General features: G+C 68.1%; 104 protein-coding genes and 1 pseudogene (2 of these 105 cut by a window edge). 48 read left to right on the top strand and 57 right to left on the bottom strand.

The features are described 5' to 3' along the window. The 3 genes from HWX22_RS18550 to HWX22_RS18540 form a co-directional block, all read left to right on the top strand. Nucleotides 1-444 carry the 3' portion of a GNAT family N-acetyltransferase gene (locus HWX22_RS18550; protein ID WP_175916190.1) on the top strand. The gene continues 21 nt to the left of window position 1, outside the view, so only the last 444 of its 465 coding nucleotides appear in the window; the start codon falls outside the window, past its left edge; its stop codon occupies nucleotides 442-444. Continuing rightward, nucleotides 444-1019 (top strand): hypothetical protein, encoded by a 576-nt coding sequence (locus tag HWX22_RS18545; RefSeq protein WP_175916189.1) that lies wholly within the window; start codon nucleotides 444-446, stop codon nucleotides 1017-1019. Before HWX22_RS18550 ends, HWX22_RS18545 begins: the two co-directional genes overlap by 1 nt. Before the next feature lie 160 nt (nucleotides 1020-1179). After that, the gene (locus tag HWX22_RS18540) at nucleotides 1180-2556 is read left to right on the top strand and encodes an FAD-containing oxidoreductase (protein WP_175906712.1); all 1377 of its coding nucleotides are present in this window, start codon (nucleotides 1180-1182) and stop codon (nucleotides 2554-2556) included. Nucleotides 2557-2609: 53 nt separating this feature from the next. On the opposite strand, the gene HWX22_RS18535 is transcribed toward HWX22_RS18540, so the two are convergent. Beyond that, a complete protein-coding gene (locus tag HWX22_RS18535) occupies nucleotides 2610-3503 on the bottom strand; it encodes an SDR family oxidoreductase (protein WP_175916188.1) in 894 nt (297 codons plus the stop codon). Nucleotides 3504-3597: 94 nt separating this feature from the next. Here HWX22_RS18535 and HWX22_RS18530 point away from each other — a divergent pair, with 94 nt between their 5' ends. The 4 genes from HWX22_RS18530 (at nucleotide 3598) to HWX22_RS18515 (ending at nucleotide 8591) form a co-directional block, all read left to right on the top strand. Beyond that, nucleotides 3598-4467, top strand: coding sequence for a helix-turn-helix transcriptional regulator (locus tag HWX22_RS18530; protein WP_175916187.1), 870 nt, complete (start codon nucleotides 3598-3600; stop codon nucleotides 4465-4467). A 140-nt stretch (nucleotides 4468-4607) separates the two neighbouring features. Then, nucleotides 4608-5837, top strand: a complete 1230-nt coding sequence (locus HWX22_RS18525) for a cyanate transporter (protein ID WP_175916186.1) — start codon at nucleotides 4608-4610, stop codon at nucleotides 5835-5837. Between the two features lie 149 nt (nucleotides 5838-5986). Continuing rightward, the gene (locus HWX22_RS18520) at nucleotides 5987-6757 is read left to right on the top strand and encodes an ABC transporter substrate-binding protein (protein WP_059601335.1); all 771 of its coding nucleotides are present in this window, start codon (nucleotides 5987-5989) and stop codon (nucleotides 6755-6757) included. Nucleotides 6758-7028: 271 nt separating this feature from the next. Continuing rightward, entirely contained in the window at nucleotides 7029-8591 is a 1563-nt protein-coding gene (locus HWX22_RS18515; RefSeq protein WP_175916185.1) for a methyl-accepting chemotaxis protein, read from the top strand. 107 nt (nucleotides 8592-8698) lie between these two features. Here the strand turns inward: HWX22_RS18515 and HWX22_RS18510 are convergent, their stop codons facing one another. The 6 genes from HWX22_RS18510 to HWX22_RS18485 all read right to left on the bottom strand — a co-directional run bounded on the left by HWX22_RS18510 (nucleotide 8699) and on the right by HWX22_RS18485 (nucleotide 14853). Next, nucleotides 8699-9082 carry a hypothetical protein gene (locus tag HWX22_RS18510; protein ID WP_059531991.1) on the bottom strand — a complete coding sequence of 128 codons (384 nt, stop codon included), beginning with the start codon at nucleotides 9080-9082 and terminating at the stop codon, nucleotides 8699-8701. A gap of 131 nt (nucleotides 9083-9213) precedes the next feature. Continuing rightward, entirely contained in the window at nucleotides 9214-10686 is a 1473-nt protein-coding gene (locus tag HWX22_RS18505) for an amidohydrolase family protein (protein ID WP_175906715.1), read from the bottom strand. 103 nt (nucleotides 10687-10789) lie between these two features. Further along, the gene (locus HWX22_RS18500; protein WP_175906716.1) at nucleotides 10790-12268 is read right to left on the bottom strand and encodes a sodium:solute symporter; all 1479 of its coding nucleotides are present in this window, start codon (nucleotides 12266-12268) and stop codon (nucleotides 10790-10792) included. Next, nucleotides 12265-12477 carry a DUF3311 domain-containing protein gene (locus tag HWX22_RS18495; RefSeq protein WP_059690319.1) on the bottom strand — a complete coding sequence of 71 codons (213 nt, stop codon included), beginning with the start codon at nucleotides 12475-12477 and terminating at the stop codon, nucleotides 12265-12267. The genes HWX22_RS18500 and HWX22_RS18495 overlap by 4 nt, the downstream gene beginning before the upstream one ends. Nucleotides 12478-12516: 39 nt before the next feature. Next, nucleotides 12517-13605, bottom strand: a complete 1089-nt coding sequence (locus tag HWX22_RS18490) for a porin (protein ID WP_175916198.1) — start codon at nucleotides 13603-13605, stop codon at nucleotides 12517-12519. A gap of 348 nt (nucleotides 13606-13953) precedes the next feature. Then, nucleotides 13954-14853: an IclR family transcriptional regulator gene (locus tag HWX22_RS18485; protein WP_175906718.1), complete on the bottom strand. Its 900-nt coding sequence runs from the start codon at nucleotides 14851-14853 to the stop codon at nucleotides 13954-13956. 294 nt (nucleotides 14854-15147) lie between these two features. On the opposite strand from HWX22_RS18485, the gene HWX22_RS18480 reads away from it, so the two are divergent. From HWX22_RS18480 to HWX22_RS18450, 7 genes are read left to right on the top strand one after another with little or no spacing between them, the layout of a single operon-like run. Next, complete coding sequence (locus HWX22_RS18480; protein ID WP_059532006.1) at nucleotides 15148-16230, top strand: ABC transporter ATP-binding protein; 1083 nt, start codon at nucleotides 15148-15150, stop codon at nucleotides 16228-16230. Then, nucleotides 16231-17196, top strand: a complete 966-nt coding sequence (locus HWX22_RS18475) for an ABC transporter permease (protein WP_175906720.1) — start codon at nucleotides 16231-16233, stop codon at nucleotides 17194-17196. Then, nucleotides 17193-17987: an ABC transporter permease gene (locus tag HWX22_RS18470; RefSeq protein WP_059818636.1), complete on the top strand. Its 795-nt coding sequence runs from the start codon at nucleotides 17193-17195 to the stop codon at nucleotides 17985-17987. Before HWX22_RS18475 ends, HWX22_RS18470 begins: the two co-directional genes overlap by 4 nt. Then, a complete protein-coding gene (locus HWX22_RS18465; RefSeq protein ID WP_175916184.1) occupies nucleotides 17987-18334 on the top strand; it encodes a (2Fe-2S)-binding protein in 348 nt (115 codons plus the stop codon). The genes HWX22_RS18470 and HWX22_RS18465 overlap by 1 nt, the downstream gene beginning before the upstream one ends. Beyond that, nucleotides 18331-19770 carry an NAD(P)/FAD-dependent oxidoreductase gene (locus HWX22_RS18460; protein ID WP_175916183.1) on the top strand — a complete coding sequence of 480 codons (1440 nt, stop codon included), beginning with the start codon at nucleotides 18331-18333 and terminating at the stop codon, nucleotides 19768-19770. The genes HWX22_RS18465 and HWX22_RS18460 overlap by 4 nt, the downstream gene beginning before the upstream one ends. After that, complete coding sequence (locus HWX22_RS18455; RefSeq protein WP_175916182.1) at nucleotides 19763-20914, top strand: FAD-binding oxidoreductase; 1152 nt, start codon at nucleotides 19763-19765, stop codon at nucleotides 20912-20914. The genes HWX22_RS18460 and HWX22_RS18455 overlap by 8 nt, the downstream gene beginning before the upstream one ends. Then, entirely contained in the window at nucleotides 20911-21957 is a 1047-nt protein-coding gene (locus tag HWX22_RS18450) for an ABC transporter substrate-binding protein (protein ID WP_175916181.1), read from the top strand. Before HWX22_RS18455 ends, HWX22_RS18450 begins: the two co-directional genes overlap by 4 nt. A 103-nt stretch (nucleotides 21958-22060) precedes the next feature. Here HWX22_RS18450 and HWX22_RS18445 read toward each other — a convergent pair whose 3' ends face one another. Both HWX22_RS18445 and HWX22_RS18440 read right to left on the bottom strand, forming a co-directional pair. Further along, a complete protein-coding gene (locus HWX22_RS18445) occupies nucleotides 22061-23311 on the bottom strand; it encodes a YbfB/YjiJ family MFS transporter (protein WP_175916180.1) in 1251 nt (416 codons plus the stop codon). A 188-nt stretch (nucleotides 23312-23499) separates the two neighbouring features. Continuing rightward, nucleotides 23500-24045, bottom strand: coding sequence for an alpha/beta hydrolase (locus HWX22_RS18440; RefSeq protein ID WP_175906888.1), 546 nt, complete (start codon nucleotides 24043-24045; stop codon nucleotides 23500-23502). A gap of 117 nt (nucleotides 24046-24162) precedes the next feature. On the opposite strand from HWX22_RS18440, the gene HWX22_RS18435 reads away from it, so the two are divergent. From HWX22_RS18435 to HWX22_RS18430, 3 genes are all read left to right on the top strand, one after another. Continuing rightward, a complete protein-coding gene (locus HWX22_RS18435; RefSeq protein WP_175906727.1) occupies nucleotides 24163-24618 on the top strand; it encodes an Lrp/AsnC family transcriptional regulator in 456 nt (151 codons plus the stop codon). Nucleotides 24619-24977: 359 nt separating this feature from the next. Continuing rightward, the gene (locus tag HWX22_RS32270) at nucleotides 24978-25100 is read left to right on the top strand and encodes a hypothetical protein (protein WP_006752127.1); all 123 of its coding nucleotides are present in this window, start codon (nucleotides 24978-24980) and stop codon (nucleotides 25098-25100) included. 58 nt (nucleotides 25101-25158) lie between these two features. Then, a complete protein-coding gene (locus tag HWX22_RS18430) occupies nucleotides 25159-26112 on the top strand; it encodes a leucyl aminopeptidase (protein ID WP_175906728.1) in 954 nt (317 codons plus the stop codon). 8 nt (nucleotides 26113-26120) lie between these two features. Here HWX22_RS18430 and HWX22_RS18425 read toward each other — a convergent pair whose 3' ends face one another. Beyond that, nucleotides 26121-26630 carry an N-acetyltransferase gene (locus HWX22_RS18425; RefSeq protein WP_175906729.1) on the bottom strand — a complete coding sequence of 170 codons (510 nt, stop codon included), beginning with the start codon at nucleotides 26628-26630 and terminating at the stop codon, nucleotides 26121-26123. A 68-nt stretch (nucleotides 26631-26698) separates the two neighbouring features. Then, a pseudogene (locus tag HWX22_RS18420) lies at nucleotides 26699-26815 on the bottom strand (AraC family transcriptional regulator); the annotation flags it as partial. Between the two features lie 285 nt (nucleotides 26816-27100). Here HWX22_RS18420 and HWX22_RS18415 point away from each other — a divergent pair. Both HWX22_RS18415 and HWX22_RS18410 read left to right on the top strand, forming a co-directional pair. Beyond that, nucleotides 27101-27433, top strand: coding sequence for a type II toxin-antitoxin system RelE/ParE family toxin (locus HWX22_RS18415; protein WP_175906730.1), 333 nt, complete (start codon nucleotides 27101-27103; stop codon nucleotides 27431-27433). Further along, nucleotides 27430-27759: an addiction module antidote protein gene (locus HWX22_RS18410; RefSeq protein ID WP_059532042.1), complete on the top strand. Its 330-nt coding sequence runs from the start codon at nucleotides 27430-27432 to the stop codon at nucleotides 27757-27759. The genes HWX22_RS18415 and HWX22_RS18410 overlap by 4 nt, the downstream gene beginning before the upstream one ends. Before the next feature lie 15 nt (nucleotides 27760-27774). On the opposite strand, the gene HWX22_RS18405 is transcribed toward HWX22_RS18410, so the two are convergent. Next, nucleotides 27775-29793, bottom strand: a complete 2019-nt coding sequence (locus tag HWX22_RS18405; protein WP_175906732.1) for an LssY C-terminal domain-containing protein — start codon at nucleotides 29791-29793, stop codon at nucleotides 27775-27777. Between the two features lie 102 nt (nucleotides 29794-29895). After that, nucleotides 29896-30348: a hypothetical protein gene (locus tag HWX22_RS18400; RefSeq protein WP_059532049.1), complete on the bottom strand. Its 453-nt coding sequence runs from the start codon at nucleotides 30346-30348 to the stop codon at nucleotides 29896-29898. A 307-nt stretch (nucleotides 30349-30655) separates the two neighbouring features. On the opposite strand from HWX22_RS18400, the gene HWX22_RS18395 reads away from it, so the two are divergent. Then, entirely contained in the window at nucleotides 30656-31303 is a 648-nt protein-coding gene (locus tag HWX22_RS18395) for a response regulator transcription factor (protein WP_059532052.1), read from the top strand. Next, nucleotides 31300-33099 (top strand): sensor histidine kinase, encoded by a 1800-nt coding sequence (locus HWX22_RS18390; RefSeq protein WP_175906733.1) that lies wholly within the window; start codon nucleotides 31300-31302, stop codon nucleotides 33097-33099. The genes HWX22_RS18395 and HWX22_RS18390 overlap by 4 nt, the downstream gene beginning before the upstream one ends. A gap of 91 nt (nucleotides 33100-33190) precedes the next feature. Here the strand turns inward: HWX22_RS18390 and HWX22_RS18385 are convergent, their stop codons facing one another. Both HWX22_RS18385 and HWX22_RS18380 read right to left on the bottom strand, forming a co-directional pair. Then, nucleotides 33191-34501, bottom strand: coding sequence for an MFS transporter (locus HWX22_RS18385; protein ID WP_175916179.1), 1311 nt, complete (start codon nucleotides 34499-34501; stop codon nucleotides 33191-33193). Between the two features lie 113 nt (nucleotides 34502-34614). Then, the gene (locus HWX22_RS18380) at nucleotides 34615-35631 is read right to left on the bottom strand and encodes an ABC transporter substrate-binding protein (protein WP_175906735.1); all 1017 of its coding nucleotides are present in this window, start codon (nucleotides 35629-35631) and stop codon (nucleotides 34615-34617) included. A 236-nt stretch (nucleotides 35632-35867) separates the two neighbouring features. Between HWX22_RS18380 and HWX22_RS18375 the strand changes: the two genes are divergently transcribed. Further along, a complete protein-coding gene (locus HWX22_RS18375; protein ID WP_059532061.1) occupies nucleotides 35868-36533 on the top strand; it encodes a response regulator transcription factor in 666 nt (221 codons plus the stop codon). After that, nucleotides 36520-37935, top strand: a complete 1416-nt coding sequence (locus tag HWX22_RS18370) for a sensor histidine kinase (protein ID WP_175916178.1) — start codon at nucleotides 36520-36522, stop codon at nucleotides 37933-37935. Before HWX22_RS18375 ends, HWX22_RS18370 begins: the two co-directional genes overlap by 14 nt. Here HWX22_RS18370 and HWX22_RS18365 read toward each other — a convergent pair. Next, nucleotides 37932-38363 carry an Lrp/AsnC family transcriptional regulator gene (locus HWX22_RS18365; protein WP_044845386.1) on the bottom strand — a complete coding sequence of 144 codons (432 nt, stop codon included), beginning with the start codon at nucleotides 38361-38363 and terminating at the stop codon, nucleotides 37932-37934. The two genes, HWX22_RS18370 and HWX22_RS18365, sit on opposite strands and share 4 nt — an antisense overlap. Nucleotides 38364-38658: 295 nt before the next feature. Here HWX22_RS18365 and HWX22_RS18360 point away from each other — a divergent pair, with 295 nt between their 5' ends. Together HWX22_RS18360 and HWX22_RS18355 are read left to right on the top strand one after the other, a co-directional pair. Then, nucleotides 38659-39738 (top strand): ornithine cyclodeaminase, encoded by a 1080-nt coding sequence (locus HWX22_RS18360; RefSeq protein WP_175916177.1) that lies wholly within the window; start codon nucleotides 38659-38661, stop codon nucleotides 39736-39738. A gap of 58 nt (nucleotides 39739-39796) precedes the next feature. Then, nucleotides 39797-40798, top strand: a complete 1002-nt coding sequence (locus tag HWX22_RS18355; RefSeq protein WP_175906738.1) for an arginine deiminase-related protein — start codon at nucleotides 39797-39799, stop codon at nucleotides 40796-40798. Nucleotides 40799-40950: 152 nt separating this feature from the next. Here HWX22_RS18355 and HWX22_RS18350 read toward each other — a convergent pair whose 3' ends face one another. The 4 genes from HWX22_RS18350 to HWX22_RS18335 form a co-directional block, all read right to left on the bottom strand. Beyond that, nucleotides 40951-43701, bottom strand: a complete 2751-nt coding sequence (locus tag HWX22_RS18350) for an Hsp70 family protein (protein WP_175906739.1) — start codon at nucleotides 43699-43701, stop codon at nucleotides 40951-40953. A gap of 5 nt (nucleotides 43702-43706) precedes the next feature. Continuing rightward, nucleotides 43707-45548 carry an Hsp70 family protein gene (locus tag HWX22_RS18345; RefSeq protein WP_175906740.1) on the bottom strand — a complete coding sequence of 614 codons (1842 nt, stop codon included), beginning with the start codon at nucleotides 45546-45548 and terminating at the stop codon, nucleotides 43707-43709. Continuing rightward, nucleotides 45545-46135 carry a DUF2760 domain-containing protein gene (locus HWX22_RS18340; RefSeq protein WP_175906741.1) on the bottom strand — a complete coding sequence of 197 codons (591 nt, stop codon included), beginning with the start codon at nucleotides 46133-46135 and terminating at the stop codon, nucleotides 45545-45547. Before HWX22_RS18340 ends, HWX22_RS18345 begins: the two co-directional genes overlap by 4 nt. 259 nt (nucleotides 46136-46394) lie before the next feature. After that, the gene (locus tag HWX22_RS18335) at nucleotides 46395-46835 is read right to left on the bottom strand and encodes an Rrf2 family transcriptional regulator (protein ID WP_059601208.1); all 441 of its coding nucleotides are present in this window, start codon (nucleotides 46833-46835) and stop codon (nucleotides 46395-46397) included. A gap of 143 nt (nucleotides 46836-46978) precedes the next feature. Between HWX22_RS18335 and HWX22_RS18330 the strand changes: the two genes are divergently transcribed. The 5 genes from HWX22_RS18330 to HWX22_RS18310 all read left to right on the top strand — a co-directional run bounded on the left by HWX22_RS18330 (nucleotide 46979) and on the right by HWX22_RS18310 (nucleotide 52037). Continuing rightward, nucleotides 46979-47893: an NAD(P)/FAD-dependent oxidoreductase gene (locus HWX22_RS18330; protein WP_059818612.1), complete on the top strand. Its 915-nt coding sequence runs from the start codon at nucleotides 46979-46981 to the stop codon at nucleotides 47891-47893. Between the two features lie 66 nt (nucleotides 47894-47959). Further along, on the top strand, nucleotides 47960-48919 hold the full coding sequence (locus HWX22_RS18325; RefSeq protein WP_175916176.1) for a LysR family transcriptional regulator: 960 nt from the start codon (nucleotides 47960-47962) through the stop codon (nucleotides 48917-48919). A gap of 113 nt (nucleotides 48920-49032) precedes the next feature. Continuing rightward, on the top strand, nucleotides 49033-50163 hold the full coding sequence (locus HWX22_RS18320) for a DSD1 family PLP-dependent enzyme (protein WP_059818610.1): 1131 nt from the start codon (nucleotides 49033-49035) through the stop codon (nucleotides 50161-50163). A gap of 150 nt (nucleotides 50164-50313) precedes the next feature. Beyond that, nucleotides 50314-51285: an ornithine cyclodeaminase family protein gene (locus HWX22_RS18315; protein ID WP_175916175.1), complete on the top strand. Its 972-nt coding sequence runs from the start codon at nucleotides 50314-50316 to the stop codon at nucleotides 51283-51285. Nucleotides 51286-51314: 29 nt separating this feature from the next. Next, entirely contained in the window at nucleotides 51315-52037 is a 723-nt protein-coding gene (locus HWX22_RS18310; protein ID WP_175906747.1) for an HAD-IA family hydrolase, read from the top strand. A gap of 64 nt (nucleotides 52038-52101) precedes the next feature. Here HWX22_RS18310 and HWX22_RS18305 read toward each other — a convergent pair whose 3' ends face one another. Together HWX22_RS18305 and HWX22_RS18300 are read right to left on the bottom strand one after the other, a co-directional pair. After that, nucleotides 52102-52719: a glutathione S-transferase family protein gene (locus tag HWX22_RS18305; RefSeq protein WP_059690341.1), complete on the bottom strand. Its 618-nt coding sequence runs from the start codon at nucleotides 52717-52719 to the stop codon at nucleotides 52102-52104. A 94-nt stretch (nucleotides 52720-52813) separates the two neighbouring features. After that, on the bottom strand, nucleotides 52814-53182 hold the full coding sequence (locus HWX22_RS18300; RefSeq protein ID WP_175916174.1) for a YciI family protein: 369 nt from the start codon (nucleotides 53180-53182) through the stop codon (nucleotides 52814-52816). A gap of 82 nt (nucleotides 53183-53264) precedes the next feature. On the opposite strand from HWX22_RS18300, the gene HWX22_RS18295 reads away from it, so the two are divergent. Further along, nucleotides 53265-53732 carry a MarR family transcriptional regulator gene (locus tag HWX22_RS18295; RefSeq protein WP_175916173.1) on the top strand — a complete coding sequence of 156 codons (468 nt, stop codon included), beginning with the start codon at nucleotides 53265-53267 and terminating at the stop codon, nucleotides 53730-53732. Nucleotides 53733-53750: 18 nt separating this feature from the next. Here HWX22_RS18295 and HWX22_RS18290 read toward each other — a convergent pair whose 3' ends face one another. Then, a complete protein-coding gene (locus tag HWX22_RS18290; protein WP_175916172.1) occupies nucleotides 53751-54344 on the bottom strand; it encodes a TetR/AcrR family transcriptional regulator in 594 nt (197 codons plus the stop codon). Nucleotides 54345-54462: 118 nt separating this feature from the next. Here HWX22_RS18290 and HWX22_RS18285 point away from each other — a divergent pair, with 118 nt between their 5' ends. Together HWX22_RS18285 and HWX22_RS18280 are read left to right on the top strand one after the other, a co-directional pair. Further along, complete coding sequence (locus HWX22_RS18285; protein WP_175916171.1) at nucleotides 54463-55518, top strand: saccharopine dehydrogenase NADP-binding domain-containing protein; 1056 nt, start codon at nucleotides 54463-54465, stop codon at nucleotides 55516-55518. After that, a complete protein-coding gene (locus HWX22_RS18280) occupies nucleotides 55505-56272 on the top strand; it encodes an isocitrate lyase/phosphoenolpyruvate mutase family protein (protein WP_175916170.1) in 768 nt (255 codons plus the stop codon). The genes HWX22_RS18285 and HWX22_RS18280 overlap by 14 nt, the downstream gene beginning before the upstream one ends. Before the next feature lie 148 nt (nucleotides 56273-56420). Here the strand turns inward: HWX22_RS18280 and HWX22_RS18275 are convergent, their stop codons facing one another. After that, nucleotides 56421-57632 (bottom strand): MFS transporter, encoded by a 1212-nt coding sequence (locus tag HWX22_RS18275; protein ID WP_059818604.1) that lies wholly within the window; start codon nucleotides 57630-57632, stop codon nucleotides 56421-56423. Between the two features lie 70 nt (nucleotides 57633-57702). On the opposite strand from HWX22_RS18275, the gene HWX22_RS18270 reads away from it, so the two are divergent. Next, a complete protein-coding gene (locus HWX22_RS18270; protein ID WP_059690345.1) occupies nucleotides 57703-58737 on the top strand; it encodes an AraC family transcriptional regulator in 1035 nt (344 codons plus the stop codon). 93 nt (nucleotides 58738-58830) lie between these two features. Here the strand turns inward: HWX22_RS18270 and HWX22_RS18265 are convergent, their stop codons facing one another. Continuing rightward, a complete protein-coding gene (locus HWX22_RS18265; RefSeq protein WP_175906761.1) occupies nucleotides 58831-58998 on the bottom strand; it encodes a hypothetical protein in 168 nt (55 codons plus the stop codon). A gap of 56 nt (nucleotides 58999-59054) precedes the next feature. Further along, nucleotides 59055-60974: a DUF3857 and transglutaminase domain-containing protein gene (locus tag HWX22_RS18260; RefSeq protein WP_175916169.1), complete on the bottom strand. Its 1920-nt coding sequence runs from the start codon at nucleotides 60972-60974 to the stop codon at nucleotides 59055-59057. Between the two features lie 220 nt (nucleotides 60975-61194). Between HWX22_RS18260 and HWX22_RS18255 the strand changes: the two genes are divergently transcribed. Then, on the top strand, nucleotides 61195-61353 hold the full coding sequence (locus HWX22_RS18255) for a hypothetical protein (protein ID WP_175916168.1): 159 nt from the start codon (nucleotides 61195-61197) through the stop codon (nucleotides 61351-61353). Nucleotides 61354-61395: 42 nt separating this feature from the next. Here the strand turns inward: HWX22_RS18255 and HWX22_RS18250 are convergent, their stop codons facing one another. After that, entirely contained in the window at nucleotides 61396-63366 is a 1971-nt protein-coding gene (locus HWX22_RS18250) for an APC family permease (protein WP_175916167.1), read from the bottom strand. A 462-nt stretch (nucleotides 63367-63828) separates the two neighbouring features. Here HWX22_RS18250 and HWX22_RS18245 point away from each other — a divergent pair, with 462 nt between their 5' ends. After that, complete coding sequence (locus tag HWX22_RS18245) at nucleotides 63829-64692, top strand: crotonase/enoyl-CoA hydratase family protein (RefSeq protein ID WP_059532133.1); 864 nt, start codon at nucleotides 63829-63831, stop codon at nucleotides 64690-64692. Between the two features lie 51 nt (nucleotides 64693-64743). On the opposite strand, the gene pdeR is transcribed toward HWX22_RS18245, so the two are convergent. The 4 genes from pdeR to HWX22_RS18225 form a co-directional block, all read right to left on the bottom strand. Continuing rightward, nucleotides 64744-66747: a cyclic di-GMP phosphodiesterase gene (gene pdeR / locus HWX22_RS18240; protein ID WP_059818601.1), complete on the bottom strand. Its 2004-nt coding sequence runs from the start codon at nucleotides 66745-66747 to the stop codon at nucleotides 64744-64746. A 689-nt stretch (nucleotides 66748-67436) separates the two neighbouring features. Next, the gene (locus HWX22_RS18235) at nucleotides 67437-71075 is read right to left on the bottom strand and encodes a hydantoinase B/oxoprolinase family protein (protein WP_175916166.1); all 3639 of its coding nucleotides are present in this window, start codon (nucleotides 71073-71075) and stop codon (nucleotides 67437-67439) included. A gap of 121 nt (nucleotides 71076-71196) precedes the next feature. Then, nucleotides 71197-72495, bottom strand: a complete 1299-nt coding sequence (locus tag HWX22_RS18230) for an MFS transporter (RefSeq protein ID WP_175906765.1) — start codon at nucleotides 72493-72495, stop codon at nucleotides 71197-71199. Between the two features lie 202 nt (nucleotides 72496-72697). Then, nucleotides 72698-73471 carry a putative hydro-lyase gene (locus tag HWX22_RS18225; RefSeq protein WP_175916165.1) on the bottom strand — a complete coding sequence of 258 codons (774 nt, stop codon included), beginning with the start codon at nucleotides 73469-73471 and terminating at the stop codon, nucleotides 72698-72700. A gap of 203 nt (nucleotides 73472-73674) precedes the next feature. Here HWX22_RS18225 and HWX22_RS18220 point away from each other — a divergent pair, with 203 nt between their 5' ends. Beyond that, on the top strand, nucleotides 73675-74607 hold the full coding sequence (locus tag HWX22_RS18220) for a LysR family transcriptional regulator (protein WP_044847290.1): 933 nt from the start codon (nucleotides 73675-73677) through the stop codon (nucleotides 74605-74607). A 191-nt stretch (nucleotides 74608-74798) separates the two neighbouring features. Beyond that, nucleotides 74799-75665 carry a hypothetical protein gene (locus HWX22_RS18215; RefSeq protein WP_175906766.1) on the top strand — a complete coding sequence of 289 codons (867 nt, stop codon included), beginning with the start codon at nucleotides 74799-74801 and terminating at the stop codon, nucleotides 75663-75665. Nucleotides 75666-75877: 212 nt separating this feature from the next. Here the strand turns inward: HWX22_RS18215 and HWX22_RS18210 are convergent, their stop codons facing one another. The 5 genes from HWX22_RS18210 to HWX22_RS18190 all read right to left on the bottom strand — a co-directional run bounded on the left by HWX22_RS18210 (nucleotide 75878) and on the right by HWX22_RS18190 (nucleotide 81654). Further along, complete coding sequence (locus HWX22_RS18210) at nucleotides 75878-76684, bottom strand: MetQ/NlpA family lipoprotein (protein ID WP_175916164.1); 807 nt, start codon at nucleotides 76682-76684, stop codon at nucleotides 75878-75880. Next, nucleotides 76681-77730, bottom strand: a complete 1050-nt coding sequence (locus tag HWX22_RS18205; protein WP_175916163.1) for a formylglycine-generating enzyme family protein — start codon at nucleotides 77728-77730, stop codon at nucleotides 76681-76683. Before HWX22_RS18205 ends, HWX22_RS18210 begins: the two co-directional genes overlap by 4 nt. A 10-nt stretch (nucleotides 77731-77740) precedes the next feature. Then, nucleotides 77741-79690: an arylsulfatase gene (locus tag HWX22_RS18200; RefSeq protein WP_175916162.1), complete on the bottom strand. Its 1950-nt coding sequence runs from the start codon at nucleotides 79688-79690 to the stop codon at nucleotides 77741-77743. A 144-nt stretch (nucleotides 79691-79834) separates the two neighbouring features. Further along, complete coding sequence (locus tag HWX22_RS18195) at nucleotides 79835-80554, bottom strand: SDR family oxidoreductase (RefSeq protein ID WP_059818593.1); 720 nt, start codon at nucleotides 80552-80554, stop codon at nucleotides 79835-79837. A gap of 146 nt (nucleotides 80555-80700) precedes the next feature. Further along, nucleotides 80701-81654: a LysR family transcriptional regulator gene (locus HWX22_RS18190; RefSeq protein ID WP_175916161.1), complete on the bottom strand. Its 954-nt coding sequence runs from the start codon at nucleotides 81652-81654 to the stop codon at nucleotides 80701-80703. Nucleotides 81655-81781: 127 nt separating this feature from the next. On the opposite strand from HWX22_RS18190, the gene HWX22_RS18185 reads away from it, so the two are divergent. Further along, nucleotides 81782-82801 carry an NAD(P)-dependent alcohol dehydrogenase gene (locus HWX22_RS18185; RefSeq protein ID WP_175916160.1) on the top strand — a complete coding sequence of 340 codons (1020 nt, stop codon included), beginning with the start codon at nucleotides 81782-81784 and terminating at the stop codon, nucleotides 82799-82801. 66 nt (nucleotides 82802-82867) lie between these two features. Here the strand turns inward: HWX22_RS18185 and HWX22_RS18180 are convergent, their stop codons facing one another. Together HWX22_RS18180 and HWX22_RS18175 are read right to left on the bottom strand one after the other, a co-directional pair. Then, nucleotides 82868-84019, bottom strand: a complete 1152-nt coding sequence (locus HWX22_RS18180; protein ID WP_175916159.1) for a porin — start codon at nucleotides 84017-84019, stop codon at nucleotides 82868-82870. 211 nt (nucleotides 84020-84230) lie between these two features. After that, on the bottom strand, nucleotides 84231-85109 hold the full coding sequence (locus HWX22_RS18175; protein ID WP_175906776.1) for a LysR substrate-binding domain-containing protein: 879 nt from the start codon (nucleotides 85107-85109) through the stop codon (nucleotides 84231-84233). A gap of 75 nt (nucleotides 85110-85184) precedes the next feature. Here HWX22_RS18175 and HWX22_RS18170 point away from each other — a divergent pair, with 75 nt between their 5' ends. The 6 genes from HWX22_RS18170 to HWX22_RS18145 all read left to right on the top strand — a co-directional run bounded on the left by HWX22_RS18170 (nucleotide 85185) and on the right by HWX22_RS18145 (nucleotide 91933). Continuing rightward, entirely contained in the window at nucleotides 85185-86084 is a 900-nt protein-coding gene (locus HWX22_RS18170; RefSeq protein ID WP_175906777.1) for a CoA ester lyase, read from the top strand. Next, nucleotides 86081-87313 (top strand): CoA transferase, encoded by a 1233-nt coding sequence (locus HWX22_RS18165; RefSeq protein ID WP_175906778.1) that lies wholly within the window; start codon nucleotides 86081-86083, stop codon nucleotides 87311-87313. Before HWX22_RS18170 ends, HWX22_RS18165 begins: the two co-directional genes overlap by 4 nt. A gap of 56 nt (nucleotides 87314-87369) precedes the next feature. After that, entirely contained in the window at nucleotides 87370-88293 is a 924-nt protein-coding gene (locus HWX22_RS18160) for an amidohydrolase family protein (RefSeq protein ID WP_081053272.1), read from the top strand. Nucleotides 88294-88364: 71 nt separating this feature from the next. Further along, nucleotides 88365-89744, top strand: coding sequence for a TIGR00366 family protein (locus HWX22_RS18155; protein WP_175906779.1), 1380 nt, complete (start codon nucleotides 88365-88367; stop codon nucleotides 89742-89744). A 16-nt stretch (nucleotides 89745-89760) separates the two neighbouring features. Beyond that, entirely contained in the window at nucleotides 89761-91206 is a 1446-nt protein-coding gene (locus HWX22_RS18150; RefSeq protein ID WP_175906780.1) for an MmgE/PrpD family protein, read from the top strand. 112 nt (nucleotides 91207-91318) lie between these two features. Continuing rightward, entirely contained in the window at nucleotides 91319-91933 is a 615-nt protein-coding gene (locus tag HWX22_RS18145) for a LysE family transporter (RefSeq protein ID WP_175916158.1), read from the top strand. A 194-nt stretch (nucleotides 91934-92127) separates the two neighbouring features. Here HWX22_RS18145 and HWX22_RS18140 read toward each other — a convergent pair whose 3' ends face one another. The 10 genes from HWX22_RS18140 to HWX22_RS18095 form a co-directional block, all read right to left on the bottom strand. Next, the gene (locus HWX22_RS18140; RefSeq protein ID WP_175916157.1) at nucleotides 92128-93531 is read right to left on the bottom strand and encodes an amidase family protein; all 1404 of its coding nucleotides are present in this window, start codon (nucleotides 93529-93531) and stop codon (nucleotides 92128-92130) included. Between the two features lie 72 nt (nucleotides 93532-93603). Beyond that, a complete protein-coding gene (locus HWX22_RS18135) occupies nucleotides 93604-94395 on the bottom strand; it encodes an alpha/beta hydrolase (protein WP_175916197.1) in 792 nt (263 codons plus the stop codon). 82 nt (nucleotides 94396-94477) lie between these two features. After that, entirely contained in the window at nucleotides 94478-94837 is a 360-nt protein-coding gene (locus HWX22_RS18130; protein ID WP_175916156.1) for a DUF4148 domain-containing protein, read from the bottom strand. Nucleotides 94838-95117: 280 nt separating this feature from the next. After that, on the bottom strand, nucleotides 95118-95654 hold the full coding sequence (locus tag HWX22_RS18125; RefSeq protein WP_175906785.1) for a cytochrome P460 family protein: 537 nt from the start codon (nucleotides 95652-95654) through the stop codon (nucleotides 95118-95120). Further along, entirely contained in the window at nucleotides 95654-96697 is a 1044-nt protein-coding gene (locus HWX22_RS18120; protein WP_175906786.1) for an alpha/beta hydrolase, read from the bottom strand. Before HWX22_RS18120 ends, HWX22_RS18125 begins: the two co-directional genes overlap by 1 nt. Before the next feature lie 289 nt (nucleotides 96698-96986). Next, entirely contained in the window at nucleotides 96987-98264 is a 1278-nt protein-coding gene (locus tag HWX22_RS18115; RefSeq protein WP_175916155.1) for an epoxide hydrolase, read from the bottom strand. A gap of 172 nt (nucleotides 98265-98436) precedes the next feature. Beyond that, on the bottom strand, nucleotides 98437-99033 hold the full coding sequence (locus HWX22_RS18110; RefSeq protein ID WP_175906794.1) for a pyridoxamine 5'-phosphate oxidase family protein: 597 nt from the start codon (nucleotides 99031-99033) through the stop codon (nucleotides 98437-98439). A gap of 86 nt (nucleotides 99034-99119) precedes the next feature. After that, nucleotides 99120-99308: a hypothetical protein gene (locus tag HWX22_RS18105; RefSeq protein ID WP_175916154.1), complete on the bottom strand. Its 189-nt coding sequence runs from the start codon at nucleotides 99306-99308 to the stop codon at nucleotides 99120-99122. 13 nt (nucleotides 99309-99321) lie between these two features. Next, the gene (locus HWX22_RS18100; protein ID WP_175916153.1) at nucleotides 99322-100521 is read right to left on the bottom strand and encodes a PLP-dependent aminotransferase family protein; all 1200 of its coding nucleotides are present in this window, start codon (nucleotides 100519-100521) and stop codon (nucleotides 99322-99324) included. Between the two features lie 722 nt (nucleotides 100522-101243). Beyond that, on the bottom strand, nucleotides 101244-101699 hold the full coding sequence (locus HWX22_RS18095) for a hypothetical protein (protein WP_175906798.1): 456 nt from the start codon (nucleotides 101697-101699) through the stop codon (nucleotides 101244-101246). Between the two features lie 57 nt (nucleotides 101700-101756). Here HWX22_RS18095 and HWX22_RS18090 point away from each other — a divergent pair, with 57 nt between their 5' ends. From HWX22_RS18090 to HWX22_RS18080, 3 genes are all read left to right on the top strand, one after another. Continuing rightward, a complete protein-coding gene (locus HWX22_RS18090) occupies nucleotides 101757-103724 on the top strand; it encodes a hypothetical protein (protein ID WP_175916152.1) in 1968 nt (655 codons plus the stop codon). Between the two features lie 70 nt (nucleotides 103725-103794). Further along, nucleotides 103795-105336 (top strand): NAD(P)/FAD-dependent oxidoreductase, encoded by a 1542-nt coding sequence (locus tag HWX22_RS18085; protein WP_244135242.1) that lies wholly within the window; start codon nucleotides 103795-103797, stop codon nucleotides 105334-105336. Then, entirely contained in the window at nucleotides 105333-105785 is a 453-nt protein-coding gene (locus tag HWX22_RS18080) for a GtrA family protein (protein WP_175906894.1), read from the top strand. Before HWX22_RS18085 ends, HWX22_RS18080 begins: the two co-directional genes overlap by 4 nt. Before the next feature lie 163 nt (nucleotides 105786-105948). On the opposite strand, the gene HWX22_RS18075 is transcribed toward HWX22_RS18080, so the two are convergent. From HWX22_RS18075 to HWX22_RS18035, 9 genes are all read right to left on the bottom strand, one after another. Further along, nucleotides 105949-106137, bottom strand: coding sequence for a hypothetical protein (locus HWX22_RS18075; protein WP_175906802.1), 189 nt, complete (start codon nucleotides 106135-106137; stop codon nucleotides 105949-105951). A 60-nt stretch (nucleotides 106138-106197) separates the two neighbouring features. Continuing rightward, a complete protein-coding gene (locus tag HWX22_RS18070; protein WP_175916151.1) occupies nucleotides 106198-107382 on the bottom strand; it encodes a thiolase family protein in 1185 nt (394 codons plus the stop codon). Between the two features lie 161 nt (nucleotides 107383-107543). Then, on the bottom strand, nucleotides 107544-107729 hold the full coding sequence (locus tag HWX22_RS18065; protein ID WP_059532220.1) for a rubredoxin: 186 nt from the start codon (nucleotides 107727-107729) through the stop codon (nucleotides 107544-107546). Next, nucleotides 107726-108649, bottom strand: coding sequence for an alpha/beta fold hydrolase (locus HWX22_RS18060; protein ID WP_175906806.1), 924 nt, complete (start codon nucleotides 108647-108649; stop codon nucleotides 107726-107728). Before HWX22_RS18060 ends, HWX22_RS18065 begins: the two co-directional genes overlap by 4 nt. Then, nucleotides 108649-109746, bottom strand: coding sequence for a fatty acid desaturase (locus HWX22_RS18055; RefSeq protein ID WP_175916150.1), 1098 nt, complete (start codon nucleotides 109744-109746; stop codon nucleotides 108649-108651). The genes HWX22_RS18060 and HWX22_RS18055 overlap by 1 nt, the downstream gene beginning before the upstream one ends. Before the next feature lie 13 nt (nucleotides 109747-109759). Further along, the gene (locus HWX22_RS18050) at nucleotides 109760-110080 is read right to left on the bottom strand and encodes an acyl carrier protein (protein ID WP_059532229.1); all 321 of its coding nucleotides are present in this window, start codon (nucleotides 110078-110080) and stop codon (nucleotides 109760-109762) included. A gap of 55 nt (nucleotides 110081-110135) precedes the next feature. Then, nucleotides 110136-111119, bottom strand: coding sequence for an acyl-CoA desaturase (locus HWX22_RS18045; protein WP_175916149.1), 984 nt, complete (start codon nucleotides 111117-111119; stop codon nucleotides 110136-110138). Nucleotides 111120-111143: 24 nt separating this feature from the next. Then, nucleotides 111144-112103 carry an acyl-CoA desaturase gene (locus tag HWX22_RS18040; protein WP_175906810.1) on the bottom strand — a complete coding sequence of 320 codons (960 nt, stop codon included), beginning with the start codon at nucleotides 112101-112103 and terminating at the stop codon, nucleotides 111144-111146. A 49-nt stretch (nucleotides 112104-112152) separates the two neighbouring features. Then, a protein-coding gene (locus HWX22_RS18035) for a fatty acyl-AMP ligase (protein WP_244135240.1) crosses the window boundary here: on the bottom strand, nucleotides 112153-113299 show its 3' portion. Its footprint extends 647 nt past the window's final position; only the last 1147 of its 1794 coding nucleotides appear in the window; its start codon lies beyond the right edge, outside the window; it ends in the stop codon at nucleotides 112153-112155.

Below are 113299 nucleotides of genomic sequence, written 5' to 3'. Positions count from 1 at the left end.
CGCTATCCCGACGATGCCGCCGTCGTCGAAGCGATTTTCCGCGAGTACATCGCGAGCCCCGCGGTCAGCCTCGCGTTCCAGGACTATGAGCCCGAGCTCGCCGCGCTGCCGGGAAAATACGCGGCGCCGCGCGGGCAATTGCTGCTCGCGTGGCGCGGCGAGCATGCGGTCGGCTGCGCGGCGTTTCGCGAAATCGACGCGACGACGTGCGAGATGAAGCGCGTATACGTGCGCCCCGAAGCGCGTGGGCTGAACATCGGCCGCCAGCTCGTCGAACGGCTGCTGCGCGACGCGAAGGCGGCCGGTTATGCGCGGATGTGCCTCGACGTGCTGCCCGAATTCGTCGCCGCAAGGCAACTGTATGGTTCGCTCGGCTTCACGCCAGCGCCGCCCGTTGCGTTCAATCCGGTGCCCGGCACCGAGTTTCTCGGCCGGGATCTGTGATGAGCACAGCCGCGCGTCGCGCCCTCCTCGCGCTGCTCGCCGCGCTGTCGTCCGGCGCATGGGCCGACGGGCTCCCGCAATCCATCGCGACGCAACTGCCGTCCGGCTACCAGCCGCTCGTCGCGCAGGAGGGGCCTGACCTCGGCGACGGACGGCGCAGCTTTCTCGTCGTCGTGCATCGCGCGGCCGATTCGCGTGGGCAGCCGTCGCCCCGCCCGCTGCTGATCTTCGAGGAGCGGCCCGATCACGCGTACCGCCTCGCCGCGCGCAACGACCACGTGGTCCTGCGCGCGAACGAAGGCGGCCAGTGCGATCCGTTCGATCCCGAAGACGCCGCCGACAGCGGCCTCTCGGTGAAAGGCCGCTATTTCACCGTGCAGAACTTCGTCGCGTGCGGCCAGCACTGGAGCGACTACGTGACGTTCCGCTACGACCCGCGCGCACACGGCTGGCTGTTCGCCAGCGAGATCTACACCGAATCGTTTCCGCTCGACGACAAGCCCGACGAAGTCACCGTCACGCGCGCCGATGCGCACCGGCCGGTGACGTTCGGCCAATGGCTGCGCAAGGACTGAAAAACCGTCGGCGGACCCTGTTCCGCCGCTTGCATCAGCGCAACTCGCCTCCCCTCGCCAACCGGTCTACCATAGGCGCTCGTCGCCGTTCGGGCGCGCGCCGACGCGGCATGCGTCTTGCGCGCCCCCTTCCCACGTTGAACCAGCGCAGGAGGACGTCATGACGCAACACTTCGACGCGATCGTCATCGGCACGGGCCAGGCCGGTCCGCCGCTCGCCGCGCGGCTCGCGGGCGCCGGCATGAAAGTGGCGATCATCGAGCGTGGCCGCTTCGGCGGCACCTGCGTGAACACCGGCTGCATTCCGACCAAGACGCTGATCGCGAGCGCGTACGCGGCGCAGCTTGCACGTCGTTCGGCCGAATACGGCGTGTCGGTCGGCCCCGTCAGCGTCGACATGAAGGCCGTGAAGGCGCGCAAGGACCGGATTTCCGGGCGCTCGAACCACGGCGTCGAACAATGGGTGCGCGGGCTCGAGAACACGACCGTGTTTCAGGGTCATGCCCGATTCGAGCGGGCGAACGCGGTACGCGTCGGCGACGAAGTGCTCGAAGCCGACCGCATCTTCATCAACGTCGGCGGGCGCGCGCAAATTCCGCCGATGCCGGGCCTCGACTCGGTGCCGTACCTGACCAACTCGACGATGATGGACGTCGACTTCCTGCCCGAGCATCTCGTGATCGTCGGCGGCAGCTACGTCGGGCTCGAATTCGGTCAGATGTACCGCCGCTTCGGCTCGCAGGTGACGATCGTCGAGAAAGGATCGCGTCTGATCCGGCGCGAGGACGAGGACGTCTCGCAGGCCGTGCACGAGATTCTCGCGAACGAAGGCATCGACGTGCAGCTCGATGCGAACTGCCTGACCGCGCGACGCGACGGCGACGGCGTCGCGGTCGGCCTGGACTGCACCGGCGGCCGCCGCGAGGTCGCGGGCTCGCACCTGCTGCTCGCGGTCGGCCGCGTGCCGAACACCGACGATCTCGGGCTCGAGCAGGCCGGCGTCGCGGTCGACGCGCGCGGCTACGTCACCGTCGACGATCAACTGCGCACCAACGTCCCCGGCATCTGGGCGCTCGGCGACTGCAACGGGCGCGGCGCATTCACGCACACCGCGTACAACGACTACGAGATCGTTGCGGCCAACCTGCTCGATGACGATCCGCGCAGGGTGTCCGACCGCATCACCGCGTACGCGATGTACATCGATCCGCCGCTCGGCCGCGTCGGCATGACGCTCGCGGAAGCGAGGCAAACCGGCCGCAGGCTGCTGGTCGGCACGCGGCCGATGACGCGGGTCGGGCGAGCGGTCGAAAAAGGCGAGAGCCACGGTTTCATGAAGGTGATCGTCGACGCGGACAACCATGCGATCCTCGGCGCGTCGATCCTCGGCGTGACGGGCGACGAGGTCGTGCACGGGTTGCTCGACGTGATGGCCGCCGGCGCGCCGTACACGACGATCAGCCGCGCGATGCATATCCACCCGACCGTGTCGGAGCTCGTGCCGACGCTGCTGCAGGACCTGCATCCGGTCGAATGACGCGCGACGGGCGGGCCGGCCGACAACGACGGCACGCCCCGCGCATGCGCGCATCAGGTCTCGAAGTACCTCGGCCGGTCGATGTCGGCCAGCAATCCCGGCTGTACCGGTGCCCAGTCGAGCAGCGCGCGCGTGCGCTCGCTCGTTGCGGGCGCATCCATTCCCGCGAACATCGCGAACCACCCGAAGTGCTCGCCGGCTTGCGCGGCCGATTTCGACACGACCGGCACGTTCAGCCGGCGACCGATCACGTCCGCGATCGCGCGAAACGGCACGCCCGTATCGTCGACCGCGTGATAGCGCGCGCCGGACGCGCCGCGTTCGACCGCGAGCCGGTACACACGCGCCGCATCGAGCCGGTGCACGGCCGGCCAGCGGTTGCCGCCGTCGCCGAGATACGCGGACGCGCCCTTCTCCCTCGCGAACGCGATCAGGCGCGGCACGAAGGCGTGATCGCCGTCGCCGTGCACGGACGGCGGCAGGCGCACGACCGACGCGCACACGCCGCGCGCGGCCAGCGCGGCGGCCGTCGCTTCCGACGCGCGCGGATAGGTCACCGACACCGGCACGTGCGGATCGTCCTCCGTCGCCGCGCGGCCGGGCGCGACGAGCGCGAGGCCCGACGTGACGATCAGCGGCCGCGCCGACCCCGCGAGCGCCGCACCGATCGTCTCGATCGCGCGGCGGTCGAGCTCGCAGTTTTCCGCGAAGCGCGAGAAGTCGTGATTGAATCCCGTGTGGATCACCGCGTCGACGGCCTCGGCGCCGCGCGTCAGGCTGTCGAGATCCTCCAGCGACCCGCGATGCACCTCGGCACCCGCTGCCGCGACCGCCTCGGCGGCCGCGTCGGAACGCGCGAGACCGAGCACCGCATGCCCGGCGGCCACGAGTTCCGCAACGACCGCGGAGCCGACGAAACCCGACGCTCCCGTTACAAAGACACGCATTTCGACACCTCCGAATGAATGAGAGGCTTACTATCTGTCGACCGTCGCGCGCGGTGAAGCCGTGACGGTTTACCGGTAAACGAACTAACAGGCTATGGCTGACGCATCCGACAACCTGCTCGGCGCGTACCTTCGGGACCGCCGCGAGAAACTCGATCCAGCCGCGCTCGGGCTGCCCGTCGCGCGCCGCCGCACGCCGGGCCTACGGCGCGAGGAAGTGGCGCAGCGCGCGCACGTGAGCGCCGCGTGGTACACGTGGCTCGAACAGGGGCGCGGCGGTGCGCCGTCCGCCGACGTGCTCGACCGGCTCGCCCGCGCACTGCTGCTCAACGACGCGGAACGCGAGCATCTGTTTTTGATCGGCCTCGGCCATCCGCCCGAGGTGCGCTATCACGCGAGCAGCGACGTCACGCCGCGCCTGCAGCACGTGCTCGATTCGCTCGACGCCAGCCCCGCGATCGTGCGCACGGCGACGTGGGACGTCGTCGCATGGAACGACGCGGCCGCCGCGACGCTGACCGACTATGCAACGCTGCCGCCGCCCGCGCGCAATATCCTGCGGCTGATCTTCGTCGATGCCGGGGTGCGCTACGCGCAGCAGAACTGGGAACGCGTCGCGCGGTTCGCGGTGGGCGCGTTTCGCGCCGACATCGCGCGCGGCGGGGCGACGCAGGCCGTGCAGACGTTCGTCGACGAGATGCGTGCGACGAGCGCCGAGTTCGACGCGATGTGGCGCGATCACGACATCCATTCGCATGACGAAGGAACGAAGGAGATTCGTCATCCGCAGGCCGGCCGGATCGCGCTCGAATACTCCGCGTTCTCGGTGACCGGCCGCCCGGACCTGAGCCTCGTGATCTTCACGCCGGCGACGCCGGCCGATCGTGCGTGCATCCGGACGCTCGTCGCCGCGCGTGAAAAGGCCCGCGAACGGGCCGACGAACCGCACCTGCCGGCCGCGTAGCGCGTCGAAGTTGCGCGCGGCGCCGCGCCATCGCAATCCGCACTGACACCCAGTCGAATATTTAATTTTCACCTGGGTAAGCGCGCCTTTACCCTTTCGGCATCGCATCACAGGGCCACCGGCCCGCCTGGAGCATTCCGATGACCGACCCCGGCACCGCGCAAGCCGTCCCCCGCCCGCATGCGGCTTCCGTATCCTGCGGCGCACTCGCGTTGCTGGTGCTCGCCGGCCTCAACCTGCGGCCGTTCCTGACCGCGTTCGGCCCCGTGCTCGACATCGTGCGTGCCGACACGGGCCTCGGCTTCCGCGCGGCCGCGCTGCTGACCACGCTGCCGTTCGTGCTGATGGGCGTCGTCGCCGGCGTCGGCGTCGGGCTCGCACGACGCGTCGGCGAGCAGCGCGCGCTCGCCACCGCGCTGGCGCTGATCGCCGCGGGCTGCGCCGCGCGGCTGTGGACCGGCAGCAGCATCGGGCTGGTCGTCACGGCGGTCGTCGCGGGCGCGGGGGTCGCGGTGGTCCAGTCGCTCGCGCCGGGCCTCGCCAAGCGCTGGTTCGTCGACCGGCTGCCGCTCGCGATGGGCCTCTATTCGGCCGCGCTGGTCGGCGGCGGCGCATTCGGCGCGGTCGCGAGCCCGTGGCTCGCCGCGCACGGCGGCTGGCATCTGTCGCTCGCCGTCTGGGCCGTGCCCGCGCTCGTCACGCTCGCGCTGTGGCGCGCGAAGGCGCCGCGCGACGCGGTGCATGCCGCGACGGTTTCGGCGCCCGTCACCGCGTTCGTCCGAATTCCGCGCGCATGGCAACTCGCGCTGTTCTTCGGCCTCAGCAACAGCGGCTACGCGAGCCTCGTCGCGTGGTTGCCCGCGTTCTATCGCAGCGTCGGCCTGAGCGCGCAAGCGAGCGGCAACCTGCTTGCGTGGATGGCGCTGTTCCAGGCCGCCGGCGCGCTCGCGATGCCGCTGCTCGCGAAACGCTCGCATGAGCGCCGCCCCGCACTGTGGCTCACGCTCGCGTTGCAGACGATCGGCTTCGTCGGGTTCGCGACGATGCCCGCGCTCGCGCCGTGGCTGTGGGTCGCGAGCGTCGGCGTCGGGCTCGGCGGCTTCTTCTCGATGAGTCTGATCGTCACGCTCGACCACTTGCCCGATGCGCGGCTCGCCGGCGCGCTCGCCGCGTTCGTGCAGGGCATCGGCTTCCTCATCGTCGCCGCGAGCCCCTGGCTGATCGGCTGGCTGCGCGACGCAGGCGGCAGCTTCGCGATCGCGTGGTGGCTGCATGTCGGCGTGATCGCGTCGATGGCCGCGTTGAATGCCGCGTTCTCGCCCGCCGGCTACCGCCGCAACATGGCGCGCATCGCCGGCGCCGCGCGCTGACACAGAACCACCGGATTCCCTGACCCGGACGAACGCCGGCATCTTCCGGCGCTCGTCCAGCCGCCCGCGCATGGCCGGGCGCGGGCCGTCACGCCCACCGGCCGCATTCGCTTCACCGCACACGACATCAATCGATCATGGAGACAATCATGAAAAAACTCGTCATCGCCGTCGCGCTTGCGCTGACGGCAGGCGCCGCCGCCGCGAAAGACCCGGCCGTCCTGCGCCTCGGCGTCGATCCCAGCTACGCGCCGTTCGAATCGCTCGCGCCGGACGGCAAGCTCGTCGGCTTCGACATCGATCTCGGCAACGCGATCTGCGAACGCATGAAGGTGCGCTGCGTGTGGGTCGAGAACGCCTTCGACGGGATGATCCCCGCGCTGAAGGCGCGCAAGTTCGACGGCGTGCTGTCGTCGATGAGCGTGACCGAAAAGCGCCTCGCGCAGATCGCGTTCACCGACAAGATCAACAACGTGCCGCCGCGCCTCGTCGCGCGACGCGGCTCGAATCTGCAACCGACGGCCGGGTCGCTCGCGGGCAAGAGCGTCGGCGTCGAGCAGGGGTCGACGCAGGAAACCTATGCGCGCACGTACTGGGAACCGAAGGGCGTGATCGTGCGCACGTACCAGACGCAGGATCTCGTCTATCAGGATTTGATTGCGGGGCGCCTCGACGCGTCGCTGCAATCGTCTGTGCAGGCCGATCTCGGCTTCCTGAAGACGGCGAAGGGCGCGAACTTCGAATTCGCGGGGCCGCCGCTGCACGATCCGAAGACGCTCGGCGTCGGCTCCGCGATCGGCGTGCGCAAGGATGACGACGCGCTGCGCACGCAGATCAACCAGGCGCTCGCGAGCCTGATTCAGGACGGCACGTATCAGCGGATCGCGAAGAAGTATTTCTCGTTCGATATCTACAACTGACGGATGCGAGCGGCCTCGGCCGGTGGCACATGCGTGCCTCGGCCGTCGGCACGCCGCTCACCACGGCAACGCATCCACCCTCCACCGCCGCCCTTCTGTCGCATTCGTTCAGATTCGCGTCGCGTGCGGATAAAACCGCCGCGCCACGCCTGCCGTTAACCCGTTCGCAACCCCGGCGCCCCGCATTTCGACGCGGCGCCCCTTCGTCGTTCGTGATCCGGAATCCACATCCGCCGTTGGCCGCCCGTCGGGCCGCCGGCAAGGGAACGTCATGCGAAAACTCACCATCCGCGGCGGACTCGTCGCGACCATCGCCGGCTATACGGCGCTGCTCGTGCTGGTCGTCGGCGCGTGCATCGCCGCCCTCTACGCGGGCAACAGCTCGCTCGAAGCGATGTACCGCGACGACACCGCGTCGCTGCTGCACCTGAAAACCAGCTCGGAGCGCATGCTCGTGCTGCGCGAACGCGTGAGCGACGTCGCGCAGATCATCAGTGCCGGCCAGCCCGCGAAGGCGGAAATCGCGCAACTCCACACGCTCCTCAAGCAGAGCGACGACGAACTGGACGCGTACACGCGCCTGCACACGCGCGACGCCGACGAGCAAACGCTGTTCGACACGCTGCGCAATCGCCGTCGCACGCTGCTCGACCAGGTGTTCCTGAAGGCGATGTCGCAACTCGATCACGACAACGCATTCGACTTCCTCGACACGCACCGCACCGCGCCGCCGGCACTCTTCACCGCCTACCAGGAAGCGATCGACGCGCTCGAATCGTTCCAGGTCGCACGCCAGAAGGCGCGCTACGACGCGGCCGGCGAGCGCTTCCACCGGATCGTGTGGGCCATGGCGGCGGTCGCGCTGTTCGCGTTGATCGTCGGCTTCCTGGCGCAGCGCGTGCTCGCGAAGGCGATCATCGCGCCGATCCATCTCGCCGTCGCGCATTTCGACAGGATTTCGAAAGGCGACCTGACCGGCACGGTCGTCATTCCCGGCGAAAACGAAATGGCATATCTGCTGAATGCGTTGAAGCGGATGCAGGACGGCCTCGTCGAAACCGTGAACCAGGTGCGCTCGAGCACGGAGACGATCGTCGGCGACGTCCGCACGATCGCGAGCGGCAACGTCGACCTGTCCGCGCGCACGGAGCAGCAGGCCGTGTCGCTGCAGCAGGCGGCGGCGAGCGTGGAGCAGCTGACGGCGACCGTGCGCCAGAACGCGGACAACGCGCGCGATGCGCGCACTTACGCGCAAGGCGCGGCCGGGATCGCGTCGAAAGGCGGCGACGCGATGCAGCGCGTCATCGAAACGATGTCGGCGATCTCGCACAGCTCCACGCGGATCTCCGGCATCGTCGGCGTGATCGAAAGCATCGCATTCCAGACGAACATCCTTGCGTTGAATGCCGCGGTCGAAGCAGCGCGCGCGGGCGAACAGGGGCGTGGCTTCGCCGTGGTGGCGACCGAGGTGCGCGGGCTCGCGCAGCGCTGCGCGTCGGCGGCGAAGGAAATTCGCGAACTCATCGGCCACTCGGCGCAGCGCGTCGAAGACGGCAGCGGCCTCGTCGCGCTCGCCGGCTCGGCGATGACCGAACTCGTCGCCGCGGTCGAGCGCGTGAACGCGATCATGGGCGAGACGAGCACCGCATTCGACGAGCAGTCGGCCGGCATCGAGCAGGTGAATGCCGCGGTCATCCAGATGGAGCAGACGATGCAGCGCAATGCGGCGCTGGTGGAAGAGGCGGCCGCCGCGGCGCTGTCGCTCGAGGATCAGAGCACGCGGCTGAGCGATGCCGTCGCGCAGTTCCGTCTTCGAGAGCCGGCGGTGGCGTGATGTGACCGGCCCGACCGGCGTCGGCCGCCCGGCACGGTACGACACCCGCGCCGCGGCCCGGTGTCGTTGCCGGTAAAAATGTGGATCGTGTCGCGGGCCGCTCGCGCCTAGGCCGCCCGTGCCAGCAGGTCCATCGCGAAGGACCTCGCGTGCGCGACGGCCTCCTGCGCGTCGGGGAATACGCCGAGCTGCTCCCAGCGCTCTTCGGCCGCGTAGGTTCCTTTCACGGCGAGCGCCCGCTGCACGCGCAGCTGCGCGGCGAACCCGCCGTCCTCCAAAGCGCGCGCCGTCGCGACGACCTTGTGCGGGGGACTGGCTCGCTCCGGCTGATTCAACTCGACCGGACCGCCCGGCACGCCAGCACTCGTCAACTCGTTCCTGGCCTTGCAGTCCGGGCAGTAGAAACACCACCCCGCATCCTCGTGCTCGGGCTTGACCTGACCACGAGCCAGCACGGCGCGGCATTCAACGTTTTCGCAGATGAACGGCATAGCAGTCTCCGGAGTTGTTTGACGGAAATCCTAGCATGTCCGTCGGCGGCGAAACCAGAAAAAAACCCGGCCCGAGCCGGCCCCGCCTCGCCGTCCTTGCACCGCGCAAACCACTGCCGCCGCGGCGTCGTTCAGTAGCGACTGCGCCCCCACAGCGTCGTCGGCTCGTCGAGCAGGTGCCGCAACCCGCTGCGCGCGATCATCGTCTCCGCGACCGTCGTCACACGTTCGAGAATCTCGTGCTCGTCGACCGACAATACGCGACGATCCTCCATCAGCACGCGGCCGCCGACCATCGTCATGCACACGTCGGCCGCATTCGCGAAACACGTCACGCGATACACGGGCATGTTCATCGGCATCATGTGCGGGCGGAACAGGTCGACGAGGATGACATCGGCGAGCTTGCCGGCTTCGAGCGAACCGATCTCGTGATCGAGCGACAGCGCCTTCGCCGCGTCGATCGTCACCATCTCCAGCACCTTGCCGTGCGGCAGCACGTCCGGGTCGCGGAAGTGGCGGCGATGGTAGTGCATGCACTGCCACATGTGACGGAACATGTCGTAGCCGCGATCGGGCGCCGCGCCGTCCGACGCGATCGCAACCGTCACGCCCGCATCGATCAGCTCGGGCACCGGGCAGCGGCCGATGATCGACATGATCGCGCTCGGGTTGTGGACGATCGCGGTGCCGGTTTCCACGCACGCGGCGATGTCGTCGTCGGTCAGGTCGATGCTGTGCGACATGAACGACGTCGGGCCGAGCAGCCCGAGTTCGCGATGCGCGAACGCGAGCGTGCCGGCGCGATGCCCGTCCTGCGTGAACGTCAGGCCGCGTTCGCGCGCCAATGCGCCGTAGCGCACCGCCTGGTCGCGGAAGTCGCGCTCGTACCGCGCGAGTTCGGGGTCGTGCTCGGGACCGTACACGGGCAGCGTCAGCGCGATCCGGATCCGGCCGTCGGCATCGCCGTGGCACGCGTCGACGATGCGCTCGCATACGTCGTACATCGTGTCGAAATCGACGTCGCGCGTCTCGCTGCCGTTCGGCGAATGGCGCGTGTATGCACGCGGCGCGGGCGGGCGCGACGGACCGACGGCCACGATCGAGCGCGTGCCGGTACGCACGACCGCATCGCAGTGGCGCCGCGCGTAGACGGGATCGTCGACGCGCATGATCGAGTTGCCGCCGCCGAGCAGCGACACGCCCGTCGTCACGCCGGCCTTCAGCCGCTCGAGCGCCGCGAGGTGCGATTCGGTTTCCCAGAACACCTCGTCCGACGCGTGCGTGTAGATCGTCTCGGCCGCGGCCGACCACGCATCGCCGTCCGCACCGCCGATCGTGCGCAGCATCGCGTGACCGGCGTGCGCATGCGAATCGATCAGGCCCGGCAGCACGGCCTTGCGGCGCGCGTCGATCGTGCGCGCGGCACGGAAACGCGCCTGCAACTCGACGGTGTCGCCAACGGCGACGATGCGATCGCCGTTCACGGCAACTGCGCCGTTCTCGATCACGCGCCGCTGCGGGTCCATCGTGATCACGCAGCCGTTCGCGATCAGCGTATCGATTGCTTCGCGCCGGTCGTCGGCCTTATCCTCGGTCTTCATCGCCTGGTGTCCTGTTGGAATGCGAAATAGTTAAGGGGCCGCCGAGCGGAACAACCGCCGGGCGGCTGCCCGGCGGTTCGACGGCGGCATGTCGGTCGTGACGTCACGCGGAGCGGACCGGCGCCGCCACGCGCGCCTTCAGCTTGCGCTGCGCCGCGCTGATCGCGATGAACACGACGGCGTTCGCGGCGAGCGCGACCAGCCCAGGGTTGATCGACGTCAGCGTGCTCGATGCGCCGGGGAACAGCGACGCGAGCGTCACGCCGTAGTAATTCGTCATCGCGATCACGATCGCGCCGGCGACGATCCCCGCGAACGCACCTTCCCGCGTGCCGAACGGCCGCTTCAGGAAGCTCGACGCAAGCATCGGCACGAGCTGGGTCAGCAGGCTCGACGAGAAGATCGCGAGCGTGACGAAGGTGGCGCCGCCGCGCAGCACGAAGTAGACGACGACCAGCGTGAAGATCGGCAACGCGATCCGCGCGACGCGCGTCACCTCGCGATCGGTCGCATTCGGCGCGAAGCCTTCGCGGTAGATGTTGCGCGCGATCGTCGTCGATGCATTCAGCATGATCAGCGAGCCCGGCACCAGCGCGGTCAGCAGGCCCGTGCCGCCGACGATGCCGACGAACCACGCGGGGAACGTCTGCTTCACGAGGCGCAGCAGCGCGAGGTCGGTCTGCGCACCTTCGAGCCCGTGCACGGTCATCACGGCCGCGAAGCCGACGAGGAACAGGAACGCGATCAGCACCTGGTACAGCGGCATCAGGATCACGTTGCGGCGCAGCGCGCGTTCGTCCTTCGCGACGTAGATCGCGGTGAAGCCATGCGGATACAGGTAATAGCCGAGCGACGTGAGCAGGATCGTCGAGTTGTACCAGCTCAGGTTGAAGCCGTGCTCCGGCATGCGCAGCAGTTCGGGATGCGCGGCATCGATCTTCGCGAACATCTCGCCGAGGCCGCCGTAATAGTGCATCGGCAGGTACAGGCCGAGGAAGATCGCGATCGCTAGGATCAGCACGTCCTTGAAGATCGCGATGCTCGCGGAGCCGTGAATGCCCGACACGACCATGTAGACCGCCATCAGCGACGCGGCGATCCAGATCGCGGCCGATTGCGGGATCAGCCCGTACGACATCTCCGACACGATCACGCCGAGGCCGCGCAGCTGGATCATCAGCAGCGACACCATCGCGAACACGGCCACCACCGACACCAGCACGCCGATCGCGCGGCTGTCGTACTTCGCCGCGAAGTAATCGGCGAACGACACGAGCCCGCGCTCCTTCGCGTAGCGCCACACCGCGGGCAGCATCCAGTAGCCGATCACGAACGCGAGGCAGCCGTACGACAGGATGTAGAACGCGGGCACGCCCTTGCTGTAGGTCCAGCCGCTCGCGCCGAGAAACGAGAACGTCGAGAACGCCTCGCCCGCCATCAGCAGAAACGTGAGCAGCGAGCCGAAGCCGCGCCCGCCGACCGCCCACTGTTCGAGCGTGAGCTTGCGGCCGCGCCGTGCCATCACGCCGATCGCGAGCGCGAACACGGCGAACGCCGCGATGATGAGGATCGATGCGTTCATCGCGCGTCTCCCGTGCGGCCGTCGCGGGCCGAGTCGCGCTCGTCGAGGTGGAACAGGATCGCGAGGATCGCGGCGGTCGCGGCCATCCAGATCAGGTTCCATACAAGCAGGAACGGCAGGCCGAACAGCAGCGGCCGCACCTCGGCGATCGAGCCGCCGGTGTACATCCCGACGAACGGCAACGCCGCCAGCAACAGTTTGAATTTCATTGATGTCTCCTCCGGAAGACGCGCGCACGCGTCAGGGCATCAGAACTTCTGGCGAATGCCGACCACCGCCGCCACCTGCGACGTCGTCGACGACGGGCCGTCGGTGCCGTCGATCCACGCGTGTCCAACACCCGACGACGCCTTCTGGTAGAAGCCGTTCACGTACACGTCGGTGCGCTTCGACAGCAGGTACTGAACGCCGGCCGACACCTGCTGGTAGTGACCACCGTCGCCGCCGCGCGCGACCTTCGTATACGTGTAGCCGGCCGCGGCCATCAACGCGGGCGTGATCAGGTAGCGCACGCTGCCTTCGTAATTGCTGAAGCGCAGCGCGCCGCCCGTTGCCTGGCCGAAGTTCGAGCCCGTGTACAGCAGCCCGAGCGTCGCCTGCCCGATCGCATAGCTGCCGCCCGCGCCCCAGATCTGCTGGCGCACCGCGTTCCCGAGGCTCGCACCGAACACGGATGCCGACGACGGATAGTAGTTATCCGAAGCAACTGCGCCGCTCGTGCTGACCGCCGGATGGTTCACACGCGCATACGCGGCACCCGCGTTGAGCGGCCCGTTCACATACGTGACGCCCGCGCTCCACGTGTTGTCGTTCGAGAAGCCGGTCGAGTTCGAGAAGCCGTACACGAGGTTCGCCTGCAGGCCCGCGATCGTCGGCGACACGTACTTGACCGCATTGTTGGTGCGGAACGTGTTGTTGATGTCGTCGTTGTCGAACGGATGTGTCGAGTATTGCGCGAGGAAACTGCTCATCTGCAGCGAGCCGAGGATGTCCTGCGTCGAGTTGTACTGGCGGCCGAGCGTCACCGCACCCCAGCTCGCACCGCTCAGGCCAACCCATGCCGAGCGGCCGAACATGCGGCCGCCCTGCCCGAGCGCGCCGTTCGCGACGTTGAAGCCGTTCTCGAGCCGGAAGTTCGCTTTCAGGCCGCCGCCGAGATCCTCGGTGCCGATCAAGCCCCAGCGCGGGCCCGATTCGTTGCCGCCCGTGAACTGCCACAGCGCATGGCCCTTCGCGTTGTTCGTATAGGTCACGCCGGCGTCGACGATCCCGTACAGCGTCACCGTCGACTGCGCGTGCGCGGCGCCGGCGAACATCATCGCAATGGCCGCGCTCATGCACGCGACGCCCCTGTTACTGCCCATCGTTCGCACCATCTCCGTCATCTCCTCTCCAAACCGTCTTGTCGATGTTGTGTTGTCTTTTCTCGATGCTGGCCATACGCGCCGGTCGGCTTGTATAGACATTGGCTGGATGGTATCCAGCCGCAATCGCATCAAGAAATGAAATGTTCAACTGGCCGGCAGTTGAAAATCGAATGGAGACGAATGAAGCGGGGACGGGCGGGGAAAGCGGCCATCCGCAAGCAAACGGAAAGCCTCGAGGCACCGCGTGACGCGGTGCACTTTGCTCAGACGTGAATGGCGCGCGTAAGCAAGCTGACGAAACGGCGACGCGCGATGCGGCTACGCGGTTTTCCCGGATAGCCCGTGCATCGGCCGCCGCAGTGCGGCATCGAACGGGTTCGTGCGCGGGCCGATCGCGTCAGCCTGGCGCCTGAGCAGTTCGACGACCATCGGCATCCGGTCGTCGCCGAGACGCGACGCCAGTGTGCCGACGCTCAGCGCGCCGACCGGATAACCGGTGCGGTCGAGGATCGGCACCGCGACGCCGGCCATCCCGTCGAGCACGCCGCTGTTGCGTCCTGCATAGCCGAGCTGGCGCACGCGTTCGATCTCGGTGCGCAGATACACCTCGTCGAGCACGCCGTAGCCGCGAATGCGCGGCACGTTGAAGCGGATCACCTCTTCGCGCTCGGCTTCCGGCAGGAACGCGAGGATCGCGAGGCTGCCCTGCCCGACGCCGAGCGCGATGCGCCCGCCGATGTCGCCGGTAAACGAGCGGATCGGGAACGGCCCTTCGCAAAGATCGAGACACACCGCGTCGAAGCCGCTCTTCACGAGCAGGAAGATCGTCTCGCCGAGACTCGCGCACAGCCGCAGCAGCGCGGGCCGGCACAGCGTACGCATGCTGCTCGGGTTGCCGGCCAGCGCCGCAAGCGCGAAGAAGTCGACGCTCAACCGGTACAGCTTCGACTGCTCGTCCTGCTCGACCATCCCTTCGGCGATCAGCGATTGCAGGATCCGGTGCGCGGTGCCCTGCGTCAGGCCGACGGCCTTCGCGAGGTGCGTGACGCGCACGCCGTCCTGCTGCATGCCGGCCAGTGCGCGCAGGATCGCGAACGCGCGCTGCAGCATGCCGGTGCCCGGCGTGGCGGCGGCATCGGCCGCATCGTCGGCGGCGTCCTCGTCCGGGGCCGGCACGCTTGCGGCACGCGACGTTCCGCGCGAATGAGGTTCCTGCATGCGAGTTCTCCTCGATGATTTCAGTGAACGGAATACACCAGCCGCCATTGTCGTGCCGCCGAAATGCGTCGGGCATCCGGGTGTGCACGGGATTGACGCGCGCTTTTCATCGCCTCGCCCGCCTTCACTCAACGGAACGATTTTCCGGGGATGCTCCAAACCATTCCGATCAACGGAATTTTTCAGAAATTCATCCCGCTGAGCAGAATTCGAAATTGACGCTCCCAAATATGGCTGGCTAGAGTCCGCGTCAATGACGCACCGGCCATCCGGTGTGCGAACCCGGAGTTCCCCATGTCGTTTCTCACGCTTACGGATCTGACGAAATCGTTCGGCGAGCTCACGGCCGTCGCCGACGTCAACCTGTCGGTCGAACAAGGCGAATTCGTGTCGCTGCTCGGGCCGTCGGGCTGCGGCAAGACCACGACGCTGCAGATGATCGCCGGCTTCGTCGACGTCACGCGCGGCCGCATCGCGCTCGACGGCCAGGACATCACGCACATGAAGCCGAACCGCCGCGGGCTCGGCATCGTGTTCCAGAGCTATGCGCTGTTTCCGCACATGAGCGTCGCGGAGAACGTTGGCTTCGGCCTCGACATGCGCGGCGTCGACAAGGCGGAGCGCGCCGAGCGCATCCGTGCGGCGCTCGCGCTCGTGCGTCTCGATGCGCTCGCGCACCGCTTTCCGCGCGAGCTGTCCGGCGGCCAGCGTCAGCGTGTCGCGATCGCACGTGCGGTCGTGATCGAACCGCCGGTGCTGCTGCTCGACGAGCCGATGTCGAACCTCGACGCGAAGCTGCGTGAGGAGATGCAGTTCGAACTGCGCGCGATCCAGCGCAAGATCGGCACGACGACGATCATGGTCACGCACGATCAATCGGAAGCGCTGTCGATCAGCGATCGCGTGGTCGTGATGGAAGCCGGCCGCATCACGCAGACCGACACGCCATACCGCGCGTACGAACGCCCGGAGAACCACTTCGTGTCGCAGTTCATCGGCAAGGCGAACCTGCTGCCCGGCACCATCGTCGCGCACGACGGCGACGCGATCCGCATCGACCTCGGCCACGATCTCGCGGAGACGGGCCGCACCGCGCACCTGCCGGCGCGCGAGCGCGACGTGCGCATCGGCGACGCCGTATCGGTGTGCATCCGTCCTGAAAAACTGCGCCTGTGCGCGCCGGGCGCGGGCCGCTTCGCCGCGACCGTCACGAGCCGCTTCTTCCTCGGCAGCCAGTGGCTGTACCGCGTCGACAGCGCGCTCGGCGAAGTGCTCGTCTGCTGTCAGAACGAAGGCGCGGAGCCGCTCGCGGAAGGTGCGCCGGTCGGCGTCGACTGGCACAGCGACGCGGTGCGCGTGATGCGGCGGGAGGCCTGAATGGGACAGCCTGCCCGACCGCTCCCGACCGACGGCGCGCCGGCCGCGCGCGCGCAATCGGCCGTGCCGCCACGCGCCGCCGACGGCCGCACGTTGCGCGCGTCGTGGCGCGCCCATGCGCCGCTGTGGCTGATGTGCACGCCCGCGTTCCTGCTCTTCGCCGCGCTCGTGCTCGTGCCGCTCGCGATGACCTTCGCGCTCACGTTCTACCGCTACGACCCGGCCACGGGCCCGATCGCCGCGTTCCAGTTCGGCAACTACGCGGAAGTGCTCGGCTCGTCGTACTTCCACACGATCTTCGCGCGCACGTTCGGCATCGCCGCGCTGACCACCGCGATCTGCGTCGCGATCGGCACGCCGGAAGCGTACGTGCTGTCGAAAATGCGCGACCCGTGGCGCTCGCTGTTCCTGCTCGTCATCCTTGCGCCGCTGCTCGTGTCGGTCGTCGTGCGCGCGTTCGGCTGGAGCATGCTGCTCAACACGAGCGGGCTCGTGAACCAGGCGCTCGGGCTCGTCGGTCTCGGGCCGTACAAGCTCGAATACACGACGTTCGCGATCGTGATCGCGCTGGTGCACGTGATGCTGCCGTTCATGGTGATCCCCGTGTGGACCGCGCTGCAGCGGCTCGATCCGCAGACCGAGCACGCGGCGCTGTCGCTCGGCGCGTCGCCGTTCACGACGCTGCGCCGCATCGTGGTGCCGCAACTGATGCCGGGCGTGCTGTCCGGCAGCCTGATGGTGTTCGGGCTGTCGGCGAGCGCGTTCGCGATTCCGGGCCTGCTCGGCGGACGCCGGTTGAAGGTCGCGGCGACCGCCGTCTACGACGAATTCCTCGGCTCGCTGAACTGGCCGCTCGGCGCGACGATCGCGGTGCTGCTGCTGGTCGCGAACCTCGTCGTGATGCTCACCTACTACCGCGTGCTCGAACGCCGCTATGCGCGCAGCCTCGGAGGCGCTTCCCGATGAGAAAGAACGGCCCCTTCGCCCTGGCGTTCCACACGCTCGTGATCCTGTTCGTGCTCGCACCGCTCGTGATCGTCGTGCTCGTCGCGTTCACGCCCGACGAAACGCTGACGCTGCCGACGCATGGCCTGTCGCTGCGCTGGTTCCGCGCGATCCTCGACTATCCGGACTTCGTCAGCGCATTCGCCAACAGCGTGAAGCTCGCGTTCGCGTCGGCGACGCTTTCGCTCGCGATCGCGTTGCCCGCCGGGCTCGCGATCGGCCGCGCGACGTTTCCCGGCCGCGCGTTCCTGAACGGCCTGCTGCTGTCGCCGCTCGTGATCCCCGGCCTCGTGCTCGGCATCGCGCTGCTGCGGTTTTTCGCGCTGATCGGCGCGACCGGCTCGTTCGCGTGGCTGGTGCTCGCGCACATGATCGTCATCACGCCGTTCGTGATGCGGCTCGTGCTCGCGTCCGTCGCCGGCCTCGACCGCAGCATCGAACAGGCCGCATGCTCGCTCGGCGCCGATCCGTGGACGACGTTCCGCCGCATCACGCTGCCGATGATCGTGCCCGGCATCACCGGCGGCTGGCTGCTCGCGTTCATCAACAGCTTCGACGAACTGACGATGTCGATCTTCGTCACGTCGCCGCAGACGGTCACGCTGCCGGTGCGCATGTACATGTACGCGACCGAATCGATCGATCCGATGATGGCGTCGGTATCGGCGCTCGTCATCTTCATCACCGCCGGCGCGATGCTGCTGCTCGATCGCGTGTACGGCCTGAACCGCATCCTGATCGGCCAACACTGATGACGACTTCCGTTTCCCGTTCCACCGGCATCGCGGACGACGGCGCGCAGTTCGTGCGCGTCGCCGAACGCGAGCGCGCCGCCGTCGCGTTCACGCTCGACGGTCGCCCCGCGCACGCGCTCGCCGGCGACACCGTGCTCACCGCGATCCTCGTCGCGCAGCGCCGCGTGCGCGTGAGCGAATTCAGCGGCACGCCGCGCGCGGGCTTCTGCCTGATCGGCGCGTGCCAGGACTGCTGGGTGCGCACCGAGGCCGGCGCACGCGTGCGCGCATGCTCGACGCCGATCGTCGACGGCATGCGGATTCTCACCGGCGCGCAGCCCGCCGCAGCCGGAGAGGCATCATGAACGACGCATTGCGACCGGTGATCGTCGGCGCGGGGCCGGCCGGCGTACGCGCGGCCGAGGCGCTGGTCGACGCGGGGCTGCGCCCCGTCGTGATTGACGAGAACGCGCGCTGGGGCGGGCAGATCTATCGTCAGCCGCCGGCCGACGGCGCGTTCGCGCGCGGCAAGCGCGTGCTGTACGCCTTCGAGGCCGCGAAGGCCGATGCCGTGCACCGGACCATGGCCGCGCTGCTGCCGCACGTCGATTACCGGCCGAACACGCTCGCGTGGGCGTGCGGCGCGGGCCGCGTCGACACGCTGCAGGACGGCCGCGAGACGACCGTGCCGTTCTCGCACCTGATCGTCGCGAGCGGCGCGACCGATCGCATGCTGCCGGTGCCGGGGTGGACGCTCGCCGGCGTCTACACGCTCGGCGGCGCGCAGGTCGCGCTGAAGGCGCAGGGCTGCGCGATCGGCAGCCGCATCGTGTTCGCGGGCACGGGACCCTTGCTGTATCTCGTCGCCTATCAATACGCGAAGGCCGGCGCGCAGGTCGCGGCGGTGCTCGACACGAGCCCGCTGCGCCAGCAAGCAGCCGCGACACCGGCCCTGCTGCGCATGCCGTCCACCTTCGCGAAGGGGCTGTACTACATCGGCTGGCTGCGCGCGCACGGCATCGCGATCGAAACGGGCGTCACGCTCGAGCGCGTGCTCGGCGAGCAGTACGTGACGGGAATCGCATGGCGCGCGGCCGGCGGCGATGCGCCGCCGCGGATGCTCGACTGCGACGCGCTCGGCCTCGGCTTCGGGCTGCGTTCGGAGACGCAGCTTGCGGATCTCGCCGGCTGCCGGTTCGGTTTCGACCCGCTCAACCGCGCATGGCTGCCCGAACGCGACGCGGCCGGCCGCACATCGGTGCGCGGCATCTACGTCGCGGGCGACGGTGCCGGCATCGCAGGCGCCGACGCGGCCGAGGCGTCCGGGCGACGTGCCGCGCTGGCGCTACTCGACGATGCGGGCATCGAAACGCCGTCGCCCGCGCGTTCCGGCAAACCCGATGCGGCGATGCTGGAACGCAGGCTCGCCCGGCTCGGCGCGTTCCGCGCGGGCCTAGAAGCCGCATTCGCGCCGCCCGCCGCACTCGCCGCGCGGTGCCCGGACGACACGATCGTGTGCCGCTGCGAGGAAATCGACGCGGGTACGCTGCGACGCTGCATTCGCGGCGGCGAAGCGACCGAGCTGAACCGGCTGAAAGCGCTGACACGCGCCGGGATGGGCCGCTGCCAGGGCCGCATGTGCGGCGATGCGACCGCGCTCGTGCTCGCAGCCGAAACCGGCCGCTCGCTCGCGGACGTCGGCCGGTTGCGCGCGCAACCACCCGTGAAGCCGTTTCCGATCTCCGCCGCGCTCGCGGGCGACGAAGTCGCGGCGATTCCCGACGAGGCGCGCGATGAGTGAACTTCGCCACTACGACGTCGCGATCGTCGGCGGCGGGCTCGTCGGTGCATCGGCCGCGCTGGCGCTGACGCGGCGCGGCTTGCGCGTTGCCCTGTTCGAACGCCGCGACTGCGGCGCGCAGGCGAGCGGCGTGAACTACGGCGGCGTGCGCTGCCAGGGCCGCCCGGCCGAACAGCTGCCGCTCGCGCTGCGTGCGCGGCGCATCTGGGATCGCCTGCCCGAGCTGATCGGCATCGACGGCGAATTCGTCGTGTCGGGCCACTTACGGCTCGCGCGCAGCGACGCCGATCTCGATGCACTCGATGCCTACGCGGCGCTCGCCGGCGAGCACGGCCTGCCGCTGCAGGTGATGCGCGGCGACGCGTTCCGTCGCCGCTATCCGTGGCTCGGCCGCGCGGCGGTCGGCGGCTCGCTGTGCGCGACCGACGGACATGCGAACCCGCGCGTCGTGTCGCCCGCGTTCGCGCGCGCAGCCCGCGCGGCAGGCGCCGACGTATTCGAGCACACGCCGGTCGACGAGGTCCGGCACGACGGCACGCGCTTTCACGTTCATGCCGGCGACCGCGCATGCGCCGCGACGTGGCTGATCAACTCGGCCGGCGCATGGGCGAACACGATCGCCGAACGCTTCGGCGAAGCCGTGCCGATGGAGCCGATCTACCCGAACATGTGGGTGACCGAACCGCTGCCGCCGTTCATCACGCACAACCTCGGCGTGTACGGCGGCGGCGTGTACGCGCGGCAGGTCGCGCGCGGCAACTGCGTGATCGGCGGCGGGCGCGGTCGCGGCGACGGCGAATTCGGCCAGCCGTCGGTCGATACGACACGCGCGGTGATGCGCGATGCGTGCGCGCTGCTGCCCGCGTTGCGCGACGCGCTGCTGATCCGCACGTGGAGCGGCGTCGAAGGCTGCACGCCCGACCACAACCCGATCATCGGCGCGAGCCGCACCACGCCGAACCTGCTGCATGCGTTCGGTTTTTCCGGCGGCGGTTTCCTGCTCGCGCCGGGCGTCGGCGAGGTGCTCGCCGATCTCGTCACGACGGGCGAAACCGCCACGCCACTCGATGCATTCTCGATCGGCCGCTTCTTCCCCCAAGCCGCGCCGACCGCCCCTTTCCGTCAAGAGGAGACCCAACGATGAAACTGCTCGGAACGATCGCGGCGGCTGCCGCCCTCTGCATTGCAGGCGCCAGCGCGCCCGCGTGCGCGCAAACGAAGACGATCTACGTCGGCATGAACGGCGGGCCGATGGAGAAGGCCTATACGAGCCAGGTGCTGCCCGACTTCGAGAAAGCGAACAACGTGAAGGTCGTCGTCGTGCCCGGCACGTCGTCGGACGTGCTCGCGAAGCTGCTCGCGAACCGCAACAAGCCGCAGATCCACGTCGCGTTTCTCGACGACGGCGTGATGGCGCGCGCGGTCAGCCTCGGCGTATGCCAGAAGCTCGACGATTCGCCGGTGCTGAAGGAGCTGTATCCGTTCGCGCGGATGAAGGACGACGTCGGCGCGGGCGTGCAGCTCGGGATGACCGGCATCGCATACAACAAGAAACTGTTCGCCGAAAAAGGCTGGGCGCCGCCGACGTCGTGGATGGATTTCGCCGATCCGAAATACAAGGGCAAGGTCGTGTTCCAGTCCGCGTCGAGCAGCACGTTCGGGCTGCACGGATTTCTCGCGATCAACCGGCTGCTCGGCGGCAGCGAACAGAACGTCGAGCCCGGCTTCAGCAAGTGGGCGAGCACGGTCGGGCCGAACGTCGTCGAGTACATCCCGAACTCGGCGAAGATCTCCGAGATGGTGCAGACCGGCGAAGCCGGCCTGTTCCCGCTGACGCCGACCGGCGTCGGCGACCTGCAGGACAAGGGCATTCCGGTCGCGTATGCGAACCCGAAGGAAGGCCCGGTGCTGCTGCTCGTCGACCTGTGCGTGGTCGCGAACAATCCGGATCCGCAACTGGCCCAGAAGCTCGCGCAGTTCCTGCTGTCCGCGCCCGCGCAGACGAAGGCGGCCGAGGCCGGCAAGCAGATCCCGACCAACCGTCTCGCGAAGATGCCCGCCGCGATGCAACAAAGCCTCGGCAGCGTCGACGACCTGGTGCGCAAGGTGACGGTGGTCGACTGGGCGGCGATCAACGCGCGCCGCGCGCAGTGGGACACGCGCTGGAACCGGCAGATCGAGCGGTAACGGGCGCCGGCGCGCGGGCAAGACGGCGCGCGCCGCGACCATCATTTGCGGGAGTGACGACACTCCCCTTTCTCTGCGGATTCGACCGGGGCGGCGGTGCGCGTTACGTAGCCCCCCGCAACGCGCGCTGTCCGGCCGCGAGCGCCGCGCCCGCGAACAGCGTCAGCGCCGAATACACGAGCCCGCGCGCGAGCCCGGCGCTGTCGGATACCCAGCCGATCGCGACGGGCCCGGCGATCTGCCCGAACGCGAAGATCGTCGTGAACGCGCTGATGCCCTTCGCCCAGCCTTCCGGCGGCAGGTTGTGGCGCACGAACGCGGTCGTCGACGCGACCGCCGACAGGAACGTCGCGCCGAACAGCACGCCCGACGCGAACGCGGCCGCCGGATGCACGAACAGCGCCGGCATCAGCGTCGCGACGCCGAGCAACGCATTGAGCACGGCCAGCGCCTGGCCGCCGCGCATCCGGTCGAGCAGCCCCGACCACAACCGCGCCGACACGACGGTCGCGACGCCGAGCATCACGTAGAACGCGGACACGACCGCGCCGCTCATCCCCGCGCCGCGCAGCAGCGCGACGATGAACGTCATGTAGCCGATGTAGCCGACGCCGAACAGTCCGTAGCCCGCGAGCGCGAGCGCGAAGCGCGCGGGGCTCGCGGTGGCTGCCGGCGCGACTCCGTCGCGTCGCACGGCCGGTGCCGCGTGCACCTGCTCGATGCGACGCGCCGCCGCCACGGCGACAGCCGAGAACAGCACGCACGCGACCGCGAGCGCGAACCACGCCGGTTGCCAGCCGTGCGTGCGATGCACGAGCGTCGCGGGCACGAGCAGCGACGACGCGACGATGCCCCACCCCGTGCCGCCGTAATAGAGCCCGAGTAGCAGCCCCGCATCGCGCGGCGACGCGGACGCAAGCCGCGCGGCCAGCACGCCGCCGCTGATGAAGATCAGCGCACTGCCGACGCCCGTTGCGAGCCGCTCGACGAGCAGCGCGTTCATGCCGGACGTGAACCCGCATTCGGCCATCAGCACCGCGGTCAGCGCGCAGCCGGCCGCCAGCAGCGTGCCGGTGCGCCAGCGCCGCGACAGCAACGGGAAGATGAGCGCGCCGATCAGGTAGCCGGCCGCGTTCGCCGTGTTCAACGCGCCGGCCTGCGCGAAGCTCCAGCCGAGATCAGATTTCATCGGCGGAAGCAGCAATGCATATGAGAAGCGCGCGAGGCCGAGCGCGATCGCACTGCCGAGCGACAGGCAGATCGCGAGCCGCCAGGCGGCCATCCGGTCGGGTTCGGTGGCGCCTGCGTCCGGCCGTGCTCGGCCGGCGTGCTCCGGTTGCGGCGCTGCGCGCATCGCGGTGTCTCCATCGTGGTTCGAGGCCGGTACGGGCCTGAGGCGCCCGACGTCAGTGCGGCGTGGCGTCGTGTTGTCGCTGCGGCATCCGTGTCGTGGCGGGCGCCGATCCCGACTGCCGAGACCGGTGCGACGATCGGCCGATGATACTTGACCCGCCGCGAGCCCGGCATCCGTTACGCGATCCGTTACGCGCCCAGTCCGGCGGCAAAGGCCGTGAAGAGCGCGCGCCCCTCGTCCCACTCCGCCAACCCGGCGGCCGCGTTCAAATGGCCGCGCGCGCCGAGCGTCAACGGCTTCGCGCCGCGCGCCGCCGCCCAGGCAATCGCTCGCCCGGACGGATCGTAGGGATCGTCGGTACTCGCGATCGCCACCACCGGCCGGTCGCCGAAATTTCCGCCGGGCACGCGCGCGAACGCCTGTGCGGCGACCGGAAAACGCGGGCCGTCCGGATCGGGCACCGCGACGAGAAACGCCCCGTGCACCGGGCGCGTCGCGACGGCACGCCAATGCGCGAACAACAGACACCCGAGGGAATGGCAAACCACGACCGGTGGCGTCAGGGCATCGGCGACGGCCGCGTCGAGCGCCGCGATCCAGTCGATCACGTCGGGCGCATCCCACGACGCCGGCGCGATGCGCGTGGCGCGCGGCAGCGCGGTCTCCCAATGGGTCTGCCAGTGATCGGCGCCCGAGTTGCCGATCCCCGGCACGATGACGATGCTTCGATCCATTCCCGCCTCCATGAACATGAGTGCGCCCAGTCTGACCCGCCGGACTTCCACGCGGAATGGCAAGTCATCGGATATTGAGACAGAATCCCGATGAATTAACGGAACAGGAATGCAGAGATGCCCGACGGAGAACTGGATCGCCTGGATATTTCGATCATCGAAGCGCTGCAGGAGAATGCGCGCATGCCGTTGTCCGAAGTCGGCCGGCGCATCGGCCTGTCACAGCCGGCGACGTCCGAGCGCGTCAAGCGCCTGGAGGAACGCGGCATCATTGCCGGTTACACCGCGCGGATCGATCCGGCCGCGCTTGGGTTGGGGATGATGGCCATTATCCGGCTGAGGACGACGCACGAGCAGATCAAACCCGCGTTGAGTGCGTTCGCCGGGATGCCGCATGTGATCGAGGTTCACCGGATGACCGGAGAGGATTGTTTCCTGTTGAAGGTGCTCGTGCCGACGCCCGGCCAGCTCGAAACCATCGTCGACGCGATCGCCCGCTTCGGCGCGGTCACGACGTCGCTGGTGCTCCGCTCGGAGCCGGTCAAACCGCTCGGCAAGGCACTGCTGGGTTGAAGCGGCAACGATCCGGTGGCGCACGCATCGTTAGCGAGTGACGAAAATCGAAACGATCGCCGCAATTGAATTCCTGATTCAAAAAATCAAATTAGCGGATTAGCCGATCACGTCCTCGGTATTGAGAAAAATCCACCGCCTTCACGATCCGATTCATTCGCCTTCATCGCGAGATATCCCGCAAACCCGCTTGTTTAGCACGTCACAGCTAAAAACATCGCAATGCATTGCATTCGCTAAATCGTCAGACTAATATCGACGCCACTCTTCCGGTATTCAAAAAATTCCGGACGAGTGGCGGTAATCCATTTACCGCGCTTTCATGTTGAATCGCTCATGTTCACCACAGGAGAATTGACATGCAGGAAACCCGGCAGATCGAATTGCTTGACTGGATGCAAGAAGACACGCACCCCGAGGCCGTCGACATGATGGTCGAGGATGCCGTGGTGCCGTTCGGCACCGCGCTCTGGCCGGTCTGAGCGGCCAGCCCGTTCCCGCGGAAGGGCCACGGCCCTTCCGCCGCTTCCGGAGACACGCATGCTGAACCTGCACCGCGCGCTCGGCTGTCACCCGGCGCTGCGCGACAAGCTCGCACGCGGCGAAACGGGCAAACTGCTGGTCGGCTACGACACCCGCAATCGCGACATCGCGTTGCGCGCGTTTTCCGCCCTGCCCGACTCGCTCGACGCGACGACCCTCTGCCTCGAAACCACCCCGCCCGCCGACATCGCCGCCGCGCTCGCGCACGCGGATCTGTTCGTGCTGCTGTACGACTCGTCATGCCTGCCGACACCGTCGCCGAGCGGCCCGCCGTTCCTGGCCGCGATCCGTCCCGCGATCGTCGAGCACTGGAGCAAGTCGGTATTGTTCAAGGATTACGGCCCGCATCTCGACGAAGCGTTCGCCGAATCGCTCGACGACATCGCCGCGCGCAACGGCCGGCTGATCGAAGCGGCCGCGCGCGCATCGCGGATCCACTTCATCGACGAAGCCGGAAACACGCTGACCGGCTCGCTTTCACCGGACCAGAAATGGACGAGCGTGGACGGGATGGGCAATCTCGACGTCGTGCCCGGCGAAATCGCGACGCACGTCACCGACCTGCATGGCTCGATCATATTCAGCGGCACGTTCCTCGGCACCGTGCCGTTCGCGATCAAGTACCGCGTGACGGAGCGGCTCGCGACGCTGCACGTCGAAGACAGCCTGATCGTCGATTTCGACAGCGACGACGCGGGCTTCCGGCGCGACTTCGCGTCGTACCTCGACCGGCATGACAATCACCGGCGCATCGAGGAATTCGGCATCGGCACGAACCTGGGCATCCGCACGCTGTACGGCCGCAACGCCGGGTTCGAGGAGCGCCATCCGGGGCTGCATCTCGGCCTCGGCGGCGGCGCGAACGGCAGCCACCACCTCGACCTGATCTTCGCGCGCGGCACGCTCGCGTTCGACGAGCGGATCGTGTTCGACGGCGCGTTCGCCGTCTGACTTCGGAATCAGGCTTCGGCGACCGCCGCGTCGCCGAGCCACTTGAACATCACCAGGCAGTCGACGAAGCCGAGCCGCGCGTGGCGATACGCGCGCGGCAAGCGGCCGACGATCTCAAAGCCGAGCTTCTGCCACAGCGCGACCGCCACCTCGTTCGTCGCGACCACCGAATTGAACTGCATCGCGAGAAAGCCGCGTTCGCGCGCCACGTGCTGCGAGTGCTCGCACATCAGGCGCGCGACGCCCTTGCCGCGCGCGGCCTCGCTGACCATATACCCGCAGTTGCACACGTGATTGCCGGGCCCGGCCGCGTTCGCCTTCAGGTAGTACGAGCCGAGCAGCACGCCATCCTCCTCGGCGACCCACGTGCAGAGCGGTGCGTCGAGCCACAGCGCACGGGCGGCCTCCTGCGTCGCCGCCGGATCGAATGCATAGGTCTCCTGCGCGGCGACGATCGCGTGGTACGTGGGCCAGAAGCGAGGAAAATCGTCTTCGGTCATCGGGCGAAGCGTGATCATGCGGGTTCTCTCGTGAAGGGATTTTGGAGTGCGCGCGTGCGAACTGGCGCGCGTAGCGCGACACGGCGTCAGTGCGGGCCGCCGTCGCGCAGCAGGCCGCTGCGGCAAGTGCCCGGCGGCACACCATACCATCGCTTGAACGCCTGCGAGAAACTCGACAGATCGCTGAAGCCGAGCCGCTCGGCTTCTCCCCACACGGTGCGTTTCCCGTACGCGCCGGTGAAATCGGCCGTTCGGCCGAATCGCCATCGCACGCCCCGAATGAAAGAATGATCCTCGTTCGGGAAACCGGTCTCACCGCCTGAAACGCCGAACACGAAGGCACTGCAGGCAATCCCGCGCGCCGCCTTCGCGTCATGCTTCGTCTCGATTCGGCAATCGACCCGCGCGCGTTTCACTTCATCCGCCTCATCGGACAAACAGCGCAATCACCTCGATATCCATACCCTTCATGTAGCTTATAAGTTACAATGCTCTCCAAGTTCGAACTGCTTCGCTATCAGCGCGACGACGGTCGCGAGCCTTTCACCGAATGGCTGAACGCCGTGCGCGACAAGGTCGCCCAGGCGCGGATTCGCGAGCGCCTGCGCCGCATACAGACCGGAAATTTCGGCGATTGCGAGCCCGTCGGCGAAGGTGTGATCGAACTGCGCATCCACGTCGGTGCCGGCTATCGCGTGTACTTCGGCCGGTACGGCGGCGCGCTGGTGCTGCTGTTGTGCGGCGGCGACAAGCACAGCCAACCCGACGACATCAGACATGCGAAGGAACACTGGTTGAACTGGAAACGGAGGCAAGCATGAACAAGCTTAAAGGCTCGGTATCGCACCACGACGCGGAAGTCGCCGAACTCGGCGCCGATCGCGAGCTCGCGGTGGCCTATCTGCGCGTCGCGATGGAATCGCTCGACGATCCCGACAACCGCGCGGCCGCGCTGCTCGCGCTGCGCACCGTCGCAGAAGCCTACGGCGGGCTCGGCGCGGTCGCGGCCGAAGCCGGCATCAGCCGTGAATCGCTGTATCGCACGCTGTCGCCCAACGGCAACCCGACGCTGAAAACCCTGCTCGCGGTACTCAAGACCGTCGGCCTGCGCCTGTCCGTCGTCCCCGCGCAACCGGCGCACGCCTGACGCGCCGCACGCGCTTCAAGGCTGCACCATCCACACGAGCAGCACCTCGGCCGGCGCCGCGCTCGTCCCCGCCGGCGGCCGCTCGACCGTCGGCTCGACCTGCAGCGCCTGCGCGATCGTCGCCGTATCGTCGACGGTCGTCGTGCGCACGATCGTCATCAGTCGCGCGGGCCGATGCAGCGTCTCGCGATACAGCGCGCCGTACCACAGCGGCCGCGTGCCGAGCGCATCCTGCAGCACGTACGGATAACGCCACATCCGCAATACGAGGCGGCTGTCCGGACGGGCCGGATCGACACGCACGAACACCCGGCGCGTACTTTCGCCATGCGTGTAGCGCGGCAGCACGGGCAGCGCATCGGCCGGCGCCTGCGGCAACAGCCAACGCAGTGCCGTGGCGGGCGACCACGGCGTCGCGCGCTGCCAGCCGGCCAGCGAAAGATGGCGATCGAGCGTGTCCGACGTCGCGCACCATTGCAGCGGCAGATATTCCTCGCGATCGCCGCCGATCTCGGTGCGCCGCGTCGGCACGCGCTGCCACCCGCCGCGCATCCACTGATCGACGGTCATCGCGACGACGTCGCCCACGTGCGGACGCGCCGCGCGATCGAGCTGCCATTGCGCGGGCACGGTCCAGACGCCGGTCGTCGCGAGCACGACGAGCACCGCGACCAGCGCGCCCCGCGGCTGCACATGCTCGCGCACGCGCCAGTACGCATAGGCGCCCGCCAGCATCGCGAACCACGCGAGCCCGAGGCTCCAGCCGCCGAGCAGACCCGACAGCCACGTGTCGCCGACGTACAGCCGCGCGAAGCCACCGAGCACGATCCACAGCACGACCGCCGTCACGACCGGGATGCGCCACAGCGCGGGCCGGTCGCGCGTCAGCACCCAGCCAATGCCGCTGCTCGCGAGCATCGCGAACGCCGCATCCGCGTCGGGCAGCGGCACGTGCAGCGCGCCGGGCGGCAGGCTCGCGGGCATCGTGCCGGGCGAGCCGGCGCCGAACGCCGGCACGAGCACGACCGCGATGCCGACCGTCGCGAGCCACCATGCGGACGTCACCCAGCAGCGATGGATCATCAGCCAGACGAGAAACGCGGCCGCGACGATCAGCCCGGTATCGTGTCCGTGCAGCACCGCGAGCGCGCGCATCGCGGCGTCCACGGGCGGCGTGCGCAGGTTCTGCAGGAACGCATACAGCGCGATGTCGGCGTGCATCAGCGGATCGTTCGCGACGACGTCCTGCACGATGCCGGCAAACAGCCACACGCAGCCGACGAACAACAGCGCGAACATGGGCACCGCGCCCGGCAGGCGGCGCACGCGCACGAACGTGTCGTGCACCCGCGCGCCGAACCGCGGCCAGCGGCGGATGCACGCGTACATGACCGCGACGAGCGCGCGGTGCAGCAGCGGCCAGCCGCGCCGCAGCGCGACGCGCACGCCGATCCACACGAGCGCGACCAGCGCGGCGATCACCAGCAGAATCGCGGCGACCCGCACGCTGATCGCGGCGGCCAGCACCGCCGACGCGCCGAACAAAATGCCCGGCGCGACGTGCACCGGCGCCCAGATCAGCGCCGACACGACGTTGACCGGATAGAACGACCGGCGCGGCAGCGTCGCGCACCCCACCACCACCGGCACGACCGCGCGCACCGGCGCGAGGAAGCGCGCGAGCACGATGCTCTTCATGCCGTGGCGCAGCACGAACTGCTCGCCGCGCGCATAGGCATCCGCGTAGCCCAACCGGACCCAGCCATTTCGGATCGCGCCGCGGTAGTGGCGCCCGAGCTCGTAGCTGATTCCGTCGCCGACGATCGCGCCGGCGGCTGCGACGCCGATGGCTGTCCAGCCGTCGAGCGCGCCCGCGCCGATCAGCGTGCCGGCCGCGAACATCACGGCGCCGGCCGGCACGACCGTGCCGATCAACGCGATCGCCTCGGCACAGGCGGTGGCGAACACGATCGCCAGCACCAGCGCCGGGTGTGCGCCGATCGCACTGAGCCACGTGTGGATCGTGCCGCTCATCGCGGGCCGCGCGGCGTGGCGGCGCGACGGGTCCGCACCGGGCCGGCGATGGCGTGAGGAAGGTTCATCGGAATGTGTGCGCGTTCGCGCCGGCCGGCGGCGTCAGTCGAATTCGTGCTGCCGCGCGTCGGCCTCGAGCGGCGCGTCGTGATAGCCGACCGTCGCGATCTCGTGCAGATAGCGCGCGAGAAACGCGCCGATCGACCCGGCTTCCTCGTACTGATGCACATGGCGGAATTCGTGCGTGAGCAGGCGTCGCGTGTCGTGGCCGCGCAGCACGAACACCGCATGGCCGAGCGTGAGGCCGATCGTCCCCGGCGCCAGCAGGCCGGTGTCGCGCGCGATGGCGCCCAGCGCCGGGGTGTCGGGGAACGGCAGCCGGTCGGCGACCACGACGCGGATCCGCTCCGGTTGCGCGACGCCCACGACACGCGCGTCGTCGGCCTGCGCGGGCGTCAGCGGCACGCCCCGCGCGAGCCCGTGGGCCGCCTGCGCGTCGGCCCACGCGACGGCGTCGGGCAACGCGGACGGCAGGATGTCGGCAAGATCGATCATCGTGGCGGCTCCTCGGGTCTGGACGGTGCAATCAGGCACCAGTTTATCTCCGAATCAGGGTGGTCCGCGAGGCACGCCGTCCGTCGGACCGCGACGATTCCTCGGGAATACCCTCCCCGCCTGCCCCTACCGCCCGTCCCATTTCACGACGATTATTTCGCTTCAAGACACATTCGATACCCAGATGTCTCAAAAATGTTCCGGAGGTGCACCATTTCCCGTTTCGGCGGCATATATTGGTCAGAAGAACCGCCGCGGCGACAACCGACAGAGCAGCCCGCGGCGTCATCCCGAAGAGGACCGCTAGATGATCAGGGTAATTCTGGCTGACGATCACGCAGTCATGCGAGACGGACTGCGTCACATCCTGGAAACGGCCGGCGGTTTCGAGATCGTCGGCGAGGCGAGCGACGGCGCGGCCACGCTCGCGCTGGCCGAGCGTCGCGCCGCCGACGTGCTGCTGCTCGACCTGTCGATGCCCGCGCCGACCGGTATCGAGTTGATCCGGCTGGTCAAGACACAGGCGCCATCGCTGCGCATGCTGGTGCTGACGATGCACGCGGAAACGCAGTACGCGGCGCGCACGTTCAAGGCCGGCGCGACCGGCTACCTGACGAAGGACAGCGCGACCGCCGAACTCGTCCAGGCCGTCACCAAGGTCGCGGCCGGCGGCGTGTACGTGAGCGCGTCGGCGGCCGAAAGCCTCGCGCGCACGATGCGCGCGCCGTCCGAAATGCTGCCGCACGAGCGGTTGTCCGAGCGCGAACTCGACGTGATGCGCCGTATCGTGGCGGGCCAGACGGTCACGCGGATCGCGGCGGACCTCACGCTGAGCGCGAAAACGGTCAGCACCTACAAGACGCGCATCCTCGAGAAGATGGAGCTGCCGCACGAAGCCGCGCTGGTGCGCTACGCGATGCGCCACGATCTCGACCTCGGCGTCGACGACGCATGATGCCCGCATTCCGCTTCCGCCCGGCCGAGGCCGATGACGACGACGACACGTCGGAGCCGTCGCGCCTGTTCATGTCGTCGCTGCCGCCCGAGCGGCGCGAGCGGCGGCTCGCGATTGCGACGGTCGTCGTGTCGGCCATGATCTTCGTCGCCCTCGCGCCGTTCGCGGGCATGCCGCTTGCCCGCGTGTGGGGCTTCATCCCCGTGTACCAGTCGGCGATCGTCGTCAACGACATGGTGACGGCCGGCCTGCTGCTCGGCCAGTACGCGATCCTGCGCGAGAAATCGCTCCTCGCGCTCGCCGTCGGCTACCTGTTCACGGGCTTCATGGCCGGCACGCACATGCTGACCTTTCCGGGGCTGTTCACGCCGACGGGCCTGCTCGGCGCGGGCGAACAGACCACCGCATGGCTTTATCTGTTCTGGCACGGCGGCTTTCCGCTGGCGGTCGTCGCGTACGCGCTGCTGCGCGCGGCGCCGCGCGCGCATCCGCCGTCGCTCGAGCAGCGTCGCGCCACGATTCCGCTCCTGCTCTGCATCGTCCTGACGGCCGCCGCGACCGCCGCGCTCGCGCTGCTCGCGACCGCGGGCCACGACCTGCTGCCGCGCATCATGCAGGGCAACCGGATGGCCTCGGCGATGACGAACGCGATCGCGGTCGTCTGGGCGCTGAACCTTGCCGCGCTCGTGCTGATGTGGCGGCAGCGGCGCCGTCATTCCGTGCTGGACCTATGGGTGATGATCGTGCTCGTCGCCTGGCTGTTCGACATCGCGCTGTCGTCGATGCTGAATCACGGACGCTTCGACCTGGGCTTCTACGCGGGGCGGACCTACGGCCTCGTCGCGTCGGGCGTCGTGCTGTTCGCGCTGCTGTTCGAGAACGGCCGGCTGCATGCTCAGACGGTGCGCGCGCTGGCCGGCGCGCGCTATCAGCACCTGCTCGTCGTGCAGAAGAGCGCGCAGCTCAACGAGGCGAACGAACGGCTCGAGCAGCGCGTCGCGGCGCGCACCGCGCAGTTGAGCGCGTCGAACCGCGACCTGCGGCGCGAAGTCGAGGAGCGCGTGCGTGCGGAGCGCGCGCTGCAGGCATCGCGCGAGGAGCTGCGCGAGATCGCGGCGATCAGCGCGAGCGCACGCGAGGCCGAACAGCGCCGCATCGCGCGCGAACTGCACGACGAACTCGCGCAGACGCTCGCGACGCTGAAGAACGATCTCGAATGGCTGCTCGATCACGTGCCGCAAGACGATGCGCCGCTGGCGCGCAAGATCGCGGCAATGCATGCGCTCGCGCGCGGCGCGGTGACGGCCACGCGGCGCATCGCGTCGGACCTGCGCCCGCTGATGCTCGACGACCTCGGGTTCGCGGCCGCGATGCAATGGCTCGTGGAGGATTTCCGGCACCGTCACGGCATGGCGTGCGCGCTGCACGTCGAGCCGGGCGAATTGCAGCTCGACGAACCGTATGCGACGGCCGTGTTCCGCATCGCGCAGGAAGCGCTCGCGAACGTCGCGCGGCACGCGGCCGCGTCGAGCGCGACGGTGGCGCTCGTTTATCGTGACGAAACGATCGCGCTGACGATTCGCGACGACGGTGCGGGATTCGATCCCGGTGCGCCGCGCAAGTCGGGATCGTTCGGGCTGGTTGGCCTGCGCGAGCGTGCGTATCTCGTCGGCGGCACGCTGCGGATCGATACGACGCTCGGTGAAGGAACGACAGTGGAGGTCGACATTCCGGTCGCGGCTGCGCATGTGGCGATCGCGCATGACGAACGGGGGGCGTCGCGCGCGGAGGGGTAAGGGTGAAGCAGCAACGGCGGAATACCGCTGCGGGGATCGGAACGGAAGCCGGGACCGCGCGGAACCGCGGCCCCGATGCGTCCCGCGCCGCTCACACCCGCACCGCCACCATCCCCCGCTCCGAACGCGTCCACGCGACCAGCGCGCCGATCCCGAGCAGCGCGAGGCACACGATCGGCACGATCATCGGACCGAACGCGGTGCCCGTCACCTTGCCCGCGAACGGCATCAGGTTCTGGCTGAAGAAGCCGCCGAGGTTGCCGATCGAATTGATCGCCGCGACGCTCGCCGCCGCACGCGCGCCGGTGAAGTAGCGCGGCGGCATCGACCAGAAGCACGGATACAGCAGCGGAATGCACGCACCGCCGAGCACGAGCGCGACGAAGCGCAGCGGCGTCGACGGCAGCACGAGGCTCAGCAGGAAACCGAGCGCGCCGAGCGCCGCGACGATCGCGATCGTGCGCAGGATGCTCTTCGCGCGGCGCAGCTTCGACGGCAGCCACAGCAGCAGCACGACCGCGAGCGCCCACGGCAGCATGCTCAGCAAACCGTTCGTACTGCTCGACACGCCGAACGATTTCACGAGCGTCGGCAGCCAGTACGTGACGCCGTACAGCGACGTCGACATCAGCATATAGGTCGCGGCGAACAGCATCACGCGCGGATCGAGCAGCGCCTTCCACGGCTGCGCATGCTCGGCCTTCGCCGGCTTCTCGCGCTCCAGCGCGGCCGCGACGATCTGCTTCTCGCGTTCGTCGAGGAACGGCGCATCGCGGAACGACGCCGGCAGCACGCGGAACACCACGATCGCGACGATCACGGCCGGGATGCCCGTCGCCACGAACACCCACTGCCAGCCCGCAAGGCCCCACACGCCGTTCAGGCTCAGCAGCACGCCGCCGACCAGCGAGCCGAGCATGTTCGCGAGCGCGCTGCCGAGCGTGAAGATGCCGAGCACCTTCGCGCGGTAGCTTTGCGGAAACCACAGCGTCAGGTAATAGATCACGCCCGGATAGAAGCCGGCCTCCGCGATCCCGAGCAGGAAGCGCAGCGAACAGAACGCGGGCATCGACGTCGTGAAGCCCATCAGCACGGTGATGAGGCCCCACGTCAGCATGATCCGCGCGAGCCATACGCGTGCGCCGTAGCGATGCAGCGCGAGCGTGCTCGGCACCTCGAACAGCAGATATCCGATGAAGAACAGCGACGACGCGAGACCGAACGCGGCCTCGGTCATCCCGAGGCTGTGCACCATCTGCAGCTTCGCGAAGCCGACGTTCTGCCGGTCGATGAACGCGATCAGGAACATCACGACGAGGATGGGCATCAGGCGCCGCGCCATCTTCGACATGACGCGCTGCTCTTCGGCGGACGCGGGGTCCAGGGTTTCGGTGGTATTCACTGCGGGCTCCTCCGTGAATCGGTTGCTTGTCGGTTGAATCGGCGCCGCGCGCGATGCACGCGCGGGCGCAGGGGTGTTCGATGAAATCGGGGTTCGGCGGCGGACAGCGACGATCAGCCGGTCCGGTAGTCGTCGAGCATCGGCGCGAACATCTCGTGCCACGCACGCGGCTTCGCCTTGATCGTGCCGGCGAGATACAGGAATTCGACGTAGTCCATCAGCTGGTTCGGCCGCACCGAGAAACGCGTGTCCGGCGCGGCGAGCATCTGCATCACGTCGTCGTGCGACACGCCGACGCCCGACGAGGCCGCATACAGCGCGGCCGCCGCGCGCGGGTCCTGCGCGATCAGGCGGTTCGCTTCGTCGAGTGCACCGAGAAATGCCGAGGCCAGTGCGGGTTCCGTGTCGACGAGCCGCTTCGGCGCGAACACGACGTCGAGCGTCAGCGGGCCGAGCACGTCGACCGAATTCACGACGCGATGAATGCCCGGCTGCCGCAGCTCGAGCGTCGAGAACGGCGGTGACGTGAAGTGCGCGGTGACGCCGTTCTCGCGGCGGATCAGCGCCTGCATTGCCTGCGGATGCGGCAGGTTCACGGTGATCGAATCGAGCTGCGCGAAATGCTTCGCGCCGAGCTGCCGGCTGGCGACCATCTGCAGCACGACCGCCGACAGCGACGTGCGGATGCCCGGTACGGCGATCCGGTCGGACGGCGTGAAGTCGCGCAGCGACGCGAGGCCCGGCCGATTCGCATTGAGCGACAGCGACGTCGTGGACAAGCCGCTGATGCCGATCACCTCGACGTTCGGAATTCCGCGCGCCCGCGCCCATAGCTCGATGAAGCCCGGCGCGCCGGCGCCCGCGAAATCGAGCGTGCCGGCCATCATCGCGTCGTTAACGGAATTGCCGCCGTCGAGCAGCACCCAGTCGACCGCGACCTCGCGCAGGCCGTGCCGCGCCGCGTGACGCTCGAACAGGCGCTGCTTCTCCATCACGAGCAGCGGCAGGTACAGCACGCCATAGCCTTTCGAGATCCGCACCGTGCGCGGCTTCGCGCGCACCAGCGACGGGGCGGCAAGCGTGCCGAGGCCGGCGGCGAGCAACGCGCGGCGGCGTGGCGACGTGATCATGCGCATGCCTGCGTATGGGGGGCGGCAAGCGGCGACGCGGCAGCCCGCTTCAGGCTTCGCCGTGCATTCGGCCGCGCCTTCGTCGTGCCCGTGACATGCTGCATGTTGCCGTCTCCTCTGGTATTAATGCCGTCATCGCTCGTTCCGGCTGAACACAGGTTATCGAGCGAGTCTGAGAAAATGCTGACATCCCGGCCCCGGGAAAACCCCTAACTCATCTACCTGCAAACGGCACCATGCGCATTCTCGTCGTGGAGGACGATGCCGAAATCGGCGCGGCGATCCGCAGCCGCCTCACGCGGCTCGGCCATGCCGTCGATCTCGAAACCGATGGCTCGACCGCGAACGGCTTGCTGCGCGTCGAGCGCTTCGACCTCGTCGTGCTCGATGCGAACCTGCCCGGCCTCGACGGCTTCGCGGTGCTGCGCAACCTGCGCGCATCGGGCAGCACGACGCCGGTGCTGCTCGTTACCGCGCGTTCCGCGATCGACGACCGCGTGAGCGGCCTCGGCCTCGGCGCCGACGACTATCTCGTGAAGCCGTTCGACTACCGCGAGCTCGATGCGCGCGTGCAGGCGCTGCTGCGCCGCAACAGCGGCCATGCGAACGACGTGCTGACGCTCGGCGGCCTCGTGATCGACCGCAGCAGCCGTCTCGCCGAACTCGACGGCCAGCCGCTGTCGCTGTCGCGCCAGGAGTTCGCGCTGCTCGAGATTCTCGCGAGCCGCCCGCAGCGGATCTTCTCCAAGGACGAACTGCTGAACCAGCTGTTCAGCTTCGGCAACGAGCCGACCGCAAACGCGGTCGAGCAGTACGTGACACGCGTGCGCAGGAAGCTGCAGGGTAGCTCGGTCGAGATTCGCACCGCGCGCGGAATGGGGTATCAGATTGCAGCGCATTGACTGGTTCCCGAAGACGCTGTTCGGGCGCACGCTGCTGTTCATCGCGCTCGTCGTCGCGACCGGCGCACTCGCGCTTGCCGCGATCGCGCGCTACTACGCGGGCGTCGCGGCCGAACGCGCGTATGACCAGTTGCTCGCCGGCGCGTCGATCCAGGTCGCGGAGAACCTGTACGTGCAGGGCGGCGTACTCGCGCTGAACCCACCCGTCGCCGCGCTGTCGACGCTGTCGCGCTACGACCTCGTCTACTACAAGGTCGTCGATTCGCGCGGGGTCGTCGTGGCCGGCTACAACGACCTCGCGAGCCCCGCGACGCTCGCCGCCGCGAAGCAGGGCCCGGCATTCGCGAACGCCGTCTATCAGGGGCACCGGATCCGCACCGCGACCATCGCACGCTACATGCCCGAGGAAAGCACGCCGGGCTGGGCGCTCGTCACCGTTGCGCAGACAACCAACGCGCGGCAGCAGTTGACGAACGACATGAGCATCAAGGTGTGGACGCTGATCCTGCTGATGAGCGTGCTCGCGATCGGCGCGAGCGGCCTCGCGATCCGGCGCGGGCTGCGCCCGCTCGCGCAGATCGGCACGATCATCGCCGCGCGCGATCCGGCCGATCTGCGGCCGGTGGCCGTCGATACGCCGAGCGAGATCGACGCGATCATCGGGTCGATCAACGGACTGATGCACCGCCTCGCCGAGCGGATCAACGCGATGCAGCGCTTCATCGCCGACGCGGCGCACCAGATGCGCACGCCGCTCGCGCGCCTCGACGCACAGATCGAATTGCTCGACGGGGAAGTCGATCCCGCGCGCCATGCGGCGCGGCTCGATGCGCTGCGCGCGACCTGCTCGGACGTCGGCCGCCTGACGGGGCAGTTGCTCAATCATGCGATGGTGATTCATCGCACCGAGGTCGTGCCGCTGCAACCCGTCGACCTCGTCGCGCTCGCGAAGGACGTGCTCGGCCGCACGATTCCGCTCGCGGACGCGCGCGACGTGGCCGTCGCGTTCGCGAGCGACGCGCCGCATGCGTGGATCGACGGCGATGCGATCAGTCTGCAGGAAGCGTTGTCGAACGTGCTGCACAATGCGCTGCTGCATGGGCATGCGGACGACATCGTCGTGTCGGTCGCCAGCGTGGGCAATGCGGATCGAGCGGTGACGCTGACCGTCACCGACAACGGGCGGGGGATTCCGCGCGAGCATTGGGACGCGGCGTTGCAGCCGTTCGTCCGGATCGCGCCGGACGGCAGCGAGCGTCGAACCGGGTCGGGGCTCGGGCTCGCGATCGTGCAGGAAGTGATGAAGGCGCACGGCGGGCGTGTCGGGTTCGCGTTTCCCGATGCGGGCGGGTTCGCGGTGGTGCTGACGTTTCCGCGGGCGGCGACGAAGCGCGCAGGTTAAGCCTTGTGCGTCGACAACAGAATGCTCGTCTCCGTATTCGCGATCCCGTCGATCAACCGGATCGCGCCGAGCACGCGATCGAAATGCTCGAGCGAATCGGCGTGCAGCTCGGCGACGAGATCCCAACGCCCGTTGGTGCTGTGGATCGACGCGACGTTCGGATGCCCGCGCAGCACCTTCACCACTTCCGCGCCGCGATTGCCCTGCACCGCGATCGACATCAGCGCGCGGATCCGGTGCCGCTCGGCCGCCGGCTTGAGCCGCACCGTGTAGCCGACGATCACGCCGTTCTTCTCCAGCCGCGTTAGCCGGTTCTGCACGGTCGCGCGCGCGACGCGCAACGCCTTCGCGAGGGCGACGACGGGCATCCGCGCGTTGTCGCGCAGCAGCGCGATGAGCTGTCGGTCGACGTCGTCGAGCGTAATCATGAACGGACCTTCCTGTCGAACGTGAGACGGCCGCCAGCGTGCCGGACGGCGCGCATTTCGACCAGCGTGGATTGCACAAACTGCCGGATATGGCCAGCAATCTGCCAAGTCTATCGATAAATCTGCCACTTTTACCGCCTTTTTGTTGGCTCGACTCACGGAAATAATGACTCCATCGACCGGCCGCACAAGCCGCGACACCGCTTTTGATGGAGCCGGGGCCCGGGCCGACGCGCCCGCCCCGGTCGACCAGGACGCCTGGACACCCGTACCGGCAAAAATTGGAGACAGACCGATGACCCGATTCCTCGACGTTCCCGCCACCGCCCGACTGATCGCCAGGACGGGCGTCACGACGTTCCTGCGCGAACTCGTCGACACGCTGCGCGCCGATTACCTGCACTGGGCCGATTTCGACAAGTCGCCGCGCGTCGCGTGCCACTCGCGCGACGGCGTGATCGAGCTGATGCCCGTCGCGAACGCATCGCTGTTCGCGTTCAAGTACGTGAACGGCCACCCCGTCAACGCCGCGCGCGGCATGCACACGGTGATGGCGTTCGGCGCGCTTGCCGAAGTCGACACCGGCTATCCGCTGCTGCTCGCCGAACTCACGCTGACCACCGCGCTGCGCACGGCCGCGACGTCGGTGCTCGCCGCGCAGGCGCTCGCCCGCCCCGGCTCGCGCACGATGGCGCTGATCGGCAACGGCGCGCAGAGCGAATTCCAGGCGATCGCGTTCCATACGCTGCTCGGCATCGAGGAAATCCGCGTGTTCGACGTCGACCCGCTCGCGACCGACAAGCTCGCGAAGAACCTCGCCGCCTACCCTGAATTGCGCGTCGTGCGCGCTGCGTCGACCGCCGACGCCGTGCGCGGCGCCGACATCGTGACGACCGTCACCGCCGACAAGGCATATGCGACGATCATCACCGCCGACATGATCGAGCCCGGCATGCACCTGAACGCGGTCGGCGGCGATTGCCCGGGCAAGACCGAGCTCGAGGCGGGCGTGCTGCAAGCGGGCCGCGTGTTCGTCGAATTCGAGCCGCAGTCGCGCATCGAGGGCGAAATCCAGCAGATGCCGGCCGACTTTCCGGTGACCGAGCTGTGGCGCGTGCTGCAGGGTGAGACGGCCGGCCGCGAACGCGCGGACGAAGTCACGGTGTTCGACTCGGTCGGCTTCGCGCTCGAGGACTACTCGGCGCTGCGCTACCTGTACGCGCTCGCTCAGCAGCACAACGCGGGCGTCGAGATCGCGCTGATTCCGCCGGCCGTCGATCCGAAGAACCTGTTCGCGCTGATCGACGATCCGGCCGCGATCGCGCAGGGTCACGCGGCCTTCGTGACCGAAGCCGTCGCCGCGTTCGCGCGCTGATCGTCATCCCGGGCGGCGTGCGCGCCGCCCTGCTTCCCGCCTCTCGCCCTCACCGTTCATGAATCTCGTATCGATCCAGGCGCCGGCCGCCGTCGTGATGATCCGGCCGCACCGCTTCCTGCCGAACCCGCAGACCGCGGCCGACAACGCCTTCCAGCGCACGGCCGCCGCCGGGGCGAACGACGCGCCGTCGGTGTCGGCCGCCGCGCGCGACGAAGTCACGGCCGCGGCGCGGACGCTCGCCGATGCAGGCGTGCGCGTGCACGTGTTCGACGACCACGGCGAGCGCGACACGCCCGACTCCGTGTTCCCGAACAACTGGTTCTCGACGCATCCGGGCGGGCATGTCGCGCTGTTTCCGATGCATAGCCCGAACCGCCGCCGCGAGCGGCGCGCGGACATCGTCGAGATGCTGAAGGCGGAATACCGCGTGCAGGACGTGATCGACTACTCGGGGCTCGAATACGACGACGTGTTCCTCGAAGGCACCGGTGCGATGGTGCTCGACCACGTCGCGCGGATCGCGTACACCGCGCGTTCGCGCCGCGCCGATCCGGTCGCGCTCGAACGCTTCTGCACGCACTTCAACTTCGAGCCGATCTGCTTCGACACGGCCGACGCGAACGGGAACCCGATCTATCACACGAACGTGATGATGAGCGTCGCAACGGAGTTTGCGATGGTCGGCCTCGACCTGATCGCCGACCGCTGGCGCCGCGACGAAATCGCGCAACGCCTGACCGAAACGGGCCGCACGGTGATCGCGCTCGATCACGCGCAGATCGCGAATTTCGCGGGCAATACGCTGGAATTGTCGGGCAAGGACGGACGCGTGCTCGCGCTGTCGCGGCGCGCGTTCGACTGCCTCACGGGCGACCAGCGCGCGACGATCGAACGCTCCGCGCGGCTGCTTCCGCTCGACGTGCCGACGATCGAATTGGCCGGCGGCTCGGTGCGCTGCATGCTCGCGGGCATACACCTCGCGCGGCGGGCGGCGGCGCCGGATGCGATCGCCGTGGAATCCGCCGCGTCGCCACGCGAGACGACGCCGCAAACCTGACCGGCAGACTCACGAAGCACGAACGGCTGCCGATGCGATGCAACGGCAGCCGTTTTTTGTTCGAAGGGTATTGAATCGGCGAGCGTCAGCCCGCATCGGCAACGCCGCAGAATGCTCCGGCATCCGAACGATACCGGAGCCCGCCGCGCCGCTCACCCCGCCAGCAGCTTCAACCCGGCCGGCAGCGTTTCGCCGAACACGCGCGCCGTGTCGGCTTCGTCGAACGCGATCGCCTCGCGCACCATGTCGATCCACGCGGCCGACGCATTCGCGGCCGACAGACGCCGGATCACGGCCTCACGTGTCTCGTCCGGCAAATCGCGTTCGCGGTCGCCCGTCATCCGCGCGATTTGCGCGACCGCGAATGCCGCGGGTTCGACCTGCTTCCAGTCCAGCGCGAACAGCGCGTCGAGCCAGCGGTTCGCGACGTCGGCCGGCACGACACTGTGCGCGCTGCCGTAGAACGGCCGTCGCGCACCGATCCGCCCGAGCGCCCACGCGCACAGCGTGCGCTCGGCCGGCTTCTGCAATTGCGCGATCAAACGCTCGGCCAGTTCCACCTTGCGCTCGACCGGCAATCGTTCGAGCGACGCGGACAAGCGCGTCATGTCGGCCGGGCCGACCTTGGCCGGGTCGAACGGCAGCTTGCGGCGCTTGTCGTCGGACGGTTCGAGGAACGCGATGGCGTCGCGCACCTGCGTCTGCGCGTCGTCGTCGAGGCCACCGGCCACGCGCCGCCACAGCGTCCACCACTCGGACCACACTTGCGCGTCGTTCACGTACTGAATCCCGTCGTCGAACAGCGGCCACAGCTGTTCGATGCGCCACGCATCGAGCGGATGGCCGAAGCCGGGGCGCAGGCAATAGCCGGCGAGGTTCAGCCACGCGCGTTCGTGATCGGCCGAGCGCCGGCGGCGACGCACCCGCGCGAGCAACGCGTCGAACAGTTCGCGCGCGAGTGCGACGTCCCACTCGTCGCGCGGGCCGAGCACCTGTTCAAGTTGCGCACGCAACCGTCGCGTGTCCTTCGGCGTGACGTTCGCGGCCTTGCTGCCGAACGAGCGGTCGATCAGCTCGATCGCATGATCGAGACGCGGATGGCGTGCGAGCGCAGCGTCGTCGCCCTGCGCGGGCGCGTCGCCGCGCAACTGGAATTCGAGCCGCCAGCGCCGCGACGCGTCGTCGGTCGCGATGCAGTGCATTTCGAGCGTGCCGACTTCGGTCAGCGATGCCGTGAGTTTCACCGGCGTTTCGCGTGCGTCGCTGCCGGCTTGCCGGTCGACGACCGTCGCGATCGGCGGCAGCCGCACGAAATCGCCGCCGTCGAGTTCGATGAGATCGCCGGGCCGGTATGCCGTCTCGGCCACCGTCGACACGAGATGGAAACGCACCGGCTGCCCGAGCTGGAGCGCGAACGTGCGCTCCTCGAGCCGGATCTCGCGGCCCTCTTCCGAACCGCGCGGCAGCAGGCAGACGCCACGCGGGGCCGCGTCGCCGTCACCATCGTCGAGCACGAGGAAATAACTGCGCGCGGAGCCGCCGCCGATGCGCGGCGCATGCCCCGCCCGCGCAAGGCCGTAGGCCACCGCGCCGCGCGCGACCGCCACGTCCGGATGCGCGTTGTGCAGCACGTCGAGCGGCGCACCGCGCCACGCGCCGAGCGTCTGCGCGAGACGGCCGGCGAGCGCGCCGGCGCGAAACACGCCGCCGTTGAGCAGCAGCGTGTCGGGCAGCGGACCTTCCGCATGGCGAATCAGGAACGCGGCGACGTGGCGCGTGACGGCCGGGTCGCTCGCATACGGCAAGCCAAATTCGACGATCGCGGCCCGCGCGCGGCGCGGCAGCTCGCCGGCATCGACCTGCGGAAAGAAGCCGTCGACGACGATCTGCTCGACTTCCTGCCGCGTCAGCTCGGCCGAACGCGCGCCGCCGACGAGCTTGCTGCCCGCGCCGAGCAGCGTCACGGTGACGGACGCCGGCGCGTCGTCGCCGAGCAGCCGCTCCTTCGCCGCGCGGCAGCGTTCGACGAGCTGCGACAGGCTCGCGGCGGACAGCCGCGTGCCGGGCTCGGTCAGCCGCGTCTCGACCAGGCGCGCGAGCGCGAGGTCCATGTTGTCGCCGCCGAGCATCAGGTGATTGCCGACGCCGACGCGCGTGAAGGTGGGTTCGCCGTCGTCGCCCGGCGCGACGTCGACGAGCGTGAGATCGGTCGTGCCGCCGCCGACGTCGCAGATCAGCACGCGGCGCGCGGCGGCAAACGTGTCGCGCAACGTCTCGCGCTGGCCGTACAACCAGTCGTAGAACGCGGCCTGTGGCTCTTCCAGCAACCGCAACGCCGGCAGCTTCGCGCGTTTGGCGGCCTCGACCGTCAACGCGCGCGCGCCGTCGTCGAACGATGCCGGCACCGTCAGGATGACGTCCTGCTTCGCGAGCGGCGCGTCGGGAAAGCGTGCATCCCACGCGGCACGCACGTGCGCGAGATAGCTTGCGCTCGCGTCGACCGGCGACACCTTGTCGACGCCTTCGGCCGCGCCCCACGGCAGGATCGCCGCGAGCCGGTCGACCGATGCGTGCGACAGCCAGCTTTTCGCGCTGGTGACGAGCCGCCCCGGCACCTGCGCGCCGAGCGTGCGCGCATAGCGGCCGATCACGGCCGGCGGCGCACCGGCCGCGGCCGCGCCGGCCGTCGAATCGGACGCCCAGGGCAAGCGCAGCGCGTCCGGCGGCAGTTCGCCCGCCGCCGGGTGATAGCGCACCGACGGCAGCAGCGGCTGCGCGGCCACCGCGCCGGGGCCGACCAGCTGCTCGACGTCGAACACGCGGATCGCGTCGGAGCCGGCCTCGACGTATGCGACGACCGTGTTGCTCGTGCCGAGGTCGATGCCGACCGTATAGCGCTTCATCGCGCTCAGGCGGCGCCGCGCACGTCGAACTCGACCTTCCAGCGCTCGTTCGTGCCGCTCGGGATCGCCTCGAGTTCGAGCGTGCCGGCTTCGGTCACGCGCGCGTGCAGCTTCACCGGCACGACCTCGCCGACCGTGCGCCCTTCGGCAGGCAGCGTCGCCTGGATTTCCTCGAGCTCCTGCAGCTCTTCAGGCGACCAGTAGTCGAGCAGCGTGCCGACCTGGTCCTGACGGCGCACCGACGATCCGAAGAAGCGGAACTGCACCGGCTCGCCGACGACGAGGCCGAACTCCTGCGGCGGCAGCGCCGCATCCGAGCCTTCCTCCATCCCGAACGGCGCGACGCACAGCGCCTGCACCGGCGGCTCCAGCCCCGGCACGGCAGGCATCGCCGATTCGATCGCGACGTAATACGCACGCGCCGTGCCGCCGCGAATACGCACGCCACGGCCGCGCTTCACGTAACCGTAATAAGCCGCGCCGCGCGCGACCGCCAGATCGAGATCCGCGCCTTCGAGCAGGCGCGCGGACGGCGCGCCTTCGGCGGCCAGCCAGCTGTTGAGCGTGTCGAGCACGCGCTGCGTGAGCAGCGTCGACTTGAACACGCCGCCGTTGAACAGCACCGCGGTCGGATGCAGGAAGGTCGCGCCTTGCGGCAGCGTGCGCTGCACGCCGTCGAGCGCGTCGAGCGCCGCGACCTGGCGGCCGAGGAACGCCGCGAGATGGCGCGTGATGCCCGCGTCCTGCGCATACGGCAGGCCGAGTTGCGTCAGGCCGACGCGCGCGCGGCTCACCGGACGCGCCGCCGCATCGACTTGCGGGAAGAAGCCTTCGAGGATCGTCTGCGTGAGTTCCGCGCGCGTCAGCTCCGTGCGGATCGAGCCGCCGATCAGCTTCGAGCCGCGGCTCGGCACGACGAGCGGCACCGCGTCGGTCGTCGGGTCGGACAGCAGGGTTTCCTTCGCGGCGCGGCACGCGTAGGTCAGCGCGCGCAGCTGCCACGGATCGGCCTGCGTGCCCTGCTGCGCGAGCTTGCGCGCGACCACGTGCGCGAGCGCGAGGTCCATGTTGTCGCCGCCGAGCAGGATGTGCTCGCCGACCGCCACGCGATGCAGTTCCAGGTTGCCTTCGCGCTCGACCACCGCGATCAGCGACAGGTCGGTGGTGCCGCCGCCGACGTCCACGCACAGGATCAGGTCGCCGACCTGCACCTGCTTGCGCCAGCCGCCTTCGCTCTTCTGGATCCAGCTGTAGAGCGCCGCCTGCGGCTCCTCGAGCAGCGTCATCCGCGAATAGCCGGCGGCACGCGCGGCTTCCGCCGTCAGTTCGCGCGCGGCCGGGTCGAACGACGCGGGGATCGTGACCGTCACGTCCTGGTCGGCGAAGGGCGCGTCGGGATGCGCGTGGTCCCACGCTTCGCGCAGGTGCGTCAGGTAGCGGATCGAGCTTTCCAGCGGCGACACGCGCGACACTTCGGGCGGCGCATCGCTCGGCAGGATCGCCGCGCGGCGATCGACGCCCGGGTGGCACAGCCAGCTTTTCGCGCTCGACACGAGGCGGATCGGCGTGCCCGCGCCGCGGGTGCGCGCCATTTCGCCGACCGCGAAGCCGCGCGAGGCCGTCCACGGCAGCGTCAGGTCGCCCTGCGTCAGCTCGCTTTCATGCGGAAGATAGAGGAACGACGGCAGCAAGTCGCGCGACTCCAGCGCGCCCGGCGCGGTCAGCTGCGCGATCGGCAGCACCTGCTGCGTGATCTTTTCGCCGTCGCTCGCGGCGCTGTCGACGTACGACAGCGCGCAATGGGTCGTCCCGAGGTCGATACCGATCGAATAGCGCGGATCGCTCACAGTTCCACCTCCGCCGGTGCGACCACCGATGCGTCATGGCTGCCCGTCAGCTTCGGCAGGCGCACGTCGGCCACGCGCCAGCCGCGATGGCTGACCGTACCCGTGAACGGCGCCGAGCCGACGACGTTGCCCGTCACGCGCACGGCCGTCGCGTCGAAGCCGGCCGGCAGCGTCACGCGGCTGCCTTCGGCTTCATCGCGCACCGGCACGATCGTGAAATGCTCGCGCAGCGCGGCGCGGCAGCCGTCGTGCACGAGGCGTGCGGCGGCGCCGATGTCGGCGTCCGCATAGCCGGCGATGTCTTCCTCGACGAAGTCGATGAAGCGTGCATCGCGCTGCAGCAGGCCGAGCAGTTGCAGCGCGGCTTGCGGGCTCGCTTCGCGCAGCTCGGGGGCCGGGGCCTTCGCGGGCACGGGCGCCGGAGCCGCGGCGGGGGCCGGCGCAACCGGCGCCGGGGCGACCGGTGCCGGCGCGCCGTCGCGCACGCGCAGCACGCCGGCCGCGAACTCGCGGTTGCCGATCACGGAAAAGAACGTGCCGACGGCCAGCGACAGCCGGCCGAAGAAGGACAGGTTGGATTCGGGCATGGGGTCTGGACTCCTGTGGGCTCGCGACACGGCGAGCATCTTGCCTGGGCGCCGGGCGGCGGCGTGCGATTGCGCACTGCCGCCGCCCGGCGCGTGATTCGGGCGCGCCCTCTCGGGTGCGGAAAACCCGTATTTTGCCCTGTGGCGGGCGAACCGGGCAGAAGTTGGGGGACAGAACACGGCGGCGCGCGGATTTCGCGCGGCGCCGGATTGCGTCGGACTACCGGCTATCGGATGACGGTCGCGATGTTGCGGCGCGTCAGCGCGGCTTGCGGCGGCGCGCCGCCTTCGCCTCGAAATCGCGCGACAGCATGCCGAGGGTGACCTCGCCGAAGCGCGCGAGCAGCACCGCTTCGGCCTCCTTCAGCGTGGCCGACAGATGCGCGTTGACCGCCTGTTCGACCAGGCATTCGGGTGCATCCTCGGCGACCAGATCGGAAAACACCGGCGGCTCGCCCACCGCCCGATAGACGTCGAGCAGCGTGATGTCGTCGAGCGCGACGCTGAGCGCCCAGCCGCCGCCGTGCCCTTTCTCCGACTGCACGTAGCCGCAGTCGCGCAGCCCGCCGAGCAAACGCCGCACGACGACCGGATTCGTGCACAGCATCGCCGCGATCGCCTCCGACGTCAGCGGGCCGTCGGCCTGGTCCATGTGGATCAGCGCATGCAGCATGCGCGACAAACGGCTATCGGTTCTCATGGACGGTTGGCTCCCACTCTCGAAACTTCTGAAGTTGCGTGAATGATATCACCGACCTATCATGCAACTTCTCGCGTTTCATGACTTGACCACCATCGGAGCGCGTTCATCGCTTGATACGGATTCAGGAAAGGAGTGAACACATGCAGAGCCATCATGAGGTGATCGTGATCGGCGGCAGCTTTGCCGGGCTGTCGGCCGCGATGCAGCTCGCACGCGCGCGCCGCCGCGTGCTCGTGATCGATGCCGGGCGGCCGCGTAATCGTTTCGCCGACCATGCGCACGGATTTTTCGGGCAGGACGGCAAGCCGCCTGCGCAGATCGTCGCGGAAGCCGCCGCGCAACTCGCGGCTTATCCGACCGTGCAGCGGATCGCCGGCGAGGCGCGCACCGCCGGGCGCGATGCGAACGGCTGCTTTCACGTGACGCTCGCGGACGGCAGCCGCGCAAGCGCGGAACGGCTGATCCTCGCGACCGGCATCCGCGACGAATTGCCCGCGCTGCCGGGGCTCGCGCAACGCTGGGGCGTCAGCGTGCTGCATTGTCCGTATTGCCATGGCTACGAGGTGTCGGGCCGGCAACTCGGCGTGCTGGCGACGCATCCGCTTTCCGTGCATCAGGCGATCCTGATTCCCGACTGGGGACCGACGACGTGGTTCACGCAAGGCGTCGTCGAAGCGAACGAAGAGGAAGCCGCATTGCTCGCCGCGCGTGGCGTGCGTATCGAACGGTCGCCGGTCGTCGAGATCCTCGGCGAAGCGCCGCGAATCGACGCGCTGCGGCTCGCCGACGGGCAGGTCGTGCCGATCGATGCGCTGTTCATCGGCGCGCGCACGGAGATGGCGAGCGATCTCGCACACCAGCTCGGCTGTGCGTTCGACGACGGCCCGCTGGGTACGGCGATTCGCGTCGATCCGTGGAAGCAGACGAGCATTCCCGGGGTGTTCGCGGCCGGCGATGCGTCGAGCCTGATGACGAACGCGACGTTCGCGTCGGCGTCCGGCGTCGCGGCCGGCGTGGGCGCGCATCGATCGCTGATTTTCGGGCTCGAGACGTGAAAAGCGTGAACCCGCATGTGGACTGATGCGGTGTAACGCTCCTTTCTTCATCCGATGTGATGTTTAATGCTCGACAACATCAGCATCAAGAGACATGCAATGCTCGACCTTGACGATCTTCGGCTCGTTCGCGCGATCGGCGCGTCGCGCTCGTTGGCATCCGCCGCGCGCCTGCTCGACCTCACCCCGCCCGCGGTCACGATCCGCCTGCAGCGGATGGAGGCACGACTGAACGTCCGGCTCGCCGTGCGGCAGCCGAAAGGGATCGCGTTGACCGACGAGGGTCAGCGGCTGTACCAGGAGGCGGTCGGGATTCTCGAGCGCGTCGAGGCGCTGCCGGTCAATATCTCCGGCGATCACGGCGACGTGCAGGGCACGCTGCGCGTCGTCGCGCCGTTCGGCTTCGGACGCAAGTACGTCGCGCGGATCGTGCGTGACGTGCAACGCGCGCATCCGAAGCTCGAAATTTCGCTGCACCTGTCGGAGAGTCCGCTGACCAGCGCGTCGGGGGCCGACGTGGTCATCCATGTCGGGGGCCTGAAGTCGTCATCGTGGATCGGCTATCCGCTCGCGCCCAACGAGCGCTTCCTGTGCGCGAGCCCCGGTTACGCGCGGCGCATCAAGGAACTGAACCATCCGTCCGACCTCGCCCGCTACGACTGCCTGTGCCTGCGCGAAAACGACGAGGACGTTCCGCGCTGGCGCTTCTCGCAAACCGGCGATGGCAAGGGCGAATCCCGGCGATTGACGGTGATTCGCGTCACGGGTGCGCTTTCGTCGAACGACGGCACCGTCGTCACCGACTGGGCACTGGCCGGGCTCGGGATCGTGGAACGCTCCGAGTGGGACGTCGCGCCGCTGCTGGCCAGCGGCAAGCTGGTCAGGCTGCTGCCGGACTGGCATCTGCCGCCCGCGCCCGTGACCGCGCTACTGCCGTCGCGCACCGGCCGCTCCGCGCGGCAACGGGTCTTCCTCCAAGTCGCGACGCAATTTCTCGATCCGCCGCCGTGGCGCGGCAAGGCATGAGCGGCTTCCCGAGATTAAATCGAACTTAATGATCGATTTGGCTCACGTTAAACACACTGCTTGCCCAACACCCTACAGTGTTCGCTGTCGGCAAACCACCGAGGCAACGCATCATGGGCATCCCGCTTCCGAACACCCCCGCCGCATTGATCGACGTCGGTCGCATGCGTCATAACATCACCCGCATGCAGGCGCATCTGAACGCGCTCGGCGTCAGGTTCCGGCCGCACGTGAAGACCACCAAATGCCGGCATGTCGTCGACGCGCAGATCGCTGCCGGTGCGCAGGGCATCACGGTGTCGACGCTCAAGGAGGCCGAACAGTTCTTCGCGGTCGGGGTACGCGACATCGTCTATGCGGTCGGGATGATTCCCGCCAGGCTCGGCCACGCGCTCGCGCTGCGCCGGCAGGGTTGCGACCTGAAGATCGTCACCGACAGCCTGCAGACCGCGCGCGCCATCGCCGAATTCGGGCGCGAGCACGGCGAGCGCTTCGAAGTCTGGATCGAAGTCGACGTCGACGGTCACCGCTCGGGGATTGCACCCGACGACGACCTGCTGATCGACGTCGGCCGCGCGCTGGTCGACGGCGGAATGACGCTCGGCGGCGTGCTCGCGCATGCCGGCTCCAGCTACGACTACGACACCCGCGACGCGCTGGTCGCGCTCGCCGAACAGGAGCGTAGCCGGACCGTGCACGCCGCGGAACGCCTCAGGGCCGCCGGGTTGCCCTGCCCGGTCGTGAGCATCGGTTCGACGCCGACCGCGTTGTCCGCGGAGCGTCTCGACGGCGTGACGGAAGTCCGCGCGGGCGTGTACGTGCTGTTCGACCTCGTGATGCACAACGTCGGCGTGTGCGCGCTGTCCGACATCGCCCTGTCGGTGCTGACCACCGTGATCGGACACCAGGAAGAAAAAGGCTGGGCCATCGTCGATGCGGGCTGGATGGCGATGAGCCGCGATCGCGGCACGCAGCGGCAGGCGCGGGATTTCGGCTACGGGCAGGTGTGTACCGAAGACGGTGAAGTGCTCGGCGACTACGTGATGAGCGCGGCCAATCAGGAGCACGGCATCGTGTCGCGCGCGGGGATGGCCGACACCGCGATTGCGAAGCGGTTTCCGATCGGCACCCGTTTGCGGATCCTGCCGAACCATGCATGCGCGACCGGTGCGCAACATCCTGAATATCTCGCGCTGGGCAGCGACGGCGCCGTGCAGGCCTGGCCACGCTTCTACGGGTGGTAGGACGCCTCAAGGCCATGACCGGTGCGGCGGCAGATTTCTAGCGGTGAAACCTGCCGCCGCACCCTTGCCCGAGCGAAATTGACTATTTGTCTAAATCTAGACACAATTTAAAAACCGCGATCCGCGACGCATCCGACAGACTGCGCCACCATGCCGACAGACGCCCACCTCCTTCTTCTCGACCGGGATGCCGTCGAACCGGCCCTCCAACCCGAACCGGTAATGACGGCGGTGCACGAAGCCTTCGTGCTGCACAGTCGACGTGCCGGGCGCGTGTTCCCGGTCGTGCGCGAACGGCTGCATACCGGTGGCGTATTCGGCATCAAGTCCGGCGACGTCGCGAGCCAGGATCTGCTCGGCTTCAAGGCAGCCGGGTTCTGGCCCGGCAATCGAAACCGGGGCGGCGAGCCGCATCAGGCGACGATCGCGCTGGTCGATCCGGCCACCGGCCGTCCGCTCTGCATCATGGACGGCAATGCGATCACCACCGCCCGGACCGGCGCGGCCGGCGGCCTCGGCCTGCAGGCGCTGGCCCGCCGCGACAGTACGCGCATCTGCGTGTTCGGCACCGGCGTGCAGGCACGCGTGCAGCTCGACTACGCGCTCAGACTGCTGCCGCAACGGTGCTCGGTGCTGTATGTGAACGTCAGCGGCGAACCGGACGCGGTGTTCGAGTCGGCATTCCGCAAGCGCTGCGACATCCAAATCACACAGGACTGGAACGATGCCGTGGCCGCTAGCGACGTGGTCATCACGGCCACGCCGGGCGGCGGCCCGCTGTTCGACGCGGACGCGGTTCAGCCCGGCACCCACCTGACCTGCGTCGGCGCGGACACAGCGGGCAAGCGCGAACTTCCCGAAGGCGTATTGGCGCGCGCGCGCATTTTCGTGGACGATCACGAGCAGGCGGGTAGCATCGGCGAATGTCAATGGGCGCCCGATCTGCCGCGCGCTGAAATCGGCGACGTGCTTACCGGCACCGTGTCCGTTGATCGATCGCCGGGCGAGATCACCGTGTTCGACATGACGGGACTCGCGCTGCAGGACCTGACCGTTGCGCGTTTCCTGTACCGGCAGGCCGTCGAAAACGGCGCGGGACGTTCGATCCCGTGGCCGTGGTGAACGGCACCTGCGTGGTATCTTCCATCGTCATGCGTCTATCCAGAATTTCCGCCATCTCGTTCGATCTCGACGACACGCTGTGGCCGTTCGGACCTTCCGTCGAACGGGCCGAGGCATCGCTGCATGCGTGGCTGATCGCGCACGCGCCCGATACCGCGAACGTCGTGCCCACGTCGCAGGCACTGGGCCAGCTGCGCAACGAATACGAACGCTCGCGGCCGGACCTCGTCAGCGACTTCCGTGCGCTGCGCATCGGATCGATCCGGCTTGCGCTCGAACGCGCGAACGAAGACGTCACGCTGACCGACCGCGCATACGACGTGTTCTATTCGGCGCGAAACCGGGTCGAGTTCTTCGACGATGCGTTGCCGGCGCTCGCGTGGTTGAGCGCGCGATTTCCGCTGATCGCGGTGACGAACGGCAATGCGGACCTTCAGCTGACCGGCGGCGGCGAGTTCTTCCGCGACACGCTCAGCGCGCGCGCGTTCGGATTCGCGAAACCCGAGCCGGAAATCTTCCATGCGGCCGCCGCGAAGCTCGGCGTGCCTGCGGCGGAGTTGCTCCACGTCGGCGACGACTTTCACCTCGATGTCGTCGGCGCGTTGAATGCCGGGCTTCAAGCGGCCTGGGTGGTGCGTCACGAAGGGCCGGAAGCGGAGCACGCCGCGCATCGTGCTCCGTCCCCGCATCTGACCGTTCGCGACTTGTCGGCGCTGTGTCGTGCGCTCGGCGGCCCCGTCGAAGCGTCATAACCGCTAGCCCGCAATGCCGCGCGATCGAGGTCGATCGCCGCCATCGGCACGATCGACCACCGCTTCACGCCGCCTTGCGCGCGTCCGCGATCCGTTGCGGCGCCTTGGGCCGCGCATAAAGCCGCTCGAGATACGCGCGCAATTGCGGGAACGGTTCGATCAGGTGGCATTCGCTCGCCCAGTCGATCAGGTAGACCGTCACGCAATCGGCCACCGTCAACGAGTCGCCGACGATGAATTCGCGCCCTTCGAGATGCTTTTCGAGGATCGCGGCCATCGTCGCGAAATCCTCGCGAGCCAGCTCGATATCGGCCGGCGAGCGCTTTTCCGGCGGATAGATGAACGAATGGCGTGTAATCCGCCACAGCGGCTGTTCAAGCTCCGTCACCGCGAACATCACCCACCGATACGCCTGCGCGCGCAGCGCCAGATCGACGGGCAACAGCGCTTTCTCCGGGTACTTGTCAGCGAGATACAGCACGATCGCGGCCGACTCGGGAATGACGAGGTCGCCGTCCACGAGCACGGGCACCTTGCCGGCCGGATTGAGGCGCAGGAATTCGGGCCGCTTGTGCTCGCCCTCGAGCAGGTTGACCGACACGAACTCGAAATCAGCGTCCAGTTCCTTGAGCCCCCAGAGCGCGCGTTGCGAGCGCGTGCCTGCGAATCCGTAAAGCTTCATCGCAATGTCTCCATCGATAATGTCGGGAAAGATCGCCGCACGCAGGCGACGGCCCATCGGCCGCGACGACCGCGCGCGCAGCGCCTGCCGCCGCTCACACGCCCGGCACCGCGAGCACCGGCATCACGTCGATCGCTTCGCCCGGAAACAGCGTGAAATGCGGATGACCTTCGAACAGCGCGGCGGCCGCGTCGTGCGATGCGGCGCGTACGACGGTGAAGCCGCTCATCGCATTGGCAGTGTCCGTCACGCCGCCCTTGGCGATGGTCTTGGTCTTGCCGAGCGGCCCGCCGAGCTCGACGATCGCGTCGCGATGCCGCTCGACCCACGCGTGCCACGCGGCGATCCCTTCACGCTCCCGCGTGCGCCGCTCGTCCTCCGGCAACGCCATCCACGCCTTCATGGCCGGGCTCTCCTTGCTGCCGAGGAATACCGCGAGATACAACTGCTGTTGCGCACCCATGCTTCCTCCGTCCGATGGCGGGAACGACGGGCTGCCGCTCCTCGCCCTTGACACAATAGGTTGATATCAACACAATTGCAACATGGCACGCAAAGAAATACTCCCTTTTGAAACGACGCTGATGGTGCGCGATTGCTGCCTGTGCCTGCACATGCAGCGCGCGGCGCGCAATCTCGCGCGCATCTTCGACGATGTACTGCGTCCGCTGGATCTCACCAACGGCCAGTTTTCGCTGTTGATGTCGCTGAACCGGCCGCAGCCGGCCGCGATGAAATCGGTCGCGTCATTGCTCGCGATGGACCGCACCACGCTGACCGCCGCGCTCAAGCCGCTCGAGCGGCGCGGGCTGCTCACGATCACGCAGGATCCGGACGACAAGCGCAGCCGCCTGCTCCAACTCACGCCGGCCGGCCATCGATTGCTGGCCGAAGCGTTCCCGCTGTGGCAGCAGACGCACGCCGAGATCGAACGGCCGTTCGCGGCGGGTGAAGTCGATGTGCTGCGCGGGCAGTTGCGCGCGCTGTCGGAGGATCCGGCTACGCGCGGCTGACGCGGCGCGCCATGCGCGTCACTTCCGCGCCTTCTTCGGCATCAGTAGTTGCGCGAACTCCTGCAGGAAGCGCACGGGCCCGTGCGCGTGCAGCGCCTGCCCGCTGCTGAGCGCGCCGTCGATGACGGTCGCGAGCCGCAGCGCGTAGGTTTCCGGTTCGTCGATCCGCATCGCGCTGGCCAGCTCCGTCAGCCGGCGCCGCAGTTCCTGCTTGTGCGCGACGGCGACCTTGCGGGCCGGATGATTGCCGTCCGCATACTCGGCGGCGATGTTGATCTGCGGACAGCCGCGATAACCGGGGCGCTCGATGCGCTCGCCGATCCACTGCAGCTGCGCATCCAGCTCCTCGCGCGGCGTGCGCCGGTATTGCGCGGCCACCGCGTCCCAGTGCGCCCAGAAATCCGCATCCTCGCGCAGCAGGAACGCCTCGATCAGGTCGTCTTTCGTCGCGAAGTGCCGATACAGGCTCGTCTTCGCGACGCCCGCCCGCGCGACGATCAGGTCCACGCCGACCGCCCGCGTCCCTTCCTGGTAGAACAGCGTGCTCGCCGTTTGCAAAATGCGTTCGCGCGTATCGGGCGCGCTCCCGTTCGTGTCCGTTCCCTTTTTCATCCAAGCCCGGCCGCCGAGGCCGCCTGTCCCGCGAAAGTGCGTTCGATGATAGCACCCGGAAGTTGACTGCGCTACAGGTCTGTACTATAAAACAGACCGATCTGTATCGGAGCTGATCATGGACGATCGAATGACGGTTGCAGTGTATGGCGCCACGGGTCACACGGGGCGGTTCGTCGTGGCCGAGCTGGAACGGCGCGGCCTCGGCGCGATCCGCATCGGGCGCGATGCCGCGCGCCTCGCGCAAGGCGGACCCGACGCGCCGCCGTGGCGCGTCGCCTCGGTCGATGATCCGGCCGCGCTCGACGCCGCATTGCGCGGCGCGCATGCGGTGATCAACTGCGCGGGCCCGTACCTCGATACCGCGCTACCGCTCGCCGATGCGGCGTTGCGGGCAGGCATCCCGTATCTCGACCTGACGGCCGAGCAGCCGTCGGTCCAGGCGCTGACCGACCAGCGCGACGCCCGCGCACGCATCGCCGGCGTGACGCTCGTGCCGGCCGCCGCGTTCTACGGCGGCCTGGCCGACCTGCTCGTCACGGCGATCGTCGAGCCACGCGAGCCGATCGAGCGCGTCGACGTCGCGACCGGCCTCGACAGCTGGCATCCGACGCGCGGCACGCGCGTGACCGGCGAGCGCAATCATGCGATCCGGCTGATCCGGAAGGACGGCAAGCCGACCGCGGTGCCGTCGACGCCACGTGAACGCAGGTGGCCGTTCCCGTCGCCGCTCGGCGACGTCGACGTCACGCTGCTGCCGTTTTCGGAAGTGATGACACTCGCGCGTCATCTGCGCATCGATACGATCGAATCCTGGCTCGCGACGCGCGCGCTGCGCGACGTGCGCGATGCCGGCACGCCGCCGCCGCGGCCGGTCGATACGCGCGGCCGCTCGGCGCAGCAATTCGCGATGGACGTGGTCGTCGTGCAGAACGGCAGCACGCATCGCGCGACCGCGGCGGGACGCGACATCTATGCGGTCAGCGCACCGATCATCGTCGAGGCGACGGTCCGCTTGCTGAGCGGCAACGCGTTGACGTCGGGCGGCGTGCGCAGCCTCGGCGAACTCTTCGATGCACGCGATTTCCTCGCGGCGCTCGACACGGTCGCCGTATCGTTCGATACGAACACCGATCGGAATTTCAACCGGAGGAACGAGCATGAGCCGCAATAACAAGGAGAAAGCCGCGTATTTCCGTTCGCTTCATCGCGCGGGCCAGCCGCTCGCGTTGTTCAACGTGTGGGACGCCGGCAGCGCGCGCACGGTGGCCGACGCGGGCGGCGTCGCGCTGGCGACGGGCAGCTGGTCGGTCGCGGCGGCCAACGGTTTCGTCGACGGCGAGCAGATGCCGAAAGCGCTCGTGATGGAAGTGCTCGCGCGGATCGCGCAGGCGACCGACCTGCCCGTCACCGTCGATCTCGAAAGCGGGTATGGCGAGCGGCTGGAGGATGTCGCGGACACGATCGCGCGCAGCATCGAGGCCGGCGCGATCGGCTGCAATCTCGAGGACAGTTTTCCGGCGACGGGCGAGCTGCGCACCGTCGACGCTGCGGCGGCGCGTCTCGCGGCGGCGCGGCAGGCGGCCGACCGCGCGGAGATCGGCTACTTCATCAACGCGCGCACCGACGTGTTCTTCAAGGCCGCGGCCGACACGCACGACGAGCGTTTGCTCGACGACGTGCTGACGCGCGCGCATGCGTACGCGGAGGCCGGCGCCGACGGCCTGTTCGTGCCGGGGCTGCAGTCGCCGGCGCTGATTCGTGCGCTGACGGCCGCGTCGCCGCTGCCCGTGAACATCATGCGCGTCGCGCAAACGCCGACGCTGGCCGAACTCGCGTCATACGGCGTCTCGCGCATCAGCCACGGGCCGTACCCTTACCTGCAGGCGATGAAGGCACTTGCGGCGGTGGTCAGGCAGGACGGCTGATCGGCCGCTGAACGTCGCATGAAGCAAACAGCGGGCGCGCCGCAACAAGCAGCGTGCCCGCGCCGATCACTTCATCCTGACACGCCGGCTTCTCGACGGTCCGAACGGCAGGCCGATCCACGCTCGCGTCGATCGGCCCGCATGCACCTCACTCGGCCAGCACCGGCGCCACGCCCACCCGCTTCGGCACGCCGGTCACGATCGTCGCGACCGCCACGGCCAGCACCGCGGCCGCGCCCAGGAACACGCCGCCCGCGCCGTTCGCGTCGAACACGACGCCGCCAGCCGCCGCGCCCGTCGCGATCGCGAGCTGAATCGCAGCGACGATCAGCCCGCCCGCGCTCTCGGCCTCATCGGGCACGGTGCGCGTGACCCACGTCGACCATGCGACCGGCACGCCGCCGAACGCCATCCCCCACAACGCGACGAGCACCGCGTCGATCATCGGTGCGCGGCCGAGCGCGACGAGCGCGACGCCGAGCACGACCATCAGCGCGGGCATCCCGATCAGCATCGGCCGCAGTCGATGCTCGAGCACGCGGCCCGCGAGCGACGTGCCGACGAAGTTCGCGATCCCGTAGCCGAGCAGGATCGCCGACAGCCCGTTCACGCCGACACCGGCAACCTGTTCGAGGAACGGCCGCAGATACGTGAAGAACGCGAAATGCCCGGTGAACACGAGGATCGTCGCGAACATCCCCAGGCCGACGGTCGGCCGGCGCAGCACGTCGACGAGCGTGCGTAGCCGCGTCGTGCCGCTCGGCGGCATCGACGGCAGCGTCATCACCTGCGACGCGAATGCGAGACCGCCGAGGCCGGCCGCGATCAGGAACACGTTGCGCCAGCCGATCAGGTGCCCGAAATAACTGCCCATCGGCGCGGACGCGATCGTCGCGACCGCCACGCCGCTGAAGATGATCGACAGCGCGCGCGGCACCATCGCGGTCGGCACGAGCCGCATCGCGGTGGCGGTCGCCATCGTCCAGAAGCCGCCGAGCGCGACGCCGAGCACGACGCGGCCGATCAGCAGCGTCGTCAGGTTGGGCGCGAACGCGACCGCGAGATTGGACGCGACGAGCAGCATCGAGAACACGAGGAGCACGCGCCGGCGGTCGATCGTGCGCGTCAGCGCCGAGATCAGCAGGCTCGTGACGAGTGCCACCGTCGCGGTGGCCGTGACGGCCTGGCCGGCCACGCCTTCGGTCACGCCGAGGCTGTCGGCCATCGGCGTAAGCAGGCTCGCGGGCAGGAATTCGGCGGTGACGAGACCGAACACGCCCAGCGTCATCGCGAAGACGGCGCCCCAGGCCGGCTCGCGGGGGGCCGCCGTGGTGGCGGCAGAGGAGATTCCTGGATTCATGCGTCGTTCCGAGTCGTATAGGGAAAATACTGATGACGACGTATCGTAAGGAACGGCGGCAGGACGGTCTATGACATACAATCCGTTCTTGTTGATCGATCGTCCGAATTTCGCGATGTCCGAGCCCCTGCTTCCTCCCGTCCCCGACGTGCACGACCTCGTCAGCGAACTGCTGCTGGGGATGCGCCTGAGCGGCGTGCAGTATCGCCGCATCCAGGTGCCGCGGCCGTTCGGGCTGAGTTTCGGCCATGCGCCGGGCCGCGCGCAGTTCCATTTCGTCGGGCGCGGGCCCGTGCTGCTGCGCGACGCGGACGGCACGACGATGCGGCTCGAGGCGGGCGACGCGATCCTGCTGCCGCACGGCCGCACGCACGCGCTGGTGTCCGATCCGGATGCGCCGTGCCGCGAGATCGGCGGGTTCGAGGTCGCGAAGATCTGCGACACGGTCGCGTCGGTGGGCGCGACGTCGTGCGCCGCGACGGAGCCGGCCGCCGGCGACGCGCTGATCTTCAGCGCGTGCATGGAGCTCGATCTCGGCGGCATGCAGCCGCTCGTCGGGACGATGCCGGAATTCATGCACGTCGGCACGCTGCTCGCGCGCTACCCGGAAATCCGTCCGATGCTCGACGCGATGGAACGCGAATCGTGCTCCGAGCGCGCGGGCTTCGCGGGCATCCTCGCGCGGCTCGCGGACGTGGTCGCCGCGTTCATCGTGCGCGGCTGGGTCGAATGCGGATGCGGCGACGCGACGGGCTGGGTGCAGGCGCTGCGCGAGCCGAAGCTCGGCCGTGCGATCGTCGCGCTGCATCGCGATCCGGGGCGCAACTGGAGCGTCGCGGAACTTGCCGCCGAAGCGGGCGTGTCGCGCTCGGTATTCGCCGAGCGCTTTCTCGCGGCCACCGGGATGACGCCGGTGCGTTACCTGACCGAGCTGCGGATGCGGCTCGCCGCGCAGTGGATCGCACGCGAGGGCGAGACGATCGAAGCGGTGGCATACCGGCTCGGCTACGGGTCGCTCGCGGCGTTCAGCCGCGCGTTCAAGCGCGTGGTCGGTAGGCCGCCGGGTGCGGTGCGTGCCGAAGGCGACACGCACGCCGACGTGTGACGTGTAACGCTTCGCGTGCGGCGCGCGGCCAAGCGAACGCCTGCCGAGTCATGCCGGCATCGCTCGATCCACCGTCGCCCGGGACGCTTGCGCTCAATCGCTGTGCGCGTCGAGCTTGTCCACCAGCGCCGTCGCGCACTCCACGGCCAGTGCCGCGCACTGTTGCGCATCCACCGGCTCGCCGTTCGTCATCGCGCCCTGCACGATCCGGCCCAGCAATTCCTTCGCCAGGTCGGCGATCTCGTGTTCCCGTTCCGTCATGATGTTCCTCCCGTGCGTCGGCCGATGGCGGCGACGCGCTCACTTCCCCTCCCCGCTCAATGCCCTTTCGCCCGCACGACGATCTGCGCCTGCGTGTCGCGTTCGATGCGTTCGAGCGACGCGCGCAGCGCCGTGAACTCGTCGGGCGTGCAGACCTGGCGGCCGAATTCGGCCTTCATCCGCCGCGTGACCTGCACGACCCGCGTGGCCGCATCGAATACGTAATGCGACGCGAAGTCGACGAAGCGGTCGTGCACGGCCGCATCGGTCGGCAGGTCGGTCACCGCGACGTCGGCCGGCAGCGTGATCTGACCGGTCTCCTCGAAACTGCCGCCGATGCACGTCCACGGCTGCGTGCGCGCGGGTTCGGCCAGCCAGCCTTCGACCTGTGTCGCGATGCCGCCCGTGAGGCTCGACAGCACGGGCACGGCGGTCGTGCCGTCGGGCCACACGACGTGATCGAGCGTGCCGGCATACGTCACGTCGAACGGGCCGCCGGTCGCGCGGCGATCGCTCGTCGTGATCCGCGCGTGACCGCGCAGCCCGCTTTGCCGCAGGCGTTCGTTCGCGAACTGCCGGATCCGGTCGGGCGCCGCGCGGCGAAACAGCGTGCGTTCGAGCTCGGCGGTCCAGCCGTCGTCCTCGACGAGCGCGTGAAACCCCGAGGCGCCCGGTTGCGCGGCATCGATCGCCACGCGCGCGGTGCGACGCTTCGGCTGCGTGGCGGGCGTGCGCGACAGCACGCCGGTATCGACGAGCAAAGCCGGCCGATCCATCACGATCGGCGGCAGGTAGCCGAACGCAATGCCGGCCGTCGTGGTGTCGGCGTAGAGGCCGAGATCGGGCAGCCACGTGATCGCGTGATTGATCGCGCCGCCGCCGTAACCGGGCACCGACGGCAGCGTGTACACGGAGCCGAGATTGATCAGCACCGGCTCGCTGCGGATGCCGACCGCCGCGAGCAACGCGCCGAACAGCGCGACGTGGTCCTTGCAGTCGCCGTAGCGGTTGCGCAGGATGTCGGTCACGCGATGCGGCGCGGCGGCCGTCTCGCCGAGAAAGAGCGCGACGTAGCGCACGTTCGCCTGCACCCAGTCGTACAGGATGCGCGCCTTGTCGTGCGGATCGGCGGCGTCGGCGGTGAGCGCGCGTGCGAGCTGCACGACGGCCGGATCGTTCGCACCCGGGTCGACGGCCGCGTTGCGGTAGCGCGCGGCGAACGCCGCATAGTCGGGCAGCGTGGACACCACGAGCCGGTCGCCGTAGGTCGGGTAACCGACCGCGCCGCTCTCGATGCGCTCGTACGGGCCGTGCCGGTAGTCGAATTCGTAGCGCGTGCGGCCGTTCGCAGTTACCGGCGGCAGCGCGACGTAGCCGCGCGCGTCCGCGTGCAGCGTCATGTCGGCCGGCACGTCGAAGATCAGCCGCTGGTGCTCCACCGGCTCGCGCGACGGCTCGACGTAGTAGCCGAAGTAACCCGCGTTGACCGGCCTCGTGCGCGACTTGCGGAACGCGATGCGCGTGCCCGAGCCGGTCTCGACGCCCGGAAACACGACGGTGCGCAGCAACCCGTCCTGGAACGTCGGCGCGCCGGCCGAACGCGGCTCCTGGACGTCGCGGATGCCATCGGGGCCGACCGGATGCGCGACGCCGTCGCGATCGATCGTCTCGGCCGCGAGCAGGTCGACCTTCTCCAGGTTCTTGTCGAACCACACGTAGCGCTGCGCGACCGCGTCGATGCCGTTCGCGTTGTTCGCGCGCAATGTCGAATCGTCGTGCTCGTCGAGCGAACCGTCGTGCTGGATCACGAATTCGTGGACATCGCTGACGAGCGTGACGGGTGCTTCATCGGCCACGTCGTTCGCTCCGTCCACGGTTGGCCCCGCGCCCGGCGTCGCGCCGACGGCGTTCGACGCGCCGAACGCGGCGGCGCATGCCAGCATCCAGCCGGCCAGGCCGGCAGAAAAGCGCACCACATCGCACCTCGTCGCGGTTCACGGACAGCACGGTCGCGCAGCGCACACGCGCGACCGCGCCCCGCTCGTGTCGGCCAGTGTGGGCGCCGCATCCGCACGCGTCAAGCCGGTGCGCGCCGACCTACAATGAGACATAGAAGCGTCATCGCGTGCGGCCGCCGGCATCCGCTCGATCGCCGAACGACGGCGATGGATCGCCCGCTCGCGACGAGGAGGCACCATGGAAACCGGGATCGTGGAAGTCGTCGTGCTGCTGGCGTTCGTCGCGCTCGCCGTGCTGTTCTTCGTCAAGCGTCCGGGGCGCGACCGGCTGAGGGCCAAATTCCATCATCCGCCGCTGCGGCGGCCCAACCGCCCGCATCGGCATCATCAACCCTGACGGCTGCCGCCGGCAGTCGCGCACGCACTTTACGCGCCGCCGCTACCCGACGTTCATCGGCAGCAGCACCATCTGCTTGCCCTCGACATGCAGGCGCGCCTGCAACTCGACCGGCGTCTGGTTGTGCAACCACGCGGTCAGGAAATTCACGCGCCGGAAGATCAGCTTGCTCGCGAAGCACACGGCGTTCGGATAGTCGTCGAGCGTCGACGACGCGAGGTTCATGAATTCCACGACGGGATTCGTGCCGAACGCGATCCGGTAGTCGGCGGCGATGCCGTTGCGGCGACAGTGCGCGACGTAGTATTCGAGCGCTTCGGTGATCGAGTGACGCAGCCGTTCGAGATGTTCGTGCCCGTCGTACGCCTTCGCATCGACCTCACCGACCGCGAGGAAGATCACGTTGCGGAAATGCCCGGGAAACAGCCGGTTGACCCACAGCAGCGCGTGCATGCTCGCGCCGCGATGCTTGCCGACCAGCAGCACGGCCGTCGGTTGCGATGGATCGGGCTTGCCGGGCGCGGTAGCTTCGTCGACTTCCGGCGGCGCCCCCGAGAACAGCGCGTCCTCCTTCGCGAGCTGCGCGCGCGTGTACGCGTAGTGGCGGTTGATCATGAAGCACAGCGCGATCACCGCGCTCGTCACGAGCACCGTGAGCCAACCGCCGGCCGTGAACTTCTCGACCAGCGTAATGACGAGCACGGTCGCCGTCACGGTCAACCCGAGCGCGGACAGGAAGAAATGCTTGAACCAGCCGCGCTCGCTGCGATGGCGCCACCAATACGTGCATAGCCCGAGCAGCGACATGCTGAACGTGAGGAACACGTTGATGCTGTACAGCACGACGAGCACGTCGACGCTGCCGTGCGTCCACAGCAGGATCAGCAGACTCGACAATCCGACCACGATGATGCCGTTCTGCCGCACGAGGCGCGTCGACAGGTCGCGGAAATGGCGCGGCACCCAGGAATCCGACGCCATGTTCGACAGCACGGCCGGGCCGTCGAGAAAGCCCGTCTGCGCGCCGACCATCAGCAGCCCGGCCTCGAACGCGAGCACGGCCGCGAGCAGCGCATGCCGCGCGAACGCCGAGCCGAGCCCGAGATGGTCGATCACGCTGCCGAACACGACCGCGTTGAGCGTCTCGCCTTCGACGGGCCGCGCGTGCCACAGCATGTACAGCAGGATGATGCCGCCGGCCGTGAACGCGAGCGACGTCGACATGTACCACATCGTCACCTTGCCGTTCGGCACGCGCGGATCGGCGAGCATGTTCACGTTGTTCGACACGGCCTCGAGGCCCGTATAGGTACCGCCGCCGAGCGAGAACGCACGCATCAGCAACGCGAGCATCACGAACACGCCGAGCGACTGCGACATCCCGTGCGCCTCGTGCACCGCATCGGGCACGATCGTCGCGAGGTTGCTGCCATGCACGGCGATGCCATACACGATCAGCCCGAAATGCAGGACAACGAAGCCGATGAAGATCGGCAGCAGTACCATGATCGATTCGCGCATCCCGCGGAAATTGAGCCCCGTCATCAGCAGGATCAGCACGATCTCGGTCGTGAGCTTGAACACCTGCGCACTGACCGGCAGCAGGCTGAAGAACGCGTCGACGCCGCTCGCGAGCGACGTCGCGACGGTCAGCACGTAGTCGACCAGCAGCGCGGCACCCGAGACGAGCCCCGGCTTCGACCCGAGCAGCGACGTCGCGACGCGATAGCCGCCGCCGCCGGTCGGGAACAGCTCGATCACCTGGTTGTAGCCGAGCGCGATGATGAACACGGTCGCCGCGGTCGCGAGCGCAAGAAACAGCGCGAGCGGCGTGTGGTGCGCGAGCGCGAGGAACGCCTCTTCCGGGCCGTAGCACGACGACGACAACCCGTCTGCGCCGAGCCCGACCCAGGCCAGCAACGGCGTCACGGCGATCGCATGGCGCGTGCGCGGATCGAGCGGGTCCAGCGGCTTTCCGATCACGAGCTGCCACATCTTCTGGAATGCGGTCATGGTCCCCTCCCGGAAGGCCCGGCGCAGCGGCGTCATCCTCTAAAGCTAGCCGACGCCCGGCCGCCGCACCAGTCCGCACATTCCATGAGACGCGACCGACGGCACCGCGCCGCTTTCAACGCGTAAGCGACCGGCATGTCGCGCCGCCCCACGGGCCGCATACGCACCGACCGCCCTCACCGCCTCCGCACACCCGGACGCGGGCCCCTTCCCCGCCTTCCCCATCGCCGTCCTCCCGCCGAGCGATCACCTCGATCGTGTCATTCGCATCGTTCGCATGCTTAGCCCGGTTCGCGCCGAACGCGCTGCCCGCTCGCGTCCCGTTCATGCGCTTTTCCGCGCAATTCGGCTTCTATGCGCGCGCAACAATGGCGGTGCCTCGCGGCCGGCGCCGTCCGGGGGCAGGTTTCCACGACGCCGGCCGCGGCGGTTCTTGAAAACCACATCTCACGAGGACATACCATGCAACTCCAATCCCATCCGGCGTGCCGTCCGTTTTACGAAGCAGGCGAACTCACGCAGCTGACCGCGTTCTACGAAGAAGGCCGCAACGTCATGTGGATGATGCTGCGATCGGAGCCGCGGCCGTGCTTCAACCAGCAACTCGTCACCGACATCATCCATCTCGCGCGCGTCGCACGCGACTCGGGCCTGCCGTTCGACTTCTGGGTGACGGGCTCGCTCGTCCCCGAGCTGTTCAACGTCGGCGGCGACCTGAGCTTCTTCGTCGACGCGATCCGCAGCGGCCGCCGCGACCAGCTGATGGCCTACGCGCGCTCGTGCATCGACGGCGTGTTCGAGATCTACACCGGCTTCGGCACCGGGGCGATCTCGATCGCGATGGTCGAGGGCAGCGCGCTGGGCGGCGGCTTCGAGGCCGCCCTCGCGCACCACTACATGCTCGCGCAGAAGGGCGTGAAACTCGGCTTTCCCGAGATCGCGTTCAACCTGTTCCCGGGCATGGGCGGCTATTCGCTGGTCGCGCGCAAGGCGGACCGAGGGCTCGCGGAATCGCTGATCTCGTCCGGCGAGCCGCATGCGGCCGAGTGGTACGAGGATCGCGGGCTGGTCGACCAGACGTTCGACGCGGGCGACGCATACCTCGCGACGCGCACCTTCATCGACGTGATGAAGCCGAAGCTGAACGGCATCCGCGCGATGCTGCGCGCACGCGAGCGCGTGTTCCATCTCACGCGTTCCGAGCTGATGGACATCACCGAGCAATGGGTTCACGCGGCGTTCACGATCGAGCCGAAGGATCTCGCGTACATGGAACGTCTGGTGATGCTGCAGAACCGGCGCGTGTCGAAGCTGCGCACGGTGTGATGTGAGCGAAGCGCCGCCGCGAAACCGGCGGCGCCCGTCATGCGGTGGGGCTCAGGCGATCAGCCTGAGCTTTCTCGTTTCCGCGAGCCAGGCCTCGAACGCCTGGGCCGGCATCGGCCGCGCGAAGTAGAACCCTTGCGCGTGATCGACGTTGATCTGCTTCAGGAATTCGGCTTCCGCGTGCGTCTCGACGCCTTCGGCGACCACCGAGAAACTCAGCGCCTTCGCGAGGGACACGACCGAGCGCACCAGCGCCTGCGAGCGCGGGTTGCGGTCGATGCCCGTGATGAAGGTGCGATCGAGCTTGATCGAATCGAGCGGCAGCCGCGACAGTTGCGACAGCGACGAATAGCCGGTGCCGAAATCGTCGAGGTGAATCTCCGCGCCGAGCTGGCGGAACTGCTTCATCAGCTCGTGCGCCGATTCCTCGTCCTCGATGAAGCTGCTTTCGGTGAGTTCGATGTCGACGAGGCTCGGCTTCAGCCCCGCGCCGTCGAGAATCGTCGCGAACTGGTCGACGATGTTCATGTCCTGCAACTGCCGCGCCGACACGTTCACCGCGATCCGCACGCCGAGCCCCTTCGCTTTCCACGCGGCGGCCTGCGCGGCCGCGGTGCGCATCACCCAGCGGCCGAGCGGCGCGATCAGCCCCGACTCCTCCGCGAAACGGATGAACTCGATCGGCGCGACAATTCCGCGATCCGGCGACTGCCAGCGGATCAGCGCCTCGACGCTGTGCACGTCGCCGGTCGCGATGTCGATGACCGGCTGGTAATGCAGCACGAACTGCTCGTCCTCGAGCGCCTTGCGCAGGTTGGTGTCGAGCCACATGTACTTCGCGACCTTCTGGTTCATCTCCAGCGAGAACACGCGGTACGTATGCTTGCCCTCTTCCTTCGCGACGTACATCGCGGTGTCGGCGCTGCGGATCAGCGTTTCGAGCGAATCGCCATGCTGCGGATACATCGCGATGCCGATCGAGCAGCTCGTGTAGACCTCCACCAGCCCGAGGTGGATCGGCGTACGCAGCCGCTCGAGGATGATCTGCGCGGTCGCCTCGAGCAGCGGCCGCGTGCCGTGCTCGAACAGCACCAGGAATTCGTCGCCGCCGAGCCGCGCGAGCGTCGCGCCGGACGGCAGGCAGCCGCCGATGACCGCGGACACGTCCTGCAGCAGGCGGTCGCCGGTGATGTGCCCGTAGTGGTCGTTGACGCGCTTGAAGTTGTCGAGATCGAGGAACAGGATGCCGACCTGGCCGCGCACGTCGGTGCGGTCCGCGGCCAGCGCGACACGGATGCGCTCGCTGATTGCGTGACGGTTCGGCAAGCCGGTCAGCACGTCGGTATTCGCGAGCTCGGTGAGCCGCTGCTGCGCGTTGCGCTCCTCGGTGACGTCGATACCCGAGCAGATCAGGAACTGCTCGTCGACGCCGCTGCCGCTCTGCACGAACTTGTTGCGGAACTGGAACAGGCGCGGGCCGTTGACCGTGTTGATGTAGCGCTCGACCGCGAACGAACGGTTGCTCGCGAAAAAGCCGGTGATGTTGGTGCGCGACTGCGCGCCCTGCTCGGGGCTCATGAACAGCTCGAACGCGCTGCGGCCGATCACGTCGACCTCGCGCTTGCCCGTCACTTCCTCGCACAGACGGTTGAAGCGCTGCACCATGCCGTTGCGGTCGAGGATCACGACGAGCGAATTCACTTCGGACACGACTTGCTCGGCGAATGCGAGCCCGTGCGCGAGGTCGCTCGCGACGGAGGCGGTATCGGAATAGGCGGAGGCCGTGCCGGCCCAATTGGCGGTATCGACCTTCCTGCCGACCAGATGGAGGCTGACCGGATCGCCGAACAGCGAGAGTTCGAGCACGAGGTGCGACGTGACGCCGGTGAGCACGCGGATCCGCGCGGCCTGCTCGCTGGTCAGTGCCACCGCGACATTGGTCAGGCCGCGGACGGCGGCCAGTTCGAGTGCATTGCTGTCGCTGCCGAGACGCCAGCATGGGCTACGCGTACCGAGATGCGCTTCGAGCACGGCGCTATCGTTTTCGTCATCCATGGACACGCCCCGATCCAGAAAAAACGCACAGTGTAGACGGAGCCGAGCCGGCCGCCGCCGATCCCCGGGCGCGCTGCAAGCGTACCCGGCGGGGCAGTCGTGATGACTGTGCCAGCGGCCCTCGTTCCGTACTTGTTTCCAACCAATGCGAACCGGCGTTCGCGCATGTCGCGCGCAGGTTTCCAAGCGAATGATGGAAGCCATCTTATCAAATGACGAAGCGGATTGGCACTCACATTTAGAACGGAGTGTCAAGGAATCGCAACTCGATTGGCACGGAGGATTTTTCGTGATTGGCGGACCGCACGCGGGCGCCCGTAACGGCCCTGATCGGGGCCGGCGGATTCGGCGGTGCGCCTTTCCAGGCGGGCGTTTGCAGGAATCGACGGCGCCCGGCGGCGATCTGCCCCCGTCGGATTTCTGGCGGGGTCGGATCGTATTGGGCGGCACGCGGAATGGGGAATTTCCATTTCCATTCACGCCGGAATGCACGACTTTATTCCCATACTCGCTGCAATATCGGGCCGATTAGCGCGCGCGAATATATCGCCGCGTCGCGCAGGCATTGCGGCGGCATCTGATGGAACCGGTGCGATGACCCGGCCGCGACGCGCGAAAACCGTCCGGCGGGCACGCCGCCGCACCGCTTCCGCGCGTTGCATTGCACACATTCCGTTGCGTCGAGCCGCTCAGCCCGCCGCGCCGTAACCGCCGCCGCCCGGCGTTTCGACGACGAACACGTCGCCCGGCGCCATCTGCGCGCGGCCGACGTGCTCGAGCGTCTCGACCGTGCCGTCCGCCCGCTCGATCGTGTTGCGGCCGAGCGCGCCGGCCTCGCCGCCCGCCGCACCGAACGGCGCATGGATCCGGTTGTTCGACAGGATCGACGCGGTCATCGGCTCGAGGAAACGGATCCGCCGCACCGCGCCGTCGCCGCCGCGCCAGCGCCCGCCGCCGCCGGAACCCGCGCGCAGCCGATGCGAATCGAGCCGCACCGGGTAGCGCCACTCGAGCACCTCCGGATCGGTCAGCCGCGAGTTCGTCATGTGCGTCTGCACCGCGCCGACGCCCGCGAAACCGTCGCCCGCGCCGCTGCCGCCGGCGATGGTCTCGTAGTACTGGTAGCGATCGTTGCCGAATGTGAAGTTGTTCATCGTTCCCTGGCTCGATGCGACGCAGCCGAGCGCGCCGTACAGCGCGTTGGTGATCGCAGACGACGTCTCGACGTTGCCCGACACGACCGCCGCCGGATACTCGGGGTTCAGCATCGAACGCGCCGGCACGATCACCGTCAGCGGCTTCAGACAGCCGGCGTTCAACGGGATGTCGTCGCCGACCAGCGTACGGAACACGTACAGCACGGCAGCCATGCAGACGGCCTTCGGCGCGTTGAAGTTGTTGTCGAGCTGCGCGGACGTGCCGGTGAAGTCGATCTCCGCACGGCGCGCCGCGCGGTCGACGCGGATCGCGACGCGAATCTCCGCGCCGTTGTCGAGCGGATAGCGGTACGCGCCGTCCTGCAGCGCACCGATCACGCGCCGCACCGCCTCTTCCGCGTTGTCCTGCACGTGTCGCATGAACGCGAGCACGACGTCGCGGCCGAACTGCTCGACCATCCGCCGCAGTTCGTCGACGCCCTTCTGGTTCGCCGCGATCTGCGCGCGCAGGTCGGCCATGTTCTGTTCGACGTTGCGCGCCGGATAGCGGCCCGATGCGAGCAGCGCGCGCGTGTCGGCATCGCGCAGCGCGCCCGCCGACACGAGTTGCCAGTTGTCGATCAGCACGCCCTCCTCGTCGATGTGCGTCGAATCGGGCGGCATCGAGCCCGGCGTGGTGCCGCCGATGTCCGCGTGGTGGCCGCGCGAGCCGACGTAGAACAGCGGCGTGTCCGAGCCGTCCGCGAACACCGGCGTGATGACGGTCACGTCCGGCAGGTGCGTGCCGCCGTGATACGGGTCGTTCAGCATGAACACGTCGCCGTCGCGCATGCGGCCGCGGTTGCGCTCGATCACCGTGCGGATGCTCTCGCCCATCGAGCCCAGGTGCACGGGCATGTGCGGCGCGTTCGCGATCAGGTTGCCGTTTCCGTCGAAGATCGCGCACGAGAAGTCGAGCCGCTCCTTGATGTTGACCGAATACGCGGTGTTCTGCAGCCGCAGCCCCATCTGCTCGGCGATCGACATGAACAGGTTGTTGAAGATCTCGAGCCGTACCGGGTCGGCGTCGGTGCCGAGCGAGCGGCGCGTCGGCAGCGGCGTCGTGCGCGTCAGCACGAGGTTGCCCTGCGCGGTCATCCGCGCGCGCCAGCCGGGTTCGACGACGGTCGTGCCGTTCTTCTCCGCGACGATCGCGGGGCCGTCGATCGCGTCGCCGGCGAGCAGCGTGTCGCGCACGTACAGCGCCGCGTCGTGCCATTCGCCACCGGAATAGAAACGCACGGCGCTGTGCGCGTGCGGCGCCGCGCCCTCGTCGCGCGGCTCGAGCGGTGCGATCTCGACCGGTGCATCGGAGCGGCCGATCGCCTCGACCGATGCGAGTTCGGCGACCAGCGGCGTGCCGGGCATCAGGAACGCGTAGCGTTGCCGGTACGCGGTTTCGAACGCCTGCTGCATCGCCGCGACGCTGCCGGCCGGCACGTCGAGCGCGGAATCCGTGCCCTGGTAGCGCAGGTGCACGCGGCGCTCGGTCGCGATGCGCGCCGGCGGCACGCCCTGTTCGAGCAACGCGCCGACCGCCTCGTCGGTGAGTCGGTCGAGCGCGGCATTCAGCGTCGGCAACGATTCGTCGGACAACACGGCCTCCACCGCGCGCTCGCGCATCGCGGTCTGGTCGGCAAGCCCCATCCCGTAGGCGGACAGCACGCCCGCGAGCGGATGCGCGAACACCTGCGTCATCCCGAGCGCGTCGGCCACGCCGCACGCGTGCTGGCCGCCCGCGCCGCCGAACGTCGTCAGCACGTAGCGCGACACGTCGTGGCCGCGCTGCACCGAGATCTTCTTGATCGCGTTCGCCATGCTGCCGATCGCGATTTCCAGGAACCCTTCGGCCAGCGCCTCGGGCGTGTCGCGCCGCCCGGTCGCCGCGTGGATCTCGTCGGCGAGCGCCGCGAACTTCGCCGCCACACCGTCGCGGTCGAGCGGTTCGTCCGCGTGCGGGCCGAACACGCGCGGGAAGTGATCCGGCTGGATCTTGCCGAGCATCACGTTGCAGTCGGTCACCGTCAGCGGGCCGCCGCGCCGGTACGCGGCCGGCCCGGGGTTCGCGCCGGCCGATTCGGGCCCGACGCGCAGCCGCGCGCCGTCGAAACCGAGCACCGAGCCGCCGCCGGCCGCGACCGTATGGATGCTCATCATCGGCGCGCGCATCCGCACGCCGGCCACCTGCGTCTCGAACACGCGCTCGAATTCGCCGTTGTAGTGCGATACGTCGGTCGACGTGCCGCCCATGTCGAAGCCGATCACGCGCTCGAAGCCGGCCGCGCGCGCGGCGCGCACCATTCCGACGATGCCACCCGCCGGGCCGGACAGGATCGCGTCCTTGCCCTGGAACGCATCGGCGCGCGTCAGGCCGCCGCTGCTCTGCATGAACTGCAGGTTCACGCCGGGCATCTCGTGCGCGACCTGCTCGACGTAGCGGCGCAGGATCGGCGACAGGTACGCGTCGACCACGGTCGTGTCGCCGCGCGACACCATCTTCATCAGCGGCGACACCTCGTGCGACACCGACACCTGCGTGAAGCCGATCCGGCGCGCGAGGTCCGCCAGCGCGCGTTCGTGCGCGGTGTAGCGATAGCCGTGGATCAGCACGATGGCCAGCGCCTGCACACCCGAGTCGAACACGCGGCGCAACGCTGCTTCCGCGCGTTGCACGTCGAGCGGCACGACGATGTCGCCGTGCGCGCCGACCCGCTCGTCGATTTCGACGACGGTCTCGTACAGCGCATCGGGCAGCACGATGTCGAGATCGAACAGGCGCGGGCGGTTCTGGTATGCGATGCGCAGCACGTCGCGGAAGCCGCGCGTCGTCGCGAGCGCGGTGCGTTCGCCCTTGCGTTCGAGCAGCGCGTTGGTCGCGACCGTCGTGCCCATCTTCACCATGTCGACGCGTTCGGGCGTGATCGGCTCGCCGTCGGCGAGGCCGAGCAGGTGGCGGATGCCGGCCACGGCCGCATCGCGATACTGCTCGGGATTCTCCGACAGCAGCTTGTGCGTGACGAGCGAACCGTCGGGCCGGCGCGCGACGATGTCGGTGAAGGTGCCGCCGCGGTCGATCCAGAATTGCCAGCGCGCGGCGTCGGAGGAAACGGGGGAAGGTTGTCGGTCAGTCATGGCGATGAACTCGATGCGTCGTTGAAGCGAAGGACGAGCGCCGCCGCACGGCGCGCGTCGCGCGCCGCGTGAGGGCTTCGATGAAAAGGGAGCGGTAAAAAGGCGGCGGGCGGATGCCCGCTCAGGCGGCGTCGAGTTCGCGGCCGCGCGTTTCGGGCAGCGTCAGCGCGGCGACGATCACCACGCCGTATGCGGCGACCGCGAAGATGCCGATGCTCATGCCGAGCCCGTACTGCTTCGACAGCGCGCCGATCAGGAACGGAAACAGTGCGCCGATCGCGCGGCCGACGTTGTAGCAGAAGCCTTGGCCCGAGCCGCGCACGCGGGTCGGGAACAGTTCGGTGAGGAACGCGCCCATCCCGGAGAAGATGCCCGACGCGAAGAAACCGAGCGGGAAGCCGAGCCACAGCATCGACGCGTTGGTCAGGTTCAGCGACGTGTACGAGAACGCGATCACCATCGAGCCGAGCGCGAACAGGATGAAGTTCGGCTTGCGGCCGAGGCGGTCGGTCAGGTATGCGCTCGCCAGGTAGCCAACCCACGAGCCGAAGATGATCATCGCGAGATAGCCGCCGGTGCCCATCACGGTCAGGTGCCGCTCGGTCTTCAGGAACGTCGGCAGCCAGGTCGTGATCGCGTAGTAGCCGCCTTGCGCGCCGGTCGTCAGCAGCGCCGCGCGCAGCGTCGTCGACAGCAGCTTCGGCGCGAAGATTTCGGTGAGACGCGGCGCGTCGGCCACCTTCGCCTGCGTGGCCTTCTCCTTCTCGTAGACGTCGGGCTCCTTCACGTAGCGGCGGATCACGACCACCAGCAGCGCGGGCGCGAGGCCGACGAGGAACAGCGCGCGCCATGCCTGCTCGGCCGGCAGCACCGAGAACAGCAGCGCATACAGCAGCGCCGACAGCCCCCAGCCGATCGCCCAGCCCGACTGCACGAGGCCGACCGCCTTGCCGCGATCGCGCGCGCGGATCACTTCGCCGATCAGCACCGCGCCGGCCGTCCATTCGCCGCCGAAGCCGAAGCCCATCAGCGCGCGCGCCGCGAGCAGCTGGTGATAGTTCTGCGCGAGTCCGCACAGCGCGGTGAACACCGCGAACCACAGCACCGTCAGCTGCAGCGTGCGCACGCGGCCGATCCGGTCGGACAGGATCCCGGCGATCCAGCCGCCGAGCGCCGACGCGAGCAGCGTCATCGTGCCGATGAAGCCGGCGTCCGCGAGCGAGATGCCCCAGGTCGCGACGAGCGTCGGGATCACGAACGACAGCATCTGCGTGTCCATCCCGTCGAGCATGTAGCCGACCTTGCAGCTCCAGAACGCGCGGCGCTCGCGCGGTTGCGCGTCCGCATACCATCCGAACAGGCCGTTGCGCGCGGGGCCCGCGGGGTCGGCGGCGGGCGCCGCGAGGGTCTTGCTTTCCATGGTGAAGCTCCTGTCGAAATGTGCGGTCGAAACCGTGCGTGTGGTGCGTGGTGCGTGGTGCGTCGTGCGTCGTGCGTCGCGCTCGCGATCGCCGGGCCGCGGCTGCGCGCCGCCCTCCGGTCGGGCGGATCGTCTGCGGCGGCGGCGCGCCGCCGCGTCGGGGCCGGACCAGCGACCGCGCGGGCCGCCGGCGTCGGTCGGGTCAGAACACGGCCAGCGACGCGTTCGTGATGTCGGTCATCAGCATGTAGCCGGGCGTATGCGCGATCGCGAGCGGCAGCTTCGCTTCCATCAGCGCGGTTTGCGGCGTCACGCCGCACGCCCAGAACACCGGCAGTTCGCCGTCGCGCACCGTCACGGCGTCGCCGAAATCGGGGGCGCCGAGATCGGCGATGCCGAGTTCACGCGGATGGCCGATATGGACCGGCGCGCCATGCACGCCCGGAAACCGGCTCGTGATCTGCACCGCGCGGATCGCGTCGGCGCCGCGCAGCGGCCGCATCGACACGACCAGCTGCCCGCCGAAGATCCCCGCACGGCGATTCGGAATCGACGTGCGATACATCGGCACGTTGCGACCCTCCTCGATGTGGCGCAGTCCGATCCCTTCACGCGCCAGCATGTCCTCGAACGAGAACGAGCAGCCGATCGCGAACACGACGAAATCGTCGCGCCACAGCGCCTCGATCGATTCGACCCGCTCGGTCAGGCGGCCGTCGCGGTATACGTTGTAGCTCGGCACGTCGGTGCGGATGTCGAGATCCTCGCCGAGCACGTCGAGCCGGAACGCGCCCGGTTCGCCGACGCCCAGCAGCGGGCACGCCTTCGGATTCGCCTGGCAGAAGCGCAGGAAATCGTGCGCGTACGCGTTCGGCAGGATCGCGAGGTTCGCTTGCGCGAACGGGCCGCACTGGCCGGCCGTCGGGCTGCGGAACGCGCCGTTGCGTACGGACTGGCGGAATTCGGAAGGTGTCATGATGGTCGTTGGCGGATCGGTATGTCGTCAGGTTGACGGTTGCGTCAGCGGATACGGCGAAGAATAGAAAAGAAAAAATTTTGTCGCCAACGAGTTTTTTTGCGCCGTGTGTATAGAATTTCTTTACACGGAACCGGGTTTTCCCCAGTCCCGTTCATTTTTTCAGCGGGGGAAGCTGCGCGCCCAACGCCTTGCCGACCGCCATGAACACGCGTTTCCTCGAAACCTTCGTCACGCTCGCGAAGCTGCGCAACTTCCGCACGACGGCCGCCGCGCTGCACGCGACGCCGGCCGCGATCTCGCAGCGCCTGAAGGCGCTCGAGGACGAATTGCAGACCGTGCTCGTCGATCGCGACAGCCGCGAGTTCCGGCTCACGCCGAACGGCGAATATCTGCTCGGCTATGCGAAGGCCGTCGTCGAGGCCACGCACGAACTGCAGGCCGCCGCCGCCGGCGAAAGCGCGCTGCGCGGCAAGCTGCGGCTCGGCGTGATCGAGACGGTCGTGCACAGCTGGCTGCCGCATTACCTGCGCCGCCTCGCCGCCGACTATCCGCAACTGGAGATCGACCTGACCGTCGACGTCAGCGTCGTGCTGCAGCGCCGGCTGATGGCCGGCGAGCTCGATCTGATCATTCGCGTGGAGGGCAGCGACGAGGCATCGGTCGTCTGCGACGCGCTCGCGAACTATCCGGTGCGCTGGATCGCGCGCGCCGGGCTGCTCCCGACCGCACGCACGGGGCTCGCGCGGCAGGTGCTGCGCCAGCCGATCCTGACCTACGGGCGCGGCACCGCGCCCCACCGTGCGCTCGAGGACATCGTGCGCACGCTGGCGCACGCGCATGGCGTGCCGCTGTCGGAGACGCGCATCACCGGCTCGCCGTCGATCTCGGTGATCGTGCAGCTGGTGCGCGACGGCTTCGGCGTGGCGGCGATTCCGGTCCTGTTCGTCGATGCGTTGATCGCCAGCGGCGAGGTCGTCGAACTGCCGCTGCAGCCGTCGCCGCCGTCGATCGTCGTGTCGATGTCGCGGCGGGCGGATGCGCCGAAATTCGTGCACGGCGCGTCGATCGCGGCGCGGGCTGCGTGTCACGAGTATTGCGAGAAGAGCAACCGGTTGCTGGTCGAGGCGCTTTGAGGTGCTTTGAGGCGCTTTGAGGTGCTTTGAGGCGCTTTGAGGTGCTTTGAGGTGGTTCGACATCGCCGCGCGAATCGCCCACAATCGCGTTCGGCGCTTGTGACGCCCGCTTCGCTTCGTGAATGCCGGCATGGCCGTCAGGCATTCATCGTTTCGCACGCCCCTGCACGACAAGAAACAAGAAGGCAGACATGCAGACTCGCACCGCTTCCAACCCGTCCCTGAAACGCGCGCGCATCGTCGTCATCGCCGTGTATGTCGCGTCGCTGCTGCTGCCCGCGTTCGCCGAGCCGCCCAATGGGGCCGGTGCGGTGAGCTGGTGGCACGGCTACACGGTGCTCGCGCTCGGCTGGCTCGGAATACTCGACCTGCAGTTCGCATGGTTCGGCAATCCGCTGCTCGTCGCCGCGCTTGTCAAGCCGAACCGGATCGTGTCAGGGCTGCTCGGCGTCGTCGTGGTGCTCGCGCTCGCGTGGCACACGCTGCCGACCGACGCACGGGTCGAAACGATCCGCGATTTCGGATTCGGGTACTACCTGTGGATCGCGGCGATGGTCGGCGCGGCGGCATTGCCGTGGGTCGGTGAGCGCAAGATGAGAGGCGCTGTCGCGACGGGCGAGGTTTCCGTCGCGGCCGAAAACGGTGCCGCCGATGCGTCGCATGCCGGCACGGTGCCGATCCGCTCGATCGGCAAGCCGGGCGGATGGACCGTCACCGCGACCGACACGCAGATCAGTGCCGTCGACCCGCAAGGCGCGATACGCGGAATCGCGCTGTCCGCACTCGGCGCGGTGGCGATCGAGACCAACGACCAGGGGCCGTTCGTATCCGACGTGTGGTGGATGCTGTTCGACACGCGAAAGCAGCTTGCCTGCGCGTTCCCGCAGGACGCGGAAGGTGCGAAGGCGGCGGTCGATCGGCTGCTCGACCTGCCCGGCATCGATCATCGCAAGGTCATCGACGCGCAGACGTCGGTCCGGAACGCGATGTTCCCGATCTGGGCGCGCGCGACGCAGACGGACGCACCGCGCGACGTCGACCCGCAACGCGCAAACTGAACGATGCGTCGTCGACGCGATCGTCCGGGAAGTGCGCCATGCCGTACTTGTTCAAGACTCAGCCGGATATCGCGTACATCAGCACGACCGTCGCGCTTCCGTAGCCGACGCGAACCCGGCGGACCGCATCACGCGAGAGCGGCAAGTGTAAGGCACGCAGCGCGCGCCGTTGCAGCAGCGCCCGCACGCATTGCACGCGAGACGATAGCGGTCTACCACGGCCGTCGCACCGAGTCCTGGTAGCGCGTCAGAATGAAATGCGCGACGTCGTCCGAGTGATACGCGGCGACGAGTTGCGCGGCCCACGGCTTCGTGCGGTCGGCGTCGCGCACGGTCAGCACGTTCGCATACGGCGAGCGTGCATCCTCGAGATTGATGCTGTCGCGCGCCGGCTGCAGTCCCGCGCGCGCGGCGTCCTCGCTGTCCATCGCGACGAACACGGCCGAGTCGAGCGCCGCATGCAGCCGGTCACGGCGCAGGGCCACGAATTTCAGCGCAAGCCGGTTGCCCGTCACGTCGCGCAGCGTCGCATGCAGGCCGGCCTTTTCGCGCAGCGTCACGAGCGTGTCGTTCTGCAGCAGCACCAGCGCACGTGCCATCCCGCGAGGATCGGCCGGGATCGCGACCGTCGCACCGGGCTGCAAATCGTTCAGATTCCTTAGCTTTCGCGAATAGAGCGCCATCGGCAACGTGACGGTCGGCGCGACAGCGGTCAGTGCATAGCCTTTCGCCGTGCGCGTCGCGGCAAGGCGCTGCGCGTCCTCGAAGCTCGCCGCGTCGATCATGCCGTCCGCGAGCGCGGCATCGATGCGCGACGCGTCGTCGAATTCGACGACGTCGACACGCAGCCCGCGCTTGGCCGCGACGCGTTTCACCTCGTCGAGGATGTCCGCGTGCACGCCGCGCGTCACGCCGACACGTACCGCCGGCGCGGCGGATTCGGCGGCGGCCCCGGCCGGATGAGCGAGGCCGCACGCAACGGTCAGCGACACCGCAATGACACACAGCGCCTGCTTCATGACGCATCCCTCAGAATCGTGCGAAACCCGATATGCGACGCGCCGAGATCGGCTTCCTGCTGTTCACGCGACGACGCGCGATAGCGCACGCAGTAATCGCGCGAGCACAGGAACGAACCACCCTTGATCACCATCGGCGTGTCGTGCCGCCGCGTCGGCGGCGCGACGGCCGCCGTGTCGCCGTTCGTGTGCGACTGATGCGGGCCCGTGTATGCATCTTTCGTCCATTCCCATGCGTTGCCGATCATGTCGTACAGGCGGAAGCCGTTCGCCGCGTAGCAGCCCACGGGCGCCAGCCCCGCGTGGCCGTCCTCGGCCGTATCGAGCACCGGGAACGCGCCCTGCCAGTAATTCGCGGCCGGCTTGCCCTGCGCGTCGCGCGGCGCCGCGTCGAGCGATGCGTCGTCGCGACCGGCCTTGCCCGCGTATTCCCATTCGGCTTCGGTCGGCAGATCGCGGCCGAGCCAGCGCGCATACGCGAGCGCGTCGCGCTGCGTGACGAGCGTGACGGGCAGGTTGCCGAGCCCGGCGACGCCGCTGCCGGGGCCGCGCGGCTGCCGCCACGATGCGCCCTTCACCCACGTCCACCACGCGAGATCGCGCGCGTTCAACTCGTCGCGCGTCGGCACATGAAACACCGCCGCGCCGCCTTGCTGCTCGGCCTCGGTCACGTAGCCGGTCGCCTGCACGAACGCGGCGAACTGCGCGATCGTCACGTCGGTCTGGTCGATCCAGAAGCCGCCGACACGCGTCTTGCCGTCACTAGCCGGACGCTCGTCCGCATAGCCGCGTGTGCTGCCGAACACGAACGCGCCGCCGCTCAGGTGCACCATCCCGGCCTTCGGGTCGTCGCGCCACTTCGCCGGCAACCCCGAGTAGCGCTCGCACTGCCGTTCGGAGCCGAGCGGCGCGAGCGGACGGCCGCGATTCGCGTCGTCGAAGGCGCCGCCGGGCGACGCCGACGGGCTCCCATAGCCGACGGCGAACGCAGCCGCGAACAGCGTGGCCGCGAGCGCCGCGCCGAGTGTCCGGAAGCGGAACCGCATCGTGTCGCCCTCAGTAGTAACCGCGCGGACGCAGCGGCTCCACCCCGCCGACGTTGCTCATGTAGGTCTTCCACTGGTCGACGAGCGTGCTGATCACCGACGGGTTTTGCGCGGACACGTCGGTCGTCTCGCCGCGGTCCGCCGCGAGGTCGTACAGCTGCCAGTGGCCATCGAGCGGCCCGAGCGGCGGCTCGGTCCACAACGCCTTCCAGCGGCCGTCGGCGCTGCGCAGGTACGCGCGGCCGTACGCTTCGTCGCCGAACGGCGTCGTATGCACTTCGCCCGTCGCCGAGCCGGTGAGCACCGGCAGCAGCGACTGCCCCGTCACCGGATAGACGTAGCGGTTGTTGTAGACGACCTTGCCCTTGTTCTGATCGACGCCCGTCAACGTGTTCACGAGCGGCGGCGCCGGCTGCGACGGCGGCGTGACGCCCGCGACCGCGAGGAAGGTCGCCGTGTTGTCGGTCACGTGCGTGAACGCACGCAGCGTCGGCAACTGCCGCGTCTGCCCCGGCAGACGCACGATCGTCGGCGTCGACACGCCGCCTTCGGCCGAATAACCCTTCGTGAGCCGGAACGGCGTCGCGCTCACTTCGGCCCAGCGCAGCCCGTACTGCAGCCGTTGCGCGTTCTGCTTGCCGTTGTCGGTGCCGAGCGTCGAATAGACCGGGTCCTGCCCGTTCGCGGTGTCGGTCGCCGTCGGGTCCGCGCCGGAGTCGATCGGCCAGCCTTCCGCGCCGTTGTCCGACTGGAACATGATGAATGTGTTGTCGTATTCGCCGATATCCTTCAAGTGCTGGATCAAGAGGCCGATGTTGTAGTCGAGGTTCTCGACCATCCCCGCATAGATCTCCATGTAGCGCGCCTGCGCACGGCGCTCGGCCGGGCTCAGGCTCGCCCACAGCTTGTCGACCTTGCCGGTGCCGTAGTCGCTGTAGCCGTCGGCGGCCGAATGCACGGCGCTGATGTACTTCGCGTTCGCGGTGCCGTTGTTCGCCGTGGCCAGCGATGCCGACGTCGTTTCCGGAAGGCCGTCAAATGGCTTGAAGTCGGTCGGGATCAGCCCGAGCGCCTTCTGTCGCGCGATCCGCGCGTTGCGGATCGCGTCGTAGCCGGCGTCGTACACGCCCGCATATTTGTGCAGCCACGGGTCCGGTACCTGCAGCGGCCAGTGCGGCGACGTGTAGGCCGCGTACGCGAAGAACGGCTTGCCGTCCCGCTTGTTCGAATCGATGTACGAGATCAGCTTCTGCGTATAGAAGTCGGTCGAATAGAACACGGCCGGACTGCCGCCCGCGCCGCCCGGTTGTCCGGGCTGGCCCGGCTGCACGTAGCTGCCGTCCTCCGTGTAGTTCGACGAGCCGGCCGGTTCGTGCGCGAAGTGGTTCGTCGCCGCGCCGGCGAGCAGCACGTAGCTGCGCTCGAAGCCCCACTGGTCCGGCGTCTGTCCGCTGCCCGTCGCGCTGCCGACGATCCCCGAACCGATGTGCCACTTGCCCGCGATATAAGTGTGATAGCCGGCGTCCTTCAGCAGTTGTGCGAACGATAGCGCGCGATCGTTCAGGTAGCCCTCGTAGCCCGGCAACCCGCGCCGCTCGTCGGTCGGCACGCCCATCGTGCCTTCGCCGACGAGGTGGTGATCGGTACCGGAAATCAGCATCGCGCGCGTGATCGCGCATACGGTGCCCGTGTGGTGGTTCGACAGAATGCGGCCCGACGCGACGAGCGCGTCAAGGTTCGGTGTACTGATCTCGCCGCCGAATGCATGGATGTCGGAATAGCCGAGATCGTCGGCCATGATGTACAGGATGTTCGGGCGCTTGGCCGCGGGCGTCGCATTGGCCTGCGGCGGCGGATCGCTGTCGACGCCGCCGCACGATGCGAGCGACAGCGCGCCGGCGATCGCGGCGCAAACGACACGGAAACGGAAGGCATGCAACGGCGACGCGGATTTTTTCATTTTGTCGAACGCACGATCTACGGATCGGCGATCTTAGCGTCGCCCGCTCGACATCCAAAGTCGGATTCGTCACATGCTAACGGGAACGGGGAATATGCACGCCGGTCCTTGTTTTACGGCTCGCGCCGCACTGCTTGCGTTGCGTCAGCTGCGTCCGCCGAGGCTGCCGCCGCCGTCCACTGCGAGCACCTGCCCCGTGACGAACGCCGCATCGTCGGACAGCAGGAACGCGATCGCCGCGGCTACATCGTGCGGCGTGCCGAGGCGACGGGCGGGAATCGTCGCGAGTACCTTCCGCTCCGCGTCGCTCCCGACCGGACGCGTCTGGCGAAACAGCTCCGTTTCGATCGGGCCCGGCGCAACCGCGTTGACCGTCACGCCATGTTCGGCCAGTTCCAGCGCCCACGTGCGCGTGCAGCCGACGAGCGCGCTCTTCGCGGCCGAGTATGCGGTGCGATCGAGACTGCCGAAGATCGCCCGGCTGCATACGTTAACGATGCGGCCATGGCCGCGTGCCTTCATCGCGTCGGCGAAATGCTGCGTGACCTGGATCGCCGCGCGCACGTTCAGGTCGAACACCGCCTGCAGCGATGCGAAATCGACTTTGCCGAGCGGCTGCGGCAACGCGATGCCCGCATTGTTCACGATGCCGTCGATCTCGCTCGACGCGCCGATACGGGCAAGCGTCGCGGCCGTCTGTTCGATGTCGGCGAGATCGCATGCGATCAGTTCGCCGGGAAAGTCGATGTCTTGCGCATGGCGCGCGAGACCGATGACGCGATGGCCGCGCTGCGCGAGCAGCGTGCTGGTGGCCAGGCCGATGCCGCGCGACGCGCCGGTAACGAGATAGGTGCGGGATGACATGATTCGTGCCTCTGACGAAATAATCGAATACGGCGCGATGCGCGCGCTCGCGCGGCGCATTCACGATCCGCACTGATTGTGCGTCAGGTGGAGAAAACGCGTACGGTCGCCGTCGTTCGCGTCGACGACTCGATCGCGCGTCGTGGCTACGAAGCCTGAACGATGCGCTGCGGCACGCGCTCGCCGTCCGCGTCGTCCGACGCCAGCATGCGCGGAATCTCGTCAACGAGCGCATCGATGACGACGCGCACCTTCATCGGCACATTGCGCGACGCCGGGCGCACCACGAACACTTCGGCGCCAGACACGCTGTCGCTGTCCATCACGAGCGCGAGACGGCCGTCGCGCACGTACGGCGCCATCAGCCAGCACGGCAGCCACGCAAGGCCCGCGCCGGCCGCCGCCGCGTCGGCGATCGCCTGCAGGTCGTCGAATCGCAGGCGGCCTGCCGGGCGATGGTCGTGCACCGCGCCGTCCGCGCCGATGATTCGCCACGGCGTCGGCTGCCCGCCGCGCGAATACGCGATGCCGCCGTGCGACGCGAGTTCGTCGAGCCCCGACGGCCGGCCGTGACGATCGAGATAGGCAGGCGATGCGCAGATGCCCATGCGCTGCACCCCAAGCTTCCGGCCGACCAGCGCACTCGTGTCGGCCAGCGTGCCGATACGCACCGCAATGTCGAAGCCGTCGTTGACGAGATCGGCGATGCGATCGCTGAACGATACGTCGATTTCAAGCCGCGGATGACGCTCGACGAGGCGCCGCACGACGGGCGCCACGCATTGCCGGCCGAACAGCACGGGCACGCTGACCCGCACGCGGCCGGTCGGCTCGCGCCGGCCCGCGTCGAGTGCGGCTTCCGTCTCGCCGAGTTCGGCCAGCAACCGCCGACACTGCTCGTAATAGACGAGCCCCTCGTCGGTCAGGCCGAGCTGACGCGTCGTGCGCTGCAAGAGGCGCGCACCGAGCCGCTGTTCGAGCCGCGCGACGATCTTCGCAACAGCCGAGCGCGTCATGCCGAGGCGCAGCGCCGCCGCCGCGAAGCTGCCCGACTCCACGACGTCGACGAATTCGACGATGCCTCTCAATCGCTCGTCCATGCAGTTCCGCTCCGATGGAATGACAGGTTTGTGTCCGTGCCGGCGACAATCGTTGGCCGAATTCTCGCCAATGTGTCCCGCAGCGCAACACTATGATAGTCCCGTCCATCTCGAAAAAGGAGCCGACATGCACGCATGGCAAATCAAACCGGGGGACGGCATTGCCGGGCTCCGGCGCATCGACGCGACGCTTCGCCCGGTCGGGCCGACCGACGTCGTCGTGAAGATCCACTCGACCGCACTGAATTATCGCGACCTGATGTTCGCGCGCGGCGACTATCTCGGCATCGGCACCGACGCGCTGATACCCGTCGCCGACGGCGCCGGCGAAGTCGTCGAGACCGGTCGCGACGTCACGCGGTTCAAGCCGGGCGATCGCGTGATCAACACGTATTTCCCGCACTGGATCGACGGGCCGCCCACGCCGCCGAAGGTCTCGGGGTCGCCCGGCTCGCATTTCGACGGCGTGCTCGCCGAACGCTTCGTCTCCGACGAAACCGCGCTCGTCGGGATCCCAGCGCATCTCGACTACGACGAAGCGGCAACGCTGTCGTGCGCGGGCATTACTGCGTGGAATGCGCTGTTCGTCGACGGCGGGCTGAGACCGGGCGCGACGGTCGTGCTGCTCGGCACGGGCGGTGTTTCGATCATCGCGCTGCAGCTCGCGCATGCGGCCGGACTGCGCACGATCGTGACTTCGTCGAGCGATGCCAAGCTCGAACGCGCCCGCGCACTCGGTGCGGACGCAACGATCAACTACCGCACGACGCCCGAATGGCAGCATGAAGTGCTGCGGCTCACCGACGGTGCGGGCGCGGATCTCGTCATCGAAGTCGGCGGACGCGATACGCTCGCGCGCTCGGTCGCCGCGACGAAAATGGGCGGCATCGTGTCGGTGATCGGCGGCGTCAGCGGGTTCGGCGGCCCCGAACTCGGGCTGCTGTCGCTGATTGGCGGCATTCGGAAACTGCACGGGATCATGGTCGGCAGCCGCGCAATGCTCGACGACGTCGTGCGGCTCGTCGACGCGAAACGGATCAAGCCGGTGGTCGATCGCGTGTTCGGTTTCGACGAAGCGCCGCAGGCCTATGCGTGTCTGCAGTCGGGTCAGCATTTCGGCAAGGTCGTGATTCGCGTCGCGTCGTAACGGATGAAGGCGGCGCACGCCGCCTTCTCCTCGCTGCACGCTTCGCGCCCGCTCCGCGCGCCGTCGTCAGAACATCTGGCGCAGGCCGATCGCGGCCCCGACGTTGTTGGTCCTGCCGATCTGGTCAACCTTGCCGGTGAGCCGGTTGGTGGCGCCCGGGTAGTCGGCCGCGAACGCGCCGTTGCCGCGTGCGAAATCGACCGTGCCGTATACCTCCGTGTGCTTCGACAGCGCATATTCGGCCAGCATGGTCGCCGAGTAATTGATCCCGGAGCCGAGCGTGCCGTCGAGCCGCTCCGCGTTGCGCGCGTGGCCGTAATAGCCGGCCACCGTGATCAGCAGCGGCGCGGTAGCCTGCCAGTTCGCGCCGACGTAGAACGTATCGTCGATGCGGTTCGGGCTGCCGCCGGCGAGCGTGGGCGCGCCGGCCTGCTGCAGGTTGAAGTCCGTCGTGCCCGTCTTGTCCTGACCGTGCAGCCAGCCGGCCAGCAGGCGCACGGACGGCGTGACCTGATACGCGCCGCTCACGTGCAGGAAGTTCACCTTCGCGCCGTTGACCGCACTGCCGTTCACGGACGACACCGAGGTCTGCTGGTAGCCGGCGTTGATCGACGCGGGCCCTTGCGCGTAGGTCAGCTCGACACCGTATGTGCTGTCGAGGCCCATCGCGCCGGCATGATTGCCGAGCCCGTAGATCGCATCGATGCTGAAGCCGTTGTACGAGAACTTGTACTTCACCGAGTTCGGCACGGTCAGGTAATTGCCGATGCCGTTGTACGCCCAGCTGTCCTGCCAGTAGTCGCCGACGGTCATCGGATCGAACACGTCACCCATCGTGTCGTACAGCGGGGCGTACTGGTTGCCGAAGGTCAGCGAGCCGTACCGGTCGCTCGACAGGCCGACGTATGCTTGCCGGCTGAACAGCGTGTTCGCGACGTGCAGCTTGCCGTCGCCGAGCTCGAAGCCGTTCTCCAGACGAAAGATCGCCGACAGGCCGCCGCCGAGATCCTCGCTGCCGCGCAAGCCCCAGCGGCTGTGCGTTTCGGGGCCGACGGTCATTCCGATCAGGTCCTTGCCGTCGGGGCCGGCGTTCGTCTGATAACGGATCGCCGTATCGACGAGGCCATACAACGTGACGGAACTCTGCGCAAATGCGGACGACGCCGCTGTCAAGACGAATACCGCGCCGACACCACCGGATACGACGATGCGTTTCATGAAAGGCCTCCCTGAGCGATTGATTTTGTAAGCAGTCCGACAGCATTCGTGTCGGCCTGCCGGTATAGCGCTCGGGAGAATAATCGGTCATATTCGCGGCACCTATTGCTGCTTCCGGATTGGACCTTTCCAATACGCTCAACAATGATGGCGACGTGCAGTGCGCGATCGCCGGCCCGTGCAGAAACGATCGCGTCACGCGGTCGGCGGCTCAACGAAGCTGCACCATCCGGCGGCTGATCGCGAGCCATTCGCGAATCGCGCTCTCGCGCGCCGCGCCCCGCCGCCAGAGTATGCCGAAGCGCCGCGGCTCGGTCGGCTTCGGCAGCGCGAGCCGGACGATCCGCAGCCGCTCCGCGAGCGGCGACGCGATGTCCGGGACCAGCGATACGCCCAGCCCGCGCTCGACCATCATTGCGATCGCCAGCAGCGAATTGATCTCGAAGCGCTCGTGCGGATCAATCCCGTGGTCGCGCAGATAGCGGTCGGCCTGCTTGCCGCCGCCGAGACTCCGGTCGTAGCGGATCAGCGGCTCGTGGCGCAGCAAGTCGTGCGCGTCGCGCGCGGCGAGATCCTGCGGCGCCAGCACGACGAGCGGCTCGATGCGCAGCAGTTCCCACACCATGCTTTTCGGCAGCGCGAAACTCGGATGCAGGCAGACCGCCGCGTCGTGATCGCCTCGTCGCACGGACTCGTAAAGCTCCGCCGACGTACCGGACTGGATCAGCACCTTCAACCGCGGATGCCGGGTCGCGAACTGGGCCAGCACGTCGGGCAGGATGCTGTGCAACGCGGTGTTGATCGCGCCGAGGCGCAATTCCCCGGACAATTGCGCATCGTCGGCCGCGACCGATTTCAGGTCATCGAACTCGCGAACGAGCCCACGCGCACGCTCGAGCACGCGGTAGCCGGCCTCGGTCGGGCGCACCGAGCGGCCCGCGCGTGCGAGCAGCGCCACGCCCAGCTCCCGCTCCAGCACCCGCATCTGCAAGGCGACCGCGGCGGGCGTGAGATCGAGCCTGCGCGCGGCCTGCGCCATCGAGCCCGTGTCCGCGACGAGCACGAAGCTCTTGAGGAACACGATATCCATAAAGATAGTTTTTCTATCGTTTGAAGGAATCAAACCTGTATTCATCCAGTGTAGCGGGATTTCTATACTGGCCGCATGAAAAGCAAACTGTTCGTTCCTGGCTCCCGTCCCGACCTGTTCGACAAAGCGTTGAACGGTCCCGCCGACGCCGTGTCGTTCGATCTCGAGGACGCGGTCGCCGAAGACCGCAAGGATGCCGCGCGCGCCGCGCTGCGCGCGCGGCTCGACCAGCCGCTGCCGCCGACAAAAACGATCGTGGTGCGCGTGAACGCGCTCGGCACGCGCGGCTTCGACGCCGATCTGGAAGCGGTCGCACGCCCCGGCGTCGCGATCGTCAACCTGCCGAAGCCGCGCGACGCGAACGACGTGCGCGCGGCGGCGGCCGCGCTTGAACGCGCCGAGCGCCGCAACGGCGTCACGACGCCGATCAGCCTCCTCGTCAACATCGAAACGCCGCGCGCGCTGCGGCTCGCATCCGAACTCGCGGCGGCCGATCCGCGCGTGATCGGCTTGCAGCTCGGCCTCGGCGACCTGTTCGAACCGCTCGGCATCGACCGTCGCGAAACCGCGGCGCTCGTGCCCGTGATGCTCGCGGTGCGCATCGCCGCGGGCGAGGCGGGCATCGCCGCCTACGATGCCGCGTTCGCCGACATCGGCGACGCCGACGGCTTCCGCGCCGAGGCCGCGCTATCGCGGCGGCTCGGCTTCGCCGGCAAGAGCTGCATCCATCCGACGCAGGTCGGCATCGCGAACGACGTGTTCCGGCCAACCCTCGACGAAATCCGCGCTGCGTTGCGCGTGCTCGATGCGGAGCGGCAGGCCGTCTCCGACGGCCGCGGCGCGTACGTGGTGGACGGCCGGATGATCGACGCGCCGTTCGTCGCCCGCGCCCGCGCGATCGTCGACGAAGCGATCGCATTCGGCCTGATTCCACCGTCGGACATCGCCCCGCAACCCGCACGCATCGAATCATGACTCAACCCTTCATCGACGTTCCCGCGGCGCCGCATGCGGCCGGTCTTGGCCACTCCGGCGCCGGCCCGCTCGCCGGCATCCGCGTGCTCGACCTCAGCGCCTACATCGCCGGCCCGTACGGGTGCACGTTGCTGGCCGACCAGGGCGCCGACGTGATCAAGATCGAGCCGCCGGCCGGCGACAACCTGCGCAACTATCCATCGACGCTGGACGAGCAAAGCCGCGCGTTCCTCGGTGTCAATCGCGGCAAGCGCGGAATCGTGCTCGATCTCAAGCAGCCGGCCGGGCGCGAGGTGCTGCTCGAACTCGTGCGCGACGCCGACGTGCTGGTCCACAATTTCCGGCCGTCCGTCCCCGCGCGGCTCGGCATCGATTACGCGCGGCTTCGCGAACACAATCCGCGCCTCGTCTACTGCGCTGTCACCGGCTACGGCGAATCGGGGCCGCTGAAGGACAAGGCCGGCTACGACCAGGTGCTGCAGGCGATGACCGGCATGTGCGCGCTGCAAGGCGAACCCGGTGCGCCGCCGTCGATCGTGTACGGCTCGGTCGTCGACTATTACGCGGCCTCCCTCGTCGCAGCCGGCGTCGCGTCCGCGCTGTACGAGCGGACCCATAGCGGGGCCGGGCAATACGTGGGCATCTCGCTGCTGCGCGCCGCGCTCGCGATGCAGTCGGCGCGACTGGTCTGGGCCGAAGGCGAGGCACGCGACGTCGGACGCGACATGCGATCGGGCGGCATCACGGGCCTGCATCCGACCCGTGACGGTTATCTTTACCTGTCAGCGAACACGCCGCATTTCTGGCGCGCGTTGTGCGTGAAGGTCGGACTGCCCGCACTCGCCGACGATCCGCGCTACGACACGGTGCGCAAGCGCGCGGGCGCGCACGACGAACTCGTCCCGCTGCTGCGCGCCGCGCTGCTGGCCCGCTCCGCGCGCGACTGGGAGGCCGCGTTCGGCGACGAGGTGCCTTGCGCCACGGTGCGCGAGATCGAGGACATGTTCGACGATCCGCAAGTCGACGCCGAACGGCTCGTCGCCGAATTCGACCATCCGTCGGCTGGTCGCTATCGCGGCTTCTGCCGGCCGATCGCGTTCGAGCGCACGCCGGGCCCGGATCCGCTCGGCGCGCCTGCGCTCGGCGAGCATTCGGACGACGTGCTCGCCGAGCACGGCTACGATGACGAACGGCGCGCCGAGCTGCGGCGTCGCGGCGCCATTCGCTGAAACCGCAAACTGCCGGCAGCGCGCCGGCCGAACGACACGATTCACCCGGAGACACCATGAGAAGACGTACGTTCCTCGCCTCGCTCGCCGCCGCGAGCGCGTCGCGCGCGCATGCATCCGGCCCCGCGGCGGCCGAAGCGGCGATACAGCCGGCGCACGCAGCGCCGTCGAACGCATGCGACGCACACCTTCACGTCTTCGATTCCCGCTTCAGGTCCGAGCCTGGCGCGCGGATCTTCGCGCACGCGACGGCGGACGACTACCGCCGCGCGATCCAGGCCCGGCTCGGCACGACGCGCGCCGTCGTCGTCACGCCGCGCGCGTACGCGACCGACAACAGCGTGACGCTCGATGCGATACGACAGCTCGGCGCGGACCGCACGCGCGGCGTCGGCGTCGTGCGCGAAGACGTATCGGATACCGAATTGCATGCGCTGCACGACGGAGGCATCCGCGGCATCCGGTTCACGCTGTATCGCCCCGAGCATGCGCCCACGCGCTTCGACATGGTCGAGGCGCTCTCCGCGCGCGTGCATGCGCTCGGCTGGCATGTGCAGCTGCACTGGACCGCCGACCAGATCGCCGCGCACGAGGCGCTGCTCGTGCGCCTGCCGTCGACCATCGTGTTCGACCACATGGCGCGCCTGCCACAACCGGCGGGCACGTCGCATCCCGCATACGCGATCGTGCGCCGTCTCGTCGACCAGGGCCGAACGTGGATCAAGCTGTCCGGGCCGTACCTCGATTCGCGCGTCGGCGTGTCCGGGCGATTCGCCGACGTCGACGCGGTCGCCCGCGCGTGGGCCGTCGCGGCGCCCGAGCGCCTGGTATGGGGCAGCGACTGGCCGCATGCAACGGAATCCGCCGCGCCCGACGACGCGCGGCTGTTCGATCAACTCGCGGACTGGGCACCCGACGAACGTCTGCGCGAGCGGATCCTCGTCGACAATCCGGCCCGGCTGTACGATTTCCCCGACTGACCGCCGCCCCGATGCGGCGACGCAACGTCGACACGCATCGCCGACACAACAAACACCAACAGGAGACATGCATGCGCCTCGCCGATTCCCCACCCCGTGCGGCCCGCATCCGCCTGACGGACGCGACGATTCGCGTGTTCGAGAGAACGATTCCCGATCCGTTCGTCCTCGCGCTGCTGATCACCGCGTTCGTCGCCGTGCTGGCCGTCGCGATCGCGCCGCGCGCGACGCCGGTCGCCATGATCGGTGGGTGGACCAAGGGATTCTTCGATATCCTCACGTTCACGGCGCAGATGGCGCTCGTGTTCGCGACCGGGCACGCGCTGGCCCATGCGCCGCTCGTGCAGCGTGCGTTCCGCGCGATCGTGTCGTTCGCGCGCACGCCGGCCCAGGCGGCGACGCTGGTCTTCCTGTCGGTGGCCGTCACGTCGTTCATCAACTGGGCATTCGGCCTCGTGATCAGCGCACTGCTGGCGCGCGAAGTCGCCAAGCGCCTGCGCGTCGATTTCGCGTGGATCGTCGCGTGCGGCTTTTCGGGTTGGGTAGTGTGGGCAAGCGGATTGTCCAGTTCGATCGCGCTCGCGCAATCGACGCCCGGCAGCGCGATGAACGTCGTCGAGAAACTGACCGGCCACGTGCTGCCGTTCGGCGAAACCGTGCTGACCCGCTTCAACCTGGTTCCGACGCTCGCGATGCTCGTGCTGACGCCGGCGCTGCTCGTCTGGCTCATGCCCGATCCTGCTCGCGCCGAAGCGCTGTCGCCCGACATTCAACCCGCCTCGCCACCCGCATCCGCTTCGGCCGCGCCCGGCGCCGCCGGACGCCGCTCGCCGGCGCAGTGGCTCGAGCGCTCGTGCGTGCTCAGCGTTCTGGCGGGACTGTTCGGACTGTCGGTACTGGGGCTGGCATACGCCGGCCGCGTTCCGCTGGCGGGCGTGAACGTCGTGATTCTCGCGATGCTCACGGCGGGTGTGCTGCTCCATGGCCATCCGCTCGCCTACGCACGCGCGATCAAGCAGGCGACCGCGCAGACGGGTTCGCTGCTGATTCAATATCCGCTGTACGGCGGCATCATGGGCCTGATGGACGCGACCGGCCTGCCCGGCGTCATATCGCATGGCTTCATCGCGATCGCAACCACCGACACGCTGCCGTTCTGGAGCTACGTCTGCTCGCTCGCGATCACGTTCCTGATCCCGAGCGGCGGCGGGCACTGGGCCGTACAGGGCCCCTTCGTGGTGCCGGCCGCCGTCGCGCTGCACGCGTCACTGCCCGCGACGACCATGGCCGTCGCGATGGGCGAACAGGTGTCGAACATGATGCAACCGTTCTGGGTCGCACCGGTGGTCGCGATGGCCGGCATCGGCGTGCAGCGGGTGCTCGGCTACACGGCGCTGACGTTCGTGCTGGGCGCGATCGTCTACGGCTGCGCGCTGCTGTGGCTCGTCTGACACGCACGGAGGCACGATGAAGCGCAGAACGTTTCTCGTGGCGCTCGGCGCGGCGGCCGCCTGCCCGGCCATCGCGCAGGTCGCGCCCGCGACGCCTACCCTGGCGCGCCAGCTGGCCGACTATGCCGTCGCACTGACGTGGGATGCACTCGATGCGACGACGATCGAAACCGCGAAGGCGCACCTCATCGACGCACTCGGCTGCGCACTCGTCGCCCATGATGCGCCGCCCGTCGCGATGTGCCGGCGCATCGCGACGACGGCCGCGGGGCCGGCGACGCTCATCGGCACGCGCCGCGGCTCGACGCCCGAGCTGGCCGCGTTCGCCAATGGCGCGGCCGTCCGCTACGAGGATCTCAACGATCTGTACGTGGGCGCCGAACCGGGCCATCCGAGCGACAACATCGCGCCATGCCTGGCCGTCGCCGAAGCAGCGCGCGCGAGCGGACGCGACCTGCTGCTAGCGATCGTGCTCGCCTATGAGATCGACTGCCGGCTGCTGGACGCCGCAAACATCACGAGCCGCGGCTGGGATCACCCCGTCTACAGCCTGCCCGCCGTCGCGCTGGCGGCCAGCAAGCTGATGCGGCTCGATCGCGACCGGATGGAGCAGGCGGTCAATCTGTCGCTCAGCGGTCATCTCGCGATGAACCAGACACGCGTGCAGCAACTGTCCGACTGGAAGGGTCTCGCGGATGCGTCGGCATCGCGCGACGGCGTATTCGCCGCACAACTGGCTCGTGAAGGCGTGACCGGGCCGGCACCGATCTTCGAAGGCCGGGCCGGGCTGTTTCAGCAGGTATCGGGCCCGTTCGCGCTCGACGTCGCATCGTTCGGCGGCCCACAACGCGCGTTCCGGATCGATGCGTGCGCAATCAAACCGTATCCGGCCCAGGGCTACACGCTGACCGCGATCCCCGCCGCGATCGACCTCGCGACGCGGATCGGCGATCTCGCGCGCATTCGCGCGATCCATATCGACACGACGCACATGGGCTACGTGACGGCGGGTCGCGATCCGGAGAAGTGGCGGCCCGAAACGCGCGAGACGGCGGATCACAGCCTGCCGTACATCGTCGCGCGTGCGATGCTCGAACGCGACATCACGCGCGACAGCTACGGACCGGCCGCGCTGCGCGATCCGGTCGGTCGCGCGCTGATGGCCGTCACAACGGTCGCCGAGGATGCGCGCCTCACCGCGATGCAGCCGAACGCGATTCCGAACCGGCTGACGGTGACGCTCGACGACGGCCGCACGCTCGAACGGCAAGTCGACACGTTGCCAGGCTTCCCCGGGCAGCCGACGTCGCGCGCCGATACGGAACGCAAGTTCCGGCACAACGTCGCGGGGCGTCTTCCGGAGCAGCGTGCGCGACACGCGCTCGATGCTCTGTGGGCGCTGGATGCCCGCACCGATCTGGACGGACTGCTCGCGCTACTGGCCGTCGAATCCCGGTCGTGACAGGCGCACGCGCCGGTCGATGAACACCCGCCCGTCGTGAAGAGCGGCGTTCGCGACCAGCGGCAGGCCGCGGTAAGATGAACGCCCCTTCCGTCGCTTTGCCGCCCAAGCCATGTCGACCACCATCGCCACCCTTTTGCCGCTCGCCGGCGTCCTTCTCCTGAGCGTGGCCAGCCCGGGCCCGAACTTCGTGATCGTCACGTCGACCGCCGTCGCGCAACGCCGCGCCGGCGTGATGACCGGGCTCGGCCTCGCCGCCGCATCGGGCACCTGGGCGGCGGTCGCGATTGCCGGCCTCAGCCTGCTCGTGACCCACGTCACCTGGGTGCACCCCGCGCTGCGGCTCGCGGGCGCCGCGTATCTGATCTGGCTCGGCCTGAAAATGGTGCTGACCGCGCGCAAGCCGCTCGCTGTTTCCGCGCCGGCGGCGTCCTCCGACTGGCATGCCGCGAAGAAGGGCTACGTGGTCAGCATGACGAACCCGAAATCCGTCGCGTTCTACGGCAGTATCTTCGCGTTGATGGTGCCGGCCCATGCGCCGCCGTGGCTCGATCTCGCGGTCGTCGTGTTGTCGATCGGAATTTCGGGCGCGTGGTACTGCACCATGGCGCTGCTCGCGTCGCACCCGTCGGTGCGCCGGCTGCTGATTCGGCGCAAGGCCGTGCTCGACACGACGGCCGGGCTGCTGCTGATGGGGCTCGGCGGGCGGATGCTGGCCGGGCGCTGAGCGCCGTCACGCGCCGGCATCGCCACGGAAAAAGGCCGCTTGCGATACGCAGCATGCGACACACTGCACGTTGCACCGGAATCCGAAATGAAATCGCGCGCCGGGTCGAATGGCGCGCTTCGATGGAACGATGGATCGATGAACGACAGCCGACGGGCATAGCGCATCGTCGCTGCACACACTCCGTCACCGCATCAACGTACCGGATCGACCGGCACGACCGGCGCGCCGCGCGCCTCGATGTCGCGCCCCGCGAGCAAACACAGATCCTCGCGATGATGCGTGGCGACCACTTGCACGCCCACCGGCGCGTCGTTGACGATCCCGGTCGTCACCGCGAGCCCCGGCAGCCCCATCGCCGGCAGCGCCCGCAGCGTGAGCTGCGCTTCCCAGACGCGCTCGAACCCTTCCGGCCCTTGCCGATCGAGATCGTCGGGAAACGGCAGCTCGGACGACACCGGCAACAACAACACCGCATATTCGTCGAGAAAGAGCCGCCATTGCCGCGTCAGCGTCGTACGCCGCACGAGCGCGCGGCTGATCACGTCGGCCGGCAGATCGCGCACCTTGCCGCGCACGGCGGCGATCACCGCGGCCGCGCCCGGATCGCCATCGCTCGCCACCGCGTTCGCCAGCGCATCGAATCCGTCGCCGAGCCAGAGCTGCTCCTGCAACAGCGCGGCCTCGCGCATCGGCGGCGTATCGTCGATTTCGTCGACGGTCCAGCCCGCGTCGACGAGCCGTCGCGCGGCATCGCGCAGCGCGGCCTCGACCTCGGGCACGACCTCCAGACCGCGCGGACGCACGCATAGCGCCGCGCGCTTCGGCACCGCGCGACCGTCGATCGGCACCGGCACGTACCACGGGTCGCGCGGGTCCGGCGCGGCGAATGCACGCAGCGCCAGCGCGAGATCGTCGATCGTGCGTGCAATCGGCCCCGTCGTCGACATCAGTTGCGCGCCGATCGCACGCTCCGGCCCTGACGCATTGAATGCCGGCACGCGCCCGAGCGACGGACGGATGCCGTGCACGCCGCACGCATAGGCCGGATAGCGCACCGAGCCGCCGATGTCGGTGCCGAGCGCGATCGGGCCGATCCCGGCGGCCACGGCAGCCGCCGCGCCGCCGCTCGAACCGCCCGGCGTCAGCGAACGGTTGCGCGGATTGTACGTATGGCCGTGCACGAGGTTCGACGTGAACCAGCGCAGCGCGAACGTCGGCGAATTGGTGCGGCCGAGCAGCACGGCGCCGGCCTTTCTCAGGTTCGACACCGACGGGCTGTCGGCGCTCGCGATCAGGTTTTCCTGCAACCGCGTGCCGTTGGTCGTCGCGAACGTCGCGACGTCGACGTTGATCTTCACCGTCACGGGCACGCCGGCGAGCGGGCCCGGATCGTCGCCGCGGGCGATCGCGCGATCGACGTCGTCGGCCTGCCGCCGCACCTCGTCGGGACGATGCTCGACCACCGCATTGATCGCGGGGTTCACCGCTTCGAGGCGCGCCAGTGTGGCATCCGCCACTTCCCGCGCGGACACTTCACGCTGCCGCACACGCTTCGCGATTTCAGTCGCCGACAGTTGCCAGAGTTGCTGCGTCATGACTTCTCCTCGTGAAAGGACATCACAATCACCGACGGCGCCACGTCATCCGCCACGCGGCGCCGCATTCACTCACTGCGCATCCTGCTTCGCACGTTCCGCCGCCGCGATGATCGCTGCGGCCACGGCCTTCGGCTGGCTCAGCATCGCGACGTGGCTGCCGTTCACGCGCGTGACCGTCGCGCCGATCCGCTTCGCCATCGCCTCCTGCAGCTTCGGATCGATCATCCGGTCCTGCGTCGCGACGACGAACGACGACGGCTTCGCATGCCACGCGGCCTGCGCGACCTTCTCCGAAATGCAGCCACCGTACCACGGCCCTTGCGTCGCCGCGACGACGCGTTGCTGCGCGGGCGGCAGATCCGGCGCGAAATCCTGCGCGATCGCCTTGTCCGACAGCGTCGCGAAGCCGCCGCCGTCCTTGCGCAGCTCGCCGGCCCACGACGGTGCCGGCAACCCCTGCGTGACGTCGGCGATCGACTGGCCATTGTCCGGCGCGAATGCGGCGACGTAGACGAGCGACTTCACCTTGTCGTCGTTGCCGGCGTCGCTGATCACGACACCGGCCCACGAATGGCCGACCAGCACGACGGGGCCCTTCTGTTCGTCGATCGCGCGCTTCGTCGCGGCTGCGTCGTCGGCGAGCGAGCTCAGCGGGTTCTGCACCGACACGACGTGCAGGCCGCGCGCTTCGAGCAGCGGAATCACGCGGTTCCAGCTCGACCCGTCGGCGAATGCGCCGTGCACCAGCACGACGTTCGTGCCTTTCAGGTCTTCCTTCGGCGCGGCCTGCGCCGCGACCGCACCGAACAGCCCGCCGAGCACCGCCGCGGACACCAGAACCCGTTTCGTCAAACCGATCATCTTCATGCTCCTTTTCGTCGTGTCGTTCATCTGAAGTGTTGCCGATGCGGCCGCGCCCGCGTGCGGCAGGCGCGGCAATGCATCACGAATGTGCGTACAGGTCGTCGGCGTCCGTCCGCGCGTTGCGCGCGGCGCGCTGGTCGGCCGCGGCGTAGCGCGCAGCGGCAGGCGCGGACGCGGCAGCCACGTTGTCGTCCTGCGACTTCGACGGGCCGTTCTGGTCGGAGCGCGCGACCTGCTGCGCGGCGGCGACGGCGTTCTGCGCGGCGGCGATATCGTCCGGGTAACGCGCGTCACTGCCGGCCGGGTTGTAGCCGGCCTTCTCGAGCCGGATGAGGTCGGCGCGCACGTCGGCACGCGTGAGGCCGTGGCCGGTCTCGGCGAACGACAATGCGGGGATCGAAGCGAGCACGGCGACTGCGAGGATTTGAGCGGCTTTCATGAGATTTCTCCTTGGCGGAAGTTGGGGGGTATCGATCACTCGGCGTCCGTTGCGACCGTCTCGCACCGAACGTTTGCTGCATGTCGACAGTAGAACCCGCTCACGTATCCGGCATGTTTCCGAAACAGGGGCGTTCTGCAATCCGATGTTTCCGCAGCGGTTCCCGATACAGTGCGATACAAATCCGGTAACCCGCACACCGCGCGCCCGCGTCCCAACATGAAAAAAGGCGTGCCTCATACGGCACGCCTTTCCGTCAAACCGGTCCGGTCAGGTCACATCAGGGCGCAAGCCGCGTGAACACGAAATCGTGATTCTTCACGCGCGCCTGATGACACGCGAAGCAGGTCTGGTGCTGACCGATATCGGCCGGCACGCCGTTGATGAAGCGCCCGAAACCCCAGCCGCCCGTCGACGCATAACGGCGCGAATCCTTGACCATCACCTGCACGGTCGTCGCCTGGCCAGGCACCGTCGCCGGCGCGAATTCGTCGGACTGCTTGCGTTTGTACGCGAGCTTCACGAGGATTGTGCCGTCCGGAAACGGCAGCGTCGACTGTTCGAGCGCGCGGATCGCGACGGGATTGCCGAGGACCACGCGCAGTTCGTCGAGCGGCGCCGCTTCCTCGGCCGGCGCGACCATTTCCCACTTCCGGTAGCCGGGCGGGATCGTCACGCCGTAGATCGGCGACGTCGCCGGCTTCGGCTGCTCCGCGAACGCGGCCGGACCGCTCGCCGACCACGCGCCCGCCAGCAGCGCGCCCGCGACGAGCGCACGGCGCGCGCCGCGGCGCGACACGATCGTGCCGGCCCGCATCACAGGTGCTCCACTTGCAGGATCGCATCGGCGAATGCCTGCGGCGCTTCCTGCGGCAGGTTGTGGCCGATGCCGCCCGTGATGGTCCGGTGCTGATACTTGCCCGTGAACTTCTTCGCATACGCGGCAGGCTCCGGATGCGGCGCGCCGTTCGCGTCGCCCTCCATCGTGATCGTCGGCACGGTGATGGCCGGGCCGGCGGCGAGCCGCCGCTCGATGTCGTCGTATTGGGCTTCGCCCTTCGCGAGCCCGAGGCGCCAGCGATAGTTGTGGATCACGACGGCCACGTGGTCGAGGTTCTGGAACGACGCGGCGCTGCGCGCGTAGGTCTCGTCGGAGAACTGCCACTTCGGCGATGCGAGTTGCCAGATCAGCTTGTTGAACGCGTCGCGATTCGCCGCGTAGCCGAGCGCGCCGCGCTCGGTCGTGAAGTAGAACTGATACCACCACTGGAATTCCGCCTGCGGCGGCAGCGGCTTGCGGTTCGCCTCCTGGCTGCCGATCAGGTAGCCGCTCACCGACACCAGCGCCTTCACGCGCTGCGGCCACAGTGCCGCGATGATGTCGGCCGTGCGCGCGCCCCAGTCGTAGCCGCCGAACACCGCGCGATCGATCTTCAGCGCATCCATCAGCGCGACGATGTCGACGGCCGTCACCGCCTGCTGGCCGTTCCGCACGGTGTCGGCCGAGCGGAACGTCGTCGATCCGTAGCCGCGCAAGTACGGCACGATCACGCGATAGCCGGCCGCCGTGAGCAGCGGCGCGACTTCCGCGTAGCTGTAGATGTCGTACGGCCAGCCGTGCAGCAGGAACACGACGGGGCCGTTCTTCGGTCCGAGATCCGCATACCCGACGTTCAGCACGCCGGCGTCGATCTGGTGGATCTTGCCGAGCGAGGCCGCGCCGGCCGTGCGCTTCGGCGTCGACGCATCGGGCGCCGACTGCGCACGCGCCAGCGCACCGAACCCGAGGTCGGCGAGGCTCAGGCTTGCGAGTGTCGTGCCCAGAATCAGGCGGCGGCGGGTGTTCACGGTATCAGGCATGACGCGTTCTCCATTGTCGATCGCTAAGGAAGTGGCCCGCGGCACGTGCGGGCGCTCTGGTATCGCCGTTCACGGCGGCGGCGCCTGACATCGCGCCGCCCGTGTGAATCGCTTCACCGGTTTTATATCCGATCCATCCGAAGGCTTTGTATCCCAACGTATCCGGGTTCGGGCACGACATACAGCGATTCAAAATTCGCGGCGGAAACGGGGGTTCGCGGTCGGTCGTGCGCAACGCGTCACGCGGACCGGCATCGCGACCGGCCCGCGTTCTCCCGTCAAATCCCGCTTACGCGCGACGCAACGGCCGGAACCCGGCACGCACTTCGCGAGCGAACAGTTCCGGCTCCTCCCATGCCGCGAAATGCCCGCCCTTGTCGACTTCGTTGAAGTAGATCAGGTTGTGATAGCTGCGCTCGGCCCAGCTGCGGGGCGCCTGGTAGATCTCGCCGGGGAACACCGTGATCGCCGCCGGCAGCGAGATGTCCACCGCGTTGAAGTTGTTCGAGTGATCCTCCCAGTAGATCTGCGCGGCGGACGTCGCCGTGTCGGTCAGCCAGTACAACGAAATGTCGTCGAGAATCTCGTCGCGCGGGATCGAGCGTTCGGGCACGCCGCCGCTGTAGGTCCACTGCGAGATCTTGTCGTACATCCACGCGGCCTGACCCGACGGCGAATCGGCGAGCGCATAGCCGACCGTCTGCGGGCGCGTGACCATCATCGCCGAGTAGCCGCAGTTGTCGCGATAGAACGTCGCGAGCTTCTCGTACGCGGCCTTCTCCTTCGGCGACAGCGACGCCGGTGCCGGCGCGTCGGTCTGGAGCAGCGTCGCGATGTCGGGCGGCACCGTCGCCGGCATGTTCACGTGAATTCCGGCCAGGCCCTGCACGCGCTGCATCGCCATCCGGTGCGAGATCACCGAGCCGCAGTCGCCGCCCTGCGACACGAAGCGCGTATAGCCGAGGCGCGCCATCAGCTCGCCCCATGCGCGCGCGATGTGGTCGGAGCCCCAGCCCGTCTTCGCCGGACGGCCCGAAAAACCGAAACCCGGCAGCGACGGCACGACGACGTGGAACGCATCGTCGGCACTCGCACCGTGTGCGGTCGGATCCGTCAGCGGGCCGATCGCCTTCAGCAGCTCGAAGATCGAACCCGGCCAGCCGTGCGTCATGATCATCGGCATCGCGTTCGCGTGCCGCGAGCGCACGTGGATGAAGTGAATGTCGAGCCCGTCGATTTCGGTGATGAACATCGGGAAACCGTTCAGGCGCGCCTCGCCCTTGCGCCAGTCGTAGTCGGTGCCCCAGTAGCGCAGCAGCGCCTGCATGCGCGCGAGCCGCACGCCCTGCGATTCGTCGGCGACGGTCTCGCGGCCCGGCCAGCGCGTCGCGGCAATGCGGCGGCGCAGGTCGGCCAGTGCTTCATCGGGGATATGGGCGGTGAACGGACGTATGCCGTCGCCGCCGGTTGCCGCATGCAGCGCGGTGGGCAGCATCGCGGATACGCCGGCGGCCACGGAAGTGGCCAGCAGGTGGCGACGCATCGGGGAAAACTGTGTGGAAGACATCGTTCGGCATCTCCTTTCGTGAAGTGGAAAGTGAACATGCCGCGCGGCGGAGCGCGCTTTCGCTTTCATCCGGGCGTGCGCCGGTTGCGCGGCGTTGCCCATTTGAAAGGTCTGACGTATCCCGGATGTGTCTGGTTTGTACGCGTTTGTAGCGGGGGCGCGACCGACGCCGTCAGGGTGCGATCCAGCGCCCTTCGTAGCCGTCGTCGTTCACGTCGAACACCGCGCGACGATGGCCGTCGCGGGCGAGGTCGAGCCAGTCGATGCGCGTTACCGTGACGTGGAGCAGGCAGAAGTTCCGGTAACCGTCGTCGGTGGTCGCCGTGCCCGTGTCCGGGCTTGCGGTGACATGCGCGTCTTTCGGCGATTCGATCAGCGTGCCGGGGCGCAGCGGTGCGCGATACAGCAGCAGCGTATGCGGACGGTTCGATTGCCAGACCGCGCGACGTTGCGCTTCGTCGTCGCAAATCGTCGCAACGCCTTCCGCGCGAATCTGCACGAGCGAATCGAGATCGCTCGCGACGATCGCGATACGCGGATCGCGGCGCAGCTCCACGACCTTCTCCGAGCGCGCATCGGTGTGGAACGACAGCCGACGATCGGCGCGGCTCGCCTGCCGCAGCACGATCGTGCGCACCTTGGGCGCGCCGTCGAGGCCGAGCGTCGCGGCCTGCACCATGGTGAACGGCGAGCGCTGTGCGCCGACGCCGGATTCCAGGCACGACCAGAGGCGGTCGTACGTTTCCGTGAGCGATTCGATGTCGGACATGATGACCCGGCGATCCTGCGTGGTTCGATCGCACCAGCTTAACCGTTTCGGCGGCGGGATCCCGTCGCGGGCCCCCGCCGCGCGGTTCAGTTGTAGCCGAGGACGACCGGCGCGGCGTCGCGCGTGTCGGTCGAATCCGCGCCGAAGCGGCTGAGCACGTCGGCGACGTATTGCGGCCCCGCGCTAATCTGCGACGACTTGTGTTCGACGGGACGGATGCCGGCCATGCGCGGCGCTTCGTCCATCCATGCCGTGTCGTTGACGACGATGCTCATGTGTGTCTCCTCCTCACGCGGCCAGCGCCGCACCATACGCGCGCACGAGGCGCGTCACGCCTTCCCGGATCGCGTCGACGTCGGGCGCGGCGAACGACAGCCGCAACGAAGCGGCGTCGACGTTGTCGGCAAAGAACGCCTTGCCCGGCACGAAGACGACCTTGTTCGCGATCGCCTGTTGCAGCAGCACGTCCGACGACACCGCGCCGATCCGCGCCCACACGAACATCCCGCCTTCGGGACGATGGAACGTGATCGCATCGCCAAAGCCGTCGCGCAGCGCGTCGCACATCGCATCGCACTTGCGCTTGTAGGCCGCCGTGATGCGCGGCAGATGACGCTCGAGCGCGCCGTCGGCGAGATACTCGGCGGCGGTGGCTTGCGTCCACGGCGCGCTGCACAGGTCGACCGTCTGCTTCGCGATTACGCAGCGCCGCGCGATTTCGGCCGGCGCGATCGTCCAGCCCACGCGCAGCCCCGGCGCGACGATTTTCGACAGGCTCGCGAAGTGCACGATCCAGTCGCGTGCGCCTTCGACTTCGTTCGCGAGCGCGAGCATCGACGGCACCGGTTCGCCCGCGAAACGCAGATCGCCGTAGGGATCGTCCTCGACGATCAGGAAACGGTATTGCACCGCGAGACGCAGCAGCTTCAGACGGCGTTCGCGCGCAAGCGTCGCACCGGTCGGATTCGCGAAGGTCGGCACCGTATAGAGCAGCTTCGGCTGCACGATCGCGCCGGATGCAAGTTGCGAGGCGAGGCGGTCGACGTCGAGGCCATCGCCGTCGACGGGAATCGTCACGATGCGCGCCTGTTGCAGACGCATCGCCGACAGCGTCGCCGGATACGCCGGTTGTTCGGTCAACACGACGTCGCCCGGGGCGACCATCACGCGCAGCAGCAGATCGAGGCCCTGTTGCGAGCCGGTCGTGACGAGCAGTTCGGCCGGCGTGCACGTCACGTTGCGGCGCGCCATCAACGCGATCAGTTGCTGCTTCAGTTCGGCGAGGCCGTCGGTCGGGCCGTATTGCAGGCAGCGGACCGGCTGCGCGTACGCGCGTTCGGCAGCCGTGTTCAGGCCGTCGACGTCGAACAGGTCGCTGGCCGGGTAGCCGCCGGCGAACGAAATCATCCCCGGTTCGGAGAGGTACTTGAACAGCTCGCGGATCGGCGAACCGGCGGGATTCTGGAATGAGGGCGTGAACGCGTACATGTCGTCGTGAGCGGGGTGGCGGCGACGGCCGGGATAGCCGACAGGGCCGCCCGCCAAGGCGCTTCTGGCGCAACGGCGGGAATTCGAGCCACGATTGTCGATAGTCATTAACGCCGCGGCAAACGATATCTATGCACTAGGTCTTGCGGTTTGGTCATCAATTGGGAGAGGCAGATGCCGGCTGTCCCGGGCGAATGCATGCGGCCGCATCGAACGCGCGGGGGATACCTGGACTGTTCTCGATCCGTTCCGGCGGACGCGTCGGGCACGTGACGCCACCGCAGCCCTGATGGCGCCCGGCGAGTTGCCGCGACGTTTCAGATCTGCAACCTAACGTGCGTTCCGGATGCCCGGGTCGCACCCGATGCGCACACGGTTCGACAAGACCGCCGATTCCCGCCATGGGCGTCGCCGGCGCCGCGCGACGAGCTGTCCGGCACGCCTGCGCCCCTTGCGCAGCAATGGTCCCGCCATCCACTTGCCTGCCGCTGCTTCACGGCTGAAACCGATCATCCCGTCTTCGCGGCCGGTGGTCAGTCGCGCCGCGATGGACGATCGACCCGATCCGACGGTTCCCGACCGTTTCAAGACCGACACATTTCCCGCGACGACCGGTATCCCGGCCTGCATCGATGTCGCCTCATCGGTCCGAACGCACGCGCCGGCGGGCGTGGCACGCTCCGTGCGTTCACGCCGAAGGCGCCGGACAGCCGTCCCGGCGCTCAATCAAATATTTCGAAAAGTCCGCGTCCGGCACACCGGTAAGACGCTTTTTCGGTGCAGGACGCATCGGGGGACACAATGAAAACAAGCACCACGATCTCGATCGCGGCGTCGCCGGGGATGAAGAGCGGCGCGGCAACGATCACACCGCGGCCGATCCGCTGCGCAAGCCGGGCATTCCCGCAAGCATCCGCGCCCGCTCGGAACCAGCGGACGCCTGCACACGCACGAGCGCCCCATACCGCCTCTCTCTTCACCGGCATGCGCGTCTGCGTACCGCTGACGATGGGCGGTATGGCAAAACGCGCGCCCTGAGCGGCCCCCTGCATCTCGCCTGAAGGCTCTCGAGCTGTCAGGGTGCAACGCGCCGCCGCCCGCGAAGCCGGGACCTCATGGTCCGTTTCGTCGCATACGGAGCGCCGGCTCACGAAATATCGTCGATAAAAGTCTTCCATTCGATCATGAATCGGACTGAGAAAAGCCCCTGTTCGGTCATCGCACTTGCGCTTTCGTTGGCCGTTCTGTTCCTGATAACGCATCCTTATACAGGCATTCGGCACGACGCGATCCTGTACACCGCGCAGGCGCTATATAACGCGCATCCCGAGCATTTCTCGCACGATCTGTTCTTTGAATTCGGTTCTCAGGATCACTGGACGATTTACGGTCGGATCTTCGCGAAGCTGATCTCGGCATTCGGGCTCCGCGCCAGCAATCTCGCGTGCCTGATCGCGATTCAGGCGCTCTGGTGGAGCGGCATGTGGCGCCTGGCGAAGAAACTGCTGCCCGCCCCGTGGCACTGGCTCGCGATGTTCCTCGTCGCCTGCATGCCGTCCGATTACGGCGCCGGCCTGGTCTTTTCGTATGACGAAGGATTTCTCACGGCCCGGCTTCCCGCCGAAGCACTCGGCCTGTGGGCGATTGCGTCGATGCTCGAAGGCCGTCATCGCATTGCCATCGTGCTGACGATCGTCGCAACCGCCGTTCACCCGCTGATCGGCGGCGCTTCGCTCGTCTTCGTCGTCCTCGGCCGGACGCCACGCGTGAAGTGGTGGCGGCTATTGCCGCTCGCGCTCATGATTTTCGCCGTCGTCGAGATGCCGCCGCTCAAGGTGTTACACCTCTATCCGTTCGATCCGGAATGGCGGTCGATCGCGCGATACAACGTGCCATTCCTGTTCCCGACGTTGTGGTCGCTCACTGAATGGAACAAGGTGTGCTGGGCGATCGCACTTCCCGCGGCACTATGCGCGAACCAGGCGCAGGATCACCGTGCGCTGTGGTCGAATCTCACGCTGATCGGCATTGCCGGCATCGCGCTGACCACGATCGCGGACCTCGCCGGACAGGACGCGATCTGGATACAGATGCAGCCGTGGCGCACGCTGTGGCTGCTGACGTTGATGCAATGGCCCGCGGCCATTTTGCTCGTGCGACGCGAACGCCACACACGGCCGACCCTAATCTGGCTGCTCGCGATCTGCTGGCTCCTGCTCGACGTCGGCGGCGGTTTCATCGCACTGGCGGTTGCCGCGACGCTCCACGCGGCAGCCCGTCGACGGGCGCCCGCCGCTGCCGGCGCGCGGCTCGCCGACCTCACCCCTGCGCTTCGCCGGATGTGGATCGGGACGACCCTCGCTGCCGCGACGATCTGGGTCATATACCAGTGCGCGTATCAGGTCGGTCGCGTCGCGTATCCGACCGGCAGCGTGACGTTCGACATTCCGTGGCTTGAAACACTGATTCACACGCACCTGGTCATCATGCTGGTCGCTGTGCTCGCCGTGCTCAATCTGTCGCGCAATCGAATCGCGGCCATCGGCTTGCCGGTGATATTGGCCGTATTCGCCGCATACGGACTCGTCAATATCGACCAGCGGTCGGAAGCAGCCAGGATCCTGGAAGCCGGCGCCGACCGCGCCGACTTCACGCCGTTCGAAGGTACGGTCGCGCGCGGCGCCATCGTCTATTGGGACGGACCGGCGGACGAAGTCGTCTATCCGTGGCTGATGATGAAGACGTCGAGCTACTACTCGTCGACGCAGGCCGCGGGGCTGATCTTCCATCGCCGGACTACCTTCGAGGCGGTGCGACGGGTCGAGTTGATCAAGCAAGACCCGCGCGCCGCACGACCGCGCGACGGGCACGACACCGACCGAAAGTCGACCGTGTTCGTGTCCAGGTACGAATACGTACCGCTCGACCGAGCTGCCATCCGGCACATCTGTGCAGACCCCGTGCTGGATTTCATCGTGTCGCATCGGCACTACCCGGAGTTGGCAACAGGCTACGCGTGGTCGCCCGAACCCAAAAACACGGTCTGGCTGTACGACTGCCGCAGCATCAGGACGACTGCCGCAGCTCAGGATGCATCGTCCGTGCGCATTCAACCACTCGACCAGACGAACGCGATACCCGCACGACCGACCGCCCGAGGCGGCGCTTCCCCGCCGCGCCACGCGCAAGTGCGCGACGTCTGAACGGGACATCCGGATCATCGATTCGACATGGCAGTTTGCCGCCCGGCTGGAGCGGCCGATACGACAGTCAATGGACCAGCGACTTGAAACTCGGGGTGACAACATGGATCAATCGGTTGACGTACTCATCATCGGCGCCGGACCCGGCGGCCTCACCGCCGCCTATCTGCTGACCAGGCAGACCGACCTGTCGGTCGCGATCATCGAGAAGGATCCTCGGTATGTCGGCGGCATCAGTCGCACCGAACAGTTCGACGACCACTGCTTCGACATCGGAGGACACCGCTTCTTCTCCAAGTCGGCGGACGTTGTCGCACTGTGGCACGAACTGCTCCCGGACGACTTCATCGAGCGACCGCGCAGCTCGCGCATCTTCTACCGGAACAAATTCTATCGATACCCGCTCGACGGCATCGAGGCCTTGCTGAATCTCGGCATCGTCGAAAGCACGCGCTGCGTGCTTTCGTACCTCGCAGCCCGCGTCAAGCCCTGTCCAAACCCGAAGTCCTTTCATCAATGGGTCGCCAATCAATTCGGAGAACGACTGTTTTCCATCTTCTTCAAGACGTATACCGAAAAGGTCTGGGGCATGTCGTGCGACGAGATATCGGCCGACTGGGCCGCGCAGCGCATCAAGGGCCTGAGCCTGTCCACCGCCATCGTGAGCGCGGTAAAGCGCTCGCTCGGCATCCGATCGGGCAAGTCCAACGTCAAGACACTGATCGAATCCTTCCATTACCCGCGCCGCGGCCCCGGCATGTTGTGGGAAGCCGCCGCCCGCAAATTCCAGGATCAGGGCGGACAGCTGATGATGGGACAGGCGGCCGGGGCAATGCAATACGACAGCCTCACGCGGCGCTGGCTCGTCGAAACCGTCGGCCAGGACGGACAGACGAATCGCATCAGCGCTCGCGATGTGGTGTGCACCGCGCCGCTGCGCGAAACGCTTCGCGCGATTTCGCCCCGTCCGTCATCCGCAGCTGCCGCGTCGAGACTGCAGTATCGGGACTTCATCACGGTCGCGCTGATACTCGACCGGCCCGCCACCTTCACGGACAACTGGATCTACATCCATGACCCGTCCGTCAAGGTCGGGCGAATCCAGAATTTCGCATCGTGGTCGCCCGAGATGGTGCCCGACGCGGCGACGGGTGGCTGCCTGGGGCTCGAATACTTCTGCTTCGACGGCGATTCGATGTGGGAAAGCAGCGATGCCGACATGACTGAACTCGCGATCGGTGAACTCGAGAAAATCGGCCTGGCGACGCGCGACCAGATTCGCGGTTCGCGCGTCGTTCGTCAACCGAAGGCGTACCCCGTGTACGACGACGATTATCGCGACATCGTCGACGAGATCCGTTCGGATCTGGCCGAGCACTATCCGAACCTGCATCTCGTCGGTCGCAACGGCATGCACAAGTACAACAATCAGGACCACGCAATGATGACCGCCATGCTGACCGTCGAGAACATCGTCGCCGGGCACAAGCTTCGCGACGTCTGGGCCGTCAACGAGGACGCGGAGTATCACGAGAGCGGCAGCGAACCACAAGCCGGCGCATCGGGGTTGCGCGCGGTCCCCGCCCGCACCGTTCAGTGGGGGCGGACATGATGTTTTCCGGCTACTTCGTCGTGAGCGCCGTGTCGCTCGTCGTCGACTGGGCACTGTTCCTCACGCTGGCCTCGGCCATGCAGATCGATGCCGGGATATCGGCGTCGGTCGCATACCTGGTCGGGGGTGGCGTGAATTACGTGCTTTCGCGCCGCTTCGTGTTCCGCTCGACCACGATCGGCCGCCGGCAGGTCCGCGAAGCGCTGCTGTTCGCGGCGAGTTGCGGGTTCGGCTCGCTGCTGACCGCGGGCATCGTGCATCTGGCGGCGGGACTGGTCGGCAATATTGCCGCGAAATGGCTCGCGGTAATGGTCAGCTTCATCACGCTGTACCTGGTCCGCAAGGTCGCCGTATTCAGGGTGCCAGGGGCGCGCGCGCCGGCCGCAATTCCGGCGACCGGGCGCCGGGAAGCCGGCGGGGACGCTTGTGTCGAGGCGACGGTTCGTTGAATGAGAGGGGATGGTACCGAAGCCAGTTCCGGGGCGGACCGATTGTCCGGCTGGCGTCAGGTCGATCGCGCTCGTGTGCCTGAACGACGGTGTCACCGCTTGGCCGAGCGCCGACGTGTTGCCGGAAAGGCGAGCCGCTTCCTCGGCGGCTCCGAATCGCGCCCTATTCATTCGGAGGCGATACGCCCTTCCCGACATAACTCGCAATCGCCTCCAGCACGCCGAGGTCCAGGTCTTGCACGCGCTCGGCGCCGAAATGGGACAGCCACTTGCGCCAAAGCGCAGTCTCGGCTGCCGTATATCCGGTCGCCGCACGAGGGTTCGTATCTTCCAGTGCTGAACGCTGGTCCATATCTTCTCCTTGATTGACGCGAGCCGGGGCGGTTGCCGCCGCCCCGGCATCAGAACGCCGTTAGACGGATTCCAGGGCGAGGGCGATACCCTGGCCGCCGCCGATGCACAACGTCACCATGCCGCGTTTCACGCCATCGCGGCGCATCGAGTGCGCAAGGCGGGTCGTCAAAACGGCACCGGTTGCGCCGATTGCATGACCGTGCGCAATCGCGCCGCCTTCGACATTCACCCGTTCCTCGTCGATGCCGAGTTCCCGCATGACCGCGATCGGCACGGCGGCAAACGCCTCATTGATCTCGAAACGCTCGACGTCCTTCAACGACCACCCGGCACGGGCGAGCGCCATCTTGACGGCCGGCACCGGCCCGAGTCCGAACATGCCCGGCTCCACCGCCCCCACCCCATAGGAAACGAGCGTTGCGAGCGGCTCGATTCCACGCGCGTCGGCATACTGCCGATCCGCCACGATCATTGCCGCCGCACCGCTGTTCAATCCGGGCGCATTGCCCGCAGTGATGGTGCCGTCGGAGCGAAACGCGGGCTTCAGCCTGGAGAGCGACTCGACCGTCGTGTCAGGCCGCGGCTGCTCGTCGCGCTCGAATTTGACAGTCTGTTTCCGCCCCTCGATTTCGACCGCGACAAGCTCCGGGTCGAACGCCCCGCGTCCTTGCGCCTGCGCGAAGCGCTGCTGCGAACGCTCCGCCCACCGGTCCTGCTGCGCGCGCGTGATCCCCATCGCTGCAACGAGGTCCTCCGTGTGCCATCCGGAATGCTGGTTGGAAAACGCGTCGACGAGGCCGTCCCCGAGCATGCTGTCGACGATCCCGGCATGCCCCATCCGATGGCCCCATCGCCCGCTTTCCAGCAGATACGGGGCGCGGTCCATGTTTTCCATTCCGCCCGCTACCGCGACCGAGCCGAATCCAAGCCAGATTTCCTGCGCCGCATTCACGATGGCCTGGGCGCCCGAACCACACACTCGATTGACCGTAAGCGCAGGCACGGCCACCGGTACGCCGCCCCCGATGGCCGCTTGACGCGCGGGGTTCATCCTGTTTCCTGCCTGAATGACGTTGCCCATCACGACCGCCGCCAATTCCGCCGGATCGACGTTGCTGCGACGTACCGCTTCGCGGACCGCGACTGCGCCGAGCGCCGTCGCAGCAACGTCCTTCAACGTGCCGCCGAATGCGCCGATGGGCGTTCTGACGGGACTGCAGATCACTACCTGTCGTGCAACCATTTCCACACTCCATTCAAAGGTGGGTTCCGGCGGATCGGATGGCACCGCCGCCGCACGAGTCGCCTGCCGGGAAGGGATGCCGCTTCGCCTGCCCGGCACGCGTAACAACTGCGATTGCGCGGTCGAACACGAGGAAAGGCGACGCGCGCCTCTCCATCACGTCAGATCGACACCATTTCGAAATCTTCCTTGCCGACGCCGCACTCCGGACATTTCCATTTGGCCGGAATGTCTTCCCAGCGCGTTCCCGGCGCGATGCCGTCGTCCGGCGCGCCCCGTTCTTCCGAATAGATCCAGCCGCACACCAGACACATCAACGTGCGCATCTCCACCGCAGTCGTGCTCATCTCGCCAACTCTCCAAAATTCGACGTCTGTCGCATCACAAACTCGCGCACCTGCTCGCGTACCCTCGCGTCCGACAGGATTCGCCCATGCCCCGCGCCCGGGGCCGGCCACAGCGTCGCATCCTGCAGGCCGGCCACTACCCGCTGCGCCTCGCAGTACGGCACCACCGAATCGGCCGGATCGTGCACGACCAGCACCGGAACGTCGAGCGACGCGCCGCGCGCGAGAATGTCCCAGTGGCTGACCGGTACGCCGTTGCGTCGATGCAGCTCCGCAAAAATGCGCTCGACCACCGGGCGCTGGAACGCCATGTCGCGGCTCGCCCAGCGCTCCAGCACCTCGGTCAACCCGCACGTCGGGGCGATCAGCACGATGCAGCGCAACGATGCGCGGCGCGAGCGTTCCGCCAGTGCGGAAACCGCCGCGATCGAACCGAGCGAATGCGCGATCACCACGTGCGCGCCGTCGATCGCGTCGAGCACCGCGCCGGTCGCGCGGGTGAACTGCGTCATCGTCGTATGCTTGCCCGGCGAACGACCGTGAGCAGGCGCGTCGAATGACGCCACCGAGAAGCCCAGGTTCTGCATCGGCTTCACGAAGCTCAGCATGCTGCTGCTGTCGGTGCCCCAGCCGTGCACGAGCAGCACGCGCGACGCCCCGCCCTCCCAGTAATAGGCCCGGTCGATATCCGCATTGCCCTCGATCGGCGTCTCCGTGGCGCCGAGTGGCACCCGATCGCTGACAGGGAGCCCGTAGCCGCGCGTGAAGCCGAACGCGTCGGCCGCCCGCCTTCCGGCGAGGCGCGGCGCGAAGGCATTCAGCATCCCGAACGCGCGACGGCGGAGCCGCACGCGCAACGATGGCGCATTCGCCTTGCGCCGAGCGATCGGCGAGACTTCCGTATGGTTCACGGACACCATCACCGGCCCTCCGCCGCCGTACGCGCGCCGACGGGCACGGCTTCCCGGGACAGGCTCCGGTAGTAGCCCGACTCGGTGTCGTAGAAATGGCAATGACGAATGACGTGCCAAAGATCGCCGAACGTGAAATCCTTTTCGCGGATCATGCCGGGGAACGCCTCCTTGAGCGCCGCCTGGGCCTTCGGCAAGTTGTAGAACGGTACGATCGGCGCGACGTGGTGCGCCGTATGCACCGAAATGTTGTGCGTCATGAAATGCAGCCACTTCGGATACCGGTAGTCGGTCGTCACGAGCAGGCGACTGGCGTTCGGCGTCCAGTGCTGCGACGGCAGGAACGGGATGTCGTCCGACGTGTGGTGCATCAGCGTCGTGGCGCTGAACCACGCGTGAATCATGAGCCACGGCACGACGAAGTACAGGAACAGGCCCGTGATGCCCGTGAAGTAGATCAGCGCCGGGAAGTAAAGCGCCGACGCGATCAGCACGAACGCAATCGAGTGTTTCACGTCGCGCCGCATCTCACGCTTCGGATAGAAGCCCGGACGGAATCCCGACTCCTTCCAGTAGCTGACCGTGCCCGCCCAGAACAGCCACTTGCGCGTACCGGCGTACTCGAGACGCTTCAGGAACGACATGCGATCGTAAAGCGGCGCGGGAATGGGCCGCCAGTCCGTGTCGAGTTCGAGGTTGTTGGTGTTCGCGTGATGCAGGTTGTGCGTATGGCGCCACGCGTGGAACGGATACAGCAGCGGAAGAAGCGACAAATGCCCGATCGCCAGGTTGAACCATCGAGAGCGGGAGAACGAGTTGTGCCCACAATCGTGCGCGATGCAGTGCAGCCCCCAGCCGCCCAGACCTGCGAGCAGCCACAGCGGAACGTAGAACAGCCAATGCGGTGCGTACGCGATGCCGACCAGCGCACCGATGTACGCGGCATAGCTCACCACGAAACCAAGAACGCCGCGCCACGCGCGCGGCTCGTACAACGACTTTGGAATCGCGTCGGTCAGCCGTACGCCCTCGAGCGCTTTCGACTTCTTCAGGAATTCGTCGAAACGCGCGGGCGGCGCGCTCGGGAAGGTGTATTTGCTTGTCATGTCGATCTCCCGCTTATGCAGCCTGCAAGCCGAGCTCGGTCGACAGGTGGCGCGCCAGTTCGTCGATGCTGTTGTGTTCGAACAGCAGCGCCGGGGACAGCCGCTGCTCTACGACCTTCTCCAGATCGCCCGACACCTGCACCGCGACGATCGAATCGAGGCCATATTCGTCGAAGCGCTTCGCGGGGTCGATGGCAGCCCGGTCCACCTTCAACTGCCTGGCGAGCCGGTCGATCAGCCAGCTTCGAATCGACGCTTCGGTGAGGGGGCCGATATCGGCGGCCACCGCCTTCTTGCGGCCGAACAGACCACCCAGAATTCCAGCTTGAGACATGATGAAAAATCCTTCTATACGAGGGAAATGAACGAAATGACGACGGCAATCTTCTTCAATACGGCTGCTTGGCGAGCTTGCGGATTGCGGCAGGCCCGGGTTGGCGCAGGTCCCACACGACGCCCAGCTTGCCGAGCGTCCACAACACCCACGCGCTGAGATCCGGCTCGTACCACTTCACCGAGTGGCGATATGACGCCGGGAACGCGTGGTGGTTGTTCTGCAGGCCTTCGCCGAACGTGAACACGGCGACCGTCCAGTTGTTCGCGCTGTTGTCGTCTGTCTTGAACGGCCGTCCACCGAACATGTGGCACACCGAACCCACGCACCAGGCAGCCTGGTTGGCCAGGAAAATCCGCGCGAACCCGCCGAACAGAAGGCCGTTCCACGCGCCGTGCCAGGAGCCGGCAATGGCGCCGCCGATCCCGGCGGGCAGCACGAGACCGAGCACGATCCACCAGACGTAGGTACGGTGATAGAAAAACAGACGGCGATCGCGCAACACATCGGGGGCGAAGAACGTCCAGCCCGATACGTCCGCGGCCAGCATCCACGGCATGTGCGCATACCAGAGGCCGCGCAGCTTGGCGAACAGCCCCTGTCCGACCAGGTTCGGCGAATGCGGATCGCCTTGCTGGTCGCTGTACAGATGATGACGACGATGGGTCGTCACCCAGAACATGATCGGGCCTTGGGCGGCCATCGACCCGCAGATCAGCAGCAGTCCCTCGAACCACTTCGAAGTCCGGAACGTCTTGTGAGCGAGGTACCGATGGAAGCCCATCGTGATCCCGCCCATGTGCAGAAAATAGAACACCCCGAACAGCACCAGATCGATGACGGTGAAGTCTCCCAGCACGAGTTGGCGTGCCGCCAGCGCAAAGCCGGCGAGCGGCACCAGCATCACGGCCAGGGCGGTATAGCGCTTGATGCGCGCCCCACTGCCCTTTAGCGACGAAACACCGGGGATCTGACCGTCGGCGGCCGACAGCCCGCCGGCGGCAGTCACGCCGGGTGCAACCTGAATCGACGAATTCATAAGATTCTCCAAACGCTAACAGGATTACGGCGAAGTTGAGTGAGCCGCCGCGCGGCGCTTCGGGGCGTAGCGCACCTCCGTGACGAGCCCCAGCGCGTCGAGCAGGCGGATGATCCAGGCGGAGGGATCGAGTTGCCAGAACGCGTGATCGTTGTTGGCGAAGGCCGGCTGCGCGTGATGGTTGTTGTGCCACGCGCCGCCCACCGAAACGATGGCGAGCAGGCCCAGATTGCGACTGTGGTCGCGCGTCGCGTGCGGACGGGTGCCGATGGTGTGGCACAGGGAATTGACCGCCCACGTCGATTGATCGAGCAGGAAGATTCGCGCGAGACCACCCCACAGAAAGCCGCCGACGGCCCCGAACAAGGCCTGCCCGGCCGGCGCGAGCAGCGCACCCGCGAGCGCGGGGATGGCGAGGCCGAGCATCACCCACCACGCGTATCGAAGATTGAGATTGACGATCAGGCGATCGCGCAGCAGGTCCGCAGCATACGCACTCCAGTTCTCGCGCCGCACCGTGAACAGCCAGCCCACGTGACCGTGCCAAAGGCCCGCCAGTCGGCTCGGCTTGCCGTGCCGGTTCGCGCGCGGGCGCGGCGAATGCGGGTCGCCGTCCTGATCGGTGAACGCATGATGCATCCGGTGCGTTGCGGCCCAGAACAGGATCGGCCCCTGTGCGGCCATGCTGCCGAGCACGCCGAGCATCACGGTGACGATCGGCCGGCCCTTGAACGAGCGGTGCGAAAAATATCGATGCATGCCGGTTTCGACGCCGATCGCGGTCGAGAAATACATCACCGCCAGCAGCACGAAGTCTGTCGCGCGCATGCCGTATATCCACGTGTAGGCGATCGCCAGCGCGAAACCGAGCGCGGGAATGCCCACGGTCAGATAAGCAAGCCGGCGTGCGCGCACGTCGGTGTCGGCTTCCGCGACAGCGGCGGTTGCCGGTGTGCGCGAAGCCAGGGAATCCGCTTCAGCCATGACTGGCTCCGAAGAAATGGAATGTGAAGATGAAGTGTTGGCGGACGGCTTACGTGCGTGCTTCGAGCACGCTCAAGCGACCTTGCTGGAACGCCTGCTTGCACGCTTGCCGGCGCACCTTGCCGCTGGTCGTGAGCGGAATCGAGCCGGTCGGTCCCAGGTGCACCACCGCCGGTGACACCCCGTGGTCTCGCGTGACCGCCAACGTGATCGCCGCGCGCACCTCGCGCATTTGCTCGGTATTCAGTCGGCGCGAGCGCTTGAGTTCCGCAACGATGACGAGCGACTCAGAAGGACCGCCGTCGATCGAGAACGCCACCACACCGTTCGTGCGAATCGCGTCGTGCGCCGATTGCACCGATCCCTCGATGTCGTTCGGATAGAGATTGCGCCCGGCGACAATCACGATGTCCTTGATCCGACCGGTCACGAACAGCTCGCCGTCGTTCAGAAAGCCGAGATCGCCCGTGCGTAGGTAGCGCACGGATCCGCCCTCGCCATCTCCGTCACCGGGCGTGGCCGCGAAAACGTCGGCGCTGTCGCTGCGGTTCAGATAGCCCGCGGCGACATTCGGGCCACTGAACCAGATTTCACCGATGGTCCGGTCCGGCTGTACGCGCTTCGTCTCAGGGTCGACGATCAGCAGCCGATGCCCGACTGCTACCGGTCCGCACCCGACCAGCGTGGTACGCCCGCGCACATCGGATTCCGGCGCGCGTAGCTCGCACCTGCCGTGAGCAAGTGCCTCCTTGTCGACATCGATCAGGGTGATCGGCGAACGCCCCACCTTGCCGGATACATAGAGCGTCGCCTCGGCCATGCCATAGGAGGGCACCACGGCGCGGCGCTCGAAGCCATACCGGCCGAAGCGCGCGAAAAAACGTTCGAGCGTCGCGTGGCTCACCGGCTCCGCGCCGCAGAATACGTGCTGCAGCGAGCCGAGATCGAGCGTGTCCGCCTCTTCTTCGCTGATGTTGTCGACGCACAGGTCGAACGCGAAATTCGGCGCGACGCTGGTGGTCACGCGATAGTCGCTGATCGCCTTGAGCCAGCGATACGGCCGCTGGACGAAATGCTGCGGCGACAGGATCACGAGCGGAAAACCGCTGAACACCGCGAGCAGCAGCGCGCCCATCAGTCCCATGTCGTGATACGGCGGCAGCCACGTGCATCCGACACGGTCGCGATCCGGCCCG

This window comes from Burkholderia sp. BCC1638 (assembly GCF_902833195.1).
Lineage (GTDB): Bacteria > Pseudomonadota > Gammaproteobacteria > Burkholderiales > Burkholderiaceae > Burkholderia > Burkholderia diffusa.
Note: the sequence above shows the minus strand (reverse complement) of the source record. Positions and strands in the feature narration are given on the sequence as shown.

Excerpts from the sequence above, each read along its gene's own strand:
- HWX22_RS18325 (WP_175916176.1), top strand. The coding sequence starts at position 47,960 with ATGCTCGACAACATCAGCATCAAGAGACATGCAATGCTCGACCTTGAC.
- HWX22_RS18380 (WP_175906735.1), bottom strand. The coding sequence starts at position 35,631 with ATGATCACGTCGCCACGCCGCCGCGCGTTGCTCGCCGCCGGCCTCGGC.
- HWX22_RS18065 (WP_059532220.1), bottom strand. The coding sequence starts at position 107,729 with ATGAGCACGACTGCGGTGGAGATGCGCACGTTGATGTGTCTGGTGTGC.
- HWX22_RS18040 (WP_175906810.1), bottom strand. The coding sequence starts at position 112,103 with ATGGCTGAAGCGGATTCCCTGGCTTCGCGCACACCGGCAACCGCCGCT.
- HWX22_RS18225 (WP_175916165.1), bottom strand. The coding sequence starts at position 73,471 with ATGACACCTTCCGAATTCCGCCAGTCCGTACGCAACGGCGCGTTCCGC.
- HWX22_RS18375 (WP_059532061.1), top strand. The coding sequence starts at position 35,868 with ATGCGCATTCTCGTCGTGGAGGACGATGCCGAAATCGGCGCGGCGATC.
- HWX22_RS18285 (WP_175916171.1), top strand. The coding sequence starts at position 54,463 with ATGGACGATCGAATGACGGTTGCAGTGTATGGCGCCACGGGTCACACG.
- HWX22_RS18140 (WP_175916157.1), bottom strand. The coding sequence starts at position 93,531 with ATGACGCAGCAACTCTGGCAACTGTCGGCGACTGAAATCGCGAAGCGT.
- HWX22_RS18175 (WP_175906776.1), bottom strand. The coding sequence starts at position 85,109 with ATGGATATCGTGTTCCTCAAGAGCTTCGTGCTCGTCGCGGACACGGGC.
- HWX22_RS18530 (WP_175916187.1), top strand. The coding sequence starts at position 3,598 with ATGGCTGACGCATCCGACAACCTGCTCGGCGCGTACCTTCGGGACCGC.
- HWX22_RS18190 (WP_175916161.1), bottom strand. The coding sequence starts at position 81,654 with ATGGACGAGCGATTGAGAGGCATCGTCGAATTCGTCGACGTCGTGGAG.
- HWX22_RS18195 (WP_059818593.1), bottom strand. The coding sequence starts at position 80,554 with ATGTCATCCCGCACCTATCTCGTTACCGGCGCGTCGCGCGGCATCGGC.
- HWX22_RS18515 (WP_175916185.1), top strand. The coding sequence starts at position 7,029 with ATGCGAAAACTCACCATCCGCGGCGGACTCGTCGCGACCATCGCCGGC.
- HWX22_RS18295 (WP_175916173.1), top strand. The coding sequence starts at position 53,265 with ATGGCACGCAAAGAAATACTCCCTTTTGAAACGACGCTGATGGTGCGC.
- HWX22_RS18485 (WP_175906718.1), bottom strand. The coding sequence starts at position 14,853 with ATGCAGGAACCTCATTCGCGCGGAACGTCGCGTGCCGCAAGCGTGCCG.
- HWX22_RS18545 (WP_175916189.1), top strand. The coding sequence starts at position 444 with ATGAGCACAGCCGCGCGTCGCGCCCTCCTCGCGCTGCTCGCCGCGCTG.
- HWX22_RS18490 (WP_175916198.1), bottom strand. The coding sequence starts at position 13,605 with ATGAGCGCGGCCATTGCGATGATGTTCGCCGGCGCCGCGCACGCGCAG.
- HWX22_RS18535 (WP_175916188.1), bottom strand. The coding sequence starts at position 3,503 with ATGCGTGTCTTTGTAACGGGAGCGTCGGGTTTCGTCGGCTCCGCGGTC.
- HWX22_RS18060 (WP_175906806.1), bottom strand. The coding sequence starts at position 108,649 with ATGGTGTCCGTGAACCATACGGAAGTCTCGCCGATCGCTCGGCGCAAG.
- HWX22_RS18470 (WP_059818636.1), top strand. The coding sequence starts at position 17,193 with ATGAGAAAGAACGGCCCCTTCGCCCTGGCGTTCCACACGCTCGTGATC.
- HWX22_RS18265 (WP_175906761.1), bottom strand. The coding sequence starts at position 58,998 with ATGACGGAACGGGAACACGAGATCGCCGACCTGGCGAAGGAATTGCTG.
- HWX22_RS18460 (WP_175916183.1), top strand. The coding sequence starts at position 18,331 with ATGAACGACGCATTGCGACCGGTGATCGTCGGCGCGGGGCCGGCCGGC.
- HWX22_RS18250 (WP_175916167.1), bottom strand. The coding sequence starts at position 63,366 with ATGACCGCATTCCAGAAGATGTGGCAGCTCGTGATCGGAAAGCCGCTG.
- HWX22_RS18355 (WP_175906738.1), top strand. The coding sequence starts at position 39,797 with ATGAATCTCGTATCGATCCAGGCGCCGGCCGCCGTCGTGATGATCCGG.
- HWX22_RS18160 (WP_081053272.1), top strand. The coding sequence starts at position 87,370 with ATGAGAAGACGTACGTTCCTCGCCTCGCTCGCCGCCGCGAGCGCGTCG.
- HWX22_RS18525 (WP_175916186.1), top strand. The coding sequence starts at position 4,608 with ATGACCGACCCCGGCACCGCGCAAGCCGTCCCCCGCCCGCATGCGGCT.
- HWX22_RS18305 (WP_059690341.1), bottom strand. The coding sequence starts at position 52,719 with ATGAAGCTTTACGGATTCGCAGGCACGCGCTCGCAACGCGCGCTCTGG.
- HWX22_RS18495 (WP_059690319.1), bottom strand. The coding sequence starts at position 12,477 with ATGAAATTCAAACTGTTGCTGGCGGCGTTGCCGTTCGTCGGGATGTAC.
- HWX22_RS18210 (WP_175916164.1), bottom strand. The coding sequence starts at position 76,684 with ATGAAGCAGGCGCTGTGTGTCATTGCGGTGTCGCTGACCGTTGCGTGC.
- HWX22_RS18150 (WP_175906780.1), top strand. The coding sequence starts at position 89,761 with ATGAAGCGCAGAACGTTTCTCGTGGCGCTCGGCGCGGCGGCCGCCTGC.
- HWX22_RS18440 (WP_175906888.1), bottom strand. The coding sequence starts at position 24,045 with ATGGATCGAAGCATCGTCATCGTGCCGGGGATCGGCAACTCGGGCGCC.
- HWX22_RS18480 (WP_059532006.1), top strand. The coding sequence starts at position 15,148 with ATGTCGTTTCTCACGCTTACGGATCTGACGAAATCGTTCGGCGAGCTC.
- HWX22_RS18130 (WP_175916156.1), bottom strand. The coding sequence starts at position 94,837 with ATGAAAGCCGCTCAAATCCTCGCAGTCGCCGTGCTCGCTTCGATCCCC.
- HWX22_RS18395 (WP_059532052.1), top strand. The coding sequence starts at position 30,656 with ATGATCAGGGTAATTCTGGCTGACGATCACGCAGTCATGCGAGACGGA.
- HWX22_RS18235 (WP_175916166.1), bottom strand. The coding sequence starts at position 71,075 with ATGACTGACCGACAACCTTCCCCCGTTTCCTCCGACGCCGCGCGCTGG.
- HWX22_RS18155 (WP_175906779.1), top strand. The coding sequence starts at position 88,365 with ATGCGCCTCGCCGATTCCCCACCCCGTGCGGCCCGCATCCGCCTGACG.
- HWX22_RS18455 (WP_175916182.1), top strand. The coding sequence starts at position 19,763 with ATGAGTGAACTTCGCCACTACGACGTCGCGATCGTCGGCGGCGGGCTC.
- HWX22_RS18330 (WP_059818612.1), top strand. The coding sequence starts at position 46,979 with ATGCAGAGCCATCATGAGGTGATCGTGATCGGCGGCAGCTTTGCCGGG.
- HWX22_RS18340 (WP_175906741.1), bottom strand. The coding sequence starts at position 46,135 with ATGCCCGAATCCAACCTGTCCTTCTTCGGCCGGCTGTCGCTGGCCGTC.
- HWX22_RS18405 (WP_175906732.1), bottom strand. The coding sequence starts at position 29,793 with ATGAGCGGCACGATCCACACGTGGCTCAGTGCGATCGGCGCACACCCG.
- HWX22_RS18215 (WP_175906766.1), top strand. The coding sequence starts at position 74,799 with ATGCAGACTCGCACCGCTTCCAACCCGTCCCTGAAACGCGCGCGCATC.
- HWX22_RS18095 (WP_175906798.1), bottom strand. The coding sequence starts at position 101,699 with ATGGAAGACTTTTATCGACGATATTTCGTGAGCCGGCGCTCCGTATGC.
- HWX22_RS18400 (WP_059532049.1), bottom strand. The coding sequence starts at position 30,348 with ATGATCGATCTTGCCGACATCCTGCCGTCCGCGTTGCCCGACGCCGTC.
- HWX22_RS18075 (WP_175906802.1), bottom strand. The coding sequence starts at position 106,137 with ATGGACCAGCGTTCAGCACTGGAAGATACGAACCCTCGTGCGGCGACC.
- HWX22_RS18200 (WP_175916162.1), bottom strand. The coding sequence starts at position 79,690 with ATGAAAAAATCCGCGTCGCCGTTGCATGCCTTCCGTTTCCGTGTCGTT.
- HWX22_RS18430 (WP_175906728.1), top strand. The coding sequence starts at position 25,159 with ATGCTGAACCTGCACCGCGCGCTCGGCTGTCACCCGGCGCTGCGCGAC.
- HWX22_RS18125 (WP_175906785.1), bottom strand. The coding sequence starts at position 95,654 with ATGCGGGCCGGCACGATCGTGTCGCGCCGCGGCGCGCGCCGTGCGCTC.
- HWX22_RS18335 (WP_059601208.1), bottom strand. The coding sequence starts at position 46,835 with ATGAGAACCGATAGCCGTTTGTCGCGCATGCTGCATGCGCTGATCCAC.
- HWX22_RS18320 (WP_059818610.1), top strand. The coding sequence starts at position 49,033 with ATGGGCATCCCGCTTCCGAACACCCCCGCCGCATTGATCGACGTCGGT.
- HWX22_RS18045 (WP_175916149.1), bottom strand. The coding sequence starts at position 111,119 with ATGAATTCGTCGATTCAGGTTGCACCCGGCGTGACTGCCGCCGGCGGG.
- HWX22_RS18230 (WP_175906765.1), bottom strand. The coding sequence starts at position 72,495 with ATGGAAAGCAAGACCCTCGCGGCGCCCGCCGCCGACCCCGCGGGCCCC.
- HWX22_RS18520 (WP_059601335.1), top strand. The coding sequence starts at position 5,987 with ATGAAAAAACTCGTCATCGCCGTCGCGCTTGCGCTGACGGCAGGCGCC.
- HWX22_RS18315 (WP_175916175.1), top strand. The coding sequence starts at position 50,314 with ATGCCGACAGACGCCCACCTCCTTCTTCTCGACCGGGATGCCGTCGAA.
- HWX22_RS18435 (WP_175906727.1), top strand. The coding sequence starts at position 24,163 with ATGCCCGACGGAGAACTGGATCGCCTGGATATTTCGATCATCGAAGCG.
- HWX22_RS18170 (WP_175906777.1), top strand. The coding sequence starts at position 85,185 with ATGAAAAGCAAACTGTTCGTTCCTGGCTCCCGTCCCGACCTGTTCGAC.
- HWX22_RS18425 (WP_175906729.1), bottom strand. The coding sequence starts at position 26,630 with ATGATCACGCTTCGCCCGATGACCGAAGACGATTTTCCTCGCTTCTGG.
- HWX22_RS18050 (WP_059532229.1), bottom strand. The coding sequence starts at position 110,080 with ATGTCTCAAGCTGGAATTCTGGGTGGTCTGTTCGGCCGCAAGAAGGCG.
- HWX22_RS18410 (WP_059532042.1), top strand. The coding sequence starts at position 27,430 with ATGAACAAGCTTAAAGGCTCGGTATCGCACCACGACGCGGAAGTCGCC.
- HWX22_RS18100 (WP_175916153.1), bottom strand. The coding sequence starts at position 100,521 with ATGTACGCGTTCACGCCCTCATTCCAGAATCCCGCCGGTTCGCCGATC.
- HWX22_RS18450 (WP_175916181.1), top strand. The coding sequence starts at position 20,911 with ATGAAACTGCTCGGAACGATCGCGGCGGCTGCCGCCCTCTGCATTGCA.
- HWX22_RS18360 (WP_175916177.1), top strand. The coding sequence starts at position 38,659 with ATGACCCGATTCCTCGACGTTCCCGCCACCGCCCGACTGATCGCCAGG.
- HWX22_RS18105 (WP_175916154.1), bottom strand. The coding sequence starts at position 99,308 with ATGAGCATCGTCGTCAACGACACGGCATGGATGGACGAAGCGCCGCGC.
- HWX22_RS18500 (WP_175906716.1), bottom strand. The coding sequence starts at position 12,268 with ATGAACGCATCGATCCTCATCATCGCGGCGTTCGCCGTGTTCGCGCTC.
- HWX22_RS18310 (WP_175906747.1), top strand. The coding sequence starts at position 51,315 with ATGCGTCTATCCAGAATTTCCGCCATCTCGTTCGATCTCGACGACACG.
- HWX22_RS18220 (WP_044847290.1), top strand. The coding sequence starts at position 73,675 with ATGAACACGCGTTTCCTCGAAACCTTCGTCACGCTCGCGAAGCTGCGC.
- HWX22_RS18255 (WP_175916168.1), top strand. The coding sequence starts at position 61,195 with ATGGAAACCGGGATCGTGGAAGTCGTCGTGCTGCTGGCGTTCGTCGCG.
- HWX22_RS18070 (WP_175916151.1), bottom strand. The coding sequence starts at position 107,382 with ATGGTTGCACGACAGGTAGTGATCTGCAGTCCCGTCAGAACGCCCATC.
- HWX22_RS18110 (WP_175906794.1), bottom strand. The coding sequence starts at position 99,033 with ATGTCCGACATCGAATCGCTCACGGAAACGTACGACCGCCTCTGGTCG.
- pdeR (WP_059818601.1), bottom strand. The coding sequence starts at position 66,747 with ATGGATGACGAAAACGATAGCGCCGTGCTCGAAGCGCATCTCGGTACG.
- HWX22_RS18085 (WP_244135242.1), top strand. The coding sequence starts at position 103,795 with ATGGACCAGCGACTTGAAACTCGGGGTGACAACATGGATCAATCGGTT.
- HWX22_RS32270 (WP_006752127.1), top strand. The coding sequence starts at position 24,978 with ATGCAGGAAACCCGGCAGATCGAATTGCTTGACTGGATGCAAGAAGAC.
- HWX22_RS18415 (WP_175906730.1), top strand. The coding sequence starts at position 27,101 with ATGCTCTCCAAGTTCGAACTGCTTCGCTATCAGCGCGACGACGGTCGC.
- HWX22_RS18080 (WP_175906894.1), top strand. The coding sequence starts at position 105,333 with ATGATGTTTTCCGGCTACTTCGTCGTGAGCGCCGTGTCGCTCGTCGTC.
- HWX22_RS18365 (WP_044845386.1), bottom strand. The coding sequence starts at position 38,363 with ATGATTACGCTCGACGACGTCGACCGACAGCTCATCGCGCTGCTGCGC.
- HWX22_RS18505 (WP_175906715.1), bottom strand. The coding sequence starts at position 10,686 with ATGAAGACCGAGGATAAGGCCGACGACCGGCGCGAAGCAATCGATACG.
- HWX22_RS18390 (WP_175906733.1), top strand. The coding sequence starts at position 31,300 with ATGATGCCCGCATTCCGCTTCCGCCCGGCCGAGGCCGATGACGACGAC.
- HWX22_RS18145 (WP_175916158.1), top strand. The coding sequence starts at position 91,319 with ATGTCGACCACCATCGCCACCCTTTTGCCGCTCGCCGGCGTCCTTCTC.
- HWX22_RS18270 (WP_059690345.1), top strand. The coding sequence starts at position 57,703 with ATGACATACAATCCGTTCTTGTTGATCGATCGTCCGAATTTCGCGATG.
- HWX22_RS18135 (WP_175916197.1), bottom strand. The coding sequence starts at position 94,395 with ATGATCGGTTTGACGAAACGGGTTCTGGTGTCCGCGGCGGTGCTCGGC.
- HWX22_RS18120 (WP_175906786.1), bottom strand. The coding sequence starts at position 96,697 with ATGCCTGATACCGTGAACACCCGCCGCCGCCTGATTCTGGGCACGACA.
- HWX22_RS18300 (WP_175916174.1), bottom strand. The coding sequence starts at position 53,182 with ATGGGTGCGCAACAGCAGTTGTATCTCGCGGTATTCCTCGGCAGCAAG.
- HWX22_RS18445 (WP_175916180.1), bottom strand. The coding sequence starts at position 23,311 with ATGCGCGCAGCGCCGCAACCGGAGCACGCCGGCCGAGCACGGCCGGAC.
- HWX22_RS18465 (WP_175916184.1), top strand. The coding sequence starts at position 17,987 with ATGACGACTTCCGTTTCCCGTTCCACCGGCATCGCGGACGACGGCGCG.
- HWX22_RS18475 (WP_175906720.1), top strand. The coding sequence starts at position 16,231 with ATGGGACAGCCTGCCCGACCGCTCCCGACCGACGGCGCGCCGGCCGCG.
- HWX22_RS18055 (WP_175916150.1), bottom strand. The coding sequence starts at position 109,746 with ATGACAAGCAAATACACCTTCCCGAGCGCGCCGCCCGCGCGTTTCGAC.
- HWX22_RS18290 (WP_175916172.1), bottom strand. The coding sequence starts at position 54,344 with ATGAAAAAGGGAACGGACACGAACGGGAGCGCGCCCGATACGCGCGAA.
- HWX22_RS18510 (WP_059531991.1), bottom strand. The coding sequence starts at position 9,082 with ATGCCGTTCATCTGCGAAAACGTTGAATGCCGCGCCGTGCTGGCTCGT.
- HWX22_RS18180 (WP_175916159.1), bottom strand. The coding sequence starts at position 84,019 with ATGAAACGCATCGTCGTATCCGGTGGTGTCGGCGCGGTATTCGTCTTG.
- HWX22_RS18350 (WP_175906739.1), bottom strand. The coding sequence starts at position 43,701 with ATGAAGCGCTATACGGTCGGCATCGACCTCGGCACGAGCAACACGGTC.
- HWX22_RS18540 (WP_175906712.1), top strand. The coding sequence starts at position 1,180 with ATGACGCAACACTTCGACGCGATCGTCATCGGCACGGGCCAGGCCGGT.
- HWX22_RS18205 (WP_175916163.1), bottom strand. The coding sequence starts at position 77,730 with ATGCGGTTCCGCTTCCGGACACTCGGCGCGGCGCTCGCGGCCACGCTG.
- HWX22_RS18185 (WP_175916160.1), top strand. The coding sequence starts at position 81,782 with ATGCACGCATGGCAAATCAAACCGGGGGACGGCATTGCCGGGCTCCGG.
- HWX22_RS18245 (WP_059532133.1), top strand. The coding sequence starts at position 63,829 with ATGCAACTCCAATCCCATCCGGCGTGCCGTCCGTTTTACGAAGCAGGC.
- HWX22_RS18165 (WP_175906778.1), top strand. The coding sequence starts at position 86,081 with ATGACTCAACCCTTCATCGACGTTCCCGCGGCGCCGCATGCGGCCGGT.
- HWX22_RS18115 (WP_175916155.1), bottom strand. The coding sequence starts at position 98,264 with ATGTCTTCCACACAGTTTTCCCCGATGCGTCGCCACCTGCTGGCCACT.
- HWX22_RS18280 (WP_175916170.1), top strand. The coding sequence starts at position 55,505 with ATGAGCCGCAATAACAAGGAGAAAGCCGCGTATTTCCGTTCGCTTCAT.
- HWX22_RS18275 (WP_059818604.1), bottom strand. The coding sequence starts at position 57,632 with ATGAATCCAGGAATCTCCTCTGCCGCCACCACGGCGGCCCCCCGCGAG.